Raw genomic sequence first — 115,343 nt, forward strand, 5'->3', positions numbered from 1 at the left:
GCAGTTCTTCTTTAATTGGAGGGGCTGTCCTTTTTTGTTGTTAGTCCAAATTAAGTATAAATACTTGCTAGAACTTCTTTATTTATTCATAAACTTGTCTTTCTAAATTTGGTAGATTACGGATTTCCATAATCAAACTTCATTGTTTGTATTTAATTTTATCTAGCTTGTTACCAACTAAATATTAAAACGTTTTAATTTTTAAAAGAAAAAAAAGTAATTTTAAAAACCAAAAATAATGGCAAAAAAATACAAAAAAACAAAAATAAACTACTATCAGATAAAAGTAAATTTAAAAAACGCTCCAACTCAAAAAATTAAAGATGTAAAATCAAAGTTTAAAAAAGCAATTGGCTTTAAAAATTTAAAAGTCCAATTTATTGACCAGGGAGATGGGACTGTTTCTGCTATAGAATCAAGAGAAATAAATGTTAGATATTTAGGCGGTGCTTTAGTATACACCCAAGAGAAAAACATTCCTCCAAAATGGAATCAAGAAAATAAAAAGCTAGAAGCAATAAATATTAATGGCTTTAATGGATTAGGTTATGATGCTGCTTTTTTTTATGATTCTGAGAATATGATTATTGCTATTGAAAGTAAAGTACCTGGTCCAACACTAGAATCATTTTGTAATTTATTAAGACAAAATTTTACACTACCAAATTTTGAAATAATTGTAGTAACTTCAACAAATGACTATGAAAAATTCTTGAATTCTAAGGGTGTTAGAAATTTAGAAATAAAAATGCTCAGTTTAGATAATGTTCCTGAAAAAAAATCCAAAATTAGAGGAGTAATGGAAACAAAAGATCTAGTTGATACTATCGAGGGATCATATATAGACGTAAAAATTGCAGCTGGAAGCGACCGAAATAAGCTTTTAAATTTTAATGCTATAAAACAATTAGCAAATTTTGCAGTTACATCAGCCGGTTTCAAACATGAAGTTACAAAGTTTAAAGTTGATATTGTAGATTTAGATTCTGGCAAAGTAGAACCGATAGATTTAATCACCAATCGAATTTTTGATTATATACAAGTCGAACAAGTTACTACTATAAATAAATTTTCTATTACTGAAAAAATCACTCAAATTGAAGGCTTTTATCTAAAAAGAAGACCCAAGCTAGATAAAGCATATAGAATTTAATCAAATATGGAATGTAAAAAAAAATATACATTTATTGCCAAATGGGAAATGAATTACCCAATCATTATTTCTATCATATTACTATTCTTTTTTCTTTTATTCGGAAGCAATATAAAATTTAACTTTATTGATTTAGTAGAAGTAAATATGTCACTTTTTGGAATACTAATTGGTTTTTTAATTACCGTTTTAACAATAATCAATTCACTAGACAATCAATACATTAGAGCAATTAAAGAAGATTCCGAAACATTTAATCTTTTCAAATCTTATTTAACAAATTCTATCTGGCTTTCATTTTTCACCCTGATAGTTGGAGTTTTATATATATTTATGTTTTCATCATGTAACTTTCCTATCAAAGATTTTTCTGAAATCGTTATTTTCTTTATCACAACATGGTCACTCATAAGCTGTTATCGTTTCATTAGTGCATTTGTAAAAATTGCAATATAATTTCAAAACGTTATTATATAATTTAAATAAAAAACAATTTAAACAAAATGGAAATATATTTAGTTGGATTTATAATTGCTTTATCAGTGTTATTCTTAAAAACTTATATTCAAGAAAAGGCAAAAATCACTGCTTTAAAATCTGAAAATAAAACATTAATAGAACAAGCTGAAAAAATAAAATCAAAATACAGCAAAGAATTAGAAGAACTTAAAAAAGAACATCAATTAGATATCGCGAAAAGAAAATATAAATATGAGAGCAAGAGAGATCAATATGTCTCATTTTTTCAACTTTTAGATCAATTTACTAAAGATAATTCCATTAAAGTGAACGAAAGATTAACGCCTTTAATAGGAGAGTTTTCGACAAATTATTTAAATGCGCCAGATCAAGAAGCTCAGACAAAAGCAATTACAACATTTAGCACAGAAATTCAAAAATTTACTTTTGAAGGCAGTCAAGACCTAATGAAAATTAAACAACAAACTAATACAATTAGGATGACTGCAAGTGATAAAGTTATTAAGAAATTAGACATGTTAAATCTTGCTTTTGAGAAGACAATAGAACAAAGTAATAAGACTATGAATGATTTACCAACACTTATGCTTCATAATGATCAACAAAAAATGCAAGAAAATCAGATTAAGCTAGAAGAATCTGGGAAGCTTGTTAAAAAATATAACGATGAGCTAATTGCTTTGATGAGGCAGGAATTGGATGAAATATAATTACTATTTTTAACTAATTCATAAAAATAATTACAAAAAACCTCGACCAAAATCGAGGTTTTTCCATTTTATAAACTCTACTCCTCACATAAATAAGGATTCAAAATCTCCGCCAATTCATTGAGCCAATAAAAGCTGTTTTCCAGACTGGTTCTTTCTTTTTCAAGAATTTCATGTTCTCTGATGACTCCTAAAGCAAGTATGTGATTGGCTTGTCTTATGGCCTTTGCCATTTCGGTAAGGTCAATTATGTGATATTACATTTTTGTCATTTCGACTGGAAGGAGAAATCACACTCGTTGATCGACAAAGATTGGCGACATTCTTTGCGGAGTTTCTTATGTGATTTCTCCCTTCGGTCGAAATGACAAAGACACCGCTAGCTCGAGTGCGTAACTCTTTAATTCGATTTTTTTTAATATAAGTCCGTTATGGATTTCCGTAAGATAGTAAAATTTTGCTGTCTTAACTTTCTCCATATTAATCATAAAATAATTTATTATGGCAAAAACAGATGCATTTCACAGTGTAAAACAAACTGTGTATCACAACAACACAAGTTGTACAGAAGGAAACAACATTGAAAAAGTTAATCTTCGACCAGGAACTGGCGGAAAACCACTTTGTAGTCATTGTAGTAGACTTTAACTTTTAAAGCCGCTTTAATTAAAGCGGCTTTTTATATTTTTTTTACTTTACTCCTCACACAAATAAGGATTCAAAATCTCCGCCAGTTCATTGAGCCAATAAAAGCTGTTTTCTAAACTGGTTCTTTCTTTTTCAAGAATTTCGTGTTCTCTGATGACTCCTAAAGCCAATATGTGATTGGCATGTCTTATAGCCTTTGCCATTTCGACAGGATCGATGGTGTGATTAAAAAAATCAATAAGCCTTGTTTCGGCTTCTGGGGAAAGGGTGTTTTTGTTCATGTCTTCCATTTAGTGAATTAAAGCCTTTTTTGGTAAGACATTATAAGTTACATGTCAAACAATAAGGACAAATTTTACTTTATTTTAAATGTGAAGATTTAAGAACTTCAAAGATAGAGAAAATCATCTTAAAAGAAAGATTTTTCTTTCAATAAATTACACTCATTTATCAAATATAAGAAATCTATATTTCAGCGAGCATTTATCGCATTTTTGTCATTTCGACTGGAAGGAGAAATCTTCGTGAGAAACTCCGTAAACTAAATCGACAATCTTTGTCGAGCTACTTACGAAGATTTCTCATTCTTCGAAATGACAAACTAGGCGGATAATACGGGAAAGAGCGATAGCGAATAGAAAAAGTAAATCTTCACAACGATTGTCGGTAACGTTAGTCAATCTTTGTAGAGTTACTAACGAAGATTTGCTTCGCCTATTCGCTATCGCTCGAGTCTCCCTCCGGTCGAAATGACAAGATTGCGCAAACCTGAAACCTGAAACTTGAAACCTAAAACATTAAAACAACCACCTAAAACACTATGATTCTGCTACTTAAAAAACCATTTCTTTAAAATTTATCAAAAATAATTCAACTAAATATTGCGAAACTGAATAGTTGCGCGTATATTTGCAACCAATTGGTTTCTTAATTAAAACCGGAATATTATGAGACGTGACATTTTTCAGGCCATAGCCGACCCGACAAGAAGGTCAATTCTAACTCTTATCGCTGTACAGGCAATGACACCAAATGCCATCGCAGAGAACTTCAATGCCTCCCGACAATCAGTTTCGAAACACCTTCGCATACTGGTAGAATGCGATTTACTTAAACAGGAACAGCAAGGCCGGGAAATTTATTATTCGCTTGAAATTGAAAAAATGAAAGAGATTGATCAATGGTTAGTCCAATTCAGGGAAATCTGGGAAACCAAGTTCAATCAGCTTGACGAACTATTAGTAACGCTTAAAAAACAGAACAAATGAAAAACGATTTGCAATTTGATTTTACCGTAGACAAAGCCACCAAAACGGTAATCATAAACCGAGAATTTAATGCAGAACTTCCGCTGGTTTGGGATGCTTTTACAAAACCGGAACTTCTGGATCAATGGGTAGCTCCAAAGCCCTGGTCGTCTAAAACCAAACACATGACTTTTGAAGTTGGCGGGCGCAGATTCTACGCCATGGTAAGCCCCGAAGGATTCGAACGCTGGGCGGTTCAGGAATACACTTCGATTACGCCAAAGACGAATTTTAAGATGTTCAATACTTTTGCAGACCAAAATGAAAACCGCGAACTGCCGGGCTCCAACTGGGATCATAGCTTTAGCGAACAAAACGGCATTACCAAGGTGAGCATCACCATTGTAAATGAATCTTTGGAACGTCTGGAAAAAATGATTGAAATGGGCTTCGAACAAGGTTTCAAAATGAGCATCGACAACCTGGAACAATTACTAAAAACTTTATCAGAATAATAATAAAGAAACGCTGATTGCGCGGATTCGTTTCACGAAAACGCGGATCTACGCGGATTTTTATGGTAGTAATATTTTGAAGACATCAATTAACTTCTACCTAATAATATAAAAAAATCTGTGTTGATCCGCGTTTTCGCAGAGCGAATCAGTATCATCTGTGTGCTTTGTGCGTTCCAACTACACAGAACAAAAATTCACACACAGTACCCCAAAATGCAATAACAGAACAAATCTGTATACCCTCTTTGATCAACTTCATGAAATAAATCTTACTTTTGATCCAACACTATCCTCAATATGGTTTCGATAAAAACATTTGATCAGGCGACAGATTTAGAACAGCCCAGACGCGTTTTAAAATATGTACTTGTGTATTGCACTTCGGGTTCGACTATTATTTCTATAGATGAAAATGAATTTACCTTAACCGAAAATGCTGTAATCACCATTACTTCCGGTCAGATTCATTATTTTAAAAACATCGGGAATGCAACGGGATTTATTTTAGAATTTACCTATAATTTTTTCTGCAAAGACGATACGGATATGGAATTGATTTTCCATAACGGACTGTTTTGTCACTTTGCCATGAATGAAATGATTGTGGTGGACAATAGCTCGTTTGTTATTCAGGAATTAGAAACGATAGGCAAAGAATTACTACAAATGCCTTATCAATACCTCACCTCTATTCACAGCCGTATTGAATTGATATTGATTGAAATCAACCGAACCAAAATTAATCGAGGGGATGAAATCTACAAACCCGATGCACTGTTTCTTCACTTTCTGGAAACGATTTTACAAAACTTCGACAAAAACCTTTCTGTAAACGAAATCGCTGTTCTGATCGGTACAACAGAATCAAAACTAAACGAACTTTCAAAACTGCATACCAATAAAACGGCTCAAAATGTAATTTTTGGTTTAATCATTTCCGAAGCCAAACGTCTTTTTACCTACGAGAAACTATCGGTAAAAGAAGTCGCTTATGCTTTAGGGTTTAATGATCCTTTTTACTTTTCTAATTTCTTCAAAAAACACACCAACACTTCCCCAAAAGCCTATAAAGAAAATACTGCACATTCGTAATTTCACCCAATTCATCGTTTTTAACGTTTGCTTTTTCAATTGATTACATGCTTTTTCAAGGATTCTCTATTCTTTAGCAACACTGCCTTCCGCATCTTTGTATTGTAATAATCAAGCAATCAAAAAGATGAAAAAAAATCAGAAATATGCCGTTTTGCTTTTGCGGGTTGCCTTAGCAGCAGGTTTTTTATCCGCCGTTTCAAGTCGGTTAGGATTGTGGGGCACACAATCTTCGGGTTGGGAAAACTTTCTAGCCTATACCGAACAAGTCAATTCTTTTGTTCCTAAAAACTGGATTCCAACTATTGCTATTGCATCGACAATTTTGGAAACACTATTGGCTTTACTCCTGCTCATTGGCTATCACACTAAATTTTCGGCTGTTGGCGGTGCCCTATTAACTTTTGGCTTTGCACTTGCCATGACTTATTCTTTTGGAGTAAAAGAGCCTTTAGATTATTCTGTATTTACCTTTTCTATGGCCGCTTTTCTTTTGTCAACTGTAGAAAAATACCACTGGAGTTTAGATGAAATCCTTTCGAAAAATAAACCAAACTAAAAAATTACTATAATGGAAAAACAAATCACAAGAAGCAACGAAAAAGACTGGAAACTTCTAATTGAAGAAGGCGTAAAAACGGATGGTATCTTTGCCAAATCCTTATACTTTGACCCCACTACAAACAGACCCACTGTTTTTTTACTAAAATTTGAAGCGGGTGCTTCGTATCCTAATCACGTTCATCCTGCGGGAGAAGAAATTTATGTACTTGAAGGCGAAGTCCGCTCCGGAAAAGACGAATTGAAAACGGGCGATTATATGTACATGCCACCGGGAAGCAGTCACTCTGTATTTTCTAAAACCGGCTGTGTGTTACTGTTTAAGGTGCCTGAGGAAGTTGTAATACTTAAATAAACACATTCCACATTTTCACATCTTACCTAAAAAAACTACTTGCAGGATCAGATTTTTAATTCGGTCCTGCAAATTTCTTTTAGCCAATAACAAAAGTCAAAAAAGATAAATAAATCTTAAAATTTACTTTAGCCTATTGAATATACGTAGCTAACTACGTAAATTTGAACTAAAATTATTTTTTATGGTATTAGAGCAATCAAAATCATTGGTATTGGGAAATCTTTTGCAGCGTTTGAATGAGAACCTGAGGAAAGAAGCGCAGTTATTCTACAAAAGTCAGAACATCGATTTTGAACCTAAATGGTTTCCGGTGGTGTATGTGCTTTCGCAGAAAAAGGCTATTAGTGTTGTCGAACTCTCACAGGAAATTGGCTACTCTCACCCCACTACTATTTCGTTATTGAAAGAACTGGAAAAAAAAGAACTGATTGGTTCAGCGAAAGACGCCAAAGATGAAAGGAAACGCCTGATTACCCTTACGGACAAAGCCAACGAGATGATCGATCAATTACAGCCTTTATGGCAAATCATGACCGAAGCGCTGATTGAACTCACTGATACCGAAAATAATTTGTTTAAAGCCATACACGAAGTAACCCAGAATTTAAAAACTAAAAATCTTTTTGACCGAATGACCACTATTAAAGAAATGAAGAGCGAATCTGCTCAAAAATCAACAGGAAATACTGTAAAAGTTGAGAAGATTGAGGACGATAAATTAATAGAAATTGCTTTTGCCATTCGTCGTCAAGTATTTGTTGAAGAACAAAATGTATCGCAGGAACGCGAATCTATGGACGACGAAGAAGCTGTTCACTATCTCGCAACTGTTAATGGCTTACCGGCCGGAGCAGCACGCTACCGCCAAATGGAAAAGGGTTTTAAAATTGAACGCATTGCCGTTTTGAATACTTATCGCGGGAAACGAATTGGAGAGGCAATTTTGCAAAAAATCTTAGCGGATTTAAAAGATGAGGAAAAGATCTATTTGTACGCACAAGTCAATGCAAGTCGTTTTTACATCAAAAACGGATTTAAACAAACCGATAATTTTTTCCTGGATGCAGGAATCGAGCATGTCGAAATGGATTATGTAAAAAAGTGAAATGACAACGAGTCCTTGTCAATATTTTTACAACTCCGTTTTTCTATTCTAAAAAATCTCTACAGCTGCCGCGCTCGTGAATTAAAAAATGACAAATTTTAAATCATACTCACGAGCGAAATGCAGGTGCAAAAAGCAATCTTTCTTTTTCTTTTCCACAAACGAAATAATATAGAGCTTACCCATAAGAGACAAGTATTTGAATCTGTTGCTCTGAAAGAGCTTTAGCAGTAACATGGTACAAAGTGCCATGAATAAGGTGGGCACCTCTTTAAGCCCTGTAAGGGCGAAAGCATAACCCAAAAGCACCTATCTTATTTTATGACATTTCCGAAAATTAGCAACTTTTAATCAGCATCTTATGCTTTATTTATAACTGCTTATGCCCCTTCAGGGCAATATGATTCATTATCTTAATTTATAGTGCGTTGCACTATTTTTATGCTTTTGGACTTTCAGCCCTTTTTAAACATTTCAAATATTTATACCGAAAGAGAACACTAATTCTAAAATCAGCTGTAATAAAAAAATCTCTTTAATGAAGAGCTGAAATCGTTAATAAAAGGAATAACTTCTATCAACCCCACAACATTTTACGTTGATCCGTCCCTCGTTTAGCCCTGATTGCAGCGATATCCTTTTTCTGGTCTCGTTTCTTTAACGAGAACAGAAAAAGATTTAGCGAAAAGCAGGACAAATGGTTTTAAAAGTGCCAAAATGTTCTGCTTCTAAAAAAAACTACACTTCAAAAAATCCAATAAAATAAAGGCTTCACGAAGTTTTTATTGATTGCCTATGACACGATAAGAAAATATTATGATAAAATTATTTCATAATCAGAAAAACCGTCCTACATTTGCCTAACGGTGTTAAACAATTTAATACTCAACTAAAATGGCAAGTAAAGATCGTATTTTAAGACAAAAAGAAGAGACAAGAAGTAACATTCTTGATGCTGCTTACACTATCGTTAAAGACGAAGGGTGGCAAGGTCTGAGTATGAGAAAAATTGCTGATAAAATTGAATACACCGCTCCTATTATTTATGAATACTTTTCAAACAAAGATGCCATTTTAAGGGAACTAACCGGGAAAGGCTTTACTAAATTAGCAAAGGAACTTGAAGAGGCTAAAGCTAAATTTAATAAACCGGAAGATCAGTTGGAAGCCATGTGGATGGCATATTGGGATTTTGCTTTTACAGATACCGAAATGTATCAGGTAATGTTTGGTGTACAGATGAATTGCTGTTCTCAACAATGCGACGCTGCCAAAATGCCTTATAAACTGTTTACAACGGTTATTGCCGAAGTAATGAAAAACAGCAATCCAAGTGAAGAAGTAGTCAAACAAAAATATTTTACTTTCTTTTCTGTCATTCACGGTTTGATCGCTATCAATATCATCAACAAAAGTGACGTAATGGAAACAATCAACAATCAAATTCTGAAAGATGCGATTGGTGGTATCATAAAATCAATACAATAAAAAAAATTTAATTTTCACTTAACAGTGGTAAATGATTTAATAGAGTAATTTTGAATCTCTTTTACCCATTACTTAACAGTGATAAATAATTTAACCAAGTAATAAACAGCTTTTTTTGCTATTTTACTTAACACTGATAAATAATTTAATACCCATTATGAAATAGAATTGGAAGCGGAATTCTATGACCTTTTTGGTTTTACAACTTAACGATGTTAGATAATTTAATATAATTAAACATGAATGCCAGAATACCACATCAATTAATCCAAAAGAATGTTCAACAATTTAAAACCAATAATAAAATGAAAAATGTTATCATAACCAGTTTTATTCTGGCACTCGTACTAAGCAGTTGTGCAGATAAATCGCAAGCCCCGGCAGCTCCTGCTGCACCATTATTACCTGTCGCTGCTATTACAAGCGAAAACACTACTACTGATGCCGAATATCCTGCTTCTATACAAGGAACTGTTGATGTTGAAATTCGTCCTCAGGTAAGCGGAAATCTGGAAAGAGTTTTTGTAGACGAAGGTGCTTATGTCTATAAAGGTCAGACTTTATTCAAAATAAACGAACGTCCATTCCGTGAACAATTAAACAATGCGCTGGCTAATTTGCACGCTGCTGAAGCGGCTTTAATCAACGCGCAATTGGAAGTAGATAAATTAACTCCATTAGTTCAAAATAAAGTAGTTTCGGATTATCAGTTAAAAACGGCCAAGGCTTCTCAAAAAATTGCTGCTGCCAATATCGAACAGGCCAAAGCAATGGTAGGATCGGCCAGAATCAATCTTGGATATACTAATGTTACAGCTCCTGTAAGCGGCTACATTGGAAGATTACCTAAAAAACAAGGAAGTTTAGTTTCGGCAACGGATGTTGAACCGTTAACCAACTTATCTGATGTACATGAAGTTTTTGCTTATTTCTCTTTGGGAGAAACCGATTTCATCAACTTTAAAGCGCAATATGCAGGCAGCAGCCTAGGCGATAAAATCAAAAAGTTGCCTCCTGTAACTTTAATCTTAGCCGATAATAATGCGTATCCTCAAACCGGAAAAATCGATATGGTAGACGGTCAGTTTGATAAAACCACCGGAGCTATTACGTTAAGAGCTACTTTTCCTAATGCTGGCGGGACTTTACGTTCAGGAAACACCGGGAAAATTCGTTTAGGACTTCACCATGACGACGCTCTTTTGGTACCACAAGCGGCTACCGTTGAAATGCAGGACAAAGTTTTTGTCTTCACAGTCAACAAAGAAAATAAGGTTAACAAAATGCCGATCACGGTTATTGGTAAAAGCGGTACAAACTATTTGATTAAGGATGGTATCAAATCTGGTGATCAGATTGTACTAAGCGGTATTGATAAACTTCAGGAAGGTCAGGTCATTCAGCCTGAAAAACCGGCTACAAAAGTTGCCCAAGTAATCACTAAAAAATAATTTACACGCAAATGTTCAAAATATTTATACAAAGACCTGTACTGGCAACCGTAATCTCCATTTTATTGGTGATTCTGGGGGTACTTGGACTTACGAAATTGCCTTTACAACAGTTTCCTGATATTGCACCGCCATCGGTTTTGGTAACGGCGGTTTATCCGGGAGCTAATGCCGAAACGGTTTTACGTTCGGTAGCGCCCTCTTTAGAAGAGTCTATCAATGGGGTGGAAAATATGACTTACATGAGCTCTACGGCCAGTAACGACGGATCGTTAGCCATTACTGTTTTCTTTAAATTAGGTACCGATGCCGATCAGGCAGCCGTAAACGTACAAAACAGGGTGGCTCAGGCAACCAGTCAATTGCCTGCCGAAGTGGTACAACAAGGGGTGATCACTGCGAAACAACAAAACAGTTTCATTATGGCCATCGGTATGTACACCGAGGATGAATCGAAATACGATCAGACGTTTGTGGCCAATTATGCCCAAATCAATATTATCCCTGAAATTAAACGTATTCCGGGAGTAGGATCGGCCAGTATTTTTGGAGGTGTAAAAGATTACTCGATGCGTGTTTGGCTGAATCCGACACAAATGTCAACTTACAAAGTGACACCAAACGAAATCATGAGTGCCATTCAGGACAAAAGTTTGGAAGCTGCTCCGGGTAAATTTGGAGAAAGAAGTACAGAAGTTTTCGAATACGTAATCAAATACAAAGGAAAACTAACCAAACCGGAAGAATATGAAAATATTGCTATTCGCTCTAATGCAGATGGTTCGGTACTTCGCTTAAAAGACGTTGCCCGAGTTGAACTTGGTGCTTATTCGTACAACAGTTTAACGCGTTTAAATGGTAAAAAAGGAGTTGTAATCGGTATTATTCAATTGGCAGGTTCAAACTCCAATGACATTCAGATCGCGATTAACAAACTGATGGAAAAAGCATCGAAAGATTTTCCAAAAGGGATCAAGCAAAATATTTTCTATAGTACCAAAGTATCGCTGGACCAATCGATAGAACAGGTAGAACATACTTTAATCGAAGCATTTATATTAGTATTCATTGTAGTATTTATATTCCTGCAAGATTTTAGATCAACATTAATCCCGGCTATTGCTGTACCTGTAGCAATTTTAGGAACGTTCTTCTTCATGCAGTTATTCGGATTTTCGATCAATCTTCTAACACTTTTCGCTTTAATTCTGGCGATTGGTATTGTGGTAGATGACGCGATTGTAGTCGTCGAAGCCGTGCATGCCAAAATGGAGCACAAACATTTGTCTCCAAAAGTAGCCACACATGAAGCAATGCACGAAATAACGGGTGCTATTATCTCGATTACGCTGGTAATGGCTGCTGTATTCCTGCCGGTTGGTTTTATGGAAGGCTCTACGGGAGTTTTCTATCGTCAGTTTGCTTTTACGATGGCGATTGCAATTGTAATTTCGGCTGTGAATGCTTTGACTTTAAGCCCGGCGCTTGCTGCATTGTTCCTGAAGGACAATCACGGTACACAAGCAAACGAAAATGAAGTTTATGTTAAAAAAGGATTTAAAGAAAAATTCTTTACGGCATTCAACAGCAGCTTCGAATCTTTGACGAATCGTTATGTGGGTGGTATTAAATTTTTAATTCGCCGCAAATGGTTAAGCTTAGGTGGTCTGGCCTTAATTACAGCAGCAACCATTCTGTTAGTAAAAACGACTCCAACAGGATTTATTCCAACAGAAGATCAGGGATTTATTGCGATTGCGGTAAATACTCCTTCAGGAACTTCTCTTGACGGAACACAAAAAGTAATGACTCAGGCAGAGAATTTACTAAGAAACGACGAATCATCACGATTTGTAACAGCGATTTCAGGATTCAATTTATTAACGAATTCTACAAGCCCATCGTCAGCAGTTATTTTTGTCTTGCTTAAACCGGATGAAGAGCGTGGAAAAATCAAAGGAATCGACGAAATAATGGCGGATGTGCAAGGAAAATTAGGGACTATTACAGGCGGAAGTTTCTTCGTTTTTAGTTTCCCAACTGTTCCCGGATTTAGTAATGTTGAAGCTTTAGATTTGGTGCTACAGGATAAAACCGGAGGCAAACTGGATAAGTTTAGCGGTGTCTCTCAAAGCTTTATCGGAGAATTAATGAAACGTCCGGAGATTGCTATGGCATTTACGAGTTTCAAAGCCGATTATCCACAGTTGCAACTGGATATTAATGACGAAAAAGCCAATCAGCTGGGGGTAAATGTAAAAGACATTTTACAAACGATGCAGACTTATTTTGGTAGTGCACAGGCTTCTGACTTTAACCGATTTGGTAAATATTACAGAGTTGTTGTTCAGGCAGATATTGCCGACAGAGCTGATCCATCTTCAATTGACAGGGTTTTTGTAAAAAACAAAACCGGAGAAATGGTTCCAATAAATACTTTGGTGAAACTAAGCCGTATTTATGGTTCTGAAACGGCCTCGAGATATAATTTGTTTAATTCGATTTCGATAAATGCCATTCCGAAACCTGGATTTAGTTCGGGAGATGCCATTAAAGCCATAGAAGAAGTTGCTGCACAACATTTACCTGCAGGTTATAGTTTTGAATTTTCGGGACAAACCCGTGAAGAGATTTCTTCGGGAGGACAATCCGCAACGATATTCTTACTGTGTTTGATATTCATCTATTTCTTACTTGCTGCACAGTATGAAAGTTACATTTTGCCTTTGGCGGTAATCTTTTCTATCCCTGCAGGTATTTTTGGAGTATTTGTGGCTATTGGTTTCACCGGAATTCAAAACAACATTTATGTACAGGTTGCTCTGGTAATGTTAATCGGACTGCTCGCTAAAAATGCCATTCTGATTGTGGAGTTTGCGGTTCAGAAAAGAAAATCCGGTCAGGCATTGGTGATGGCCTCAATCGATGCGGCAAAACTGCGTTTACGACCAATTATCATGACATCGCTTGCTTTTGTTGTGGGATTAATTCCAATGATGAGTGCCAAAGGACCATCAGCACAAGGTAACCATTCGATTAGTATTGGTGCCGCAGGAGGTATGATTTCAGGGGTAATTCTAGGATTGTTTATCATCCCGGTTTTATTCGTCATCTTCCAATATTTACAAGAAAAGGTTTCCGGAAAACCGGTAGCCGTAATTCATAACGAAGAAAAATAAAAATGGAAAACTATATCACAACCGTACTCGTAGCCATTATCATTGGCATCGGATACATCTCTTATAAAATTTCAAGGGATCTTGAAAGCAGAAAAGATACTTGTACAGAAATTTAATGACAGCACCTAAAATGAAAAATCATATAACCAAAATTGTGATGATCGCTATTTTGATCACCACAGTAATATCCTGTAAGGTTTCGAAGGATATTGAAACTCCAAAAGATGCATTTCCTGAAAATTTCAGGAGTGCATCGGTTTCAAAAGATACGACCAGTATTGGTGATACGGAGTGGAAAAATTTCTTTACCGAAAAAGATGTTATTCAGTTAATAGACAGCGCGGTTGCCCGAAACAACGACCTGCAAATTGCTACTAAAAACATCGAGATTGCGCATTACAGATTCACACAGTCCAAATGGGGAAATGTCCCTGAAGTCAATTTATCGGTAGCGGCAAGCACCAGCAATCCGTCAGACAATAGTTTTACAGGAAAGAACTTAGGTCAGGCATTGGGTCAGAATCATATTAATGACTTCACAGCCGGAGCAACACTTTCATGGGAAGCCGATATTTGGGGGAAAATAAAGAACCAGAAAAAAGAAGCTTTTGCGGGTTATCTGCAGTCAGAAGAAGTTAAAAAAGCTTTGCAGACTACCATCGTTGCCAATGTTTCCAAAGGCTACTACAATCTTTTAATGCTGGACGCACAGTTGGATATTGCCCGACAAAATCTAAAATTAAATGATAGTACCACTACTATTATCAAATTAAAATACGATGCCGGTCAGGTAACCTCATTGGCGATTCAACAATCGGAAGCACAAAAATTAAACGCCGCGCAATTGATTCCGTTATTGGAACAAAATATTGCGATTCAGGAAAATGCGTTGAGTGTTTTAACAGGATCTTTTCCGGATTCCAAACAAAGAAGTATTCGTTTGAGTGCTTTAGAAGTTAAAAACAATACCGCCATCGGGATTCCGTCTTCGTTAGTAAGCCGCAGACCGGATGTAAAAAGCGCCGAACTTGCTCTTAAAGCTGCAAATGCCAGCGTAGGAATCACAAAAGCCAATTTGTATCCGGCACTCAGAATTACAGCTCAGGGTGGTGTAAACTCTTTCGAAGCCAGCAATTGGTTCAACATTCCGGCCTCTTTGTTCGGAACTCTTGCAGGAGGATTGACACAGCCTTTGCTGAACAATAAAAAAGTAAAAACACAATACCATATCGCCGTTGCCGAAAGGGAAAAAGCGGTTCTGAATTTCAGACAATCGGTTTTAGTAGCGGTTAGTGAAGTGTCAGATGCTTTGGTAAAAGTTGAGAAATTACAGCAACAGGAATCTTTTTTGCAACAACGTGTAAAAACGCTGCAACAAGCCATAAAAAATGCCAATTTGTTATTCAAAAATGGTATGGCGGAATATCTTGAAGTGCTTACTGCGCAATCTAATTTATTACAAAGTGAGCTAGAACTGGCTAACATAAAAAGAGAACAGTTATCTGCCAATACCGAGTTGTATCGTGCTTTAGGTGGTGGCTGGAAATAATACCCGTTAATTATTTATTTTTTTGAGAGGAGAACGCTGTGAGACTTATAGTTTCATGGCGTTTTTTTTATGGCACACGGAGAAGACAGATCCGCTTTGTGGAAGCGCGGATTGTCACGGATTTTTTTATTCTCATTTTTGTCATTTCGACCGAAGGGAGACTCGAGCGATAACGAATAGACGAAGCAAATCACATTTGGGATTCGACAAAGATTGACGAAATTCTGTACGGAGTTACTTGTGTGATCCTTCCTTCGTCAGGATGACAAGATTGCGCATAAAAAATGGCGAGAATAAAAAAATCCGCGTCAATCCATGTCTTCGCGAAGCGAATCCGTGTCATCCGCGTATCCTATAATCACAATTTTTCTTACTTTTGATATTGTCAAGCCTTCGAAAAATGGCTCCAAAGAATGAATATCGTATCGAATATTAACAAAACAATCCTCTTAATCAATACATTAAAACTCATGAAAAGAATCGCATGCCTTGCAATTTTAGCATTACTATTTACAAGCTGTAAAGAAAACAATTCAGAAAAAGAAGTAAAAGCAATAAAAGAACCAGTAAAAACAAGCCCTGCTGTAAAAAAAGAAGCAAAGAAAAAAGAAGATTGTAAGGATGTTGAAGTAGAAATGGGTTCAGGAAGAGAATGTATCCTAAAAGATACTGATCTTGCCCAGGTCTATCAAAATATTATCAAAAATAAAGAGGTTGAGGAATCTGCTTATTTTTTAAGTTCCATCCCGAACGAAAGTAAATCTGTACCCGTAAATAAAAACGGATTGATCTCAATTGATTACGAAATCATCAAAGATAAAGTCCTTATTAGTATGAATTATGAAGGCGGTGTGACTGAAGTAACACTTGAAAAAATAAAAGATACCATTAAAAAAAGTATTTATCATTATGCCGATTAAATTCTAAAATAAAGGGATTTACATCAAACCAGTAAAAAACTTTCCCTAATAAACCGCTAAATAACTTTTACGTTTTTAGCGGTTTTTTTTCTCGTTCTCCAAAATGACAAAATGAGAGAGAAAAATCAGCGTCAATCCGTGTCTTCGCGATAGCGAATCCGCGTCATCCGTGTATCCTATAATCCACAATATTTCCTTATTTTTGATAGGTAAAACTTCAATCAAAATGTCAATCAATCAAAATAAGTACCTCAACGATTTAAAAATAAAATTCGAAAGCTACGCTCCTATTTCAGAAACGTCCTGGCAGTTAATTGAAAGTATTGCTGAAATTCAATCCATTAAAAAAGGAGATATTTTACTTCAAAACGGACAAACTGCAAAGGAAATATATTTTATAATCAAAGGCGCTTTACGGGCTTTTATCACCGATTCGGCAGGTAATCTCTATAATAAAAACATATTTCTTGAAGGTGATTTTGCCGGTTCAAAGGCTTCTCTACTGCAGCAAACTGCTTCTCATTTCACCATAGAAGCACTTGAAGATTCTGTTTTGATTCAACTTAACTACAAAAAATACAGAGCACTCATTGATCAGAACAACGATCTCAAAAATTATTACATTGCCTATTTGGAAAAAAACTGGGTAATCGAAAAAGAACAACGCGAAATTGCTCTAGTCATGCAAAATGCTACCGAGAGATATGTACAGCTTTTATCCAAACATCCAGATATTGGAGACCGTATTCCGTTGCTTCACATCGCCTCCCATTTAGGAATTACCCCTACCCAACTAAGCCGTATCCGAAAAAATCTCGAAAAAGATTTGTAAATCAACATATGTAAAGGTTTCCTATAAAAGCCGGAAGTATCTTTGTCTTAAATTCTTATAACTAGTATCAAAATGAAAAATATAAACTTAATCGAAGACAACTTAAATAATCTTACCGGAATGTGGAAAACGGTTAGTTCCTCTTTCCTATCCTACCATACAACTCCTCTTTTTGAATATAGCAAAGTTGAAAATTCAGGCTGGCCTAATAAATTGTGGTTTCGAAAAGACATTTCTAAAAATGACATCGGCGAAATTACTAAAACCATGCAGGCCAATTCAGAATTAGCTTTCGCTTATTGGGATATCTACGGAACAAAATCGTACGAAATACTGGATGCCAATGGTTTCTCATTAAAAAGTGAACAGGTTGCGATGGCTTTAAAATTAGATCAACAATTTTCACTGCAAGCCCAGCTCAGTTTTAAAAGAGTGACCACTGAACAGGATGCCAAAATATGGGCAGATCTGTATCCTCATGCTTTTGGTTACGTGATTAGCAAAGAAATCCTGATTCAGAATTACAACAACGTTCATTTCTATTCGGTTTCCTTAGACGCTCAACCGATCGGAACTTTTATGCTGTTTCAGACTCAAAATACAATTGGAATTCATGGCTTGGGAGTAATTCCCGAAATGCGCAGAAAAGGTTTTGCCGAGGAAATTATGAAATATGCGTTAAATCTATCCATCGATTTAAATGCGGATTATGCGCAGTTACAAGCTTCTGTCATGGGAAAAGACATCTACACTCGATTGGGTTTTGAAGATTTGTTTGTGATTAAGAATTATGTTTTGGGAACAAATTCCAAATCTTAAATTCCAAACTCCAAGTTTCGGGTTTCAAGTTTCAAGAGAAAAGAGAAAAGAATATAGAATATAGAGAATAGATTTTGAAACTTTACTCTTTACTCTTTACTCTTTACTCTTTACTCTTTACTCTTTACTCTTTACTCTTTATTCTTTACTCTTTATTCTTTACTCTTTATTCTTTACTCTTGACTCTAAAATCTAAAATCTTCCACTCTGTCCCAAATGCCCCTAAAATAGTCGTAAATGTGTAGTCCGTTCAAAAGATAAGAATTGTAAGTTTGTAATACATTAATTAACAACCTTTTAAAAACTATCCCATGAAAAAAGCAAAAATTATCTTTTGGATCACTACTACTATTATCTTTTTATTCGAAGGTGTAATGCCGGCCTTAACTTCTCAGACAGAATTAGCAAAAGAAGGAATCAGACATTTGGGCTATCCCGAGTATTTCGGAAATGCCTTAGTTGTCTTTAAAATTCTTGGTGTTTTAGTCCTGGTGATTCCTTCCATCCCAAAAAACATAAAAGAATGGGCATATGCGGGATTTGGTTTCGACTTTATTTTTGCTTCCATCAGTCACGCTGCTGTAGACGGCATCAATTTCCAGGTCTTCTTTCCTTTAATCTTTTTAGTAATTCTGGCGATCTCTTACGTTTATTATCATAAAATAGAGCGTTATAAAAACATCGCTTTATAACCTCTCGAAATGATGATAGAAGTTTATAAAACAAATGTTCAGGAAGTCGAGCAATCTCGACTGATTGTGGGGAAACTTCTGGAACATTTTCCAAACAGTCATATTAATTTTGATTTAGAGGACTGTGATAGAATTTTACGCGTTCATGCACCGTCAATTTCAAATCAAAGAATAATAGAACTTCTTGATTCCTATGGCTATCATTGTGAAGTTCTTCTGTAAGTCCTAAAAAACAACAACGATCTGATTTATAAAGTTTTATTGATAAAATTTGTAAATTTGAAATACTATCAACCTTCAAATCTAACCAAATGAATTTACCGGCCGGACATCAGACCATAATGCCTTACTTGATTTTAAATGGCGCGTCACAATTTATAGAATTTACTCAAAAAGTCTTTGATGCAACAACTTCTTCCGATCATGTACTACGCGAAGACGGAACGGTTATGCATGCAGAAATTATCATTACCGGAAGTACTATCATGGTTACAGACGTAGTTGAAGACTGGTCAAGACAAACCGCTAACCTATTTGTTTATGTCCCGAATGTCGATGAAACCTATAAAAAAGCATTAGAAAATGGTGCTACGAGCATAATGGGAGTCAGCGATAAAGAGTATGGCAGAACTTGCGGCGTTACCGATCCGTTTGGGAATGTCTGGTGGATCACTACAATTCTTTCTTAAAAACAAAAAACACTTATGAAAACGGAATTAAAACAAGACATTACCACTACTATTGGACAATTTTACGATACGCTTTCTCTTTTTACGCAGAACGAAGTAAATCAAGTACCGTTTGAAGGAAGCTGGACTGGTGGACAGGTTGCCCGTCATATTATAAAATCGACCTCAGGACTACGTCAGGTTTGCGAGGCTAATACACAAAAACTCCCCGCTAACTACGACGAAAAAATTCCTCTAATCAAAGAGATATTTCTCAATTTCAGCACCAAATACAACTCCCCTGATTTTATATATCCCGAGGACCGCGAATATGACAAAACCGAGTTGCTTTCGAGTCTTCAAAGAATTGAAAAGGAAATGCAGGATATTGCTGAAAATTATGATTTAACACTCACCTGTATGGATTTTGAAATACCAGGTATTGGAAATTTAACAATCTACGAGTTATTAAACTTCTGTGTCATGCACTCCAAAAGACATTTAAATCAATTGAAAAACGTCTATAATGTTGTAAAAAACTAAATATGAGATCCAAAACCAAAACCATTTTAACCGCCTGGCTCGTTGCCGGGACATTAGACCTAACGGCTGCCATTACAATTTATGCTTTTATACTCCAAAAAACCACTGCAATAAAACTATTGCAATCTATTACAAGCGGCGTTTTTAAAAAAGAAGCCTATAGTGGAGGCTCATTAATGGCACTCTTCGGTATTGGATTCCATTACTTAATTGCACTAAGTTTCGCCTGGTTTTATTTTTTCATTTATCCTTATCTGCCTTTTCTCAAAAAAAGTGCAATTGTTTCCGGATTCCTTTATGGAATTTTTGTGTGGATCATCATGAATTTAATTGTGCTGCCTATTACCTTTCCTGTACTTCCCGAAAAACACTTAGATTTCCCGTTATTCCTTTCCATGTTGATTCTTATATTCTGCATCGGACTTCCTATTGCACTTATAACACGAAAATATTATAGTTTTCAGACGCAGTCTTAACGATAAACCTGAAACTCAAAACGTCAAAAATCCCTTTTCACACAAAGGGATTTTTTTATTTCATAAAGCCCACACAACGTGAGTTTTACATATTATTTTATTGATCCAATGCTAATTATATAAACTTCAGAAAAAGTTATGTAAGATTTCTTCTGTAGTTTTCAAGTAACTTTAATCTTTGATCATAAAGACGATAAGTGTCTTTTTAAGATTTACATTATTCCGTTTTCGATTTAATACTAAAAACCTATTATTTTGATTCTCTCTCTAAAAAATACTTTCACCGAAATAGGAAATGCAACTTTGTTTGCAAAGCAGTTTTTTAAGGAAGTTTTTGTTCCTCCTTATGAGGCCAAAGAGTTTGTAAAACAATGTTATGTAATTGGATATAAGTCACTGCCTTTAGTAGCCATAACCGGTTTTATTATGGGATTGGTACTCACCCTTCAATCTCGTCCTACACTGGTCAACTTTGGAGCGGAATCCTGGTTGCCCGGAATGGTAGCTCTTTCCTTAATAAGAGAAATTGCTCCCGTAATTACGGCTTTAATTTGTGCCGGAAAAATCTCCTCGGGAATTGGTGCCGAATTAGGCTCGATGAAAGTAACCGAACAAATTGATGCGATGGAAGTTTCGGCAATTAATCCTTACAACTATTTGGTCGTAACCAGAATTTTAGCCTGTACCTTAATGGTTCCCATTTTAGTCATTTTTGCAGATGCTGTGGGCATTATTGGTGGTTTTGTTGGAATTAATATTCACGGTGATGTTAATTTCTATCGCTATCTGACTCAAATTTTACAATCGCTGGAATATCTGGATCTGATTCCTGCAACCATTAAAACGTTCTTCTTCGGATTCTTTATTGGAATGATTGGATGTTTTAAGGGATTTAATGCCTCTAATGGAACTGAAAGTGTGGGGAAAGCAGCAAATTCAGCAGTTGTAACGGCTTCGCTTACCATTTTTATTCTCGATATGATTGCCGTTCAAATAACCGATTTATTCTTTTAAAGATGATTGAAGAAAAAGAAAATACAGCCCTTAAAACTAAAGCAGGAAGCAAAACTCCGATCATCGAGATCAGGGATTTGCATAAGACTTTTGGTGCAAACAATACTGTTCTGCAAGGTGTAAATCTAACGGTGAATAAAGGGGAAGATTTAGTGATTCTTGGGCGTTCCGGTTCTGGAAAATCGGTCACCATAAAATGTATTGTGGGTTTAATCACACCCGATCAGGGCGAAATAAAAGTGTTTAACGAAAATGTATTAAACCTGAAGAAATCTGAGCTAAATCAGATAAGGGTTCGAATTGGATTTTTATTTCAAAGTGGTGCACTATATGACTCAATGTCGGTACGAGAAAATCTGGCTTTCACTTTACAAAAACACAAACAGAACTTAACTCCTGAAGAAGTTGAAACTGAAGTCATGGAAGCTTTAGAGAATGTTGGTTTGGGGGATGTGATCGATAAAATGCCGTCTGAACTATCAGGGGGAATGCAAAAAAGAATTGGTCTGGCCAGAACTTTAATCTTAAAACCGGAAATTATCTTATACGACGAACCCACAACGGGATTAGACACCATAACCTCGCGTGAGATCAGCGAATTAATTCTCGATATCAAACACAAGCGTAAAACAACTTCCATCATTATTACTCACGATATGGCTTGCGCAAAACTCACTGCCGACCGAATTATGGTTCTAAAAGATGGAACAATACATGCCGAAGGAACTTATGAAGAACTGGAAAAAGACGAGGACGAATGGGTACGCTCTTTTTTCAAATAAAACAAAATAAATAAAATAGTAGAAATCATGGATAGACAATCTGGATATACCTGGAAATTGGGAATGTTTGTAGCAATTGGATTGTTACTTTTTATAATAGCCATTTACTTTATAGGGAAACAAAAGAACCTCTTTGGTTCCACCTTTCACATCAGCTCCCGATTTAAAACTGTGAGCGGTTTGGAAGTGGGCAATAATGTACGTTTTTCAGGAATTAACATTGGTACGGTCGAAGAAATCAGACTGATTAATGATTCGTCTGTCGTGGTTTTAATGGTGATTAAAGACGATGTTAGAAAATTCATCAAAACAGACGCTCGTGCCAGCATTGGTTCTGACGGATTGATGGGCGACAAGGTTCTCACTATTTCTCCCGGCATAAAATCACAAAAAATAATCGAAAACAACGGAGCCATTGCTTCAATTGACGGAATAGAAATGCAGGACATCATGAAAAGTGTCAAAAAAAGCGTTGATAATGTTGGAGTCATTTCTGATGAACTTGCCACTTTTAGTCATAGTATGAATAACGGAAACGGTGCCCTGGCACGATTAGTCCGCGATGATAAAATGGCCAATAGCGTTTCGAATACCCTTTCGAATCTGGAAAGCGGTACCAAAGGTTTTAGTGATAATATGGAAGCTGCCAAAAATAACTTTCTGCTGAGAGGTTATTTCAGGAAAAAAGAGAAAGAAAAGGAAAAACAGAAAGAAGAAGCTAAAGAGAAAAAAGAAGAACAACAGGAAAAAATCAATAAAGAAAAAGAGGAAAAAGCCAAAGAAGAAAAACAAAAACAGGAAAAACAAAAAGAAGAAGACGCTAAAAAGGCATCCTCCGGAAAAGATAAACCATAGACAAACTTCAAAAAAAAAGAAAGCAAAACACAAGCTGTAATCCAAATTAATTTGACTTCAAAGTTTTAATGAAACTCTTTAAAAGTAACTTTTAAAATCTTTACTTTACTGCTTTACAAAAACAGTACTTCATGAAAAGTTTTTCTTTCCCGCCCATATCCAACAAAGATGCTGTTATTCTGATTTTGGGCACCATGCCCGGAACCAAATCATTGGAACTGAATCAATATTACGGTCACAATCAGAATAATTTCTGGAAATTTATGTTCGTTATTTTGAAAGAGGATCTCTCTGCTGATTATGAAACCCGAAAAGCTTTGCTGCAAAAAAATAACATTGCGGTGTGGGATGTGTTACAGCATTGTGACAGAATAGGGAGTTTGGACAGTGCTATTAAAAATGAAACCCCTAACGATTTTGAAACCTTTTTAGAAGAACATCCCAATATCACAACCATTCTTTTTAACGGACAAAAAGCAGCGGCATTCTTTAAAAAATATGTCCAACTGAAAAAAAAATATCACTTGATTACATTACCCTCAACAAGTCCGGCAAATGCGGGTAAAAGCTATGAATCTAAACTTCAGGAGTGGAAAATTTCCGTTGATCCACATCATAATAATACCTCGACACGTCACACAGATTAATTTTTTTTAATACATTTAAGTTGTAAAAAACATTGATTGCGTTATTTTTTCTTTGAATAAGCTATTCTCTTCCGGAGTAGCCTTGTTACTTAATCGGAAACCAAAACGATATCATTATGAAAATCCAAACTTACTACAATCATGTTCGGTTTTATAGCCCACATCATTTTGTTTATTATCCGGTTTTAGCACTATTCTTAGGCTGCAGTATTTACTTTGCCTGTACTACCCAAAATACACTTATTTGGTCTTTTATAAGTGTTTGTTTTCTATTTCTGTTTTTTCTCGCCTATATGCTGCGCCAGCATTACGCCCTGACGCTTCAAAACCGAATTGTGAGGCTCGAACTTCGTTATCGTTATTTGAGCCTTACCGGAAAAAGGCTTGAAGAATTCGAGTACAAACTAACCGACGATCAGATTTTTGCTTTGAGATTTGCTCCAGATAACGAAATCCTACCGCTTTTGGAAGATGCTCTTAAAAATAACCTTACCGGAGACGCTATAAAAAAAGCCATCGTGCACTGGAGAGCAGATTACAACAGGGTATAAAAACAATGGAGAGGATAATCTTTCCCTAACTTCTATTTCTGCGATTAAACAAAACATACACTAAAAAAAGAATCAGCCAAACGCTTGCAATCACGCCAAAATACATCCCAATAATTGACGGATGTAAATAGTTGGATTCGTAAAACAACTTATCAAAAGTGATAAACTTCTCCATCAGTGCTTTTCGGTCAAAGCTGTTTCGAATTGTATTGAGTACTTCATCGCGATGTTCTCTAAAATAAAATGCATCTGCGACAAGTTTTTTGGGAACAATACTACTCTCGATTTTATACTTTTTTAAAAGAGTATCCAGCTTCTGAAAATTCAACTGCAACGAGTCTTTACTGTATTTGTAGAGCAATTTATAACGTTGTACAGCGGCATCGTACTGTTGTTTTTCTGCTGCAATTCCTTCTACCGGTTTAAACAATGATTTATTTTCGAGAAAAATACAAATGCTATCGTCGTATTGAGGCTGTACCTCAACACCTCTGAATAGGATCTCTGCACTGTCTTTAATCACTTTTTTGGCTATAATTCGCTTCGAAAGTTCTTTTTTATCTAAACCAATTTCGTCCAGAATCTTACTGGTTACGATCGAGGCTTTATCTAAATCGGTTGTAAGCACTTTCAAAGTATCGATGCTGTAATACGTGCTCTCTGTGTTGTAATAACCATTTGCTATTAAAACGCTATCCACTACCTCCGTGACAGGATAGGGTTTTGGATATAAGATATTAACCGGATTAAACAACTTTTCAGAACTGTAAGAAGTATAATTGTATAAAAACGGATTTAAAACATTCAGTAAAGTTTTGTCTTTGTTGAAATTAACTTCCGGAAGTTCGCTCCTTAATTTGGCATTCAATCCAAAGCTATAACTGATGAAAAATGAAAAACTCAGAAAACAAATCAGCAGTAATACCAAACCGGTTTTAAGCAGATTGGTCAAAGAATAGGTATATCGGGAATGATATCTAACCAAAAATATCAGGAAGAAAAATAAAAACAAACCGCTGATGAAAAAATGGGAAATGGAAACATCATCATAAAATTTAAATCTGTAAAATTCAAAATAGGAATTGATATTGGCAATGCCTTTAAAGGTAAAAAAACCATATAAAAAATACCCTAAATGAATGAACAGCAGTACCAAAAAAGACTTTACAAAGAATTGCTTTAATTTTTTTTCCATTTTATATTTTGAGAATTTACTCTCAAATATAGCCAATCTGATTTAAAAATGAAATTTTCAAACCCTCTTGAGGAAAATTCTCCAAATCAGAATTAGTCCTTTTTCCAGATTCCAATACCATTAAAACTGATACAAATTCAATGCAAAAGACAACATACACAATTGATAATCAAATACATTAACACAAAGTAAAATTAAATAAAACTGAATTGAGTGATTATTTCTCATTTACTTTAAATATTATATTTTTATCACTTAGGATGATAGATACCTGAATTTTTTCGCCACGAATGCACGAATTATTTGAAATACAAATTCGTGCATTCGTGGCAATTATTTATACTATTCAGAAGTTTCCAATTGCAGTACATCTTCCTGGTAATGTTTACTAAGTGAGAATAATTGCTCGGCAAAAATCATAATCGCGAGGCACCGAAAAATTAAGATTCTAAAAGGTTTCAAGGTTATAAGTTTGCTACAAATAACAAACGTCCGTGTTTTTTCGCCACGAATACACGAATTATTTGAAATACAAATTCGTGCATTCGTGGCGATTATTTATACTATTCAGAAGTTTCCAATTGCAATACAACTTCCTGGTAATGTTTACTAAGTGAGAATAATTGTTCGGCAAAAATCATAATGGCAAGCGGGATAAAGAAAAAGGAAAGCAAATTTTCTTCGTACAAAAAATAAGTGGTTACCATAAAAATTCTCAGGTATTCCAGATAATAAATCCATCTTCTTTGTTCCAATAATGCTCCGCAATTCACTAGTGTTACCAGAATAATTGACAGCACAAAAATTTTGTCCGAGACATTTAACCACTCAAAACAATACGTAAAAACCGTTAAAAGCAGCGTGGAAACCCCAAGCTGGATATAGAGGTAATTTTTAAATCGAAGCCTCTGATGCGGATTAGCTTTGTCCTGTAGAAAACGTTTCTCTAAGGTTGGTCGAATATCCTGATCCATATGGGCAGGACTGCCAAATACCGCTTTCCATTTTGCTTTAAACCCTGTTGAGCGCTTCCACAGTTCATAAATCTCAAAATAGTAATGAAAATGCTGCCACAAGAAACTATACGTTTTGAGTGGATGTGTTAAACCGTATTTTGGTTTTTCTTCCTCTTCCTGAAAAGTTCCGAAAAGACGATCCCAAAAGGTAAACATATCGCCATAATTTTTATCGAGATACTTCTCATCAGACGCGTGATGTACGCCATGTACAGAAGGCGTAACAAAAACATACTCCAGCCATTTTATTCTGCCAACAAGCTGTGTATGCGTAAAAAAAGAATAAGCTCCGTGTACAATCAGCATGGTAATAACCATAGAGGGGTGAAAACCAATAAGCGGCAGTACACACCAAAATCCTGTTCTAATCACGGCCTGAAAAGTCGTAATTCTGGCGGCCGCGGTAAAATTAAACTCTTCGCTATGATGATGTACGATGTGTGCTGCCCAGAAAAAATTAACTTCATGCCCCAACCGGTGGTACCAATACCAGACAAAATCGGTGGCAAGAATTAAGGCAATCCAGACAAAAATAGTACTCGAAATGTCAAAAAATCGATAATTATCATAAATCAAATAATACAACTGATAAAAACTGGCTGCCACAAACAAGTTGATCAAACGCTCTGCAATGCCAATGCTAATATTTGAAACTGAACTTTCATAATTAAAAATTTCCGGTCTCTTTCGTCGTTGCGCAAGCTTGTATTCTAAAAAGAGAAAGAGAAAAAAAGCAGGCATAGCGAAAGCTAGAAAATTAATATGTTCCATTTTAAAAAATACTTATTTAATTCATAAAAAAACACAAAGCAGTAGTACTTCTATATCCTTATAAAAACAAAGACATTTTCATCAGTCAACAAGTTCTTTTTCGGCTGAAAATCTTCTTATTAATTGATGAAAACAATCTTTACTATTTAAAAATCTAATTTTTAATTCTGCTTAAATTTCGGGGTATCCAGCGCTACTTCTTTTACAGATTGCGTGTCGGCAACCTTTTTCAACGCAATAATATAAGCTGCAATACGTGGTGTAACATTATGCTTGGCTGCAATTCTGAAAACAGTTTCAAATCCTTTTTGTAAGATGTCCTCCAAGCGTGTATTAATCTGATGAATTCTCCAGGACTCCAGCAACGAATTCTGAAGCCATTCAAAGTATGAAACCGTAACTCCGCCCGCATTGGCCAGAATATCCGGAACCACTAAAACATTGTTATCGTGTAGTATTTTGTCCGCATCGGAAGAAACCGGTCCATTGGCACCCTCCACAATAATTTTAGCCCGAATATCATTAGCATTCTTTTGTGTAATCACATCTTCTTTGGCAGCAGGAATCAGTACATCCACTTCTAACAGCAATAAATCCTCATGTTTAATAGCAACGGAATTCGGATATCCTTTAATACTTTTATTATTCAGATTATAATACAAAATCAATTCGGGAATATTAAGTCCTTCCGGATTGTAAAACGCTTCGGAAACATCACTAACCGCTACCACTTTTAGTCCTTTTTCAAATAAAAATAAGGCCGAATGCAATCCAACATTTCCAAAACCCTGAATGGCTACTGTAGATTTTGCAGGTCTAAGTTTTAATTTTTCAAGGGCTAATAAAGTGATGATACTAACGCCTCTTCCTGTTGCTTCTACCCTGCCTAATGAACCGCCGGAATGCAAATGTTTTCCGGTTACTACCGCGTGAATTGTTTTGCCATGAAGTATCGAAAACTCATCCATTAACCATCCCATCTCATCGGGACCCGTTCCCATGTCCGGAGCCGGAACATCTTTTTCAGGTCCGAAAATATCGATTAAAGCTTTGGTATAAGCCCTTGTAATTTTCTCTAATTCATTCTTAGAAAGTGTCGTCGGATCACAAATAATTCCGCCTTTTGCTCCTCCAAACGGAATCCCGGTCACAGCCGATTTCCAGGTCATCCAGGCAGCCAGTGCTTTTACTTCGTCAAGGTTTACTCCCTTATCATATCGGATTCCACCTTTTGACGGTCCTAAAGCAGTATTGTGTATAATTCGATAACCTTCAAAGTTCTTTTCAGAACCGTTGTCCAGGGTAATTGAAAAATTAACGACAATTTGCTTTTCCGGACGCTGGAGTTTTTGCCTGATCGATTCGTCTAATCTAAGAATGTCTGCGGCAACATTAAAACGATCAATCATAGATTGAAAGGGGTTCTGTTTTATTAATTCTGCACTCATATTATATCGTTTAATTGGGGTTATTATATTTTATCTTTTACAAAAGTCTTTTCTAAGGTTTATTCATACTTGCTCTAACATGGGATTTTCCTAAAACAGCGTCGCATCATAACACTGGTATATCTATTGGTTCTCATTTTGTTTCTTTTTTTCCAGTTCTAAAAAAAGCCTTTCATTGGTGCATGAAAGGCTAAAAAAAAATAACAAGTAAATTTCTCTATTAACGCCATTTCATCACATAGTCCTGCATGCGACACATCGTAAAGCCACATAAAGATGAGATGATATTTTGACTATAGTTCTTCATTGTTATTGCAAATCTATAAAATATATTTTATAAATTCTATAGAATTAGTAGAGTTTATTTTTATAAAATGAAAAAATTAACAAACGACACCTGTTAATCAACACAATACACTTTGATAAATTTTATTTAAACTGAGAAATAACAATAAGAATGATTGCTATTAAAGCCAAAAAGATACCGATAAAGTTAATTTTAGATAATTTTTCTTTGAAAAAAAGCAAGCCAACAAAACTTCCTAAAACAATAACTCCCATGTTCATTCCTGCAAAAACTGTTGATGGGTTTTCAGCAAATGCTTTATGCGCCTTTAAGTAGAAGAGAATATTTCCGAAATTGAAGATCCCCACCAAGGCACCAAAAAGAATATTTTTAGAGTCCAGCTTCCTCTTTTTTATACCAATTTCATAGATTGAGATTAAAAACGCTACTGCTAAAGCGATACAGAACACCACAAACAAAGAGGTTGGATAAGGCAAAGTAGTATAAAGAGCGATTTGTTTGAAGAGAATATCAATAATGCCAAAACCTATTAGAACCACCGCGGGATAAATCCATGTATTCTCTGTAGTATCCGGCTGCTTTTTTAAGATGAGTAAAAGCGCCAGAAAGCCAATTAGTAACCCAATAATTTTATAGGTATTAAATTCTTCTTTAAAGATGAACCAGGCCGCCAGAATTGGAATGAATAACGATAATCGCTGGGCTGTATCAGTTTTCACAATCCCCACATTTTTTATGGAAGCTACCAGAAACAAAAAGACTACCGGCAATAATATCCCAATAGCAATGTAAATATTCCAGGGAGCATTTGCAGCAACTTCATTTAAATTTGGGCTAAAGGTAAAATAGCACAATGCTAAAGCAATAATATAATTGAACGCAATAATCTGAGTGGGATGTGTATTGTATTTTCGGGTTATTTTAAAAATGACACCTACAATTACACTGCACAAAATACTGAGGATAAGAAACAACATAGTATTAAATTTTGAACGCAAAAATAACGCTTAAACTCCTTTTGTTCTATTTTTTGTTTCTTTTATTCCAGCCTTTTTAATTTCTAACTGTATAATTTTTCCTTTACTATTTTTAATAAATTCTAATGTCGTATTATTATTATCTGAGCGAAAGAACTTTGTTTGTGATTCCGGCAACAATTCGATAGTAGAACCCGCATAATACAATTTGTTCTCCTTCTTTACAATTTTAATATTTTCATACTCCCCTATATATTGATCGTAAGACTTCGCATCTCCAGCTACCTGAATGTGTTTGTACGGAAGCTCTACCTCTTTCCCAAAACATATTCCCGCAAGGCCATAAGCAATATAATACGATTTTGACTGGTTGTTGGACAAAACAGTAATAAAAACTTTATCGGCAGTAAATTTGTTAAAGGATGTCATTGCCCCAAAAAAACCACCATCATGCGCAATTAATTGATGGCCCTGATTGTAAACAGGATTGATTATTACGCCAAAACCAAAGTTCTGTTCATTATACGATGTAAACATCTTTTTCTTAGATTCCTCTGATAGTAAAGTCTGACCATCGAAAAGTGCTTTATTCCACAAATTTAAATCTTCAACAGTTGAATATATACCATCATGACCACGATTAAAATTCCAATTGATGTATGGGTTTTTAGTTAATTTATCATCATTGAAATAATACAACTGAGTCATTTTATCCACTACAGCATCACTAGCAGAAACTCCGGAATTGTACATTTTAGCTTTATCGAATAGGTTTAGCTTTAAATACTCTTCATAAGATTGTCCCGATACTTTTTCAACAATGCGCGCTAATAAATAATATCCAATGTTACTGTAGGCTGTGCTGGTTCCCGGCTCAAACAGCAAAGGCTTTTTTGCCAGATACGTACAAACAGAATCTTTATCGAGATCTGTTCTTACCAAATACAATTCGTCAAAATCCATTTGAAAACCTGAATTATGAGTCAACATCATTTTTAAAGTGATGGCATCACCTTTAGGAAAACCAACAAAGTACTTACTCAATTGATCCTCTAATGATAGTTTTTTATGCTCCGCTAACTGCAAAATCGCAACAGCCGTAAATTGCTTCGAAACTGAAGCCAGGCTAAATTTTGAATCGACAACATTTTTTACTTTCCATTCATAATTCGCAAAGCCATATGCTTTTTTTAGAAGTATCGAATCGTTTTTAGAAACCAATACTGTACCGCAAAAATCATTAACTGCAAATTGTGCATCCATGTATTTTTCTAATTGTATACTAAGCCCCTTTTGTGAATATCCAAATGTAAATACCAACAATACGATTAGTGTTAATCCTGATTTCATGCTAATTATTTTTACAGTTAATGATTATTTTATGGAGTGTTTTATCCAGTAACGCTATTTCTTTCAGAGACAAGCCCTCAAGCGCCGTTTGCCTGTTAATCTCAATAACGGGTTGTATATCGTCAAGTGTTTTTTTTCCTTTTTTAGTGATTTCCAGATTAAATTTTCTTCGATCCACAGAGTGAATTGTACGGGTTATATATTCTTTTTTCACCATTAACTCAATCATTCTCGTAATGGAAGCACTGTCTTTAAATACCAGATTAGCCAATTCATTTTGGGAAATGTCCGGATTGTTGTTTAGTATAATTAAGACCAGGCATTGATCGACGGTAATATCTTTTACGACCTTGGTAATGTTTTTTTGTGCTAGTCTTCGGTATTCTTTTATTGCTTTCTCTAATGAGTACAAAGCTGTTCCGGTTGGATTTTCGAGTTGCATACTTTTTTATTTGATACAAATATAATTGACATATCAATATATTATGAAAAAAATTTCAAACCCGACAGATTTTTTAAAACTTGTCGGGTTTAGTTAGAAAAAAAATAGATTATGAACTACAATTTGCTGATGTAACTTCCGTACATATCTTTAAACTGATGTCCTTGAGCAAAACGGTCTTTGCTCAGTTTTTTGTATTCAACCAATCCCCACAGAATAAATTCTTTCATGAAGTACTGATCTTTTTTATCCAATTGAGGCAAATATTTTTTCAACAAAACATCCAGCGGAGTTACTTCGTCTAAAATGTTCTGATACTCTAAATCAGAAGCATCGTCTAACAATTCGAAGCCGCTTTCGGCAAAAAACCATTCGATTACATCTGAATAAGTTGTTTTTTCTCCTGGTTTTTCAAGTTTCTCTATTCGAGGTAATAACGTTGGGAATAAAGTTCTGATTGCTAAACCAATTAAATTTTGTGCTACCACGGCAGCTCCCTCCTGCTCTCCTTCATAAACCAGTTCTACTTTCCCGGTAATTGCAGGAATAATGCCTACAAAATCAGACAAACGCAAAGTGGTTTTATCTACTCCGGCTTTTAAAGCACGACGTTCTGCGGTACTCATTAAATTCTCGAAAGCGGTGATACTCATTCTGGCACTTACACCACTTTTATTATCGATATATTCGCTTTCGCGTGCTTCAAAACTAATTTGTTCTAAAATGTCTCTGGCCAGAGCCGGCACATAAACTAATTTGTGCTGTGTTTCATCCAGTTTGGCTTCCTGCTCTGTGATAACTCTCGCAATGGCAACGCTTTCAGGATAATGTGTAAGAATCTGCGAACCGATTCTATCTTTTAAAGGGGTTACGATACTTCCTCTATTGGTATAATCTTCCGGATTGGCTGTAAATATAAATTGCATATCCAAAGGCATTCTCAATTTAAATCCTCTGATCTGAATATCACCTTCCTGCAAAATATTGAATAAAGCAACCTGAATTCTGGCTTGTAAATCCGGCAACTCATTAATTACAAAAATGGAACGGTTGGCTCTCGGAATCATTCCGAAATGAATGACACGATCATCAGCATAAGAAAGCTTTAAGTTTGCAGCTTTTATCGGATCGACATCTCCAATTAAATCGGCAACGGTAACATCGGGTGTAGCCAATTTTTCGAAAAAACGCTCACTGCGATGCAGCCATGAAATCGGAGTATCATCACCTTTCTCCGCAATTAAATCTTTGGCAAAACGTGAAATAGGATTTAACGGATCGTCATTAATTTCCGATCCCGCAACAAACGGAATATACTCGTCTAACAATTCAACCATCTTACGTGCCAAACGTGTTTTCGCCTGACCGCGAAGTCCTAATAAGTTAATATTATGACGGGAAAGAATGGCACGCTCCAATTCTGGAATTACCGTATTTTCAAAACCGTGAACACCTTCAAAAACAGGTTTTCCTGACTTTATTTTCTCACGAAGATTATTGCGTAATTCGTCTTTAATACTGATACTTTTGTAACCAACAACTTTTAACTGTCCTAATGTTTTTATATTTTTTATTTCCATTTTTACTGATTGAAAAATTTCTAATTTGCTTTTTTTTAACTTTTAATGACCTCTTGCTTCGACTTCGCTCAGCAGGACACCGTCACTGAGACTGAAACTGAGACCGAGACTGAAACCAAGCCTAAAGACTACCTCACTCTCTTCTTCCTATTCGTTTCATAATCTTCAAAAATCATCTCTCCCAGTCCTTTCAATCCGGTGTAAAATGCTTTTCCCTGATTCGCTTCGGTAAAATGGTTGACAAAACGCTGTAAATACGGATCGTTTGCAATCATGAATGTTGTGATCGGAATGTGTAATTTTCTGGCTTGCTGTGCCTGTGCATAACATTTATCAACGATGTATTCGTCGAGTCCATTACTATTCATATAATAGGAACCGTCACGCTCGCGTACGCAGCTGGGTTTTCCATCGGTAATCATAAAAATCTGCTTGTTGGTATTTCGTTTTCTTCGTAAAATATCCATGGCCAATTGCAGTCCCGCAACGGTATTGGTATGATAAGGTCCTACTTGCAGATAGGGTAAATCTTTAATAGGGATGATCCAGGCATCGTTTCCAAAAACCAAAATATCGAGTGTATCTTTAGGATAACGAGTTGTAATTAATTCGGCCAAAGCCATGGCAACTTTTTTAGCGGGAGTAATGCGGTCTTCACCATAGAGAATCATACTGTGACTGATATCAATCATCAAAACGGTGCTCATTTGCGCTTTGTATTGAGTTTCTTCTACCACTAAATCATTTTCGGTTAGCATGAAGCTTTCAACGCCATTATTGATCTGGGCATTTCGCAGACTTTCTGTCAATGAAATTCGTTCTAAACCATCTCCAAAACTAAACTCACGAAATTCCCCCGTATGTTCGTCACCATTTCCGGCATGTTTGGTTTTATGATTGCCACTTCCGGAACGTTTTAAATTACCAAAAATTTGATCCAGAGCCTGTTGTCTGATAGCGCGTTCTGTCTTGGCAGTAATACCAAAACCACCGCTTCCGTCAGGTTTAACTTCGTCTTTTATGTAACCTTTCTTTTTTAAATCTTCGATAAAATCATCGATAGTGTAGTTCTCATCTGTTAGTTTGTATTCTATGTCTAACTCCCTTAACCAGCTGATTGCTTCGTCAAAATCACCCGAAGTATGGGTGATCAGCTCTTTAAAAATACCAAAAAGCTTTTCAAACGGAGACTGAAACGGAGCTTCGTACGACTTAAAATAAAAACCTTTTTTAAATTCGTTTTTCATAATTTTAAAATTACGTTATTTTAGAATTATGAAAAACGAAACGTTTATTAATTTTTAGTTAAAATATCTAACCAAAACTAACAACTAACAGTGTTAGGCTTGACAATTATTCAAACTTTCCATCAACATAAAACCACTCCTTATTTTCGAATTTAAAAGTCGAAAACTCATAATGCACTTGTGGTTTGTGGTCTGAATCCAAGAAATAAGCTTTGAACTCGACGGTATTTTCAGTAAAACTCAAAATTTCGAGTCTCTGCCATTTATTAGCTGTTGCCCATTTTAAAATTTCGGTCTTCGAATAATATTTTCTTTCCGAAATATAAGTGGTTTCTAATAGATAATCTGCCTTGTGACAGGCATAAGCCGAATATCTGGAACGCATTAAAGCTAAGGCCGTTGGTGCTTTTTGATTGTTTTCGAGATACTGACCACAGCAATTTTCGAACAATAATCCAGTATCACAAAAACACTTCTTACTCTCCATCAACCTGCTCTTCTCCATTAATTTTTACATGCAACTGATTCAATAAAACCTGATACCTGCTAATTTCTCTTAAATCTTCATCTTCTTCAGCATGATCCAGCATATCATCTAAGGTATCGCTTACTTCAAGCAATTTATTATTCGCTTCTCTATTGTCCTTTGCAGCAATTAAATCAATAATTTCCTGGACACTTGCTTTTAAATCTTCGTATTTACTCATCTGTATTGTATTATTTTTTTGTTTCAGGTTTCAAGTTTCAAGTTTCAAGTTTCAGGTTTCAGGTTATTCTTAATTTTAAGTTCCAACAAAAAAACTTGAAACTTGAAACATTTATTCTTCTTTACTCTCGTTAAACTTTTTAATAATTTCTTTAAGCTTTTCTTTGCGTGCAATCTCAGCCTGTTTTACTTTGTTCTGGGCTTTATGCAATTTGTCATTATGCTTTTTGATGTTCCTTTCGTTGTTGCGTCCCATTATATTTCTCTTTTAATTTCGTCTAAAGTTTTCTCGGTATAAATCAACTCGTTGATAATTTGCTTTCTCAACTCATCAATATCTTCATAATCAAAATGCTTTGCCCATGAAGTGAGCTGTTGCAGATTGCGAACTTGTTTTATTCGTTTCGTTGTTTCAAAACTGGTTCTTAAAACAGGTTTTCCATCATAATTTGGGTTTTTCTTATGCTGATAGGTTACCAGATTCTGATCGAAATCAGCTTCGATATAGTATAGTTTTTCTTCAGCATTATCCGGATAAAATTCGTTCCAGGCCGCAAAACCTATTTTAGTCTTGGAAGCAGTTTCCGGTACCATTGCTACCAAACGCCATTTGCTGTTGGCCAGTCTTCCCCAATGATTAGACACCCGGTACATTCCGGCTTCCGTATAATAATAAGCACTTCCGGCTTTGCTCTCAAACTGTTTCTTTAAACCTTCAATTTTATCTGAAAGTACTTCATGAAAAACACAAAAGGTATTTTTAAAGGAATTAGGATGTGGCTTGAAGTTTTTTTGCATGTGCAAATATACTGAGATTGTTACGAACTCCCTAAAACAAACATAATATTGATTAACTTTGCAACTTCAATTTTAAAACAAACAGAATCATGTCTAAAGATCCACAAGGGAAAATGCTGCAAAAAGGAATTTATACGGGCATCATAGAAAAAGATGAAAACAACAACTATTTTTGTGGTGAGTATCTTTTAGATTATAAAATCGCACATACGAACTTCAATATAGGTGATTGGATCACAATTAAATCTATTATCGAAAATCCAAGCGATATCAGCTATGATAAGTATCCAAAAAAATCTAAAAACTTTGACAAGGCTAATAATAAGCCGGAGAACAAGTAATAAAAGATTAGTTTCAGGTTTCAAGTTTCAAGTTTCAGGTTTCAGGTTTCAGGTCACTTTTAACACAAAGACTGCAAAGATTTACGCGAAGTTCGCAAAGTTTTTATTTATGAAGCTTTGCGAACTTCGTTTTTGGAGTAAATCTTATCTTAAAAAAACCTTGCGGTTTTTCCGATTAATTAGACCCAACACTCAGACCCTGCAATCATAAATCTCAAACAAAAACAAATATTTTTCCGCTCAAAAGTAAAAAGTTAAAAAAAAGTGTACCTTTGCAAAAAATTTGTCGTTTTGAAGTAAAAAACAATCATTTCAAACTAATAGACAAGAAGTTACCTTTTATTTATGAAAAAAATAGTTGAATACCGCAAGTTACTAAACGTAGACAAAACTGCTGAATTAAAAGATTTAAAAACAATCTATCGTAATGCGATGAAAGAATCTCATCCTGATAAATTTCAAGGTGATGATGCTGGTTTAAAAGCTGCAGAAGAAAAAAGTAAAGCTATTATTGAGGCTTATCACTTCTTGGTAAGTATTAATCCTGAAACGATTAAACTTAATTTACCGGAATACACTGAAACGATTTCGACTTGTTCAATTACTGATTATAAATTTGTTGAAGGTCGTTTAATTATCGATTTCTCTAACGGAAGTGTTTACGAATACATTAGTGTTCCTAAAGCAACTTACGTTAAAATGGTAAATGCTGATTCTCCTGGAAGATTTGCAAAAAGACATATTCTTAATTCTTTCACATGGAGAAAGAAAACGAATCAAGAATAGATTTACACCAAAATATCTACAGAAGCACTCTCTCAACGGAGTGCTTTTTTTATGCGTAAAAATTAAAAAAAGCGTTATTTATTTTCATTATAACGATATAATTAAGAGTTTTAAATCAAATAAACCCCACAAACCTTCTGATTACATGACAATTAAACCTAAAAAAACAATAACAAAATTTTAGGTTCCAAAATTCTTTATGTTTTATAATTTTAAATACTTTTGTTGCACAAATCAATTAACTAATTAATTTTTTATAATGAAAAAAATACTTTTTTTACTAACTGCTTCTGCAGCGATTATTTCTTGCAGCAAAGTTAAAGACGGAGAATACCTAATTACAGGAACTGCAACCGGTATCGAAAACGGAAAAACAATCATTCTTCAAGGTCAGGATCCAACAACAAAAATGGCTGTATCTCTTGACACCGTAAAAGTTGAAAACGGAAAATTCGAAATTAAAGGAAAAGTAACAGAACCAGCTTTTCATACATTAATTGTTCAGGGAGCTAATGGTCCAATTCCATTCATCTTAGAAACAGGAGAAATTACTGTTGCAGTTGACAAAGACAGTATCCACAAATCTAAAATTTCAGGTACTTACAACAATGACGAGTATGTAAAATTCAATGAGGATATGACAAAAACTCAAAAAAGTTTAGTTGATTTCCAAAAGAAAAACACTCAAAAAATGCAACAAGCTCAACAAGCTCAAGATACTGCAACCATCAATAGCTTGATGAAACAATACATGACACTTCAAACAGAAGTTCAGGAAAATTCTAAAAAGAAATATTTAGCTTACGCTGAGACTCACCCAAAAGCATTTATCTCTGCTTTAATCATTCAAAGCATGATTAATGACCCAAGTACTGACATCAAAAAAGCGGAAGGTTTATACAACTCTTTAGACGAGTCTTTAAAAAACTCTACTCCTGGAAAAGAAATCAAAACTAAACTAGGACAAATGAAAAATCCTGCAGTTGGTGCATCAGCAGCTCCTGTTGGAAGCCCTAAATGAAGAGCAGATTTTTCAGCTCCAAATCCACAAGGAAAAGTAGTTTCGCTTAAAGAAAGTTTAGGTAAAGTAACTATCGTTGATTTCTGGGCATCATGGTGTGGTCCATGCAGAAAAGAAAACCCTAATGTGGTAGCTATTTACAAAGAATTACACGCTAAAGGTTTAAATATTATTGGAGTTTCATTAGACAAAGAAGCTGCTGCCTGGAAAGAAGCCATCGCAAAAGACGGACTAACCTGGACACAAGTTTCAAACTTAAAATTTTGGGACGAGCCAATTGCAAAACAATATGGTGTTGAATCTATTCCCGCAACTTTTATTCTTGACGCATCAGGAAAAGTAGTTGCTCAGGATTTAAGAGGTCCGGAATTAAGAGCCAAAATTATAGAGCTTTTAGCCAAATAATATTGCCTTTCAGAATAAAGCAAAAAAATCTCCCTAGTGGAGATTTTTTTGCTTTTATATAGTACTACTTAATTAAAGGCTAATCCAAAGAGATGCTCTATTATCGATAAAAAACAAAACACATCTTATCAACCCAATGATCTTCATTTAAAACACAAACAACCTTTCTTTTGACTCACTAAACAAATAAAAAAAATAGCGCTTAATTTCAAAGAAAAAACTATTTAGCAAAGTTTGAAAACGCAACTTATCAAAAGAAGGTCAAAACCTAACTATCTTTGTAAAGCTGCAAATTCCTGCACAAAGAAATGTCAAACATTACAGAGTAGATTTATTTGGTTTAACTGGCATTTATTGTTGCTTTCTGCGAAGAAGCAGTAATTAAACCGTTTAAAAAATCAAAAAAACAAACAAATAACCAGTTATACCTTGTAAAAATAACCCTACTTTCAATAAAGCGCCTAAAAAACTTTATTTTTACTTTATTCAATTCCAACGAATTAAAAAAACAATGTAAAACTAACGTAAAATTAAGTTCATTTTTTGTTTGTAAACATCAAAAACGTTCCTATATTTGCAACCGCTTAGAACAACAAAGCGCAATAATACAAAGCCTTGGGGGAGATACTCAAGCGGCCAACGAGGGCAGACTGTAAATCTGCTGTGTGAACTTCGCAGGTTCGAATCCTGCTCTCCCCACTAAAAGTCCTGAAATCTTTCAGGACTTTTTTTTTGCCGTAATTTCATTTTTTTATCAGTTTACCAGTCCTGAAGCCTCCTTTCTATATTTCCTTCAAAAAAAAAAATATTCCAAGAAATTCTTAAAGTCATTCTTACATAAGCTTTTATCAGTCTAACTACAACTTAAAAAAGTACAACTTAAAATTTAGTTCGTTTTTTGTTTGCAAACATCAAAAACCTTCCTATATTTGCAACCGCTTAGAATAACAAAGCGCAACAAATACAAAGCTTCGGGGAGATACTCAAGCGGCCAACGAGGGCAGACTGTAAATCTGCTGTGTGAACTTCGCAGGTTCGAATCCTGCTCTCCCCACTAAAAAAGTCCTGAAATATTTCAGGACTTTTTTTTTGATATAATAAAACCTGCAAATCTTAAGATTCGTAGGTTTTTTTTCTTTTAAGACAGTTTTCAAACTTTGTAAAAACACTCAAAAGTTTTTTGGCAAAATCGTGTCAAGATCCCGATAGCTTAATGTAAACCTAAGCTTAAATTATACTGCCTGTAGTATAATAGACTTCGGATAGCAATGACCTTTCGTATTCATCAAAAAAAGGCAAAGATAAAACTTAGCTTTAGATGCGACAGAACCTGATATTACTTAGAAGCAGATTCAATTAGCAAAAGCTTCTGGAAATCTTTTTAAATCTAATTAAAAAAAGTAAAAGGCTTACAAAATAAATGTAGGCTTTACTTTTTTATATTTTAATCTTCTTTATAAAACCGCATTCGTACAATAACTCTAAGTAATTTATTTTATTGGAATAAATCAATTTTATTCACAACAAAAAAACATCCATTCACGACAGAAAAATCTTCATTAACGACATCTTTTTCATTTTTTTTATTTTCAATCATTAATTTCATTTCAGAAAATAAAATCTAGTGTTAGAAAGCGTTTTCGAGATTAAACCAAAGAAAATACGAATACCATAGAAATCAAATTTTTTATTTTTTAACATAAAATTTATACAAAATGGGACAGTACAAAAGTCGTCAGGAATTTTTAGAAAACAATCCGAGATCAATTGCATTCGCCGCATTGGCTAAAGCAACAAAAATGCAAGACAAGATTACCAATCAAGCGATTAAACTTAGTCCAAATCAACTAGAAGGAAAGGAGGTTATAATCATCGGGTCAGGTGTTGGGGGACTTACCACCGCGTATGAACTACTCGCTCAAGAGTCTGGTGCAAAAGTAACCATTCTGGAAGCATCTCATAAAACGGGAGGACGCTGCATGAGCTTACGCACAGGGGACACACTCATCGAAGATGAAAACAGTGATTTATTCGATTCGAAACCTGGAAAACCACAAGTTGTTCGATTTAAACGCCCAGTGGGAGACTCAGAACCTTACCTTAATGCAGGTCCTGGTCGTATTCCAAGCAGTCACAAGCGGCTCCTTTCTTACTTAAAACGTTTTTCGGTAGACGTTGAAATATATGTGATGAACTCTGAATCTAATTTGGTTCAAAAGGACGAAAGTTTTGGAGGTAAACCAATGGTTTACCGTCGTTTGGATCATAACACAAGAGGTTGGTTAGCGCACATGGTATACAAAAATGCGGAAGAATTACTTCGCAATTCAGAAGTGGGAATTAGTGAAAGTAATCTTGAAACACGCATTGAAGAATTACAAAGTTTGATGATCAGTTTCGGAGAGCTTGATGTAGATGGAACCTATAGTGCAACGGCTGGATCACCTGGCTTCGAGGATGGAAAAACACGCGCTGGATATGAAGTTTTACCTGGTGTTGCAGCTGGAATTGTAGCCGATGTTTTGAGTTTTGACAAATTACTCGAATCAAAATTTTGGGAAGGCACGAAATTCTATCAACCTACAGATTTTCTTTGGCAACCTACTTTATTTCAACCCGTTGGAGGAATGGATCAGGTGCAACACGCTTTTGCTCAACAAGTGGCTGCTTTGGGAGGAGATATTCTTTTGAATAGTCCTGTGAAAAAAATAAAATGGGACTCAACTAAAGAGAAGTACATCATTTCGGTTGGACAAGTTGGAACAGAAGAACCGATCTATTACGAAGCTGATTATTGTGTTTGCAACCTTGCAATGCCTTTTTTGAAAAACATTCTAGATTCTGATCTCCTAAAATCGGGACTTGAACCTGAATTTAAAGAGGCATTAGAAGCCGTTTTTGTGGCACAATTTGAACCAACACAAGCTCCAGGTTATAAACCTCGCAAAGACGGATACGTTCCGCGTTTTTTAGCCTGTACCTCCAAAGTGGGTTGGCAAGCAAATCGATCTTTATGGCAAGGAAGCCCAATAAATCTCAAGACAATGGCAGTGGAAAAATCCGAAGTAGGAGTTGTACCTATTTTTGGAGGAATCTCTTGGACAGACAATGAAATTCAACAAATTTGGTATCCATCTACAGCATATCAAGACGAAAAAGGCGTGCTCACTGGCGCATATAATTTTGATAAAGTAGCACACGATTGGGGAAAATTACCCGTTGATGAGCGACTTACCAAAGCACGAAATGATGCCAGTAAATTCGGTAATAAATTTGCCGAAGGCTTGGAAGAAGGTGTTGCCATAGCGTGGCAAAATATGCCAAATATCAAAGGGGGCTGGGCATATTGGCAAGCCGTTGGAGATGCGAACTACTCAACGAAACAATTTAACGCTATTGCACAAGGATCTGGAATTATAGATCCGGAAACAAAAAATGTGAGCAATGCTAACTTTTTTATTGTTGGTGATCAAATTTCCTCCCTTCCTGGTTGGCAAGAAGGTGCTATTGCAGCTGCAATAAATGCAATTACAAGAATGGCAAAACCAGAGGTTAAAATACAGCCATTGAAAAATTTACCAGACACTCGTTTGATGGTGGAAGGTATCTAAATCAATTAAATAAAAATGAATGGAACGACGTGGAAGGTATTCTGCGTCGTTTTTTTTTATTATACTGTTTGATTCGAAATTATTACTCTAAATTACTTTTCTAATTTTACTCATGTCTGATATTTTGTTTGCCATAATCCGTATATTTTTAACGAATGTATGGTTCTAACAACATGAAAAAATGAATCGTTTTTAATCGTTAATTAACCACAAAACTTGTGGTCAATTTGCTCCGGAACGGGTGGTCAATTTGACCGGTTTTTCCAAGTAATCAACTACTATACTCCATCACCTATACAAATAGGCTTTACAACTAAACCTTCTATAATTTGAATGATTTTATTATTTTCTTGTTCTGATCCGATTGTTATTCGAAAAAAATTAGGATAATTTCTAACTTTACCAATTATTATCTCTGAATCAATACATCGCTGTATAAATTCATTTTTTAAGCTCTCATTGTAAAACCGAATCGGAATAAAATTTCCATGAGATTTAGAAACCTTAACATCCTTGTCTAAAAGCATTTCATTTAAAGTATGAAACATTTTTTCACGAGCTTCGATAATTCTTTCAATTCTAGGTTGAATAACTTTCTCAAAATTATTTATTAACACTTTGGCGGAAATAATAGTAAACGGTGAGAACTTAAAGGGAAGATCATTTTTTTTCAATTGTTTCTTGATAGTATCTGAACACATAGCATACCCTAATCTAATTGCTGCAGCTCCTAAAGCTTTCGAGAATGTTTTCAAAACAATGACATTGTTATATTTTTGAGTCAAATGTGCGTATGAATCATTCGCAAATTCTGCGTATGCCTCATCGATTAAAAAAACACTAGATGGATCGTTAGCTACTTCAGTTTCTACAAATACCGGATCAATTAAAGTTCCTGTTGGATTGTTTGGTGTACAAAACACATAAATTGAATTCTTACCTCTAGGAAACCCCGCATAATCATAATCTAATTCATCATTAAAACCCCAAGGGATATGGTTTAGATCGAATAATTTTGGGCAAATATCAAATAGTTCGAAACTTGGATTTGGTGTAACAATTCTATTATAGTGCTTTGAAAGCTCTCCTAAGAATCTCATAATTAAGCCCGAAGACCCATTCCCTAGAATCAATGAATCGGCAGGAACACTATTTAATTGAGCAATTAAAGCTATAAGCTCTTGTGGCTCTGCAACTGGATATCTGTTCCAGTCAGAAATTATTAGCTTACTAATTACCTCTTCCTTGATACTTTTTGGGAGATCAGACGGGAGCTCATTTTTATCTAAAGAAATCATAATCTAAATTGAATTATTTTATTTATGGAATATATTTAACATGGAGTGAAAGGTATTTTTAGGGTCGAACTTTATTTTACCAGCTGTCATATCAGGCCAGCGGTTTCCAAAATGTATCGCCCATTCTTCTGGGTTTCCAGGTTTATTAATACTGTCACAAGGATATCTGTTTCCTCCATATTTTAAAGCAATTTGATACAATTCATTGTTTAATTCACTTAAATATCCTACTCGCTCTTTTGTATTTGGATAGGCATTTCTTAATATTCCAATAAAGTAAAAATCCTCCTCAGGCTTTACAAATAAAGGAGTTTGAATGCTTGACGATTTCATTGGAATAACAAGTACAGGGCCATCACTCATATCTGCAGCTTTATGCATCAATTGAAATTCATTCATAAAACCAGAAAACTGTGAAAACGGTATAAAAGTAGCTAACTCTGGATGAGCTGTTTTCCCCTTCTCCTTTTCAGTAATTATTAAGGGTGGCTCTTTTGTTACATAACTAAAAAAATCTTCTTGATAACTATTTTTTAAACCATTCAAAGGAATTTCTTTTTCTAAAAAACATTGATCTTCATATTCATACTGTACCAATTCTACAAAAAAGCTAAACTCCTCTTCGTTTTTGCACTTTTCAGCAACGTAATCGGGATTTTCTGCAACAAAAGTTTGCCCCATTTTCTTTCCAAATTCAACCCTTGTATTGGGAATTAAAAAAGCATGTATGCATTCAAAATCAGGTTCTTTTAGTAGTTGAGTACTTAAATCATGAAACTCCTTAACATTATCAATAAGTAATTTTGTAACGTGCATTATTTTTGGAGCACGATTTAATTTCATTTTAACCTTTGTAATTACTCCAAACTGTCCTAATCCAGACCTTACAAGGTTAAAAAGATCACTATTCTCAGTACGCGAGCATACTCTAATTTCACCATCGCCAGAAACAACTTCTAACTCAAGAACATTATCTGCCTGGATTCCAGAATCATGACTCATAAAGCCCAATCCTCCAGTTGAAATGGTTCCTCCTACAGTCAATTTTTGCCAATCTGTAAGCGTGGGTGGGGTTGCATTTAGTTTTAGAGTTTCTCTTACAAGCTTTTCCCAAGTAATACCACCTTCTACAACAACAGAACCCATTTTTCCATCAAAATCTATTGAAAGAATCTTATTCATGGTCTTGATATTAATAACTATACCTAGATCTATTAAACACTGACCGCTTGCCGAATGAGACATCCCTCTTGTGTTAACTGGAATTTCGTTTCTATTACAATACTTTATTATCTTTTGTACATCTTCTGCTGATTTAGGGTTCAAACACCCAACAGAATTTACAGTAATCATTTGTCCAAAATCTGTTTTCACCTTTTCTAAGGCATCTTCTTCGTTACTGAATTTTCCTTCGAATTTAGGTAACACTTGCTCTGTCATTAACCTATTTATTGTGTATTCTTTCATTATCTTTTTCTCAGATTCCGTGAGTTCGTATTTTCCATCATTTAGAAGCTGCTCCAATATTTTAAACTCAACGTTTAATAAACTTTGAAGATCTAATAACTTTTTACTTAAAGCAGTGGAAGGAATAAATACCTGCACACTCATTTTACCATTGCTTCCATTTCTTATTAAAAACCGAAATTGTTTTTTAATTTCCCCTTCTAAAATCCATGTGAAATCTAGAAAATCATCTAAATAATGATTCTTATTGGTTACACTTATTTTTGTTTTTTCTCCGGTAGAACTAGTAATTTCATAGCATATATCTTCAATTACAACCAAATTGGTATGTACGGTCCAATATTTAAGATTAATAGGTTTCTTTAAAAATTCTATTAATTTTACTTTTTCAACTAAAATCTCTACGCTAAAAATTTTAGTCATGCAACAAGGTTAACGGATAACCAGCATATTCTTTCTCTAACCTTATGCTTCCTCCCTGAACTTTAAAATCTAAATTCAAGGATTCAAGAATATTTTTGCTTTTCTCAAAATTGAATGTTTTTAATGCTAATTCTACCGGAATAACTCCGTTTTGAGATTCCTGAATTTCACTTAACCTCAAAAACTTATCCTTTTCATTAGGGTTAATCATTTTTTCACCTTCTATACTAAACCCTAAAACACTGTTTAGGAACGTTTTTGCACTTTGAACTTCAGCAACGTTAATTTGAATATTATCAATTCTATCAACTTCAATACACTCACTAACTTCAAAATAATTTGTTTTATCTAAAGACTTAATATCATCATCGTTTTTTAAGTTAGGATCATCTAAATATGACTTCATAGTATTTGCTAATCCTGACATATTATCATGTGTAAAGAAACCTTGTTTCTCAGAAGTTTTATCCTCCGTTTCACTTTTTCTTTCTATCAACTCAATGAAGACACCTGTATACTTATTTGAAATAAAAAATTGTCTCAATCCTGATAACGGATCTCTTAAGATCTTATCTGAAGTCATTTCTATTCCTTTAGTTACTAATAGCTCAAAAATATCCTCAATATCATCTACCTCAAAAGCTACATGGTGTATGCCTTGTCCAAACTTCTCATAGAACTTATGAAAAATAGACTCCTTAGTTAAGCCTTCAGTTACCACCATTACCCCTTTTTCATTATTTGGCCACCCAAGAACATAGTTCAGCATATCATGCTTACCTTCTGAAGCTGAACCTGCATTAACTAAAATTGTGTTTATTAACTTGTACCCTAGCACATTTTGATGAAAGTCAGAAACAACTTTGGCATTAGGCACAATCAAAGTATAATGATCTATATTAAAACATTTGATTGGAAAATCTAATTTTTGTTTATTCATTAGTTATATGTTTTGAATTTAATCTTACTCTTTTCTATATTCGTTTACTCTTGTTTCGAATATAACTGACTCCTAACTTTATCTATCATTTGCTTACTTTTTGAAAACCCTTGGGAAATAATTGAAATTTGACCATTTGACTCTAGCAATACCGTAGGAAATGATCTAACCCCCATTTTGCGAGCAAATTGAAAATCTGATTTCACTAACTCTTTTATTTCATTAGATTCAAATCTTTCTTTAAATACTTCCTTTTTAATTCCAAATTCCTCTACAAAATCTAAGTAAGCTTCAACATAATTTGTATTACTATTATCTAAATAAAAGGCTTTTTGCACTCTCTCATAAAATTCATTTTCTACTTCAGGAGCAAGCTTTCTCATTACGACTACTGCTCTAGAAGGTGGTTCTGTATCAAGGATAAATGAATCATCATACAGGATCTTATTATTGATAGGAAGTCCAGTGATTTTAGCCAGGTTATCAAAATGCGGTAGTAAATAATCTCTCATGTTAGTAATTGGCTCTGTCCCATAAGGTCTAAGCCCGCCTAATACCAATTGAAAGTCTAATACTCCATCAAACTCTTTTTTCAACTCTTTAATTTCTGATGAAAATGCCAAACAAGTGGAACATATTGGGTCTCCCACATAAATCAATTTCCCACTTTTAATACCTGATAATGAAGATTCAATCTCATCTTTGGAATTCGAAGATATTGTACACATTCCGGTATTCAAATCACACGCAAAACCGTTATCGTAATCTGTTTTTTTAGTATTAGTAGTATTTTCCATAGCTTTTGAAGTGTTATTTTTAATTAGCGAACAACCAAGAATTATAGCAAAAAACCCGGCTACAATCCAGAAAAAAAATCTCGCTTTCATTGTTTTTTAATTTGTTTTTATATGTGATTACACAAAGTTAAACACAAATAGTATATTTTTGGCATGTGTTTCCTACAGGAAACTGGTTTATTAGAAGAAACTAACTAAATTAACCTACTAAAATGAAAAAAGAAATTATTCTAACACAAGAGTGTAATCGAGAAATAAGAGCCATTTCAGATACTATGGAAGTATTATCTGGAAAATGGAAGATCCAAATAATTGCCACTCTACTTATACATGGCAAAATGCGATTCATGGAGTTAAAGAAGACAACAAATGGTATTGGGGCTAAAAAACTATCTAAAGATTTGGAAGAATTAGAAATAAACAAACTCATTACAAGAACAGTAATGAACACTAAACCTATAACTGTAGAATACGAAATCACTCCATATGGAGGAAAAATGGAGCCCTTAATTAATATAATTACTGAATGGGGTATAAAACATCGAGAACATATATGCAAGAAAAATAACTAAGTCCTGTAGTATAATTTCCTGTTCGGTTTTGTCGCATCTGCCCTCCTACTCACACGCTTATTTTATAAAAGAATCGTGTGAAGAGCAGCTCTTTTGGTTTATCGTAGTTTTTTTTGTTAAATATAAAATAATTCCAAAATGGACTTCATACATTTTCTGTCACAAAAGCTAAGGCGAATTTCAAATAAATAAGCCATCGCAGAACTATCCATACATATTTTTTATCTCCGACATAACAAAGGTACTTTGGGTACTCCCTATACTTTCAACTGATCCTAATTTATTAAACACAAAATCCTGATAATGCTTCATATCTTTGGCAGAAACTTTCATTAAAAAATCGTAATCTCCTGAAATATTGTAACATTCCACAACTTCTTCTATTTTCATAATATCACTAACAAACTGATTCCCTATATTACGATCGTGCTGTTTAAGTTTAATATTACAGAAAACAATAAACCCTCTGTTTAGTTTTTCTGCATCCAACAAAGCTATATATTTCTTAATGTAACCACTGTTCTCTAGTCTTTTAATCCGCTCAAAAACAGGCGATGGCGAAAGATTTACCATTTTAGCAAGCTCTTTTACAGTGTATTTAGAATTATCGTGTAGTATATTTAATAACCGAAGATCAATATCGTCTATTTGCTCCATAGAATATTTTATTTTAAACAGGCTTTAATTCATTTCTAAAACAGAATAAAATTCTCCAAATATAACCAAAAACAATACAAAAATCTTATTTTATACAACTTAAAAACATAACATACTGCAGCGTTTATCTTCACAGTATAAAAATCTAAAGGGCATTATTTTATAGCAGGAAGCGTTATCCTTGGTGCCCTTTATCGAAAAAAGATAAAGGGCCACGCCATAAATAAAATTATACTTCTTTTCGTCGAGCCATACCCTGAGCGATGATACTAGCGGCAATCAATTGCAAGGCATGGTAAAGCATGAGCGGCAGCAATACGATGCCGGTGATAGTACTGTGCTGAAAAAGTACTTTTGACATAACGGTGCCGTGTACCAATGACTTTTTAGACCCGCAGAATAAAACAGTAATACGGTCTTCATCTGAAAAACCAAGCAAGCGGCTGAGTAGTCCAACACAAAAGAAGACGGCAAAAAACAACGTTATCAACCCTGTAGCAAGTCCAGCAAGTTCAAGGGCGGTAAAGCCTTCAAAAAGATGTTCGGAAAATGACTTGCAAAACGACGTGTAAATAATCGTTAGAATAACTGCCTGATCGAAATATTTGAGCTGTTTCTTGTATTTTTCGGCAATCGCGCCGAAACGGGAATTGAGGCTTATGCCAATGATGACAGGCAGCAAGACTTGAAGAATCAACTTTATGACGATATGAGTAACATCAAAATCGCCTGTCGCAGAAGCTATAAACAATCCAACCCAAAGAGGCGTAACGACTACTCCGATCAAACTGGAAATGCTTGCATTGAAAATGGCTGAGGGAATGTTCCCTTTGGCGATGGAAACCATGACCACGGAAGAGGAAACTGTGGACGGCAATGCTGCCAGAAAAAATACACCCATCCAAAGCAGCTCGAAGCCGTTATTGACAAACAACGGGCGAAATGCCAAAACGATGAGCGGAAAAAATAAAAAGGTTGTCAACTGGACGACAATGTGCATTTTCCAATTGGAAAGTCCTGCTTTTAGTTTTTCAACACTCAGTCGCATGCCATAAAACAAGAAAATCAAGGAAACGCCTGCATTGGCAATCTCCTCCAGCGAAACAGGTTCTTTGACCATACCTGGCTTTGGCAAAAAATAAGCCATCAGAATCATGGTGGCTATCATTAACAGGAAACCGTCGAAACCTGCTTTTTTTAATACTTCTAATAATTTCTTCAATGTGTTTTAAATATTATTCCTCCGTAGAGTCAAGATTACAAAATATCTTACGCCGATAAACGTGGATTCTCTAGATTCATTAGTCTGTCCGCAGAGTCGCTCTGTTAAATTCTACGGACAGCAGGCTTCAAACAAGGAAACCCTATTCTAATTAATACATTGAAAACTAAATCCCAAGTTCTTTGCGTATAATTTCTGCTCCTGCGCTTAAAGCACTTAACTTGCCTCTGGCTACGTTTCGAGATAGCGGGGCCATACCGCAGTTTGTAGAAGGGTAAAGATTTTCGGCATCTACAAACTCAAGAGCTTTACGCAGGGTATCAGCTACTTCTTCTGGTGTTTCGATAGTGTTGGTTGCCACATCAATGGCACCTATCATTACTTTTTTACCGCGAACAAGTTCCATTAAATTTAAAGGCACATTGGAATTGTGACATTCTAAAGACACCACATCAATTTTAGATTTTTGAATTTTTGGGAAAATTTCTTCGTATTGTCGCCACTCTGAACCTAATGTCTTTTTCCAATCCGTATTTGCCTGTATTCCATAACCATAGCAAATATGAACCGCAGTTTGACAGTGTAAACCTTCAATGGCTCTTTCTAATGCCGCCATTCCCCAATCGTTTACTTCATCAAAGAACACATTAAATGCAGGTTCATCAAACTGGATAATATCTACCCCTGCGTCTTGAAGTTCTCTTGCTTCTTCATTGAGTGCTTTCGCAAATTCCCACGCCAATTTTTCCCGGCTTTTATAATGGCCGTCGTACAAGGTATCTACCATTGTCAGCGGACCTGGCAATGCCCATTTTATAGGCTTGTTCGTCTGTTTACGTAAAAATTTAGCATCTTCAACAAAAACTGCTTTTTGACGTACCACCTCACCTACAACCACTGGAACACTCGCGTCATAACGGTTACGGATTTTTACTGTTTTACGATTTTCAAAATCTACACCACTTAAATGCTCGATAAAAGTCGTTACAAAATGCTGGCGTGTTTGCTCGCCGTCACAAATGATATCCAGATCTGCCAATTGTTGTTCCTGCAGAGAAATGCGTAAAGCATCTTGTTTCCCTTCCAGTAGCTGATCGCCTTCTAATTTCCATGGTGACCAAAGTTTTTCGGGTGGTGCAAGCCAGGCAGGTTTGGGTAAACTTCCAACAATAGAGGTGGGTAATAATAATTTCTTCATAATAGTATGATTTTAATGCGTTGTAATCAATTAAAGCGTAAAATTAGCAGACCATTGTTCCAGGAGACTTTTGTAAGGCTTAATGAAATGCTCTTCTGCATATTTACCCTGTTCAACTGCCAGTCGGCTGCGCTCTTCGCGATCATAAACCACGCGAGTCAGTGAATAATCTTCGTGTTTAATACTAGGTTGATAGATTTTCCCTGCCACTGAATTTGCATTGTAAATTTCAGGGCGATAAATCTTCTGGAAAGCCTCCATCGTGCTGATTGAGCTGATTAGTCCAAGATCAGTATAATCAGCAAGTAGATCTCCGGAATGATAAAAAGCCATCGGTGCAACACTATTCGGAGGCATGAAAAAACGAACCTTTAAGCCCATTTTAGAGAAATATTCATCCGTGATTGAATACTGATCCTGCAGATACTCAAAACCCAAAACCGGATGCTGATACTCAGTGCGGGTATAAGTTTTGTTGCTTGATACACTTAGACAAATGATCGGTGACATTTTAAAGTGCTCTTTATAAGTGGCTGAACTCACAAAACACTTATAAAGTTTTCCGTGCAAATCACCAAAGTTTTCAGGAATACAAAAATTAGATTTATTTTTATTGTGCTCGATCAATAAAATACTGAAATCATAATCACGAACATAAGAAGAAAAATTATTTCCGGCAATACCTTCGATACGCTGGCCAGTCTTGTGGTCAAAAATATTCGTTTTTAAAACTTCAATCAACGGCAGATTGTTAATACTATTCTTATCATCAATACTCATCGTTACTGTGATGATTTCAAGTTCTACACGATAACGATCGGCTTTTGGATTATCCAAATGAGCCAATGCATTGAATCGATTGTTAATCATATTTAAGGCATTACGTAAGTTTTGCTGGCGATTAACTCCTCTAGCCAAGTTTGCAAAATTGGTTGTCACACGCGTTTGACTTGAGGGGTGATAGTTTTCATCTAAACAAGTGCTCTTTAGTGTGAATGCAAAATCATTCTTGATTGTATTCTGGGTGTTTTCAATATCCTGCTTTTCGTTTATTCCCCTATCTTCTTGTATGTTCGCTTTCATCTGATGATAATGTTTAGTTTTTTTACCCTGCAAATTTGAAAATAAAAGATTAAATATTTTTATTTATACTTAAAATCAGAGAATCATTCTTTTTATACACATATTTAAAGATTATTAATCTTTAAATATGTGCAATAATGAAGGGAAACAGATAATTATTCTTTAGTGACCTAAGATGAGTGATTTGGAGTTTCCCAGAGCGCTTCAAAAACTCGAAAAAGAAAACAATATCATATATATTTGCCAAAAATTAAGATAGATATAGCAATGAATTTGATAGAAAATTTAAAATGGCGCTACGCCACAAAAGCTTACAATAACATTAAAGTAACAGAAGAGAAAGTCGATCAGATCTTAGAGGCTATAAATCTTTCAGCATCTTCTTGTGGTCTACAATCTTACCGTGTCTTTGTTATAAGCAACCTGGAAATCCAAAAAAAATTAGGTGCTGATTCGTATAATGCACAGATTCACTCTTGCTCTCATTTGTTGGTTTTTGCTGCATTCACTGACATATCTCCGACTTACATTGACAATTACATAGCAATGACAGAAAAGCAAAGAGGTCTTGATGCTGGTGCCTTATCAGGATTTAGAAATGGATTGCATTCCTATTTTAGCGATATCAACGCAGAGCAAAAAGCACTTTGGGCTGCCAAACAAGCTTATATTGCACTAGGAACAGCACTTATTGCCGCGGCAGAATTGAAAGTGGATGCCACTCCTATCGAAGGATTTAATGCTTCTATTATCGATGAAGTTTTGGGTTTGAAAGAGAAAGGGCTGCATTCCGCAGTTATACTTGCATTAGGATACCGTGATTTGGAAAAAGACTACATGGCAACTATGAAAAAAGTTCGCTTGCCTATAAATGAAATGATAACGAAAGTTTATTAATGTTATAAGATAGGTTATTTATTATGGGAAAAGTATACGTTCAACCTTGTGGACTTGATACCTTCTCTGTTATAAAAAGCAATTGTCTATTTTTAAAACTATTGAAGAGTTTCATAAACTAACTTATTACAAAAATATAGCGTAACCTTTTTTCTCCTATTTGTTTGCAAATCCAAAATAGCTATATATTTGTGTTAATGGTTAGCCAATAACAACACACCTATATTCAATTAATAAAATGATTTCAATTAAAGAGCTAAATAAAGACAAACTTGATGACTTTTTTCAATACTTGAACATTCATCTTTCTGAAAATGGACAGAAAGGAACAGCACTTTTCCAGCCACTTTCTAAACAGCAATCTACACTTTCGAACGAATGGAAGGCAAAGTTTGAGGACGGAATGAATGAAAAGGCTGGATGGAGAAAAATCTGGATAGCAATAAATGAAGAAGAAAAAATTGTAGGACACATTGACATCCGTTCTCAAAATCAGTCAAATGCAGAACATAGAGTTCTACTTGGAATGGGTGTTGACAGTAATTTTAGAAATTTGAAAATTGGTCAAAATTTGTTAGAATTCATTATTGATTATTGTAAAGATAATCGCAAAATTAGCTGGATTGATTTGCAAGTTTTGACAAATAATATTCCAGCAACCAAACTTTACAAAAAAATGAATTTTGAGGAATTGAGCATAACAAAGGATATGTTTAGAATCGATACTATTTCTTATGATTATACTTCTATGACTCTAAATGTTGAAAATTAAACCAAAACTGGAGTTGCCTCTTACTTTGCCACAAAAAAGTAAGACGGTCAATTTCCCGAATTTATCAAACAGTATTGCCTATTTTCGATTCAAATAGAAACACCGCTTTAAAGATAAACATCACAACCGTCTGTCCCAAAAAGCAGCTGTTCTCCACCTGGTTTCCGCCTGGTAAAAAATACTTTTGTGTTTTAGGTAATGACTCCAAATTTGTTCTGTTTGTTCTGTATACCTTTTTTGAAGTGTTTCACCAAACCCGTACTGTAATAGTAAAGTTTGTAATTGCATGGCACTAGCCATTGCATTGTACATACCTTGCGAAGATAGCGGATCGAAACTTAGTGCTGCATCTCCTAAAGCAACCCATCGTTGCCCGGCTACTTGTTTTAATTTAGTTGAATTAGCAGCAACTGAACCTTTAAAGGTAATATCATTTTCATGTTCGTTTAGTAAAGATAAAATAACCGTATTTTTTTTTGCCAGTTCCAAAAATGAGTCAGTAGTTTTAAGTTCGTTTTTAGCCACTAAATCAGCATCGGTATGAAAAGCCACTACCCTTTTGCCATGAGGAACAACAGTACTATACCACCAACCATTTTCTCTAGCTGAAATAGTACTCATGACATTGGTTCGGGTATTAGGTAAAGTAACCCAACAGGCAATCAATTTATCTTCGACTTGTCGCTTAATACCCAGGCTCTGTGCAAAATGCGATTGACGCCCACTAGCATCAATGACAAAAGATGCAGAAATCGTTGAAGTATGTAAAGAGGTATCACTAGCTCTTAATTGCACCTGCCAACGAGAATTTTCATAAGAACTACTTTGCAGTTTAGAACCCCACAAACAATGTACGCCTCTAGTTTCTGCAACACTTCTCAAATAGGCTTCAAAAGCTTGTCGGTCCAAATTTTTAACAAAACCATCAGGATTTCTTAAATCGTCTACTAAATGCACCTGGTCGCTTCCCCAATAGGACTGCATACCTACGCTTTTACGGTACAAAATGTCTACTTGGTTTTCCAAGCCCTCCAATAAATCCAATTGTCTTAAAATGCGTTGCGAAGCGGGAGCTAAAGATTCTCCAATGCGCTCAGTGGGTTTAGGAAGTTTATCAACTAATGTTACCTGATAAGTATCTGTCAAGGAAATGGCGGCAATACAACCTGCAATGCCGCCACCTATAATTAATATATCTGTTTTTTCTGTTGCCAAACCTAATACTATTTTGGAATAAAACGCTGGAAACGAACCAATTGTTCCGGAACACCCACTTCTTTTCGAGGTTGTCTGGAATGAGGAACGGTTCTTGTTCTGGTGAATTTATGTGCTTTAGAAGCTAGTAAATCAACTAGTTTTTGAACTTCACCTGTTAAAACCTCATCCTGAACCAATTCGTCCTGAACCAATTCTAATAGTTGGTCGCGAGTGCTTTCTATTACAACTTGTTCAGTAAACAAACCTTCATTAGACAAATGTTCCAAAGTAATATTTAATAAAGATTCTTCTTTCTTATCCAAACGCTTGTTGTCATTTAAGATTTTTCTTAATCGGGTTTCTGTCTCTTGCAACAACAGTTGGTTTTGTTCGTCATTAGGAATTACACCAATTTGCATTTCTGGCGGAAAATTAGGATCATCAGATACCCCCGGACGCGGCTGTACAATCGCTAACTTGTCAAAATACTTCACCATTGCATTAATCTGATTGGTTTGTGTTGGGGCTTCACCATCTAAAGGCAAATCATCCAACCAAAAATAACGATATGCAAAAGCTTCTCTACGGGTTTCTTCTTCTAAATGAGTATCTAAAGTTTCTTTATAACGTTCTTCACTCAAAATATTATTAGGAACTCTGGCAGGCCAAAATGTTGGCAGATAAGGGTCGTATGCAGTCGTATAACCATCTCTGCAGCTTGCCGTATCTGTCTGCCAGGGAATAGCCATCCATCTTGTCACACCACCTGGTACCTGACCACCTAATAAAGGACCCGCAGGTAAAGTCAAGACATCACTATTCATAGTAGAGCCATAATAATGGTAATCGGTTTTTGGTGTTTTAGGAGCGTGTTTCAATCGGAAAGGAGCCATATACATACCAGAAGTTCGCATAGGCCAAGTCATTTCGCAACCCGGATGAAAAGCATCTGCCAAGCAAAAATCCATGGCAGCTTTGGTTAGCATGTCGGGTTGTTCGGCAATAGGATAATCATCAATTTTTTTAACAGGTGGAATATAAGGACAGCCTGTTTTATCTACAAAATCGGCATCAAAATCACCTTCGACCCATTGATCTAAAAACTGCAATTGCAACTGCGATAAGGTGGAATGTTGACGCACAGAACCTTGTGTAGGAATGGCAACTGCATCACCATATAGCCAAGGCCATAGCTGTGGCGCTTCGGCACCAGATTGATCAAACCTACGGAAATTATTGGAAATAGTACGACGCATTTCTAAGTTGGCAGAAGAAGGATCATTTAGTTTTTTTACCCATGTTATACTGGTATAATTAAATTGTCCACCCCATCCAAAAGCAGCCGCAAATCCTGCATTTACCCATTGTAAATTGGTCATTCTTTCAAAAATAGGCAAGATATCTTTACAGAAAGAAGGTCTTGCAGGTCTTACTAACATTCCTGATTCTACAGCAACACTACGCATTAAATCCCACATAGTACGAACCGATTTTTGCATAGGAGCATAATCAGGTGGCGCACAGATCACCCAGGCAGGATCTACATTGAGAGCTACTCCTTCATATTCTACTGTGGCGGTAACAGGGCCATCTGACATATCATCATACCAACCTTCATTGTTAGCAAAGGTAATGGCTCTGTCGCCATTGATATTTTTCGATTTACCATGACCACCTAACATTACTAAACGTCCTTTTTCGTCGGTGTGCATTTCTCCTAAATAAACCGATTCACCCATGAATTCCCCCATGAATTTTTTTCCTTCAGTGACATTAGGATTTGAGATACTTTCGCCTCCACCATCAATCAACAACTGGCTCCGGTCTTTTACATCAATATTTCTTAATAAAGAAGGCGGAACATTAGGAGCGGATGCATCCGGAATATCTAAGGCAATTTGAAATTGATACCACGATGATTTTTGATTGGCCAAATGCGAATACCAGGTAATCTTAGCATTATCCATCGTTAGCTCCTTAATCGCTTTTCCGGCAGCATTGAAACCATAAATACGAAACTGTGCGGCCTGACGTTTTATCGCTCCGGTTTTATCGCGATAAGCATAAACATCCTCTTTTACTTCTGGTTCGTCTACTAAAGGACCTATAAAATACTCTTCTTCACTAGTTCCTACACGCATTACACCAATAGGGGGATAAATACCTGCTCTAACAATACAATTGCTATCCTCGTCTGTATTGCCTCTAAAATGTGGATTTATGGCATTAGGTTCTTGTAGCTGTTGCCCGTTGGCTTGATGCCTTGCTTCGGCACTAGCTGCATAAACGGTTTTGCGAGCCTCTGCAATTGAGCCTAAAGGTTTATGAACTTCTAAAGTTCTCCAAATATTGAATGAAAGATTGCTTCCAAATTCAGACTGACCAATCGCAGTTACATCTTGTTGGGGTAAATGTAACTTAGCAATACAGATGTACGGACTTTCCTCTGTACTCCAAACTACTTGTGCATCATTAAGAGGCATGGTTGCCTCATTAGTACGCAATTGAATTTCAAATCTGAAAGTAGCAGCTCCATTGCGCAAACGTTTTTCTAAATCCAAACGTAAATAATTATCATCGTCAAAAGGTGCCCCTTTATAAGTGTCGTCCGGAACCAAACGATATTTAACAATTTGATCTTCTCCTAGCTGAAAAGGTAAAATAGCCCAATAACCAGTACTTAACACACTCGCTTCTTCTTTCTGCATAGCTTGTAAAATACCAGCTAATTCAGGATGTTTATTGATATAAGAATCATAATCCTTATCAATAGCACCCGCAGTTGTAAACGCACACATTTGTTGTGCATCACTAGCAAAAAAGCGATCGATATTCTGAAAAATGAAATCGGCAGTAGGGCCTTCTCCAAAAAGCTTTGGTCCTTCCACTCCAAACAATTTCAACCCCACTCCAATAGTGGAATTTAAGTCCGGTGAAGTGGGTCCTGTATCACTAGAGAAACGAACAGCACAATCAAAACTAGAACCCGCAAAAATACCTTTTTTAAATTTTTCAGGAATATCCTCATTGATTACGAATTGTCCATAAGTGATACCGTGTTGTTTTCTAAAAACAGCACGTTGGGCTGGGTGTTGCCCATTTTCAATTCGGGTTTTTTGGCCCATTTCTACAAACATCTCCTTAAGACGCTGTGTCACCATTTCAGTACTGCCACTACTGTCCCAACATTTTACGTTGTTTGCAGTAGGTTTTTCAATGCTTCGTTTTTTGTTGTCCATATTTAGTAGTTATTGATTTGTTACGGCTCAATGGTTAGCTATCTAATTGATAGTACACCCTAACGAAAATAAGATTTATCCTGCAAATGAATATAGGTAGTTTTACGTGTTTTTATAAAAGCTTCCTGATATCCTTCGCACTATGTCAACTTCGAATACTGTTTATAAAATGGGATTAGCAATCCTATAAACAGCCTATCGATAACTTTTAAAACTAAAAATGTAAACAAAAAGACTGTACGGGATGTTGAACAGCCTTTACAGGGTATGCCTACAAAGCTGTTTTTTCATTCCTAAATAAAATTTAGCTGAAAGAAATGTTTATCCGTTTGCTATAATACTTATGCAAATGCTCTTCAAACTTACCAGACTAATTTTCCTGCCGCTTTTTTCCAATCAAGCCATGATACTATCAATTGTTTTTTAAGCTGATTCTGAAATAATTCCAGATTTTGCAATTTGATCTCTTTATCATTTAGTTCATTAAAGGCTATTTGATCAAATTTATATCGGTCCTGATAAATCATTACAATCTCTGAAGTGAGCTTACTGTTTTCACTCACTGTTTTTAGTTGTTCCAGGACATTAGCATAAACAGTAGCGGCATTTAAAGCATTGTATTTGCTTTTATTAATATTCTCTGTAATTCTGTCCTTATTTTGATTTTGCTGAAATTTTAACTGATCAATTCTTTTTGCTGTATTTTCTCCAAAAGAAAAAGGCAACTTTAATGAGACACCAACATAACTATTTCCATACCAACTATTTTGCTGAAAAGGATTTAGCTTTTCTGTAAATTGATCTGCTCCTAAATAACCATTTATAGTAATCAATGGGCTATATTTAGTTCTTTCCAGTTTTTTCTTATTCTCTAATACTTCATTTTGCGTTTTCAAAATTTCAATTTGAGGCAATGCTTCAATTAGATTATCATCAAGATTGCCAATACTTTCCTCTACGCTGTATTTTTCTAATTTCACAGCAGCAGCAACCAAAGATTCATTTCCAATAACGTATAAGAAATACTGTTTCAAAACCAATACATTATTTAGGGCATTGCGGTATTTTTGAACCGCATTATTGTGCGTTACTTTAGCATCGTTTACGTCCGTTTTTAAAACTCTTTTGTATTTGTATTTTTGATTAATAGTTTCCAGACTCAGCGCTGTACGTGCAGTATCACCAACCGCTTCTTTTTCTTGTTCTTCTGCAACTACTATATTTAGATATACTTTTGAGACTTCATAAGTAAGTTCCAGCTTTGCCTCTTTTTCATTTAAAGCAGCTAGTTTCTCCTGTAGTTTCGATTCGGCTATTAATTTTGAAATGGTCATATCCAGTAAGGGTTGCTGCAATAAAACACCTGCGCTTTGAGAATAATTAGCTCCTAATTTTACCGGAACCACACCCTCTGATGCTTGATGAGAATTAAATGCTTCAGCCGGTAAAACACTTGTAGCAATAATCGGATTGTACTGATAATTATAATTCAACGCCACTCTGGGCAAATATTTCGCATTTAATTCTTTTGTTCTTAATTGATTGATTTTATATTCTTTTTCCATTGAAGCTACTATCTTTCTATTCTTTTGTGCTGCTTCAATAGCCTTATCTAAGGTCCAGACCGGACTTTGTGCATTCATTTTAAAAAATCCTGACAACAGAAAATAGCTTATAAAGCAGATATACCATACATTATTTTTCATCCTAACAACTTTTTAACCTCTAAAAACAGAGGCAGGTTCTACATTTTTTATTCTTCTAATGGCAAACACAGCTCCGAAAAGCGAAATAGAGAAGGTAACTGTTAGAATTATGAAAAGTATTCCGGGACTAAAATCTATTACTATTCCCGATTGATACATTCCGTTCTTAAACCCTAATAAGAAAATAAAAGCAATCATAAACCCAACAATAGCAAATAAAGCGGCTTGTGTAAGTATTAATTTCCTAATGTAGGAATCGGTTGCACCAATTGCTTTTAGAGTTCCATAATCCTTAATTCTGTCAAGTGCTGATGAATACATCGTTAATCCAATAATAAAAAAACCGGCAATAATGGCAAATCCTACTAAGGAGCCCGTACTGGCACCTAAACCTGTAGAAGCCAAAACACTATTTATGGTTGCTGAACTCAAGGATGATGTTCGCCATGCTCTTACTCCATAAATAGAATTATTGATCTGATCGACAACCTGGTCTACATCTTTCCCTTTTTTTACATTTACCAATAAAGCGCTTATAGCAGTAGAGGGAATATTACTGTAAAATCTTGCTCTGTCAATCGTAGTGTACATTAAGTAACCACCCCAACCCCTTATCCCTTTTGTTTGCAGGGTAATTACTGCTCTTTTCCCATTGATTTCAAAACTAGTCCCAACATTTGATGAACCTCCAAAATTACTTCGGTCAAAATAATCTGCAGACACAGCTGCCTCCTGTACTAAATCTGAAAGTTCTCCTTGTACAACCTTTGCACGATCCGGACCTGCTTTAAAATACGGAAATTCACTTCCAATAATATTTACAACAGCACTGGTTCCGTTAGGAAATTTTGCCTTACCATTTGTTACAACCATTGGAAATGCCTCTTTCACTCCCTCCAAACTCTTGATTTCTTTCTCTTTTCTGGTATCTATCAAACTAAGCTGATTGGCATCTGTCGTTTTATTATCAACAACCCAAATATCAGCTGTTGTATTTTTTACCAGCACACTCATTAGTCCTGTCAAAAAATTAAATGTCCCAATTTGTTGTCCAATAAGAAAAGTACTTATTACTATTCCAACCACTACTCCGATGCTTTTTGTTTTATCGAAACGAATAAACTTCCACGCTGTTTTAATACCAAATTTCATACTTAGCTATTATTTGTTTTCATTTATACAGGGAATTCATACCTCTATATTGGCATTTCCAGTCCCTATGAAGTTATCCCTCATCATTCTTGTTTGTGATGCTTACTTATTTTGATGCCTGAATAACGCATTCAATCCGGGAATTAATTAAATACTTCGTTGGGTTGTTCAACAGAATTTTTATTTCCCGCACTCTTCTGTCTTCCTGATCTTCTGCTTTTTCAGAAAAAATAGATTTGCGTTTAAGTGCCAAAGACGCGAAAATAACTCTGCCAGATCCGATAATTTTATTGGATCCTATTTGACGAATAATGGCTTTCTGACCTTTTTTAACTTTGTCTGCAAACAGCTCATCAATTTCACAGGCAGCAACCAAATTACTTTTCGGAATAAAATCTGCAAAAGACTGACTGGGTGACAATGCAGCTCCTTTTGTTGCGTACATGGTCATAATTTGTCCATCACCCGGTGCTTTTATCAAATATTGCTGCAGCTCACGGTTTGACACTTCCAGATCTTGTTTTATTTCCTGAAGTCTGGAATTCTCAACCAAAATCTTGCTTTTCAATTGTTCCAGATTTGTTTGAAAAATTTTAGTTTCGGTTTCAAGATTATCAACATTCTGTTTTATTTCTGCGCCTTTTTCTTGTAAGTTTCTCAGTCGCTCTAATTCTGTTTGTTTGTTTGCAACATTTATTTTCTGCTCTTTTAGCTTCAGCTGTGCTATGTCTATCTCCGCTTTTTGTGTTTGAATTCGACTTTTTATCCGGGCGATTTTAGCATCCTGAACGGAATGATCCAATTCGATAATTAAATCATTTTTCCCAATTGTATCATTTTCCTTTTTATGGATAGCCAGAACAACACCACCCACTTCTGTTGCCAATAAAGACAATTTCTCCTCCGGTTCAACACGTCCGATTCCTACAATACCCGATGAAAGAACTTCTTTAGTAAAACCTGTCTGACCCTGTTTTACTTCGTCTTTTTTATTACAGCTAAAAAAAAGAAGGGCCGTTATAGAAATTAAAATATATTTCATTCTTTATAATTTGATTAATTGATTCTTTATAAATGTTGCACTCTCATTTTCAGTCGCAATTCCACTATCCACATAAATAATTCTGTCTGCAAACTTCTTAAGCCGCATATCATGTGTAACCACAATTACACTTTTTCCATTTTGAGCAAGTTCTTTTAGTTCCTCCATTACTAAACCAACACTTTTTACATCTAATGCAGCTGTTGGTTCATCACAAAGCACAATTGGCGGATTGGTTACCAGTGCCCGTGCAATCGAAACTCTTTGTTGCTGGCCACCACTTAGCATTTTGGGTAAATTTTTCATTCTGTCTTTCATCCCCACTAATTCAAGAGCTTTTTCTGCTTTTTTCTTAGCCACGGGTTCGCTTACCTTCATAAGCTGCAACGGCATCATTACATTTTCTAAAGAATTAAGTGGTGCTAAAAGATTAAAACTTTGAAATACAAAACCTATTTTATTCAATCTCAAAGCCGATAATTCCTTAGCCGAAAGCGCATTTACGTGTTGACCATCAATAAAAACATCTCCTTTTGTTGGATAAATAACACAGCCTAACAGCGATAATAGTGTAGTTTTCCCCGAACCCGAAGGACCAATTATTAAGGTGAGCTCCCGGGTTCTAAACTGAATAGTTGTTGCTTCCAGAGCCGTAATCAATGTATCACCGGTTTGATACTCCTTGCAAGCCCCCTTTAACTCTGCAATAACTTTTTTTTCAGAATTTATCTCTTCCATAATTTTATGTCATGATTTAAGTTTGCCTGGTAATGCCAGTCATTTTATAAAAGACAGGCTCTTTTAAACTAAAATTTCAAAAATCCTTAGTAAAGATTTATTTTAATAGTAGCGTCATTATTTAAGATATAAACAGAGCAATCCTGAAATGTTGGTGCCCCGCCATCCGGCATAAAATTCGTACTGTTCCCTACAGGCTCTTTAGGCATCCCCAACCAGTTACTGTTTAGTTTTCCGTTATTATCCAAATCCTGATAAACCGTAATTGCGTAAGTCCCTCTTGGCAAATCAATTTGAAACTTCATCGTTTCCTGATTCACTTTTTGAACTTTGGTAAAGCAGGCTCGCTTGAGAAAATTTTCTTTTTTATCATATACATTTAATACAACAGCTCCTTTACCTTTTTGAACATTGTGTACATCAACATTCGTTTTTATCTGTTGTGCATTAGTAAAATACGATACTCCCAATAGAAGAATGCTTAAAATAGATTTTTTCATTTTGTCTTTAATTTTATAATTTTTAATGTGATTCTGTTTGTGTGCCTATTTCCCAAAACGATAACTGAGCATCATTTTGACATAAGGCGTTTCTTTTGCTTTATAATTGCTAATGGTGTCATTATTAGAATTATAAAGTGTGTATTTGTTGGCAAATCCTAAACCTCCCTGGAGTTGTAACCAAAAGCCATCAAAAAGACGTTGATTAATTTGCAGACCGCCATGAATTGCCGAAAACTGAGCATAATCGATCTCTTCTCCCTGATCATTCTTGTAGTTTTGTAAATTGTGAAGCGTCCAGTCAATCGAGCCGGCCAGACCAACTTGAGTATTATTACCCAGATTTCTAAAAACATTTACCCTTGGCCAGTATATTTGAGCAAGCCACTTACCATTATTGCTCTTATAGTCCAGAGATACGGCAGGTGTTATTAAAAACTTGCCAAAAGCATACATAACATGAGGGCCAATTCCGATTTCGAGATTTGACTTTTCTCCAAACTTTCTCGAAACTCCAAAAATGCCATCGAAAACCATATCATTCATCGAAAACGAATTTTTAAAGTCAGAAGCAATTGTAGGTATAAAGACTCCAAAAGCAGCCCATCTTTTTCCTATAGGATGTCGCACCACAATGGTAGGTTTGATTTCGTTTATCTTCGTGATGTAATTCGGACTAATTTCAATATCTCTATCAAATGTAAAGTCTAAAACACGGTAGTTGACCGTTCCAAGAATACGTGTTTTTCCAATTTTAAAAGGTGGTATTGGCAACCAAAAATCGTAAGTATTATATTTGAATTTATTCCCATAGTACAGATCTACAGTTGACAAATTCTTAAAGTTAGTTCTCCCATGCACAGTAATGCTCATCCCGGCACCATCTGTAATTAATTGAGCATAAAACTTATTTGGAAAACAAAAAAACAAGGTTACTAAAACGAATGACAGTACTTTTTTCAAAATAACAATTATTAAATTTAAACACACAAGCTGTATCAGCCCTCTAAGATTTTCTTAGGGCAAAGTTGCAGTTAAAACAATAATTGTTACTAGGATTTAGTTTGCCGTTACTCGGACAAATCTTGCTTTAATGAATTTCGGTACTGAGAAGGAGTTGTACCTGTTATTTTTTTGAAAAGGCGTCCAAAATAAGAAGGATCTTCGTAATTCAAGGCAAAAGCAATTTCTGAAATATCTTTAGTCAAATCTTGCAAAAGTATCTGACTTTGCAGAATACTAACATTGTTTATCCATTCTTTTGGAGCTATTCCGGTGGTTTGCTTGATACATCTATTGAGATAATTTACAGAAATTTTTAATTTATCGGCATAAAAGGTCACTGACTTATTCTCTGCATGATATTTATAAACCAGCTCTTTAAAAGAAAAAGTGATCTCATTGTTGCGATGTATTGTTTTATTCAGTTCCTTATTTGAAAAAAGAATTTTCTGGAAAGCCGCCTGCATGAGCGAATAACAAATTTCAATATTGGAATTTTCATTACGAAATTCCTGACTTAATAAACCAAACAAAGAATTAAGCCATATACTGGTCTCTTTAGGCAATTTAAGAACTGAATTGGCGGCAAAAATCTGTATTAGCTCCTGTTTCGACAAAATATGATTCAGAACACTCTCCTCAAATAAAATAAAATGTCCCGTTATCATCTGATCAATTTCTTTCATTGCGGTAATATGTCCCTGTTTTACAAACAAAACATCATTTTCATTTATGGATATCACTTCTTTGTCGACTTGCTGTTTGGCATAACCTCTGGTAACATGAACCATAAAATTATAATCAGGCCTAAAAAGCGGGGTCGGAATCTGGATATACTCGGTTGTAGTATTTAAATCATATATCTGTAAGGGAGATTTTAAGAAATCAAAGTCGAGAGAAGCATCAGACATAAATTGCTTTGGAAATTCTTCTGATGAAATAATTTTAATACTCTTACTCATACTTAAAACTTAGATATTGAGCTACAAACATAAGAAATGGTTCGATTACATCTGTAGAATACAACCAATTAAAATTACCCCCCGCTCTACGAAGTGTATCTCAAAAGTGCTGCGCAAATGTCTCTGACTTTGCGCCAACTTGCAATATCTAATTTAAAACATATAAGTAATAAAGTCTCAGACTTTAAAACTAAATTTTTTAGATGTAATTTCCAGAAAAGAAAAGATTTAAAACAGTATTAAAAAATAACGGTAAAAGTCAGGAGACTTTTATAAACGTAATAATTCATAAGTGCAAAAAAAAAGCGCAAAGTCAGAGACATTTGCGCAGCTTTGGTTATTTACAAATATATAATTTTAAAAAAAGAGACTTTCGGGTCTCTTTTTTTGTTTTGGGTTGTTATGAATTTAAAGTCGAAAGACATTTACAAAGTTTCTATCCCCTCGCGAAGGATTCTTCTATTTTACCAGGTAAACAAATTTTTTATATTTTTAAATTTGTTACAAAAACGGTAACAAATTTTTATTTTTTATCATTTTGTTCCATTTCTTGAAACAAAATAAATTTTTATACGATTTTGTTTCAGTTAAATAAAATTCTCCCCGCTCTACAAAGTGTACCTCACAAGCACTGTGCATTCTCACTACGTGATACTTAAATGATAAAAAAATGTACCTTAGCACGTATTCTAAAAAACAATTGATTTATGAAATGGATCACCAGAGAAAGGCCAAAAATAGACCGAATTGCATGCCCATGGCTTATTAGAAATTTTGTGGATCCTGAGGCTGAATTTATTTACGTCCCTTTTGATCAGGTTCTGGACAAAGCAAAAGAATTAAATGCTGTTCCTTTTGATATCCCAAATGTTGAATTCACACATTATCAGGAGCAGTGCACTTTCGATTATATTGTAAAAAAATATAAAATTGAGGATCCCGCTATTTCCATCATGGCAGGAATTGTACGCGGGGCTGATACCGATCGTCATGAAATTGCAAAAGAATCTGCCGGACTCTGGGCGGTGTCTGCCGGGCTTTCGCATAATATTACCGATGATTATAAACTCCTTGAAACCGGAATGGTGCTCTATGACGCACTTTACAGCTGGGCCTCACATCTATACAAATAAAAACATCTGGAGAACAGCCCGTTTGAGAACCTGCTACACGAAGTTTACAATAAATTTCTTATAAAAAAAAAACAGCCGGAAAAACACCATCCTGGGTAAAAGACCTCAAAAATCTTATTCAGGACCAGATTGATACTCAGTTTACTTTCGACCTTAAAAAAATATCGGGTGAACTCGATTTGAACCCATCCTACCTGTCGAGAGAATTTTCTAAATATTTTGAAGATTTAAATTTCGGGGACTATGTGAGAAAACAAAGGATTGAAAAAGCGGTAAATCTTATTGAGAACACCACCTATACTTTGACGGAGATTGCCTATAGAACCGGATTTTCGGACCAGAGCCATTTTACAAGAATTTTTAAACTTCAAACCGGAAAGAATCCGTCGGCATACAGAAAAAAAATCCAGAAAAAGTAATCCCTATACAAAACGTAAAACGCATTCTATTTAGGGAAGTTTAATGCTTGTAATTTTGTTTCTATAATTTATAAAAACAATATCGATGCTTTTAAGATTCCCGCTCCTTTCTATTCTACTACTATTTAGCCTTCCGTGCTTTTCTCAGACTACGTATCCTAAAATCACAGGATATTTTGGTATTCTGCATCCTCTGGTAACCTTAAATAAAGATGAAACTGCAGTAAATTTCAGAGACTACTACGCAGTAGGATTTCCAACTGGAATCAATATCTGGAAAAACGAGAAAATCGGATTTTCTTTTGAGGTAGTTCCCAATATCAAGGACGATCAGGGTACCAGCAAAGTAACTAACTTATTGTTTCATCCCGGGGTTCTGGTAGCTTTAGGACAAGGATATACTTTTGCGGGAAGGGCTGCTTTTGAATCCTCCGGAAGATATGGCATTACACCTGTTTTGAACAAAACAATAATAAAAAGCACCAATTGCAGCTACTTTGCCGCAATCCCCCTGCCCATCCGCTTTGGTAATAATCATCCCGCTTCCTTTACAGTCGGTTTTCAGTTTGGAATTGCATTTTAATTTACAAATCATGAATGAAAATCCCGCTCTATAAATTGTATCTCACAAGCACTGTACAATTTCTCTGGCTCATATCTGTAATGGTGATAGCCAAAAGAAGTATAATAGACATTCCAACGGCTCTACTGGCAATTATTACAATTTTTACGTTGCTTTATATAAAGAAAATTCAGGAACCCTATATTATTATTGCAGCAGCTATTTTAGGTATAATCATTAAATTAGTAATAATATAAAAAGCTGCTTTTAAAACATTCGGATACAAAACAATAACTCCAATCTCTTCTTCTAAAAAATGAAACCATAAAGAAATTTAAGGTTCATTTTAGCATAAAAACATCCTTTTAACGACTTTTTAAGTTATTTAAAGATTAAAAAGTATTATAAAAAACCATATACATATCTTTGATTGTGTTAAAAAATTAAACATTTCATAAATTTTAAATCTAAAAAGTATGAAAGCAAAAAGTACTCTACTTGTACAGACTTATTAGTTCTGTCCCGCACCACAATACAGTCATTCACAAACCAATCCGAGGGTTAGCTTAGGTGAATCAATAGTTTTTAAATATTCAGATTGTCTAGCAATAGACTAAAATCTCAATTTTTCTTATTTAAATTTTAACAAGAAATAAGTTACTAGTTATTTAAATAATAAGATTATGAAAAAAATTACTTTAATTCCATTTCTGGCTTTTTTATTATTAATGCTTTCTACAATATTTGCTTATTCCCAAAATACCAATGTTACATTCGATAATACTAATGCTTCATTAACCACGACTCCAGCTTGTTCTCTTTCACAATGTAATGCTCAGGATGTTACTTTTGGGAGTGTTTATCTAGGTGATAACGTTGGAAATGTAGCCACTTTAGCCTATGTTTCAAATCCTGTAAACGGTTTGTACATATGGGTAACTATTGCCTCCAATAGTTCTAAATACGACTTGATGTTTCAATTTGACTATTTAGTTGGCGGAGTTCGAAAAAATTTCGATAACACTAATTTTGTTGGTGCCGTAACAGACCGATTAACGATTAAAATTAGAGGAAGCATAATTACGGCAGGGTCCAAATACCGAATGGCCCAAATTACAAACTATACTGCAGGCCAATCCCTTGAGTTAAAAAACATTTACTTAGGATGGGAAACAAGCGGACAGGCTATTACGCCTTCACAAAGTCTTTCACTGATTACTTGTAATCCTCCTAAATGCAGTAGTGCATATTCTAGTGGGATAATTATAAAAACACCTCTTTTTGCCGATTTTTCTATTACTAAAAGCTGTGACGGAGGTTCTTTTCAAAAGGTAGTTTACGCCAGTACTTCAACAGGAGTTGAACCAAACACTAATTATAGCTGGTCATTTCCAGGTGCTGCGACAATTTCTCCGGTTAGTTTAACAACAATAGGTCCATATACTGTGACTTATTCTTCTGCTGGTCCATTTTCTGCTAGTTTAACAGTATCTGACCCCACAAATCAGGTTATACCAAATACTAAAACAGTTAACAATATTACTGTAACTGCATGTTGTACGACACCGATAATAACTGCAATGACTTCTACTATATGCAGCGGAAGCACTTTTACCGCTACTCCGGCCAATGGAACCAACGGAACAGTTCCGGCTGGTACTACTTATAGCTGGGCAGCACCAAGTGTAATTGGAATTACAGGAACTGCAGCGGGAAGCAATGCTGCTAACATCAGCGGAACCTTAACCAATACAACCAATGCGCCGATAAATGTGGTTTACACCGTTACCCCAACATCAGGAACCTGTACAGGAAGTACTTTTACAGTGACGGTCACAGTAAATCCGAAACCTGCTTTGAACAATATAACGGCAACCAGTATATGCAGTGGTGACACTTTTACCACCACTCCGGCCAATGGAACCAACGGAACGGTTCCGGCTGGTACTACTTATAGCTGGGCAGCTCCAAGCGTAATTGGAATTACAGGAACCGCAGCGGGAAGCAATGCTGCTAACATCAGCGGAACCTTAACCAATACAACCAATGCGCCGATAAATGTGGTTTACACCGTTACCCCAACATCAGGAACTTGTACAGGAAGTACTTTTACAGTGACCGTTACGGTAAATCCGAAACCTGCTCTGAACAATATAACGGCAACCAGTATATGCAGTGGTGACACTTTTACCACCACTCCGGCCAATGGAACCAACGGAACAGTTCCGGCTGGTACTACTTATAGCTGGGCAGCTCCGAGCGTAATTGGAATTACAGGAACCGCAGCGGGAAGCAATGCTGCTAACATCAGCGGAACCTTAACCAATACAACCAATGCGCCGATAAATGTGGTTTACACCGTTACCCCGACATCAGGAACCTGTACAGGAAGTACCTTTACAGTGACAGTTACGGTAAATCCGAAACCTGCTCTAAACAATATAACGGCAACCAGTATATGCAGTGGTGACACTTTTACCACTACTCCGGCCAATGGAACCAACGGAACAGTTCCGACTGGCACTACTTATAGCTGGGCAGCGCCAAGCGTAATTGGAATTACAGGAACCGCGGCGGGAAGCAATGCTGCTAACATCAGCGGAACCTTAACCAATACAACCAATGCGCCGATAAATGTGGTTTACACCGTTACCCCGACATCAGGAACCTGTACAGGAAGTACTTTTACAGTGACCGTTACGGTAAATCCAAAACCTGCTCTGAACAATATTACGGCAACCAGTATATGCAGTGGTGACACTTTTACCACTACTCCAGCCAATGGAACCAACGGAACAGTTCCAACTGGCACTACTTATAGCTGGGCAGCTCCAAGCGTAATTGGAATTACAGGAACCGCAGCGGGAAGTAATGCTGCAAACATCAGCGGAACCTTAACCAATACAACCAATGCGCCGATAAATGTGGTTTACACCGTTACCCCAACATCAGGAACCTGTACAGGAAGTACTTTTACAGTGACCGTTACGGTAAATCCGAAACCTGCTTTGAACAATATTACGGCAACCAGTATATGCAGTGGTGACACTTTTACCACTACTCCAGCCAATGGAACCAACGGAACAGTTCCAACTGGCACTACTTATAGCTGGGCAGCTCCAAGCGTAATTGGAATTACAGGAACCGCAGCGGGAAGTAATGCTGCAAACATCAGCGGAACCTTAACCAATACAACCAATGCGCCGATAAATGTGGTCTATACTGTAACTCCAACATCAGGAACCTGTACAGGAAGTACTTTTACAGTGACTGTCACAGTAAATCCGAAACCTGCTCTAAACAATATAACGGCAACCAGTATATGCAGTGGAGGTAATTTTACAGTTACACCAGCCAATGGAATCAACGGAACAGTTCCGACTGGTACTACTTATAGCTGGGCAGCTCCAAGTGTAATTGGAATTTCAGGAACCGCGGCAGGAAGTAATGCTGCAAACATCAGCGGAACCTTAACCAATACAACCAATGCGCCGATAAATGTGGTTTACACCGTTACCCCAACATCAGGAACCTGTACAGGAAGCACCTTTACAGTAACAGTTACGGTGAATCCTTTACCAGTATGTTTGATTACCGGATCTGATGGTCCACTTTGTCCATCGTCAACAGCTAATAGTTATTCAGCACCTGCAGGTATGAGCAATTACACCTGGTCAATTTCAGGAAATGCTACTATTAGTGGTAATCTTTCGGGACAAACCGTTTTAGTAAATACTGGTGCTACTTGTAGTGCGCCATTTACATTAACTGTGGTAATCAGAGACATTAATGGTTGTGAATCAACATGCACCAAAATAATTAATGTTCAAGATATCACTGCTCCAACATGGACTACAGCTCCAGCTGCATTGGATGTGACTTTGCAATGTAGTGATACTGCTGGTTTGACAACTGCGCAGGCCAATGCTCCAATAGCTACTGATAATTGTGGAGGAACGGTGAGTTACACCAAAGTTTCAGGGGCTTTTGTTGCAGGAAACTGCATAAACTCCGGAACGTATACCAATACCTGGACGGCTACGGATGTTTGTACCAATGTATCGACTGTGTTTACTCAAACCATTACAATTCAAGACACTACCGCACCAACATGGACTACAGCTCCAGCCGCATTGGATGTGACTTTGCAATGTAGTGATACTGCTGGTTTGACAACTGCTCAGGCTAATGCTCCAATAGCTACTGATAATTGTGGAGGAACGGTGAGTTATACTAAAGTTTCAGGGGCTTTCGTTGCCGGAAACTGCATAAACTCCGGAACTTATACCAATACCTGGACGGCTACGGATGTTTGTACCAATGTATCGACTGTGTTTACTCAAACCATTACAATTCAAGATACTACCGCACCAACATGGACTACGGCTCCGGCCGCATTGGATGTGACTTTGCAATGTAGTGATACTGCCGGTTTGACAACTGCTCAGGCCAATGCTCCAATAGCTACTGATAATTGTGGAGGAACGGTGAGTTATACCAAAGTTTCAGGGGCTTTTGTTGCTGGAAACTGCATAAACTCCGGAACGTATACCAATACCTGGACGGCTACGGATGTTTGTACCAATGTATCGACTGTGTTTACTCAAACCATTACGATACAAGACACTACCGCACCAACATGGACTACAGCTCCAGCTGCATTGGATGTGACTTTGCAATGTAGTGATACTGCCGGTTTGACAACTGCTCAGGCCAATGCTCCAATAGCTACTGATAATTGTGGAGGAACCGTAAGTTACACCAAAGTTTCAGGGGCTTTTGTTGCCGGAAACTGCATAAACTCCGGAACGTATACCAATACCTGGACGGCTACGGATGTTTGTACCAATGTATCGACTGTGTTTACTCAAACCATTACGATACAAGACACTACCGCGCCAACATGGACTACAGCTCCAGCTGCATTGGATGTGACTTTGCAATGTAGTGATACTGCCGGTTTGACAACTGCGCAGGCCAATGCTCCAATAGCTACTGATAATTGTGGAGGAACGGTGACTTATACTAAAGTTTCTGGGGCTTTCGTTGCCGGAAACTGTGTGAACTCCGGAACTTATACCAATACCTGGACGGCTACGGATGTTTGTACCAATGTATCGACTGTGTTTACTCAAACCATTACGATACAGGATACTACCGCGCCAACATGGACAACTGCTCCAGCCGCATTGGATGTGACTTTGCAATGTAGTGATACCGCTGGTTTGACAACTGCACAGGCCAATGCTCCAATAGCTACTGATAATTGTGGAGGAACGGTAAGTTATACCAAAGTTTCAGGGGCTTTTGTTGCTGGAAACTGCATAAACTCCGGAACGTATACCAATACCTGGACGGCTACAGATGTTTGTACAAATGTATCGACTGTGTTTACTCAAACCATTACAATTCAAGACACTACAGCACCAACATGGACTACGGCTCCAGCTGCATTGGATGTGACTTTGCAATGTAGTGATACTGCCGGTTTGACAACTGCACAAGCCAATGCTCCAATAGCTACTGATAATTGTGGAGGAACGGTAAGTTATACTAAAGTTTCAGGGGCTTTCGTTGCCGGAAACTGCATAAACTCCGGAACGTATACCAATACCTGGACGGCTACGGATGTTTGTACCAATGTATCGACTGTGTTTACTCAAACCATTACAATTCAAGACACTACCGCTCCAACATGGACTACGACTCCAGCCGCATTGGATGTAACTTTAGAATGTAGTGATACTGCAGGTTTGATAACTGCACAGGCCAATGCTCCAATAGCTACTGATAATTGTGGAGGAACGGTGACTTATACCAAAACATCAGGTGCTTTCGTTGCAGGAAACTGCATAAACTCCGGAACTTATACCAATACCTGGACCGCTACGGATGTTTGTACCAATGTATCGACTGTGTTTACTCAAACCATTACGATACAAGACACTACAGCGCCAACATGGACAACTGCTCCGGCAGCATTGGATGTGACTTTGCAATGTAGCGATACTGCCGGTTTGACAACTGCGCAGGCCAATGCACCAGTAGCTACCGATAATTGTGGAGGAACAGTTACCTATACCAAAGTAAGCGGTCAATTTCAAGGAGGGAATTGTGGAAGTACAGGAACTTATACCAATACCTGGACTGCAAATGATGTTTGTAACAACACTTCAACAGTCTTTACTCAGATAATTACTGTTCAGGATACTGCTATTCCAACCTGGATTACACAAGCAGGAACATTAGATACTACATTACAATGTAGTGATGCAGCAGGATTAACAGCTGCACAAAATCAAGCACCTATTGCTACCGCAAATTGTTCAACCGTCACTTACACCAAAACGAGCGGTCAGTTTGTGGCTTCGGCATCTTGTAGCAATGCCGGTACCTATACTAATACTTGGGTTGCCGTAGATAATTGTGGTAATACTTCCGGTACTTTTACACAAGTAATCACTATTGAAGACACTACCGCTCCAACATGGACGACTGCTCCAGCTGCATTAGATGTGACTCTGGAATGTAGTGATACTGCAGGTTTGACAACTGCACAGTCCAATGCTCCAATAGCTACTGATAATTGTGGAGGAACGGTGACTTATACCAAAACATCAGGTGCTTTTGTTGCAGGAAACTGCATAAACTCCGGAACTTATACCAATACCTGGACGGCTACGGATGTTTGTACCAATGTATCGACTGTGTTTACTCAAACCATTACAATTCAAGACACCACCGCGCCAACATGGACTACAGCTCCAGCCGCATTGGATGTGACTTTGCAATGTAGTGATACTGCTGGTTTGACAACTGCTCAGGCCAATGCTCCAATAGCTACTGATAATTGTGGAGGAACGGTGACTTATACCAAAGTTTCAGGGGCTTTCGTTGTAGGAAACTGCATAAACTCCGGAACGTATACCAATACTTGGACGGCTACGGATGTTTGTACCAATGTATCGACTGTGTTTACTCAAACCATTACAATTCAAGACACTACCGCTCCAACATGGACTACGGCTCCAGCCGCATTGGATGTAACTTTAGAATGTAGTGATACTGCCGGTTTGACAACCGCACAGGCCAATGCTCCAATAGCTACTGACAATTGTGGAGGAACGGTTACCTATACCAAAGTTTCCGGGGCTTTCGTTGCTGGAAACTGCATAAACTCCGGAACTTATACCAATACCTGGACGGCTACAGATGTTTGTACCAATGTATCGACTGTGTTTACTCAAACCATTACGATACAAGATACTACAGCGCCAACATGGACAACTGCTCCAGCCGCATTGGATGTGACTTTGCAATGTAGTGATACTGCTGGTTTAACAACTGCACAGGCCAATGCTCCAATAGCTACTGATAATTGTGGAGGAACAATTACCTATACCAAAGTAAGCGGTCAATTTCAAGGAGGAAATTGTGGAAGTACAGGAACTTATACCAATACCTGGACTGCAAATGATGTTTGTAACAACACCTCAACAGTCTTTACTCAGGTAATTACTGTTCAGGATACTGCTATTCCAACCTGGATTACACAAGCAGGAACATTAGATACTACATTACAATGTAGTGATGCTGCTGGATTAACAGCTGCGCAAAATCAGGCACCTACTGCTACCGCAAATTGTTCAACCGTCACTTACACCAAAACGAGCGGTCAGTTTGTAGCTTCAGTGTCTTGCAGCAATGCCGGTACCTATACTAATACTTGGGTTGCCATAGATAATTGTGGTAATACTTCCGGTACTTTTACACAAGTAATCACTATCGAAGATACTACCGCACCAACATGGACAACTGCTCCGGCCGCATTGGATGTGACTTTAGAATGTAGTGATACCGCTGGTTTGACAACTGCACAGGCCAATACTCCAATAGCTACTGATAATTGTGGAGGAACGGTTACCTATACCAAAGTTTCAGGGGCTTTTGTTGCAGGAAACTGCATAAACTCCGGAACGTATACCAATACCTGGACGGCTACCGATGTTTGTACCAATGTATCGACTGTGTTTACTCAAACCATTACAATTCAAGACACTACCGCTCCAACATGGACTACGGCTCCAGCCGCATTGGATGTAACTTTAGAATGTAGTGATACTGCCGGTTTGACAACCGCACAGGCCAATGCTCCAATAGCTACTGACAATTGTGGAGGAACGGTTACCTATACCAAAGTTTCCGGGGCTTTCGTTGCTGGAAACTGCATAAACTCCGGAACTTATACCAATACCTGGACGGCTACAGATGTTTGTACCAATGTATCGACTGTGTTTACTCAAACCATTACGATACAAGATACTACAGCGCCAACATGGACAACTGCTCCAGCCGCATTGGATGTGACTTTGCAATGTAGTGATACTGCTGGTTTAACAACTGCACAGGCCAATGCTCCAATAGCTACTGATAATTGTGGAGGAACAATTACCTATACCAAAGTAAGCGGTCAATTTCAAGGAGGAAATTGTGGAAGTACAGGAACTTATACCAATACCTGGACTGCAAATGATGTTTGTAACAACACCTCAACAGTCTTTACTCAGGTAATTACTGTTCAGGATACTGCTATTCCAACCTGGATTACACAAGCAGGAACATTAGATACTACATTACAATGTAGTGATGCTGCTGGATTAACAGCTGCGCAAAATCAGGCACCTACTGCTACCGCAAATTGTTCAACCGTCACTTACACCAAAACGAGCGGTCAGTTTGTAGCTTCAGTGTCTTGCAGCAATGCCGGTACCTATACTAATACTTGGGTTGCCATAGATAATTGTGGTAATACTTCCGGTACTTTTACACAAGTAATCACTATCGAAGATACTACCGCACCAACATGGACAACTGCTCCGGCCGCATTGGATGTGACTTTAGAATGTAGTGATACCGCTGGTTTGACAACTGCACAGGCCAATACTCCAATAGCTACTGATAATTGTGGAGGAACGGTTACCTATACCAAAGTTTCAGGGGCTTTTGTTGCAGGAAACTGCATAAACTCCGGAACGTATACCAATACCTGGACGGCTACCGATGTTTGTACCAATGTATCGACTGTGTTTACTCAAACCATTACAATTCAAGACACTACCGCGCCAACATGGACTACGGCTCCAGCTGCATTGGATGTGACTTTGCAATGTAATGATACTGCCGGTTTGACAACTGCTCAGGCCAATGCTCCAATAGCTACTGATAATTGTGGAGGAACGGTGACTTATATCAAAGTTTCAGGTGCTTTTGTTGCCGGAAACTGCATAAACTCCGGAACGTATACCAATACCTGGACGGCTACAGATGTTTGTACCAATGTATCGACTGTGTTTACTCAAACCATTACGATTCAAGACACTACCGCGCCAACATGGACAACTGCTCCAGCTGCATTGGATGTGACTTTGCAATGTAGTGATACTGCCGGTTTGACAACTGCTCAGGCCAATGCTCCAATAGCTACTGATAATTGTGGAGGAACCGTTACCTATACCAAAGTAAGCGGTCAATTTCAAGGAGGAAATTGTGGAAGTACAGGAACTTATACCAATACCTGGACTGCAAATGATGTTTGTAACAACACCTCAACAGTCTTTACTCAGGTAATTACTGTTCAGGATACTGCTATTCCAACCTGGATTACACAAGCAGGAACATTAGATACTACATTACAATGTAGTGATGCTGCTGGATTAACAGCTGCGCAAAATCAAGCACCTATTGCTACCGCAAATTGTTCAACCGTCACTTACACCAAAACAAGCGGTCAGTTTGTAGCTTCAGTGTCTTGCAGCAATGCCGGTACCTATACTAATACTTGGGTTGCCGTAGATAATTGTGGTAATACTTCCGGTACTTTTACACAAGTAATCACTATCGAAGATACCACGAAACCAACCTGGACTACTCTACCGGGAAGCTTGAATAAAACCATTCAATGTAGTGATGCGGCAGGTTTAGCTACTGCGCAAGCCAGTGCACCTGTAGCAACCGATAATTGTGATAACGATGTGACCAATATCATTAAAACCAGTGGCCAGTTTGTAGCTTCTCAATCTTGTGGAAACTCCGGAACCTACACCAATACCTGGACCGTTAAGGATAATTGTGGCAATACTTCCGATACTTTTACACAAGTAATCACTATCGAAGACACCACCAAACCTACCTGGACTACTCTAACGGGAAGTTTAGATATTACGATCCAATGTAGTGATGCGGCAGGTTTAATTGCCGCTCAAGCCAATGCGCCTGTAGCAACCGATAATTGTGATAGCGATGTGACCAATATCGTTAAAACCAGTGGTCAGTTTGTAGCTTCTACATCATGTGGAAACTCCGGAACCTACACCAATACCTGGACCGTTAAGGATAATTGTGGCAATACTTCTGATACTTTTACACAAGTAATCACTATCGAAGATACCACCAAACCAACCTGGACTACTCTAACGGGAAGTTTAGATATTACGATCCAATGTAGTGATGCGGCAGGTTTAATTGCTGCTCAAGCCAATGCGCCTGTAGCAACCGATAATTGTGATAGCGATGTGACCAATATCGTTAAAACCAGTGGTCAGTTTGTAGCTTCTACATCATGTGGAAACTCCGGAACCTATACCAATACCTGGACCGTTAAGGATAATTGTGGTAATACTTCTGATACTTTTACACAAGTAATCACTATCGAAGATACCACCAAACCTACCTGGACTACTCTAGCGGGAAGTTTGAATAAAACCATTCAATGTAGTGATACCGAAGGGCTGACAACTGCGCAAGCCAGTGCGCCTGTAGCAACCGATAATTGTGATAGCGATGTGACCAATATCGTTAAAACCAGTGGTCAGTTTGTAGCTTCTACATCATGTGGAAACTCCGGAACCTACACCAATACCTGGACCGTTAAGGATAATTGTGGTAATACTTCTGATACTTTTACACAAGTAATCACTATCGAAGACACCACCAAACCTACCTGGACTACTCTAGCGGGAAGTTTGAATAAAACCATTCAATGTAGTGATGCGGCAGGTTTAATTGCTGCTCAAGCCAGTGCGCCTGTAGCAACCGATAATTGTGATAACGATGTGACCAATATCGTTAAAACCAGTGGCCAGTTTGTAGCTTCTCAGTCTTGTGGAAACTCCGGAACCTATACCAATACCTGGACCGTTAAGGATAATTGTGGCAATACTTCCGATACTTTTACACAGGTAATCACTATCGAAGACACCACCAAACCTACCTGGACCACTCTGGCCGGAAGTTTGAATAAAACCATTCAATGTAGTGATACCGAAGGGCTGACAACTGCGCAAGCCAGTGCGCCTGTAGCAACCGATAATTGTGATAGCGATGTGACGATCGAGAAAACTACAGGACAGTTTGTACCCTCTGCTACTTGTGCAAATGCCGGAACCTATACAAACAGTTGGGTAGCAAAAGACAATTGCAACAATATTACAGATACCTTCATTCAAGTGATTACGATCGAAGATACCAGCAAACCAGTCTTTAATGGAGTTCTTCCTGCGAATATTACAGTATCATGTGATAAAGTGCCTGCACCGGCTAATATAACAGCATCAGACAATTGTAATGCTAATGTGCCGGTAGTTTATACTGAAACAAAAAACAGTATTGAAAATGAATGCAGCACAAATTATACACTGACCCGTACCTGGACCAGCAGCGATTGTAGCGGTAATACAACTTCCTACACACAGCTAATTACTGTTAAGGATACTACTCCGCCAACAGGAACAATCCCGGCAGATGTTACTTTACAAAACATAGCAGATATTCCTGTTGCCAATACGGGAGCCGTAACCAATACTGCCGATAATTGCAGCCAAACTGTAACGGTAACCGTAAGTGATTCTAATAATGGAGGCACTGGTTGTGGAAACAGTCCTTATATCTTAACAAGAACATACACTTTATCCGATTGTGCCGGCAATAAAACAATACTCGTACAAACCATAACAGTTGTACATGAAATTGTTACAACAGCTCCTTTTGCAATTGAAGCCTGTAATGCCGATACTTCAACGGTTAATTTGTTAGGTCCGTTGCCTAGAAATACTTCTACAACCGGTACCTGGATTGATACCAATAATACCGGTGCATTAAATGGCAGTGTTGTAACTACTTTTGGCCTTCCGACTGGTAACTATTCATTTGAATATCAAATAAAAGACGAAGCGTGTCCAAGAAGTTTAGTGGTAAACCTTACGGTTAATGATGATTGCAAAGTTTTGGCCTGCGGAACTATACTGGTCCATAACGCATTCTCTCCTAATAACGACGGTATAAACGACCGATTTGTTATCGACCATATCGAAGACACTGCTTGTTATCCTGACAATAGTGTCGAAATATACAACCGTTGGGGAGTATTAGTATTCGATACTAAAAACTACAACAATACCACCAATGCTTTTGATGGCATTTCGAGAGGAAGAACAACAGTAAGTCAATCAGATGGTCTTCCAACGGGAACTTATTTTTACATTCTTAATTACACCTCCGTAGATGGAAATGGTGCAATACAAATGAACAAAAAAGACGGATACTTATATCTTTCCAGATAAGCAGATGCCATCCTGATTGCATAATTCATCAGTGATCAGGATGGTTTTCAATTGAAAAACTCATGTAATAGATTTCTGAATTCATTTAGCTTATTTTTTTAAGATTCAAAAGGCAATAACAATATTAAAATAATTTACCTACTATGAAAACAAAATTACTTTCTTTCGTCCTGGTATTTACTGCTATAGTAAGTTATGCACAGCAAGATGCGCAGTTTACACAATATATGTACAATACCATAAATATCAATCCGGCATATGCGGGCTCACGAGGAGCATTGAGCATTTTCGGATTATATCGTACGCAATGGGTTGGACTTGACGGAGCACCGAAAACCAGTACCTTTTCTGTAAATACTCCAATAAACAATAGCAATTTGGGAGTTGGAGTTTCGCTGGTCAATGACAAGATTGGGCCTACAAATGAAAATACTTTTTCTGCAGATCTTTCTTATACCATACAAACCTCAGCAGATTTTAAACTTTCATTCGGGATTAAAGGTTCTGCTAATTTTTTTAATCTCGATGTTACTAAATTAAATCCGGAAAGCCAGGGTGATCCACAGTTTCAGGACTTGAACAATAAATTCTCTCCCAATGTAGGAGCCGGAGTCTATTGGCATTCCGATAAGGCTTACATTGGTTTATCAGTACCTAATTTTATCGAAACCAATCGGTATGATGATAATGATTATGCCATTTACAAAGACAGAATCAATTATTATTTAATAGCCGGTTATGTGTTTGATCTTGATAAACTTCAATACATCAAATTCAAACCTGCTTTACTCACCAAAATGGTTCAGGGAGCTCCGCTTCAGGTAGATGTTTCTGCCAACTTTATGTTTATGGATAAACTTGTGGTAGGTGTTGCCTACAGATGGAGTGCCTCGCTTAGTGCTATGGCCGGGTTTCAAATTAGTGATGGTCTGTACATAGGATATGGTTACGACCGTGAAACCACTAAATTAAACAATTACAATTCAGGTTCGCATGAAATCTTCCTGCGCTATGAATTCTTCAGAAAAAATAGTAAAATGACAACTCCTCGTTTCTTCTAAAATTTTTTATCATGAAAAAATATATACTCCTTTGCACCACCGTAGTAAGTGTTTTTTTATCTAACAGTTTTGCGCAACAGGGTAAAATTGTTTCCGGAGACAAAAAGTACGATAACTATGCCTATATCGATGCAATTAAAACGTATCAGAGAGTAGCCGATAAAGGTTACAAATCAGAAGATCTCTTTAAGAAGTTAGGAAATTCCTTTTACTTCAATTCCGAATTCGAAAAAGCAGCAAAATGGTATGGCGAGTTATTTGCTCAGAATACTGAAGTTGAACCTGAATATTACTATCGATATGCACAATCATTAAAATCAACCGGAGATACAGCCAAAGCCAATCAAATGATGGATTTATTCCGACAAAAGTCAAAAAACGACAGCAGAGCCAAACTATATGAAACAGACAAAAATTATCTCGATAAAATAAAAGCCAATTCAGGGCGCTATACCATCGAAAATGCAGGAATAAACAGTAAATACTCCGATTATGGAACAGCTTTCTATCAACACAAAATTATATTCGCCTCAGCCAGAGATACCGGCAATTTCAGTCAAAGAATTCATAAATGGACCGGTGAGCATTTTACCAATTTATATCAATCCGATATCGATGAGAATTTTAATCCTAATGCTCCCAAAAAATTCAAATCCAAAATAAACACTAAATTCCATGAGTCGACTCCTGTTTTTACAAAAGATGGAAAAACTGTTTATTTTACGAGAAACAATTACATAAATGGTAAAAAAGGAAAAAATGAAAGCAAAATTACTTTAGTAAAAATATACAAAGCTACATTTGAAAACGACGAATGGACCAATATAACAGAACTGCCTTTTGACAGTAATAACTACAGCACGGCACATCCTGCTTTAAGTCCCGACGAAAAAACACTTTATTTTGCATCGGATATGCCAGGATCAATAGGACAATCTGATCTCTACAAAGTAAGTATTAACGATAATGGAGAATTCGGCACTCCTGAGAATTTGGGCCCAGGTGTTAACACCGAAGGAAAAGAAAGCTTTCCCTATATAAACGATCAAAATGAAATTTACTTTGCGTCAGACGGACATCCGGGACTGGGAGGTTTGGACGTTTTTGTTGGAAAATTAAGCAATACCGGCGTAAGTAATGTTCAAAATCTTGGAGCCGATATCAATTCTCCTAAAGATGATTTTGCTTACATAATCGATACCAAATCGAAAAAAGGCTTTTTTAGTTCAAATAAAGATGGCGGAAAGGGTTCCGATGATATTTATCAATTTTTGGAAAGAATTCCACTAACCTGTGTTCAGGAACTATACGGAACTATAACTGACCTGGCTACGGGAGAAGTCTTACCACAAACCAAACTAAGTTTATATTCCGACAGCAATAAAGTAATCGCAACGGTCAACTCTGATTCAAACGGAAACTACACTTTTCCGGTAGAATGTGGGGCAACCTACTTTCTGAGAGCTGAAAAAGAGAAGTATTATACAAAAGAAGAAAGTATAACGATCTCAAATAAAAATGGAAGAACAAACTTATCAATAGCATTGGAAAAATCGGATTGTCTGGTAACCATAGGTGATGATTTAGGTAAATGTTTTGGCATTAAAATGATTTATTTTGATCTGGATAAATCAAACATTCGCACAGAAGCAGCTTTAGACTTAGAAAAAATACTTGACGTACTAAACCAGTATCCTAATATGAAATTAGACATTCGCTCACATACCGACAGTCGGGCAACATTTAAATACAATGAGGCCCTATCCGACAGAAGAGCCAAATCTACCATACAATGGCTGATCAAAAATGGTATAGCACCACAGCGATTAACAGGTAAAGGATACGGAGAAACTGAACTGGTAAACAAATGTTCGGATGGAGTGCCTTGTACCGAAGAAGAGCATCAAATGAACAGACGTAGTGAATTTATTATCACGGCTTTATAATAAAAACATACCAATCAATTAATTTTAGGTTCGATTTTTGTTTTACTTTAGATTCTTATTAATTTAAAAACATTTAAAATCATGAAATCACTAAAATACTTCTTTATTGCAATGACATTCATTGCTGTAAGCTCTTTACAGGCACAGGTATCTGTTAATGTAAATATTGGAACACCTCCGGCATGGGGTCCGGCGGGTTATACAGATGTCCGTTACTATTATTTACCGGATCTCGAGATGTACTACGATATCAATGCATCCAATTATATTTACATAAGTAATGGAAAATGGATCAGAGCTAGAAATCTGCCAAGAAACTACAGAAATTATGACCTTTATAATGAATATAAAGTGGTACTAACCGATTACAGAGGCAATTCTCCATATGACAATTATAAAACTCACAAAGTAAAATATGGTAAAGGTTACATCGGTAAACCACAAAAAACAATTGGTCAAAAACCAGGGAAAGGGAACAACAAAGAATATAAAGATAATGGGCACGGAAATGGCAATGGACATGGTAAAGGGCATGGACATGGCAAACACTAAAAAGTAAAAAAGAAAGGGGGTACTTGGCAAGTACTCCCTTTCTTTATATCATAAATCATTTTCTCTTTTAAACTTCAGCTAAAAAAAAATCCAGATTAACCAAAAGTAGTTTTATTCAAAACTTCTAATTTTTTTTCTGCTGTCCGGGAGCATAAGCTTTTGCGCTCTTGCTTCCTGACATTTTTTTTGCTTGTCCGGGAGGAATTTTTCCGGAATTAGATGAAGAAGTATGAACCGTATGGACACTACAGCTTATGACAGTTGATGCTAATATAATTACAAATAAATATCTCATTTTTCTAACAGTTTTCAAAGTTTTTTTCAAAGTTACATCTTTTGCAATTACTGAATGAAAACCTGTTTATGATAGGTATAATTTAGAATCCTTAAAAATATTATCTAGCTTACTTTTATCATTCCTTTTAATTTATATGCTTAAATCTACCGTTGAGTCTAATGCCTTTTTTACTACAAAAAGTTGCGACTGTCAACTTTCTGTTTTATCAAAAGAAATTATATTTTTTTGATAAAACAGAATTATATAGCTCATCTAAAACAAAAATCCCCAGTATTGAAAATAGACATTGATTAAGATAAAAGAGAATAAAATTGTCACGATAATAGTTCTATCTGAAATGAACTTATTTCTCAATATAAAATAAATTGCAGAAATAACTGTAAACAGAATAAAAATCCATTGAAAAACAAATAAATAATTAAACTTATTAGGTAATCCAAAAACAAGAATATAAAAATTGTTTTGAGCAGTTGTATTAATTGCTACAATAAGCCCAATAACTACAATAAGTCCTATAATTGATGTACATAAAATTAAAAATTTCATGAATTTGTTTTGATTAAGGTCTTTCTTTACTTTAATCAAATTATAACAAAAACTAAAAAATGAGATAATCATGATTATAAAAGCTATAAAAATTGGCGCAAAAAAGAGGACATTAAAATTCGTTACACTATTAGCTAAATTTGACACACCCTCACTAATTTCTACATCGGTTACAAAATGAACCTTCTTATCTGATTCTAAATATCTTACATCGGGTTTCTGCTGTGGTTTTTCTATAAAATCATTAACAATTTTATATCCTAGTTTTGAAAAACTCGGTGCATGACCTGAAAGAGGAAAGTTAACCAAGAACCCATTTTTAAATTTATTTACAGTCAATTTTCCGTATGCTGGAGGGGTAATTGGATCAAATTCTCCCGAAAACACTAAAACCGGCACTTTTAAAGTGGCTAGCCTTGAAAGGTCATTTATTTGAGCAGGGATACTTACATTATCTATATTCCATTTATCACATACAAGAAAATCAGATTTATAGAAAGACAATCCCCCTCTTAATTTATCATACTGAAAAGCATCTTTATTAAATTTTTCAATAGAATTAAAAGGAAAAGCTTCATTGCAGGTTACACAATAAAAGGCACCATAATCTAAGCTTAAAGCACCGGAAAATGCAGCTACAAGTGAGCTTAAAGCCATCTTATCTTCCTTATTGAATTGTTTAATTAATAAAGGAATCACCTCTATTAATTTCTTTTGATACAATGATTGCTGTATACATACTTTAAAATCTTCTACATTATAGGTAAATGATCCACTTGCAATAATTTTTTTATCGACTTTAACCGTAATTGGTCTTTTACTTATCTTCTCTATCGTTTTATAATAGGTACTTTCCAAATTAGGAAACTCTTTGTTACAATCAGGATTGTTCTTGCATTCTGCAAAAACCTTTTCTAGACTACTCATGAATTTAGAAGTACTAGTATTATAATATGAATTTGCAATATCGGGAATAGACGAATCTAATATGATAGATTTAATATCTCCCGGAAAGTCGTTACTGTATACCTGAGCAATGTATGTTCCGTATGAAGTTCCGTAAATATTCCAGTTTTTATACTTTAATGCTTCTTTTAAAGCATGAAAATCTTTTGCAATTGATTTACTATTATAGGCCCCCAGATCAATTTTTCTACTTATTAAATCCTCTTTACAATCGATAGCAGCTGCTACTTTTTGCTGTTCATCTTCTACACTACTCTGATTTTTTGATAATATTTCTAAAAATACTTTCCCTAAATCCGGACAAAACTTTGGCAGAGAATTCCCGGTACCTCTTACGTCTACTAAAATAATATCATTTTTTTCTCTCAGAGGATGGCTCAACCAACTCCAGATTCCTTCAATTCCTCCAGCTCCCGGACCTCCTTCTATATACAAAACTGAATTTGAATCGTTATTTTTTGAAATACTCTTTAAAACTGCAATTGCAATTTTAATTTGTTTCCTATTTGGCTTATCCCAATTTTCAGGAACATTAAGATAAAACCAATCTATATTTTCTTTTTTTATACTTTCATCTTCGGGAAAAAAGGAAGATGTTTTCTCTAATCTAACGCTATTACTCTGAGAAAATAATTGGGTTGTACATAAACATAATACCAATAGTACAATAAGCTTTTTCATTTTATTTTTGATTAAATTGTTAGGGGGTCTATTCTTTTATGTGTCAAACAAATATCTGTACTATCATTTAGCAGAGAAATGTAACACTTGTACTTTTCATCAATTTTTATTTCTTTCAAATAAAAACTTTCATTATCAATTTTAGCTACATTATCAAAAATTTCAAATGACTTTAATGGGATTGCCAGTCCCATGCCATGCGCTTTAACTACCGCTTCTTTTTGGGTCCAAAAATCAAAAAACGCATCTTGAATATTGTTCGCAATAGTAATCTTAGACCATTCTTCTTCTGTTAACTCTGACTTAAATTCATCAATAGGAATGTTAGATATTAATTCAAGATCAATACCTATTTCAGATTCATCAGATAATGCACAGATGACCATTTCACCAGAGTGTGATATATTAAATTTAATCGAGGTATCGCTAAAATAAGGTTTGTTGTATTTTGAATACTTAATATCCTTATCCGTATAATCCCGATCGTATAGTTCTTTAACACTTTGGAATAACAAAATACGTCCTAATAAGGAAACTTGAGCATCCTGCCATCTTCTGTATCTTCTGATTCTTGCCTGGTAAACAGATGAAAATTTTGGTAAGTAAACCTCCAGTAAACTTTTGTGGAAGTCCTCGCTAATATTGGTATAAAAAATGTTTATCAAAACGATTAACGGTCTTAAAAATTAAAGTCAAAATTGTAAAGGTCCTTTTTATCAAGTTCCAGTTCAATATTCATTAATTCTACGCATTGAGATGGATTCTCTATTATTTCCTGTAGAATCAAATTGTATTTCGCGACGATGGCATTTATGGATTCCCTGTCAAATAAATTACGATCAAAATCCACATTTCCTTTTACTATTTTACCACTTCCATAAAAGTTAAAAACAACAGGCATTCTGCTATAACTTCCCTCTACAGGATATCTGGTTAATTTTAAATCATCAATATTCTCAAAATTAAACTCCGGGTTTTGATAGACCAGCATAACATCAAAAACTGATTTACCAATTTCTTCAAATGGAACATCACTATAGTCCTCTATCTCAAATAAATCACGCTGTACATTTTTTACTATTTCAAGAAATGTTTTGTTTTTTTCAATCGGAGTCCTTAGAACAATTGTTTTAGCAAACATCCCAATTTGATCGTTTATCTCAGCTCTATTTCTTCCAGAATTTACTGTTCCAACACAAATATCAGTCTGATTAGATTCTTTAAAAATCAAAATTTTTAAAACGGCTATTAAAACGGTATAAAGTGTTACCTTTTTATCTATCACTAATTTTTTTAAATCATTTGTCACATCTTCTGTTAATTCAAAAAAATATTCTTCTCCATTTCTATTATCATTCTCCAAATTAAAGTCTCTTTCAAACGAATTTTTGAAATGAAAATTTCTAAGATATTTTTCCCAAAAGAGCTTATTTTTAAAGGAATTATCTTTTAAATATCCATTAAACCATTCCGAATAATCTTTAAATTGAAAGGCCGTTTCGGTACTACTCTTTAAGTTAGTATTGTTCTTTTCTCCCAGATTACTTATGATTTTTTTTATAAATAATTCCAGAGACAATCCGTCCATTATAATGTGATGTGTACAAAACAATAACAAATACTCGTTGTTTTTTCTTTCGAGTATTTTTAACTTTATCAGTAGGTCATTTTGCAAATTAAATTCTGTGTTTCTAAATTTATTTACCTCATCTTTAACCTCTAATCCTTCAATATTCTTTGTCTGAATAGAAAAATTCACCTCCGAAAAAGCATTAATTTTTTGATATATCCCTTCCCCTGACTCTACAAAATTTGTCCGTAAAATTTCATTCTCTTTTATAATTTCATTTACAGCTTTTTCAATTTTTTCCAATTCAAAATTCCCTTCAATTGAAAAAGCAGCAAACATATTATACGCAATTGAAATACTTGCTTTCTGAGAAGCTAACCAGATATTACGCTGAGAAGGTGTTACCTCATAAAACTCTTTATATTCTGACTTTACTAATTCAACTGAATAAACCGGATCAAGCTTTTCTAAATATTCGGCCAGTGTTTCTATTGTTGGATAATCAAATATCGTTTTAAAAGAAACTGAAAAAGATAACTCTTTAGCAATTAGCCCGATCAAACGTACCGAGTTTAATGAATGTCCTCCAATTGCAAAGAAATTAACGTCTTTACTTATTGGTTTATTAATCTCTAACACTTCCTGCCAATATTTTAATAGTTTTTTCTCTAATTCGGAATTTGGAGCCTGAAACTCATTATCTTCTGTACCGGAATAAACTTCCATCTCTAAAAGAGCTTTTCTATCAATCTTATTGTTTGGGGTGAGTGGAAATTGTTCCATCGGAATTATTAAACCCGGAATCATATAATAGGGCAAAACCAATTTTAATTCACTGATAATTTTTTCGATATTAATTTCGGCACTACTTTTTATAATATAAGCTACTAAAATAGCATCCTGCTGGGTACCTTTTTTTGCGATTACCACAGAATCCTTTATTCCCGAAATTAGATTTAATTTTGATTCAATTTCTCCAGCTTCAATTCTATATCCTCTAATTTTAATCTGATTGTCCTTTCTTCCCAAAAATTCAATCTCTCCCTTTATATTCCATTTCCCCAAATCTCCTGTTTCATACAACAAAGTATTAGCTTCAAATGGGTTTTCAATAAATTTTTCTCTCGTTAAAACTTCATTTCTGTAATAGCCTTTTGCCAATCCATCTCCTGCTATATAAATAGAACCAATTACACCTACTGGCTGCAGATTAAAAAAATCATCCAAAATATAAAATTGAGTATTATTGATAGGTGTACCAATAGTAGAGGCCTGGCTTGGATATTGGAGTTTTTTCATACTTGACCAAATCGTCGTTTCTGTTGGTCCGTACATGTTCCAGACTTCAAAAGTACCGGTGATTAATTTTTCTGATAATGAATCGCTCAACAGATCTCCTCCACACAATACCTTCAATGTTTTATCTCCTTCCCATCCGGCATGAAACAACATTTGATAGAAACTTGGAGTTGCCTGAATAATTGAAGGGTTTATTTCTTTTATTTTTTTAATAACCGAATTAGGATCTTCTAATGTTTCCTGGCTTGCAAGAAATACTGTTGCTCCTGAAATCAAAGGCGCAAAAAACTCTAAAACAGAAATATCAAAAGAATAAGTCGTAACCGAAAATAGTAGATCATGCGGCGTAACACCGGGCTTTTGCTGAATACTGGTTAAAAAATTAACGAGTGACTGATGTCCAATCTCTACCCCTTTCGGATTTCCGGTTGACCCTGACGTGTATATAATATAGGCAGCATCATCTGAAGACACTTTTGATTTGAAAGAACTATCAAAACATTCCATTTCTTCCAATACCTCTTCCAACTTTAGTGAAACTGGCGCACTAATTCCATTTGCTGTATATTTTTTTTCCGTAATAATTATTTGAGCTTTACTATTCCCGATGATGTAATTTAACCGATCTTTTGGAAAATTAGGATCAAGCGGAAGATAAGATCTACCCGACTTTAAGATTCCTAATAAAACTGCGATCATATTTACGGATCTGTCTAATAAAACTGCAATTGGTGATTTATCATGCTCTTCACTAATAGATAGTAAATAAGCTGCTATCTTATTGGACAATACATTCAGTTTTGCATAAGAAATCTCTTGATGATCATCTATAAGTGCAATTTTATCGGGTGCTTTACCCGCTTGTTCTTCAAATAAATCGAGAACGGTCTGATCATTTGGATAAGCTTTTTTCGTATTATTGAATTCTAAAAGCAACTGAGATTTTTCATGAGCTGAAAGGTAACTTAATGACTTCAATTCTTTTTGGGAATCTGCTAAAACGGAATCGATCAAATTTTCAAAGTGATTAACAATTCGGGAGATTTCAAAATCATCAAAATAATTTAGGTTATAATCAAAATCAATTCGGACATCTTCTGATGCATCAAATTCTCTAATGTAAATTGCTAATGCAACTCTTTCAGATTGATGACTTAAAGGGATGACACTAGTACCGGTATTACAAAAATTATCAGAATAATTTTGTTTTTCATAAGAAAGGCTAATATTAAATAGTCTCTCTTTCCCGCTAAACAATTGAAGCTCCTTAATTAATTTTCCTAAAGGCAGGCGCTGATGCCTGTAATCTTTTTTTAATTGATTTTTTATTTCAAGTACGAGACTTTCAAACGAAGTCTCTAAGTCTAATTGCATTCTTAAGGGAGATATCCCCATAAAAAGTCCTACCGTTTTTTTTGATGTTGCTTTACTTCTGTTTAAAACCGGCAAACCAATTGCAAAATCATAGTTTTGCTGCTTTCTTCCAAAATAGGTATATAATATTCCCAAAATAACATGAAATACAGACGATTTGCACTGTATTGCCAATTCACTCAGTAGATTATATTTATCTCTTCCAATCGTTAATTCCTTTCTGCTGCTTTTATTAGTTTGAGTAGCATTCCCTAATTTTTGAAATAAATTTTCGGGCAAATGTTTAAATTTTTCTGCCCAATAGTGTCTGTCTTCACTAAAAGATTCCGAATCCTGGTAAACTGCATCTTCCTGAACAAAATCCTGATAACTAAAAGGATATACTGTTTTAACCTCGCCAAACTCTAAAATTTCATTGTAATTTTTTACCAATCTCTGAAACATTAACGAAGTTCCCCATCCATCGGTAATGATATGATGATACACCGAAAATAAATAGTAAAAATCTTCTCGGATTTTTATTAAGGTAAAAACATGCAGCAGCTTATTATCAAATAAATTAAATACTTTAGAGAATTCTTTTTCAATATAATAATCTGCTTCTTCTTCCGAATTTCTTTTTCCCGAAAAATCAATAAAACCTAATTCTGAATTGTGGGTATCCAATATCTTAAATTCTACGTTCTCGTCGACTTTAGTTACTCTACCTCGGTAAGCATCATGTTGGTCTATAAGAACAACATACGCTTTTTTTAACACCTCAGTATCTATAATACCCCTAATTTCAATTTTGGCTCCAATGTTATATATTGGCTCATTAGGATATAATAATTGTTCGTAATATATATCCTGTTGTGGTAAGGTTAATTTCATGTTTTTATTCTTTTGTCTAGTACCATAAAGCATCCTGAGCCAATTCCTTAGATGCGTTTATATTGGTGTCTTTTATAATTTGTCCAAAATCGAATTTTAAAATTCGGTCTGCATACTTAAAATAGGCATCGTCATGAGTTACTGCAATTATTGTTTTTCCTTCTTTCTTTAGTTTGGGTACTAAATTTTCATAAAAATATTTTCTAAAATGCGGGTCCTGATCTGCTGCCCATTCGTCTAGAACCAAAATTGGTTTGTTTTCCAGAAGTGCAAAAATTAATGACATTCTTTTACTTTGCCCTTTCGAAAAACTTCTTCTGGCAGAATTCTCTTCGTCATCTGTAACTATTTTGTCCAACTCCATTATTTTTAATAACTCTTTGTATTTCTCGTTGTCTTTTAAGCTGTAGTCATCATAATTCTGAGAAAAAATATGATTGTCTGTAAATACTGCCGAAATTAGATTTTGAAGCTGCTGAGGATTATCTATTACTGTGTCATTTAAAACAATATCTCCTGCTGAAGATTGGTATAATCCAGTCAGGGTATTTATAAAAGTACTTTTTCCGCTTCCGTTTCCACCAACGATAAAAACAGTTTCTCCTTTGTTGATCGAAAGATTAATTGGCCCCAAACTAAAACTTTTCTCTGTGACCCCGGATCCAAACCCAAACTGCATATTTTTAAATTCTAATGAATCGAACTCAACCGAATCTCTAACATTATTATTCTCAACATTTTCATTTTTAAAATCTTCCAGGAATGTTATAATTCTATTATTTGCTACCATAAATCTGGTATAAACATTCTGCATATTGATAAGATTATTAATAGGTCCACTGATAAATAATAAAATAACAACATATGAAATCACATCATCTCTTTTAAGCAAATCCAGCTCAGGTAATACAAACAGAATTACACCAATAACAAGATACAAACCATATTGACTGATCAGATTAATCGATAAAAAAGTATAGTTCACCTTAAAATCAAGTTCTTTTGCATGTTCTCTATTTATAACTAAATGATTGTTCATCAAATTGAATCTTCTCTGAAAATTAATTTTCAGCTCCTTAAATCCCTTGATTACATCATGAACATACTTATAATAATACTCATTATATTTTCTTAGTTCCACTACTTTCTTAGACATCGCATTAATAACCAGAAAATATATACCGGCAATAAGCATCATAATAATGATAATAACAGTCGCTGAATAGACGGACAGGCTAAATAAATAAATGGTACAGAACACAAGCATCAACAAAGAATTAATGGTGTGCGTTATTACTTCCGGCAAAGAGGAGAAGGTTCTCAGATCCTCGATTACTGTATAAAAACGCTGCACTCCCATTTTTTCCAACGTTATCAGCGGAGTATCCAATATTTTGCCAAATATCTTTTTTTCATTATTGTATAACATATCATAAGAGTGCTTGTTAAGCTTCTTCTGAAAAATAATATTTAACAAATAGGTATAAATCACAAACGATGCAAAAACGATTCCCATGTAAGTCGTTAAAAACTCCTGTTTACCAGAAACCACGTTGTTGATAATATACAAGATTCCGAAACTCAAGATCGTATTGGGTACAGAGTAAAGAATTAGAAAAAGAATTTCTTTTATTGAGGTTTTAAGCATAATTAATTGCTGCTTTTTTGAGTTTGACTTCTGAAATAATTGGTAAAAAAATCGATATGATTAAAAATAAAAAAGTGGTTTCCTTTCAAACGTGTTAAGGTAACCGGACCATTGGTTTCATCGCGCCACCCAATGATTTCTTCTTCTGTAATTTGTTCTTCTGAGCCATAGAAAACATCAATTGGTACTGAAAGTTTTTCTTTCTTAACATAGTTATAATTTTCGATGGCAGTAAAATCGGCTTTCAAAATTGGCGTATAAAACTCGATTAATTCTTTGTAATTCATTAAGTCGTCAGGGACGCCGCCTAATTTTACAACTTCTTCCCAAAATAAATTATCTGATAAATGAGAAAGCTGACTCTCTCTCTTTATTGCCGGGGGCTTCTTACCGCTTATTACTAATTTAACCGGTAACAACAATCCTAATTCTTGTATTCTTTGACAAATCATATACCCTATGAGGGCTCCCATGCTGTGTCCGTAAATTATATATTCCTGGCACTCCTCTATTTTGTTTATCACTTTTGGAAGTAAATCTTCAATGAGTGAATCTATATTAAGTTGTAATGCCTCATTTAGTCTCATACCTCTGCCCGGATATTCAATAACATTAAAATGTGCCAGATTTTGAGAAAATTCTTTGAAAGAATACTTATTGCCTCCTGCAAAGGAGAATGTTAAAATTTTCATTTTTTTTATTTATCAGTTGTAGCTATTCTTTTTTAATAATGTCTGTATAAAAATGAAAATCATTTATCAGATAAAGTGATTTAAAATAGTAACCCTCTATAAAGAAGATATTAAACTTGATGTGTTATTGGTTAGTTTTTCTTCTAAATCAATTAAACAATTAAAAAGATCATCAAATGAATTGATTACAAAATATTCATTTTGCAATTCGAAACTATTGAACGTCGTCTTAAAAATATGATCAATATCAAATGGATACTTTGGTGTATTTGGATCATTCACTTTTACCATTTCTTCTGCAGATGTTATTACAGCTCCTCCATAAAATTTAAATACTCCATCTTCATTGATTAAACCCGTTTCATATGTAAACCAATAAATTCTGCTTAGCAAAACCATTGCCTCCTCATTTTCAATATATTTAGTTGCAATTGAACTAAATACGGTAAGAAACTCTACAAATTTTTCGTTTGTTAACAATGGCAGATGTCCGCATACATCATGAAAAATATCGGGTTGTTCGCTAAAATCAATTTCGAAAGGTTTTCTAATTGCAGCGGTTACCGGATATATTTTTTGGGTTAACATTTCAAAAAAATCAATTGGAGGAAGTAGCCCGGATACAGGTAAAAGAGTCCATCCCGAAATATTTTTCAAACGATCACTCACGTCTTCGATTCTTTCAATTTTTGTTTTACTAAGTTCTAATTTTGTAAATCCGTCAAGATATTCTTTGCATACTAACTTATTATGCAGTTCTTCTTGTCTTTTGTACAGTAATGCCCAGGTATGGTGATCTTCAGCCAAATATCCTTCGTAATTTTGATCGATAACGTAATCTTTAATTTTCATAGTATTTTTTTTAAAATTTTAATTTGAGCCTTACTTTTAATTGGATATGTTGTTTATTAAATGATGTTAATTAGGTTTTAAACAACGGTGTTTTTAGGAGAAAAACTTCCCTAATTTTATTTCAATTTGAACATCGAAATCGTATGGTATGCATCAGGGCCTGTGTTTTTTACACCTGGGAAAGTGTCATAATTTACCACTAATAAATTCCCTTTGTAGATAATCGTTTCACAGGGATTGTCCAGCTGACCGTCTGCACCATCTGAATTATCATTTTCCCATATTAATGATATTGTATTTGTATTTAAGTCCAATTGATGAACACTATTGTTATCATAATTGGCAATAAAAATCGAATTCCTCGTTTCATCATAGAAAAAACCATCACAGCACTTTAATTTATCCGAATCAAATACTACTTCTTTTGATTTTACTTTACCGTCTTTAGTTAGTGTAAATTTTGTAATTACTCCATCTCCAAAATTTCCAGCATACAAATTGCCTTTTTTGTCGAATGCAATTCCATCGATTCCTATTGTTCTTTTTGTCACTTCGGGTTTTAATGTAAATGAACTTAGCAGGTAATCTTTTTTATTTTCAGGGGTTAGAATTATCTTCTTTTTATTTAATTCTTTTAAGGAAAAACTATAAATTCCACTCATCCTTCTGTCTGCAAACAAAGCATCAGTTATATACGCTCTCCCATTATACCATCTTATGGCTTCCCCAAAATTTAAGCCTTCCAATACAACTTCTGCATGTTTAGGTTTTCCGTTTTCAACAACAATTCTTATCAATCTGGAAAAGTTTTCCTTTTCTGCAAAAAACTGGTTATCGACTACATATAAATTGCCGTCCGGGCCAAACTCCATTCCCATTGGATGTACTCTGTTTGTAATAGGATGAAGCGGCAATTTATCGAACCATGTTACGGGTTGATCATTTTTATCAAAAGTCAAAATTTTACTGCCATGTACTTCAAACGTGGTAGGGTTCGTAATCGATAAAAAAAGATTTCCTTTCTTATCTATTGCCATTCCGTCCGGAGTTGCACAACTTTCACCTAAATCTGCAAATAATGTTGGTTTTATTGTATTTGCATGATCCTTATAAATAATCTTCTCCCCTTTTTCCTGTGCCAATAGAATTAGAGAATTTACTATTAAAACTATTGTAATTACATTTCTAAATTTTAAATCCATTATATTTTTATTTATTTAATGATACCTTGTTTTATATTGCTGCAGCGAGCTGATTAATGTATTCTGCCAAAATTTCGTGACTCATACTCTCGGAGAAAAATGCCTGATCATAATCAAGAACAATACTCACCTGATCTTCATCATTTGGATTTATACCAACCCTGACATTAAGTGGATAATGATAATAATCAATAGAGAACTCATTAATTAATGTTGGGAAATCTTCTGTTATTTGTGGTGTATCAGTATTTTTCGAGTTATGAAAATGTGTAAAATTGAAGCTTATAAAGCTATGATCCGAAGCGAGCTTTTCTTTTATTACCTGTGCGGAAAATTTAGAAAACTCATCCATTTTATTTAGCTTATTCTGGATGCTTTTATTATCTAAAGATGATGCTGAATCAACGCAAAACGGCAAAATATTCCAGAACAGTCCTATGGCATTCAACCCATTAACAAGATCGTCGGATCTACCGTTAAGCACCACTCCAACTGATAAATTTTTAGTATTCAAAAATTTTCTGAAAGTTTCAATACAGGATTTAAAATAAATCGCTTTGAGAGAAGTTTTATCGGTCAATACCTGTTCTCTAATTTTTTGCAGTACTTCTTTAGGCACAGTCATACTATTTGTCGAATATCCTGCTAAAGTATCTGTGTTTTCTTCCAACTTAAAGGGTTTCCAGTTTTGCAGTTCATTGTGCCAGAAATCAATTGCATCCTTAGATTTTGTTACCTTATTACTTAAAATTACATGCTCAATCGAGGCATTTGGCGATACCGTAAAATCTACCGTTCTGTCAGCTTTAAAACTCATATAAAAATCCAACAATTCTTTTTTGAATACTGCTCCTCCCCAACCATCTAATAGTGCATGATGAGCTGAAAACATTAATTCAAAAGAATCTTCTGCAAGTTTGAATATTCTAAATCGTGATGCTAAAGTTTGTGTGTCATTAATTTTAAATTGAGCCTCAATATCTTCTCTTATGGTATTTTTGATAAATACGCGCTGCTCTGCTTCTGAAAGATCAGAAAGATCTTTTTCTATACTATTTGCTGTTTGATTTTTTTTAACCAATTGGCAAATAGTACCATTGTCTGTTCTTATAAAACCCGAACGTAAAGCATAGTGTTTTTTCTGAATCGCGTCTATAGCACTTTTTAAAGCATTTAATGAAAAAGAATTATCGGTAAAAGTCCAGGAGAATAATGGATGGTAAATTCCTTTACGGATAACATCCTTTTCATATTCCTCGATAAGAATTCTCTGCATGTCGGAAACCTGAAAGATATCTTCGATGTCCACATCTGAATTAAGCAGCTGTAAGCTCTCTACAGTAAACCCTTTGTAAGTTAAATCGACAGGTGTGATATTTTTGCTTTCATCTGTTGATAGCTTTAAAATTAATTCGTTCAGATTTTCTTTAAATTTTGCGAGCAAATTTGCTATGGTTTCTTCTATATACTGCTCATTGCTGTAATCAATTGAAAGTTCCAAGCATCCGTTTACAACCATTCCCGAAACATCCATAAGAGACTCTCTTTCCATGGTTTTAGGGAACGGCATCCCATGATGATCTCCTGAAAAATCAAACAAATTTTCTCCATTATTACCTTGAACTCCTGAACCAAAATCACCAAAATAATTGAATGTAATTTGTGGCTCCAACTCATACTTTTTACCAGAAATGTGCTTCAGAACACCATATCCTAAACCTTTGTTAGGTATGCGATGCAAATATTCTTTCACTTGTATAAGTTGACGAATTTTATCTTCTTTGTAGGAAACATCCAAAACAATTGGAAACATTGTTGTAAACCAGCCAACAGTTCGAGATACATCCATGTTTGCGCCTATGTACTCGCGACCATGTCCTTCCAGATTAATTGAAACCGTGTTTAAGTTAAATAAATCACTCATAGCGGCCGCAAAGCTGGTTATTAAGATATCATTTACATTTGTATTATAGGTCTTGGAACATTTTGTGAGCAAAGCCTGAGTAGTTGTTTCATCTAATTTAAATGAAAGTGTAGTTGTATTTTCATAGGTGTTACTTCCATTTTCAATATCCATAGGTAATTTATGAACCTGTATGGATTCCTGTAATGACCAGTATTTTTCTTCCTCTTTTAGTATCTCACTATTAGAATATTCTACTTGCTTCTCCATCCAAAATTTAAATGAGTCTGTTTTAGCCGGCAGAGATAAACTTACGTTTCTTAAACATTGCTCATAAAGCGCAGAAAAATCTTCAAAGAGTACTCGCCATGAAACCGCATCTATAATAAGATGATGTGCTATCATCAAAAGTCGGTCACATTCTTTATTGCGAAATAAACAAACTCTAAACAAAGGGCCTTTTTCTAAATCAAAACCAGATTGTAAGCGATCACAATGTTCTAAAAATTCATTTTCATCTTCAATATTAATTACATCTACCGGACATCCCTGATCGAAACCTTTGTTGATTTGAGAATATCCATTTGCATTTGCAGGATAATGCATTCTAAGCGCATCATGATGCTCAAAAATCTTGTCAAAAACTTCTTTTAGATGCTTCTCTATTATTCGTTCCTTCGCGACTAACAATACTGACTGATTAAAATGATTTTTTACAGGTTTATCACTTTGAAAAAAAGAATGTTGGATAGGACTTAAAGGGATATTTCCTTCTATGATTTCCTGATCTTTTGTAGCTGTAACAATCTGAATCTTTCCTATCAGGTCTTCGATTACCGGGTGTGCCAAAACTTCCTGGATTGATATTGTATAACCTAACTGCTTGATTTTTCCAACAATTTGAATTGCTTTAATAGAGTCTCCACCAGAGACAAAAAAGTCACTTTTAACCCCAATATCTTCTTTTTTTAAAACCTCCTGATATACTTTCAATAACTGCTGTTCGGTTTCATTTCTGGCTGAAATATATTCGATCCCTGCTTCCATTCTCGATTCATCAGGATTTGGCAGTTTACTTTTGTCTATTTTTCCATTACTGGTCAACGGTAACTCTTCCAATTGTACAAATTGCACCGGAATCATGTAACTCGGTAAAATCTTATGTAGTTCAAGAATCAGATCCTGAGTATGCAGAACTTTACTGCTCAAAACGTAAGCTACAAGTTCCTTTTCCTTGTTTGCGTTAAGATGGGCAATAACCACTGCTGCATCTACTCCCTCACAGCTAAGAAGACTGCGTTCTATTTCTCCCAATTCTATACGATAACCACGTATTTTGACCTGATCATCAATACGTCCAAGGAAATCTATAGTGCCATCTGATAGCCATCTGCCCAGGTCTCCTGTCTTATACATTCGATCCCCTTCAACAAATGGATTGGGAATAAATTTTTCTGAAGTCAGCGCCTCGTTATTGTGGTATCCGCGAGCCAGACCATATCCTCCTATGCAGATCTCTCCGGCCATACCTTTGGCTGCCAAACGATTTTGCGCATCTAAAATGTAAATAGCTGTATTGGCAATTGGTTTACCGATACTCACTCGATCAATTCTTTCTTTGCTTCCTTTTTTAATCTCAAAGATACTGGTACAAATACTCGATTCTGTGGGACCATAAGCATTGTAATAGTCTACATAGTCGGAAACTTTTAAAACAAGATCCTGACTTACAGACTCTCCTCCTGTTACCACTTTCTTTAAACCCGATAATTTACTAATATAAATTAACGGTAAGTATGCCGCCGGAAGTGTGACCATTTCAATATTATGATCCTGAATATAGTTTTCCAAAAGTTCCGGGTTCTTCTTGTCTGAATCTTTTATTATATGTAAAGCAGAACCGCTTAGTAAGGTTAGAAATATTTCGAAAACAGAAACATCAAAAGAACAGGAAAAAAACTGTAAACACCTTTGTGATGCGCTAAGACCAATAATAGACTGCTGCGCCTGAATAGAATTTGCTACTGCTCCATGTTCAATCAGAACGCCTTTTGGACGACCTGTCGAACCTGAAGTATAAATCACATAAGCAAGATCCTTCTGATTTATATTGGTCTTAAAATTTTCTTTATCATAACCTGTTTCAGAATTTCTAAAAACAGCCAATTCTTCAGCATCTAATAGCGTTACACAGCCGCTGTCTGCTGTCATAAAATCAATCCTCTCCTGAGGGTATTCCGGATCAATAGGTAAATAAGCACCTCCTGATTTAAGAACGCCAAGAATTGCTATAACCATCCATTCGCTGCGGTCTAATTTAATACCGATCAAATCATTGGCGCGAATATTGTACTTTTTACGTAAATAATCTCCCAACTCATTTGATAGGTTATGAAGTTCCTGATAAGTGTATTGTGAACCCTCAAATACTATCGCGGTATGATCTGGTGTTTTTAAAACCTGGTCGCTAAATAAATCAAGCAGATTTTTATCTGCCGGATATTCAAATGCCGTTTTATTAAAATCCAGCAGAAGTTCATTCTTCTGTAATGAACTCATATAATCCAGTTCACAAACTGCTAAATCAGGTTGTGTTAGTGCCGCTTCAATCAATTGAAGCAGATGCCCTCCTATTTGTTCGATAGAATTTTTATAATAAATATCACTGTTATATTCAATATTAACGTGCACCCCCTCACCAATCTCTGCAAAATCAAAAGCCAGATCAAATTTGCTTATAACATGCTCTTCTTCTATTTCATATTTGTTTACGCGCAACAGATCCAAAGACTGATCTTCCGATTCGTTGCTAATATCCATACTTTGAAAAAGCACCATGACATCAAATAAAACACTTCGGCTTGCATCGCGCTTTATGTTGAGATTTTTTACCAGTTCATCAAATGGATATACCTGATGATCGTAAGCACCAAGGGTGACCTGTTTAACTTTTGAGAGTAATTCGTTAAAACTATCGTTTCCGCTAAAGCGCGTTCTTAGTGCAAGAGTATTTACATAAAAACCAATCTGATTTTCTAATTCGGAATGATCTCTACCAATAATAGAAGACCCAATTACAATATCTTCCTGTTGGGTATATCGATACAATAAAGTTTTAACTGCTGCCAGAAGGGTCATATATAATGTACAGCCATTTTCCTGCGCAAAATTCTTTAACTTTTTACTCAGTTCAGCAGAGAAACTCATGTTTACAGCACCGCCGTTATAGGTCTTTAAAGCAGGGCGAGCTTTGTCTGCCTGCAATTCCAGTATCGGAAGAGGCCCCTCGAATTGCTTCAGCCAATAATTCTGATGCTCTTTTAAAGACTCTCCATTTAACTGATCTTGTTGCCAGGCAGCATAATCTTTATACTGAATGCGCAATGGTTCGAGTAAATTTTCAAGATTATTATTAAAGGAATTGTAAAGTACAAACAACTCCTTAATTAAAATATCCATAGACCAGCCATCAGTAATAATGTGATGCATTACATATGTAAAAATCCATTTATTATTTTCAACTCTATATAAATTTGCTCTCCAAAGCTCTGATGACGAGAGATCAAAAGAACTGCTAAGTTCATTTTGAACATATTTTTTCACCATTTGATCCCGATCTTCTTCTAATCTCAGATCAAAAATGCCCATTTTAAAATTTACACCATCAGCGTTATCAATAAACTGTTTCGCAACTCCTTCGGCATCTTCTTTAAATGAAGTCCTTAAAATCTCGTGTCTTTTTTGCAATGTATTAAGTGCAAGCTCAAGTGCGGAAACATTAAGTATACCTTCAAAAGTGTAAAATCCCGGTATATTGTACGCTATACTGCCCCCATCGTATTTACTTAAAACCCAAAGGCGTTTTTGAGCAGACGACAAATCATAACTTTCCTTTGTATCAACTACTTTGATACTCGAATTGTCATAACCGTTCAGAACTGTCAAATAATCAATTAAACTTGTTTTATTCGACTTAATCTTTTCTAAAAGATTCTGGTTCATTTCGCCTTTAGGAAATTTAACTATTAACTCTCCTTTTGTAACCTGTAAATGAATATTATGGGTACGTAATGTAGATAAAAACTCTCTCATTTTTTGTAATAGGTACTTTTATAAATTATTTTATTAGAAATTGACTTCACTTGAATTAGATTATAGAATTCAGGTCTAAGGATCACTAAGCTCAAGAATCGATCAGATTGTTCCTTCTGAGAAATTAGATTAAAACTTCAAAAAAGGTGTCTAATACTTCCCCATTACAATTGCTTTACAAAATTGTAATGGGGAAGGGTTGATTAATTTGTTAGTTCGGCCATTTTTTGCTTCTTTTCTGACAATAATTCTTTTTCTCCAAACAAACGTTCTGCGACTATCCCATTGCTTTCGCAGGACTCTATTAGATAATTGGATTGGATAATTGGATTGGATTCATTTGTATACTCCAGATCCAAAATGTGTTTTAACCAAGGTTCCTGACCCATTGCATAAACGTAAACTTCTTTACAATTGAATGCTTCAATCAATTTCTTTCCTTCTTTAAAGTTACTTCCTCTTCCTCTTCGTGAACGATCGGCTTCCCGTTCCATTACTTCCGGAAATAATGGTCCATATGCCCAAGAAGCCGGTGAACCGTCACATTCCATACCTAAAAATAAAACATCAACATCTCCAACAACTTTATTAATGTGTTGGTATAATCTTGGCTCAATATTACAAGCATCAGCTACTGCCAGTATTGAATAACCATCAACACGTATTACATATCCTAATTTACTGTTGATGCATAAATCATGGTGTTCGCCCAAAAATGGTACTCCTGTAATTGAACCTTCTTTAAATGAAATTTTATCCAGATCTCTTAATTCATATACATTTTCGAACCCTAAATTATCCAGTAAAAGCTTAAGCGACGGGTCTTCCAAAATACCATCCATGTTTCGGCCAACGATAATATTCTTGACTTTATGTCTGATTTGCAGAAGTGTTTCTAAAAGAATATGATCCTGATGACTGTGAGTAATTAATACATAATCTATTTGATCCGGTAAATCCAGGTACGTATATCTGGATAAATCTGATTCATAAGTATAGCTTAAAACAGGATCCAGTAAAATACTCACGTTTTTGGTTTCAACAAGTATACAGGCATGTCCAAAATATCTTGTTCTAATTCCTTCTCCTTCATATTTAGCATACTTAGGAGGTGCTTCTGTGGTAAAAAACGATTTGAAGAAATCCTCATTTGGAATATCAACTCCTAACTTTTCTTTAATGAATTCATAAGTTTGGGGTGTATTTTTCATTTTAAATAATTCATCCAGTCCCTTATTTTCAAAAGAAATGGGAAGATGAATTACGTCATTTCCAGGTAATCGCGGAGTACTCATAATAAAGGGACGCTCTTTATCTTTAACGATTTCAGACAAGGCAATACTCTGAGATCCTATGGCATAGTAGGGACTTTTATATAACAAAGCCTCGAAAAAACGAAAGCAGGCATTATTATTTATATCATAATAAAGTTCTACATAACCTCTTAATTTATCTGGTACCTCTTCGTATAATGGTTCAAGAGAAAATCCTTTTGCTTTATTTTTTAATAACTGGTGCAGCTCTTTTATTGCGACAGTAAATTCATAGAGTTCTTTATTATTCTCTTTTATATCATTAATTAATTTAGCAACCTCTTCCACTTTTTCTCCTTGTAAATCAATAAAAGGACCTCCTCTCATTTCAGGATTTTTAACAGCATCCGCATGGAGCTCCGGATACTCAACATAAGAATCCATAATGCGTACATATCTATCGAAAAGGTTTAATGCCGCAGTAGCCGGAGAAATTAAATGCACCCATGCAAACCATTTATTTACCAATGGTTCAATTTGAATATTCTGTCTTAAATAAATTTGTTTTTCCATATTTTCTATATTTTCCATATTTTGAAGATTTTTTATTTTTATATTTTCTGTTTTCTGTTTACTACTTCAAAAGAGTAGCTTACTTAATTATCTCTCTGCGATATCAATGATGTACTATTTTTAAAGTAACACTGTGTTTTAAATCTTAATTTCATCAAACTCGTCTATCTCGTGCGAAACGGTAGAAAGCAGCCACAAATCATTCTTAATTTTATCTGATAAATTTTCGATTGTAGGTTCAATAAAAATATTTTTCAGGTCAAGATTTATATCAAAAACATTCTTGATTTTAATTATCAATTTAATTGCTTTTATACTTTGGCCTCCAAGATCAAAGAAGTTGTCTTTAACTCCGATTCTTTCTCTTCCTAATATTTCTTCCCAAATCAAAACCAATTTTTCTTCTGTTTCATTTCGTGGTGCAACGTAATCGGTAGTAGTTAATAACTCCGATACATCCTTATTCTCCAGTGTTTTTCTATTGATCTTACCACTTGAATTTAATGGTAACTGCTCTAGCTGTACAAAATAATTGGGTATCATATAGCTTGGTAAGAGGGTGCTTAACCAAATTCGCATCTCTGATGAACTTATCTCTTTCTTACTAACAACATAAGCGATTAATTCTTTGTTGCCTTCTTTATTCATTTTTGCGATTACAGCAGCAGAATCGATTTCTTCATAACTTTGAATCGCAGTTTCTATCTCACCTAACTCAATTCTGTATCCCCTTATCTTTACCTGATCATCTTTTCTGCCTAAAAACTGAATATTTCCATCTGTTAACCATCTTCCGAAATCACCTGTTTTGTACATTCTTTCTCCTATAGCGAAAGGATTATCTACAAACTTCTCATTAGTCAGGTCAGGTCTGTTCAAATATCCACGAGCCAAACCAGCTCCTCCTATGCAAATTTCACCTCTGACTCCTATTGGTGATAATTGGTTTTCGTCGTTTAATATGTAAATTTTTCGGTTATTTATTGGCTTCCCGATGGCAGATGATTTCTGTGCATCTTCGATTTTAAAATAAGTACAGCATACTGTAGATTCGCTAGGTCCATAACTGTCATATAGGTCTATCTTATCTAAAAAATTGCTTACGTAAGAAGTATTAAATACATCCCCACCGCTAATCATCAGTCTTAGATTAGACAAGTCTAAACCACAATTATTTAATTCATTCAATACCAAAGGAGTAGTACTTATTACAGTAGCTCCTCTTTTTTCTATCAGAGTTTGTAATTCATTTATATCCTGTCCTCCATTTCTTCCCATCAGTAAGGTCCCCCCTTTGATCAATACCGGATAAATCTCTTCAATATGTGTATCAAATGAGAAAGAAGACTGCTGTATACATCGATCGTCTTTAGTTATTTTAAAAGTGCTCTCGAATGTGCTGATATAATCAAAAAGTGACTTGTGCTCAATCATGACCCCTTTTGGATTTCCTGTAGTACCTGATGTGTAAATAATATAGGCTAAATCACTCTGAATGTTTACAACACCTAAATTTTCAACGGTATACTTTTCCTTTTCGGCGTTGAACTTTTTAAGTTCTTTTTCGTCTATAATTAATTTACACCCACTATCCGCATACATAAAATCTTTACGATCCTTTGGATACATCGGATCAATTGGTACATATGCTCCACCGCTCTTTAATATAGCAAGAATAGAGATGATTGCCCATTCATTTTTTTCTAGTTCTACCCCTATTAAATCATTTGGATTAACGCTATAATTCTCCTTTAAATAAGCTGCAAACTGATTTGATTTTTCATTCAAATCTTTATAAGTAAGTTCTTTTTCTTCAAAAATTAAGGCAATGCTATCAGGAGACTCAGCAACTTGATCTTCAAATAAATTCACTACATTTTTATCTTCCGGATATCGAACCGTAGTATTATTAAATGTTGTAAGAAAATTTTCTTTTTCAGATTCTGTCAGATAGTCAAGTTGAAGTATTTCTAATGTTGGTTTTTGAACTACAGCCTGAATTAAACCTACTAAATGGTTTGCCAGTTGATTTGCCAATTGTTCCGAATATATATCCGTATTATATTCTAAATCAAATGACAATTCTTCTCCTGAATCTACAAAATTAAAGGTAAAATCAAATTTACTAACTACAGCCGTAGTGCCTTCGTATGGACTAACCTGAAGATCCTCCAAATCCTGCTCGTTATTTTCTTTCGATTCATTATGCTGAACAGTTACCATCACATCAAAAAGCGGATTTCTGCTCATATCTCTTTGTAAATGCAATGAATCAACCAGTTCATCAAAAGGATATATCTGATGTTCATAAGCTCCAAGAGTAACTTCTTGTATGTTTTTCAACAAGCTAACAAAACTATCATGGCTATTGAAACGTGTCCTTAATGCCAAGGTGTTAATATAAAACCCTATTTGATTTTCTAAATCAGAATGCTCTCTTCCTGCTATTGGAGTACCAATGATAAGATCTTCCTGATTATTGTAACGATAGATTAAAGTATTTACTAAAGCCAGAGCTCCCATAAACAAAGTTGCGCCCTGATTTTGACATATTTTTTTGATCCCTGCGCTGCTTTCTGCATCAATTTTTTTATAAACAATACCTCCATTATAGGTCTGAAGTAAAGGTCTAACCAAACCTGGCAGTAAATCAAATACCGGTAATTCTCCTTCAAACTGGTTTAGCCAGTATGTTCTATGCTCTTTTAGGGCCTCTCCGCTTAATTGTTCTTCCTGCCAAACCGCATAATCTTTATACTGAATGCGTAAAGGAGCCATTTCAGATAGTATTCCGTTTACTTGCTGATTGTAAAACATCATAACTTCCTTTATTAAAACCCCCATTGACCAGCCATCACTAATAATATGATGCATCGTGCAATTAAACACATATTTGTTCTCTGCCAGATGAACCAAATATGCTCTTACCAGTGAACCGGATTTAAGATCGAAAATTGTGTTAAATTCATTATGTAAAATCTTATCTAATTTTTCTTCTTGCCTATTGTCATTTCTAAGATCCTCGTAAATAAGCTTAAATTCTTTTTCTTCGAGTATGAACTGTCTTATTTCTCCAGCTTCATTTTCATTAAATGCTGTTCTAAGAATTTCATGTCTTTCAATTAGCTTCTTAAAGGAATTCTCTAAAATTTTCTGATCTAAATTTCCCTCAAGCACATAAGTACCCGGCATATTATAGGCAACACTTCCCTCTTCAAACTGGCTTAGTATCCATAACCTACGTTGAGAAGCTGATAACGGATAATACGCTTGTTTCGTGACAGCGTGAATATCAACAAAAGAAGTCTTCTTTGCTTTTTGAATTAATTGAGCCTGATCTTCTAATATTGCAGTAACAAATAAATCTTTTAATGCAATTTTTACTTCAAACTCCTTATGTATCTGATTAACGAGTCTTGTCGCTTTTAAACTGTGTCCTCCAATTTCAAAGAAGTTCTCTTTTATCCCTAAAGTGTCAATATCTAATACGTTTTTCCAGATAGAGATTAATTTTTCTTCTGTTTCATTTCGCGGGGCAACATAATCTACTCCCGTTGCCAGTCCATATACAAAAGGATCTGGCAGCGCTTTTTTGTCAACCTTACCATTTGTAGTTATGGGCAACTCATCAAGTTGTACAAAATAACGAGGAATCATATAAACCGGTAAAACACTTCTGATTTGAGTTTTTAAATTTTGCGCATTTAAGATGTCATTACTCAAAACATACGCAACCAATTCGGCTTCACCAGATGAGTTCTTTTTTGCTATAACTATAGCCGCATTAATTTCAGGAAGGTTTTTTAAAACACTTTCTATTTCTCCCAGCTCAATTCTATATCCCCGAATTTTAACCTGATCATCTTTTCGTCCTACAAATTCAATACTGCCATCTGATAACCAGCGTCCTAAATCACCGGTTTTATACATTCTTTCACTTGGAGAAAATGGATTGGTAATGAACTTCTCTTTTGTTAATTTTTCATTATTGAGATAGCCACTTGCCAGTCCAACACCAGAAATACATATTTCACCAATAGTGTTTATTGATTGTAATTGTAAAGCTTCATTAAGTATATAAATGCTTTTATTATAAGCCGGGTAACCAATTGGTATTGCCGTATAATTTAATGCTGGATCAACTTTATACAGGGTACTGTTTACGGTACATTCTGATGGGCCATATCCATTAAAAAAATTCTTAAAGCGTGCATAATGTAAGGCATCCTCAACGTATGCAGCTTCACCAGCCGTAATAATTGTTTTTACTTTATCTAATGGATCTCTGTTCAAAGCTCTTAGATATGCCGGAGGAATGGTTATAACGCTTACATCCTTTTTATTGATATATTGAACGAATAAGTCAGGATCATCAACTATTTCTTTTTTTAGCAAAACAAGTGTCGCCCCGGCTAATAAAGTCATGAAAATATCCAATACCGAACCATCAAAAGATATTGACATAAATTGTAATACCTTATCAGATGAGGTAAGCTGAAGTTTATCTATGTGATCAAATGCCATATTTACCAATCCGGAATGTTCGATAAGAACCCCTTTGATTGTACCTGTTGAACCTGAAGTATAGATTACATATGCCAGATCTTTTTGTTGGATGTGTACTGAATCCAGTTTTGTTACTGCATTATTCGTTTCAGTCGATTCTATTTCAATCAAGTCCCCGTTAAAATAATCTAAATCAGAAATATATTTATTATGGGTAATCAGGACATTTATTTTAGTATCCTCGATGATATACTGCTTTCGTTTGGATGGAATTTCAGGATCCATAGGAACATAAGCTCCGCCAGATTTCAAAACTGCCAGTACTGCAATAATCATTTTCTCTGAACGATCTAACATTATACCAACAAAATCATTTGCCTTAACTCTAAAATTCTCACGTAAACTAAAGGCCAGATTATTAGAATGCTCATTCAGCTGTCTATAAGTAAGTGTTGTATCTTCGAAGATAACAGCAATATTGTCAGGGTTAAGCTTAACCTGATACTCGAATATATCTAATACCGTTTGATTGGATGGATAATCCGATTTTGTAGTATTAAAAGTTGATAATAACTGTGTTTTCTCGTTTGCCGTTAAATAATCAAGCTGCTCAATTGGTAAAGAAGGATTATTAGAAATTGCAACAATCAATCTCTCAAAATGAGTAGTCATACAACTTACCGTTTCCGGTAGGAATAAATCACTATTATACTCAATCGTTACAAAAAAATCATCTCCAGTCTCAATAAAGTCAAAAGTTAGATCAAATTTACTGCTTTGCGCCTCCTCATTTGGATAAGGCTGGATCGAAAGACCTGTTTTCTTATTAAAATCGCTTTCTTTATACTCATTATTTTGAAAACTAACCATAATATCAAACAACACACTTCTGCTTGGATTGTGCTGAATATTCAGTTCATCAACAAGCGCGTCAAAAGGGTATATTTGATGTTCATAAGCTCCCAGAGTAACCTTTTTAACATTTTCAAAAAGTTCGTTAAAATTGTCTGTGCCATTAAAACTCGTTCTTAATGCTAATGTATTTAAATAGAGCCCTATCTGATCTTCAAGATCAATATGCCCTCTGCCTGCCACAGGAGTGCCTAAAATAATATCAGTCTGATTACTGTATTTGTATAACAAAACGTTTACCACGCCCAGTAAAGTCATGAAAAGTGTTCCTTTTCTCTCTTGAGTAATTAGTTTGATAGCTTTGTAACACTCTGGTGTTACTTGTTTCTTAATGCTACCTCCGTTATATGTTTTTATCTGCGGACGCAATTTATCAACCAGGAGCTCTAAAACTGGTAATTCACCAGAAAGCTGCTCCAGCCAATATTTTTTATGCAGTTGTGTAATATCACTATCCACCTGTTGTTGCTGCCAATCAACATAATCCTTGTACTGAATACGGAGATTTGAAAAAGGGTTATTCTGGTCATGGGAACTGTACAATTCCAGTAATTCCTTAATTAAAAGTCCCATTGACCATCCGTCACTTATAATATGATGCATTACATAAGTGAAGATCCATTTATTGTCACTTAATTGAAATAAACTTATTCGAAGTAATGGTCCTGTTTCCAAATCAAATGGAAGCATTAAAACCTGACGTATACTATCATTTACCATCTCCTCTCTCTCCGGAAAGTCGGCTAGATTTTGATTTTCTATTTTAAAGCCTAATTCTTCGACAGAAAGAATTTTTTGTCTTACCTCTCCCTCTGCATTTTGAATAAATACGGTTCTTAAAATTTCATGACGATTCAAGAGCTTTAAAAATGAAGCAGTCAGAATATCATAATTCAGTTCTCCTTCAAAAATATAAACTCCCGGCATATTGTATGCTGAATTCCCCGACTCTAACTGACTTAAAAGCCATAACCTTCTTTGTGCAGAAGATACCGGATAATTGTCTTGAACCGAAGTTAATGGAATCGATACATAGGCTGTTTTTAAACTTCTTTTAATTAATTCTGCCTGCTGCTCCAAGACTGTTTGTTCAAACAGTTCTCTAAGCTCAATAGTAACTCCAAAATGTTTATTTATTCTGCTGGCTAACTGACTAACTTTTAAGCTGTGTCCTCCTGATTCAAAAAAATCATCTTTTATACCTATTTTGTCTCTTGATAAAATACTTTGCCATATTTCAACCAGACTCTCTTCGGTTTCGTTTCTGGCGGAAATATATTCGATCCCCGCTTCCATTCTCGATTCATCAGGATTTGGCAGTTTACTTTTGTCTATTTTTCCATTACTGGTCAACGGTAACTCGTCCAATTGTACAAATTGCACCGGAATCATATAACTCGGTAAAATCTTATTTAGTTCAAGAATCAGATCCTGAGTATGCAGAACTTTACTGCTCAAAACATAAGCTACAAGTTCCTTTTCCTTGTTTGCGTTAAGATGGGCAATCACCACCGCTGAATCTACTCCCTCACAACTAAGAAGACTGCGTTCTATTTCTCCCAATTCTATACGATAACCACGTATCTTAACCTGATCATCAATACGTCCAAGGAAATCTATGGTACCATCCGGTAACCATCTGCCTAAGTCTCCTGTCTTATACATTCGGTCTCCTTCAACAAATGGATTGGGAATAAATTTTTCTGAAGTCAGCGCCTCATTATTGTGGTATCCGCGGGCAAGGCCATATCCTCCTATGCAGATCTCTCCGGCCATACCTTTGGCTGTCAAACGATTTTGCGCATCTAAAATGTAAATAGCTGTATTGGCAATTGGTTTACCGATACTCACACGATCAACCAATGCTCTTCCTCCTTTTTTAATCTCAAAGATACTGGTACAAATACTCGATTCTGTGGGACCATAAGCATTGTAATAATCCACGTAATCAGAAACTTTTAAAACAAGATCCTGACTTACAGACTCTCCTCCTGTTACCACTTTCTTTAAACCCGATAATTTACTAATATCAATTAACGGTAAGTATGCCGCCGGAAGTGTGACCATTTCAATATTATGATCCTGAATATAGTCTTCCAAAAGTTCCGGGTTCTTCTTGTCTGAATCTTTTATTATATGTAAAGCAGAACCGCTCAGTAAGGTTAGAAATATTTCGAAAACAGAAACATCAAAAGAACAGGAAAAAAACTGTAAACACCTTTGTGATACGCTAATACCTATAATAGACTGCTGCGCCTGAATTGAATTTGCTACTGCTCCATGTTCAATCAGAACGCCTTTTGGACGACCTGTCGAGCCTGAAGTATAAATCACATAAGCAAGATCCTTCTGATTTATATTGGTCTTAAAATTTTCTTTATCATAACCTGTTTCAGAATTTCTAAAAACAGCCAATTCTTCAGCATCTAATAGCGTTACACAGCCGCTGTCTGCTGTCATAAAATCAATCCTCTCCTGAGGGTATTCCGGATCAATAGGTAAATAGGCTCCTCCTGATTTTAGAACACCAAGAATTGCTATAACCATCCATTCGCTGCGGTCTAATTTAATACCGATCAAATCATTGGCGCGAATATTGTACTTTTTACGTAAATAATCTCCCAACTCATTTGATAGGTTATGAAGTTCCTGATAAGTGTATTGTGAACCCTCAAATACTATCGCGGTATGATCTGGTGTTTTTAAAACCTGATCGCTAAATAAATCAAGCAGATTTTTATCTGCCGGATATTCAAATACCGTTTTATTAAAATCCAGCAGAAGTTCATTCTTCTGTAATGAACTCATATAATCCAGTTCACAAACTGCTAAATCAGGTTGTGTTAGTGCCGCTTCAATCAATTGAAGCAGATGTCCCCCTATTTGTTCAATAGAATTTTTATAATAAATATCACTGTTATATTCAATAGTAACGTGCAGTCCATCGCCAATCTCTGCAAAATCAAAAGCCAGATCTAATTTGCTTATAACCTGCTCTTCTTCAACTTCATATTTACTTACACGCAGCAAATCCAAAGACTGATCTTCCGATTGCTTACTAGTATTGGTATTCTGAAGAACAACCATCACATCAAATAAAACACTTCGGCTTGCATCGCGCTTTATGTTGAGATTTTTTACCAACTCATCAAATGGATAGATTTGATGATCATAAGCCCCAAGGGTTACCTCTTTAACTTTTAAGAGTAATTCTTTAAAACTATCGTTCCCGCTAAAACGTGTTCTTAATGCAAGGGTATTAATATAACATCCCACCTGATTATTCAAATCAACGTGATCTCTTCCTGCTATTGGGCTTCCAATTATAATATCTTCCTGTTGGGTATATCGATACAATAAAGTTTTAACTGCTGCAAGCAGACTCATATATAATGTACAGCCATTTTCCTGAGCAAAATTCTTTAGCTTTTTACTCAATTCAGCAGAAAAACTCATGTTTAAAACACCTCCGTTATAGGTCTTTAAAGCAGGACGAGCTTTGTCTTCCAATAATTCCAATACCGGAAGTGCCCCCTCAAACTGCTGCAACCAATAATTCTGATGCTCTTTTAAAGACTCTCCGTTTAGCTGATCTTGCTGCCACGCGGCATAATCCTTATACTGAATGCGCAATGGCTCTAGTCTGTTTTGTTTACCTTGCTTAGCTCCAATATACAAGGCAAACAAATCTTTAATCATTACATTTAGTGACCATCCATCACTTATGATATGGTGTAAAACATAACATAAAACATACTTATCCTCTGTTAGCTGTAATAAACTAACACGAAGTAAAGGACCCGACGATAAATCAAATGGTGCTATCCTTTGTTCATTAATTATTAACTTAATTTTTGCCCCCTGATCCTCAACTCCGCGTAAATCATAATATGCTGTCCTAAAATCTATACTATCAGCAGAAATTATAAATTGTTTTACCTCTCCTAAATCATCTTTTTTAAATACAGTTCGCAAGATCTCATGATGATTGATCAGTTCCTTAAACGATGAATCCAACAAAGGCAAATCAATAAGTCCGTCAAGACTGAACAATTCTATTGTATTGTATGCTGCATTATCAGTGTTCAATTCGTTTAGAATCCAAAGTCTGTATTGTGATGAAGATAAAGCGTATCCTTCATTATGAATTTCAATTTTGGGTATTGAATGAAAGTCAGATTCCTTGTAAGAATTGTTTCTTAAGTATTCAATTAATTCTTGTTTGTATTTCTTAACCTCCTCAATTAAAATCTTACTAGGAGTAGAATCACCAAATTTTAATTTCAAATTATTATTTTCCAGGGAAATAAAAATATTATTCTTCCTAAGATTAGCTAGTAGATCTCTCATTAGATTTGTGAAAATGTCGTATTATTTAATAAATTTTATAAAATGTAATTACACTGACAACTAAGGCTTTAAAGTAAAACCTAATTAAATTGTCAACCTAAAAACGTTAAGTATATTGAAATTCAGATTTATATGATCATTTCGTTCTCTAAATCAATTTCGGCAGTCAGCCACTTTTTTTCATCTATTAAACTTGAAATGCCCTGGATGTTTTTATTTGCAAAAAAGTCAACTATAGAGAGTTCAACATTAAATTCTTTATTGATTTGTTTCAGAAAAACCATCGCTCTTAAAGAATCTCCGCCAAGGTCAAAAAAGTCATCTCTAATACCTACGTCATCTATCTCAAAATAATCTTCAAAAATCAATTTCAATCTTCTTTCAATGTCGGTATTAGGTGCCAGATATTCCGTTTCCAAATCTGGACGTTCTACTTTAACCTTGGCTTGATTATGAACAGGGTCAAGATCTAAAATTTGTATGTTTTCGATTGTTTTTAAAACGAGATTGATATCTTCTTTAGATATAAATAGGACATTCTCATTTTTTATGTTTAAGCTTTTTTCAAGTACCTGAATTACTTCCTGGTCGGTCAATACATTTTGTCCGTAACTATTATCACTTTCAAAAATTATTTTAGGAATTTCAACGCATTTAAACTTATTTGATTTGCTGTAAGCAAAATATTCCAAGTAAATATTTGCCGAAATGTATGCGGATAATCCCATAATACCATGTGTAGCAGATAAACTTGAGGGCATCCAAATAAAATCTAAATCATTACCAATAAAAAATTCGTGCAGATTTTCAATTCCATTAACTTTAGACTTCAGCATGTTAATTGATTTCTCCATAGAAACATTCTCTATAAAATCGAGATTATTATCATCTCCTTTTGCCAGGTGGATGATTCCATTAATCTCACCAAACAACTCTTTGTTTGCTAAAAGTGTCTCTTCAACTGATTCCCTGTCAGACACGTCAACGCTCAAATATTTAACATTGCTGTTTAATCTTACCAGTTCATTATAGTTTTTAGCGTCTAATTCCTGAGAATCGAGAATTGTAGTAAGATCGCGTCTACCGGCTAAAACAATGTTAGCCTGATACTTATTTATTAAATATTTTGATATTGAAAACCCTAATTTTCCTAATCCTCCTGTGATCAGATAGGTCCCTCCTATTTTAAATGATGAAATTTCCTCAGTTGTTAAATCCTGATTACATCTTTGGAATTCAGGAACCCATCTTTGGCCTAATCTGTAAGAAACGATACGTTGGGATAATAAGGTATTGTTAGTGATTTCTAAAGCAATGTTCTGAATTAATTTATCATTGACATCACTTAAATCAATATCGATATTTGTCCCTATTATCTTGTTTTCCATGGGCATAACTTTGAGTAGTCCCAATACTAATGAATGAGCGTAATTTATGTTTTCATTCCCTATCGCTTTATGCAATAAATTAGATAGAATAAAAAACTTTTTGTCTGTTCCGTAACTCCATGCCTTAATAATTCTTGACGGGCAAAAATAAGTCAGGTTTAAACACCAATTATCTTGACTTAGTTCTAACTCAGGCCCCGCAGCTAAGCTCCATAAATAAACAACATCAAAAAGAATCAATCCATCAGCTTCTAAATCAAGAAATAACTGATTGAAATTCTGACTATTAAACGGGTCAACTGAAAATTTAGAAGAAGAATGCTTGATATAGGCGCTTCCAATAAATACTTCAATTATATGATGATTCGATTTCTTTAATTCTTCTGCTATTTTTTCTGAGTATTCTGAATCATCAACAAAAAGTAAAAAAGATTTAATTTCACTGTTATTATTACCTCCTAAAACAGAACGTTTCCAGGAAGGAAAATAAAAACTTTCATCTAATTCATTTAGAAGTATTGTATTTGTTCCGTTTAACAACTTAGTATGATCAATTTCTGCTGGGTATTTTATAATATCAAAAGCATAGGTAGGAAGTGAAATTCGATACCTGTCTTCCTCTTTGTAAAACTTTTGCCAGTTTATATTAACCCCATGTGACCAAAGTGAACCTAAAAAGTCTAAAAAGTATCTTTCATCATTATCAATACTTTTGATTGGTCTTAAAGCATTTACTACCTTATTATTTTTTTCTGATTTATGCTGTTTTACCAGACTGCTTAAAGAACTTCCGGCTCCAACTTCAACATAAACATTATTTTTAAAAGCTGAGATAGTATTAATTCCTTTTGAAAACTGGACTGTATTTCTTA

At 35.4% G+C, this 115,343-nt stretch carries 83 protein-coding genes, 2 tRNA genes and 1 pseudogene (1 of these 86 only partly in view); 43 read left to right on the forward strand and 43 right to left on the reverse strand.

The genetic code is table 11. The features are described from left to right. Positions 1–238: 238 nt before the first annotated feature. Together OLM58_RS20670 and OLM58_RS20675 are read left to right on the forward strand one after the other, a co-directional pair. Complete coding sequence (locus tag OLM58_RS20670) at positions 239–1,153, forward strand: DUF6731 family protein (protein WP_264530448.1); 915 nt, start codon at positions 239–241, stop codon at positions 1,151–1,153. Between the two features lie 503 nt (positions 1,154–1,656). Continuing rightward, the gene (locus tag OLM58_RS20675; protein WP_264530449.1) at positions 1,657–2,343 is read left to right on the forward strand and encodes a hypothetical protein; all 687 of its coding nucleotides are present in this window, start codon (positions 1,657–1,659) and stop codon (positions 2,341–2,343) included. 77 nt (positions 2,344–2,420) lie between these two features. On the opposite strand, the gene OLM58_RS20680 is transcribed toward OLM58_RS20675, so the two are convergent. Further along, the gene (locus OLM58_RS20680; RefSeq protein ID WP_264530450.1) at positions 2,421–2,576 is read right to left on the reverse strand and encodes a hypothetical protein; all 156 of its coding nucleotides are present in this window, start codon (positions 2,574–2,576) and stop codon (positions 2,421–2,423) included. Positions 2,577–3,038: 462 nt separating this feature from the next. Further along, complete coding sequence (locus OLM58_RS20685; RefSeq protein ID WP_264530451.1) at positions 3,039–3,272, reverse strand: hypothetical protein; 234 nt, start codon at positions 3,270–3,272, stop codon at positions 3,039–3,041. Positions 3,273–3,938: 666 nt separating this feature from the next. Here OLM58_RS20685 and OLM58_RS20690 point away from each other — a divergent pair. The 23 genes from OLM58_RS20690 (at position 3,939) to OLM58_RS20800 (ending at position 24,338) form a co-directional block, all read left to right on the forward strand. Beyond that, positions 3,939–4,259 (forward strand): ArsR/SmtB family transcription factor, encoded by a 321-nt coding sequence (locus OLM58_RS20690; RefSeq protein ID WP_070908246.1) that lies wholly within the window; start codon positions 3,939–3,941, stop codon positions 4,257–4,259. Further along, positions 4,256–4,753 carry an SRPBCC family protein gene (locus OLM58_RS20695; protein WP_249965587.1) on the forward strand — a complete coding sequence of 166 codons (498 nt, stop codon included), beginning with the start codon at positions 4,256–4,258 and terminating at the stop codon, positions 4,751–4,753. The genes OLM58_RS20690 and OLM58_RS20695 overlap by 4 nt, the downstream gene beginning before the upstream one ends. 300 nt (positions 4,754–5,053) lie before the next feature. Further along, the gene (locus tag OLM58_RS20700; protein WP_264530452.1) at positions 5,054–5,848 is read left to right on the forward strand and encodes a helix-turn-helix domain-containing protein; all 795 of its coding nucleotides are present in this window, start codon (positions 5,054–5,056) and stop codon (positions 5,846–5,848) included. Positions 5,849–5,975: 127 nt separating this feature from the next. Further along, positions 5,976–6,407 carry a MauE/DoxX family redox-associated membrane protein gene (locus OLM58_RS20705; protein ID WP_264530453.1) on the forward strand — a complete coding sequence of 144 codons (432 nt, stop codon included), beginning with the start codon at positions 5,976–5,978 and terminating at the stop codon, positions 6,405–6,407. Between the two features lie 12 nt (positions 6,408–6,419). Continuing rightward, a complete protein-coding gene (locus tag OLM58_RS20710; protein WP_264530454.1) occupies positions 6,420–6,764 on the forward strand; it encodes a cupin domain-containing protein in 345 nt (114 codons plus the stop codon). Between the two features lie 184 nt (positions 6,765–6,948). Then, a complete protein-coding gene (locus OLM58_RS20715; protein ID WP_230000667.1) occupies positions 6,949–7,872 on the forward strand; it encodes a bifunctional helix-turn-helix transcriptional regulator/GNAT family N-acetyltransferase in 924 nt (307 codons plus the stop codon). Positions 7,873–8,766: 894 nt separating this feature from the next. Further along, on the forward strand, positions 8,767–9,360 hold the full coding sequence (locus OLM58_RS20720; RefSeq protein WP_264530455.1) for a TetR/AcrR family transcriptional regulator: 594 nt from the start codon (positions 8,767–8,769) through the stop codon (positions 9,358–9,360). Positions 9,361–9,599: 239 nt separating this feature from the next. Next, the gene (locus tag OLM58_RS20725) at positions 9,600–10,811 is read left to right on the forward strand and encodes an efflux RND transporter periplasmic adaptor subunit (protein ID WP_264530456.1); all 1,212 of its coding nucleotides are present in this window, start codon (positions 9,600–9,602) and stop codon (positions 10,809–10,811) included. A gap of 11 nt (positions 10,812–10,822) precedes the next feature. Next, positions 10,823–13,990 (forward strand): efflux RND transporter permease subunit, encoded by a 3,168-nt coding sequence (locus OLM58_RS20730; RefSeq protein WP_264530457.1) that lies wholly within the window; start codon positions 10,823–10,825, stop codon positions 13,988–13,990. 130 nt (positions 13,991–14,120) lie between these two features. Continuing rightward, on the forward strand, positions 14,121–15,539 hold the full coding sequence (locus OLM58_RS20735; RefSeq protein WP_026109892.1) for a TolC family protein: 1,419 nt from the start codon (positions 14,121–14,123) through the stop codon (positions 15,537–15,539). A gap of 470 nt (positions 15,540–16,009) precedes the next feature. Beyond that, entirely contained in the window at positions 16,010–16,459 is a 450-nt protein-coding gene (locus tag OLM58_RS20740) for a hypothetical protein (protein WP_264530458.1), read from the forward strand. A gap of 226 nt (positions 16,460–16,685) precedes the next feature. Further along, positions 16,686–17,291 (forward strand): Crp/Fnr family transcriptional regulator, encoded by a 606-nt coding sequence (locus OLM58_RS20745; protein ID WP_264530459.1) that lies wholly within the window; start codon positions 16,686–16,688, stop codon positions 17,289–17,291. 72 nt (positions 17,292–17,363) lie between these two features. Further along, positions 17,364–18,110: a GNAT family N-acetyltransferase gene (locus OLM58_RS20750; protein ID WP_264530460.1), complete on the forward strand. Its 747-nt coding sequence runs from the start codon at positions 17,364–17,366 to the stop codon at positions 18,108–18,110. 311 nt (positions 18,111–18,421) lie between these two features. Further along, the gene (locus OLM58_RS20755; protein ID WP_264530461.1) at positions 18,422–18,802 is read left to right on the forward strand and encodes a DoxX family protein; all 381 of its coding nucleotides are present in this window, start codon (positions 18,422–18,424) and stop codon (positions 18,800–18,802) included. A gap of 9 nt (positions 18,803–18,811) precedes the next feature. Continuing rightward, on the forward strand, positions 18,812–19,024 hold the full coding sequence (locus OLM58_RS20760) for a hypothetical protein (protein WP_264530462.1): 213 nt from the start codon (positions 18,812–18,814) through the stop codon (positions 19,022–19,024). An 89-nt stretch (positions 19,025–19,113) separates the two neighbouring features. Next, positions 19,114–19,491 carry a VOC family protein gene (locus tag OLM58_RS20765; RefSeq protein WP_264530463.1) on the forward strand — a complete coding sequence of 126 codons (378 nt, stop codon included), beginning with the start codon at positions 19,114–19,116 and terminating at the stop codon, positions 19,489–19,491. Positions 19,492–19,506: 15 nt separating this feature from the next. After that, positions 19,507–20,013, forward strand: coding sequence for a DinB family protein (locus tag OLM58_RS20770; protein WP_249965603.1), 507 nt, complete (start codon positions 19,507–19,509; stop codon positions 20,011–20,013). Between the two features lie 2 nt (positions 20,014–20,015). Then, complete coding sequence (locus tag OLM58_RS20775; RefSeq protein WP_264530464.1) at positions 20,016–20,489, forward strand: DUF1440 domain-containing protein; 474 nt, start codon at positions 20,016–20,018, stop codon at positions 20,487–20,489. Positions 20,490–20,744: 255 nt separating this feature from the next. Then, positions 20,745–21,503, forward strand: coding sequence for an MlaE family ABC transporter permease (locus tag OLM58_RS20780; RefSeq protein WP_264530465.1), 759 nt, complete (start codon positions 20,745–20,747; stop codon positions 21,501–21,503). 2 nt (positions 21,504–21,505) lie between these two features. After that, positions 21,506–22,285, forward strand: coding sequence for an ABC transporter ATP-binding protein (locus tag OLM58_RS20785; RefSeq protein ID WP_264530466.1), 780 nt, complete (start codon positions 21,506–21,508; stop codon positions 22,283–22,285). 27 nt (positions 22,286–22,312) lie between these two features. Continuing rightward, on the forward strand, positions 22,313–23,140 hold the full coding sequence (locus OLM58_RS20790) for an MlaD family protein (protein ID WP_264530467.1): 828 nt from the start codon (positions 22,313–22,315) through the stop codon (positions 23,138–23,140). 131 nt (positions 23,141–23,271) lie between these two features. Next, positions 23,272–23,787: a DNA-deoxyinosine glycosylase gene (locus OLM58_RS20795; RefSeq protein WP_264530468.1), complete on the forward strand. Its 516-nt coding sequence runs from the start codon at positions 23,272–23,274 to the stop codon at positions 23,785–23,787. Positions 23,788–23,903: 116 nt separating this feature from the next. Next, positions 23,904–24,338, forward strand: coding sequence for a DUF6526 family protein (locus tag OLM58_RS20800; RefSeq protein ID WP_264530469.1), 435 nt, complete (start codon positions 23,904–23,906; stop codon positions 24,336–24,338). Positions 24,339–24,363: 25 nt separating this feature from the next. Here OLM58_RS20800 and OLM58_RS20805 read toward each other — a convergent pair whose 3' ends face one another. The 12 genes from OLM58_RS20805 to OLM58_RS20860 form a co-directional block, all read right to left on the reverse strand. Next, complete coding sequence (locus OLM58_RS20805; protein WP_264530470.1) at positions 24,364–25,533, reverse strand: hypothetical protein; 1,170 nt, start codon at positions 25,531–25,533, stop codon at positions 24,364–24,366. A gap of 563 nt (positions 25,534–26,096) precedes the next feature. Further along, on the reverse strand, positions 26,097–27,320 hold the full coding sequence (locus tag OLM58_RS20810; RefSeq protein WP_264530471.1) for a sterol desaturase family protein: 1,224 nt from the start codon (positions 27,318–27,320) through the stop codon (positions 26,097–26,099). 161 nt (positions 27,321–27,481) lie between these two features. Next, a complete protein-coding gene (locus OLM58_RS20815; protein ID WP_264530472.1) occupies positions 27,482–28,768 on the reverse strand; it encodes a Glu/Leu/Phe/Val family dehydrogenase in 1,287 nt (428 codons plus the stop codon). Between the two features lie 429 nt (positions 28,769–29,197). Next, positions 29,198–30,052 (reverse strand): EamA family transporter, encoded by an 855-nt coding sequence (locus tag OLM58_RS20820; RefSeq protein WP_264530473.1) that lies wholly within the window; start codon positions 30,050–30,052, stop codon positions 29,198–29,200. A 30-nt stretch (positions 30,053–30,082) separates the two neighbouring features. Further along, positions 30,083–31,402, reverse strand: coding sequence for a serine hydrolase (locus tag OLM58_RS20825; protein ID WP_264530474.1), 1,320 nt, complete (start codon positions 31,400–31,402; stop codon positions 30,083–30,085). A 1-nt stretch (position 31,403) separates the two neighbouring features. Beyond that, on the reverse strand, positions 31,404–31,844 hold the full coding sequence (locus tag OLM58_RS20830) for a MarR family winged helix-turn-helix transcriptional regulator (protein ID WP_264530475.1): 441 nt from the start codon (positions 31,842–31,844) through the stop codon (positions 31,404–31,406). Positions 31,845–31,960: 116 nt separating this feature from the next. Continuing rightward, positions 31,961–33,424, reverse strand: coding sequence for an AAA family ATPase (locus tag OLM58_RS20835; RefSeq protein ID WP_264530476.1), 1,464 nt, complete (start codon positions 33,422–33,424; stop codon positions 31,961–31,963). Positions 33,425–33,552: 128 nt separating this feature from the next. After that, positions 33,553–34,671, reverse strand: a complete 1,119-nt coding sequence (locus tag OLM58_RS20840; RefSeq protein WP_264530477.1) for a vWA domain-containing protein — start codon at positions 34,669–34,671, stop codon at positions 33,553–33,555. Positions 34,672–34,777: 106 nt separating this feature from the next. Further along, a complete protein-coding gene (locus OLM58_RS20845; RefSeq protein ID WP_264530478.1) occupies positions 34,778–35,176 on the reverse strand; it encodes a YchJ family protein in 399 nt (132 codons plus the stop codon). Beyond that, positions 35,148–35,378, reverse strand: coding sequence for a hypothetical protein (locus tag OLM58_RS20850; RefSeq protein ID WP_070908224.1), 231 nt, complete (start codon positions 35,376–35,378; stop codon positions 35,148–35,150). The genes OLM58_RS20845 and OLM58_RS20850 overlap by 29 nt, the downstream gene beginning before the upstream one ends. A gap of 111 nt (positions 35,379–35,489) precedes the next feature. Then, entirely contained in the window at positions 35,490–35,633 is a 144-nt protein-coding gene (locus OLM58_RS20855) for a hypothetical protein (protein WP_173967417.1), read from the reverse strand. Beyond that, positions 35,633–36,175: a hypothetical protein gene (locus tag OLM58_RS20860; RefSeq protein ID WP_070908223.1), complete on the reverse strand. Its 543-nt coding sequence runs from the start codon at positions 36,173–36,175 to the stop codon at positions 35,633–35,635. The genes OLM58_RS20855 and OLM58_RS20860 overlap by 1 nt, the downstream gene beginning before the upstream one ends. Before the next feature lie 89 nt (positions 36,176–36,264). Here OLM58_RS20860 and OLM58_RS20865 point away from each other — a divergent pair, with 89 nt between their 5' ends. The 7 genes and pseudogenes from OLM58_RS20865 to OLM58_RS20895 all read left to right on the forward strand — a co-directional run bounded on the left by OLM58_RS20865 (position 36,265) and on the right by OLM58_RS20895 (position 42,339). Then, entirely contained in the window at positions 36,265–36,516 is a 252-nt protein-coding gene (locus tag OLM58_RS20865) for a hypothetical protein (RefSeq protein ID WP_017495549.1), read from the forward strand. A 345-nt stretch (positions 36,517–36,861) separates the two neighbouring features. Next, positions 36,862–37,302 (forward strand): KTSC domain-containing protein, encoded by a 441-nt coding sequence (locus tag OLM58_RS20870; protein WP_017495548.1) that lies wholly within the window; start codon positions 36,862–36,864, stop codon positions 37,300–37,302. 259 nt (positions 37,303–37,561) lie between these two features. Then, positions 37,562–38,323: a DUF4369 domain-containing protein gene (locus tag OLM58_RS20875; RefSeq protein WP_264530479.1), complete on the forward strand. Its 762-nt coding sequence runs from the start codon at positions 37,562–37,564 to the stop codon at positions 38,321–38,323. A gap of 18 nt (positions 38,324–38,341) precedes the next feature. Then, positions 38,342–38,728, forward strand: a pseudogene (locus OLM58_RS20880) (peroxiredoxin family protein); the annotation flags it as partial. 618 nt (positions 38,729–39,346) lie between these two features. After that, positions 39,347–39,427: transfer RNA gene (locus OLM58_RS20885), tRNA-Tyr, on the forward strand. A gap of 274 nt (positions 39,428–39,701) precedes the next feature. Further along, a tRNA-Tyr gene (locus OLM58_RS20890) sits at positions 39,702–39,782 on the forward strand. Between the two features lie 661 nt (positions 39,783–40,443). After that, a complete protein-coding gene (locus OLM58_RS20895; protein WP_264530480.1) occupies positions 40,444–42,339 on the forward strand; it encodes a flavin monoamine oxidase family protein in 1,896 nt (631 codons plus the stop codon). Positions 42,340–42,617: 278 nt separating this feature from the next. Here OLM58_RS20895 and OLM58_RS20900 read toward each other — a convergent pair whose 3' ends face one another. The 4 genes from OLM58_RS20900 to OLM58_RS20915 are packed head-to-tail and all read right to left on the reverse strand — an operon-like array spanning position 42,618 to position 47,354. Then, entirely contained in the window at positions 42,618–43,637 is a 1,020-nt protein-coding gene (locus OLM58_RS20900; RefSeq protein WP_264530481.1) for a pyridoxal phosphate-dependent aminotransferase, read from the reverse strand. Between the two features lie 18 nt (positions 43,638–43,655). Continuing rightward, entirely contained in the window at positions 43,656–45,527 is a 1,872-nt protein-coding gene (locus OLM58_RS20905) for an FAD-binding protein (protein WP_264530482.1), read from the reverse strand. After that, positions 45,520–46,467 carry a VOC family protein gene (locus OLM58_RS20910; protein WP_264530483.1) on the reverse strand — a complete coding sequence of 316 codons (948 nt, stop codon included), beginning with the start codon at positions 46,465–46,467 and terminating at the stop codon, positions 45,520–45,522. The genes OLM58_RS20905 and OLM58_RS20910 overlap by 8 nt, the downstream gene beginning before the upstream one ends. A 44-nt stretch (positions 46,468–46,511) precedes the next feature. Beyond that, the gene (locus OLM58_RS20915) at positions 46,512–47,354 is read right to left on the reverse strand and encodes a DsbA family protein (protein WP_264530484.1); all 843 of its coding nucleotides are present in this window, start codon (positions 47,352–47,354) and stop codon (positions 46,512–46,514) included. 122 nt (positions 47,355–47,476) lie between these two features. On the opposite strand from OLM58_RS20915, the gene OLM58_RS20920 reads away from it, so the two are divergent. Next, the gene (locus OLM58_RS20920) at positions 47,477–47,836 is read left to right on the forward strand and encodes a winged helix-turn-helix transcriptional regulator (protein ID WP_264530485.1); all 360 of its coding nucleotides are present in this window, start codon (positions 47,477–47,479) and stop codon (positions 47,834–47,836) included. Between the two features lie 204 nt (positions 47,837–48,040). Here the strand turns inward: OLM58_RS20920 and OLM58_RS20925 are convergent, their stop codons facing one another. The 4 genes from OLM58_RS20925 to OLM58_RS20940 form a co-directional block, all read right to left on the reverse strand. Continuing rightward, positions 48,041–48,493, reverse strand: coding sequence for an Lrp/AsnC family transcriptional regulator (locus OLM58_RS20925; RefSeq protein WP_264530486.1), 453 nt, complete (start codon positions 48,491–48,493; stop codon positions 48,041–48,043). A 229-nt stretch (positions 48,494–48,722) separates the two neighbouring features. Further along, positions 48,723–49,715: a bile acid:sodium symporter family protein gene (locus tag OLM58_RS20930; protein WP_264530487.1), complete on the reverse strand. Its 993-nt coding sequence runs from the start codon at positions 49,713–49,715 to the stop codon at positions 48,723–48,725. A 166-nt stretch (positions 49,716–49,881) separates the two neighbouring features. Next, positions 49,882–50,913: a methionine synthase gene (locus OLM58_RS20935; protein ID WP_264530488.1), complete on the reverse strand. Its 1,032-nt coding sequence runs from the start codon at positions 50,911–50,913 to the stop codon at positions 49,882–49,884. 30 nt (positions 50,914–50,943) lie between these two features. Beyond that, entirely contained in the window at positions 50,944–51,996 is a 1,053-nt protein-coding gene (locus OLM58_RS20940; RefSeq protein ID WP_264530489.1) for a DUF1852 domain-containing protein, read from the reverse strand. Positions 51,997–52,263: 267 nt separating this feature from the next. On the opposite strand from OLM58_RS20940, the gene OLM58_RS20945 reads away from it, so the two are divergent. Beyond that, complete coding sequence (locus tag OLM58_RS20945) at positions 52,264–52,893, forward strand: nitroreductase family protein (RefSeq protein ID WP_264530490.1); 630 nt, start codon at positions 52,264–52,266, stop codon at positions 52,891–52,893. A 238-nt stretch (positions 52,894–53,131) separates the two neighbouring features. Further along, entirely contained in the window at positions 53,132–53,665 is a 534-nt protein-coding gene (locus OLM58_RS20950; RefSeq protein WP_264530491.1) for a GNAT family N-acetyltransferase, read from the forward strand. A 120-nt stretch (positions 53,666–53,785) separates the two neighbouring features. Here OLM58_RS20950 and OLM58_RS20955 read toward each other — a convergent pair whose 3' ends face one another. The 9 genes from OLM58_RS20955 to OLM58_RS20995 all read right to left on the reverse strand — a co-directional run bounded on the left by OLM58_RS20955 (position 53,786) and on the right by OLM58_RS20995 (position 65,203). Continuing rightward, positions 53,786–54,880 carry an NAD(P)/FAD-dependent oxidoreductase gene (locus OLM58_RS20955; RefSeq protein WP_264530492.1) on the reverse strand — a complete coding sequence of 365 codons (1,095 nt, stop codon included), beginning with the start codon at positions 54,878–54,880 and terminating at the stop codon, positions 53,786–53,788. An 8-nt stretch (positions 54,881–54,888) separates the two neighbouring features. Further along, positions 54,889–58,101 (reverse strand): LodA/GoxA family CTQ-dependent oxidase, encoded by a 3,213-nt coding sequence (locus OLM58_RS20960; protein ID WP_264530493.1) that lies wholly within the window; start codon positions 58,099–58,101, stop codon positions 54,889–54,891. 362 nt (positions 58,102–58,463) lie between these two features. Next, positions 58,464–59,807 (reverse strand): TolC family protein, encoded by a 1,344-nt coding sequence (locus OLM58_RS20965; protein ID WP_264530494.1) that lies wholly within the window; start codon positions 59,805–59,807, stop codon positions 58,464–58,466. A gap of 12 nt (positions 59,808–59,819) precedes the next feature. Further along, entirely contained in the window at positions 59,820–60,959 is a 1,140-nt protein-coding gene (locus OLM58_RS20970) for an ABC transporter permease (protein ID WP_264530495.1), read from the reverse strand. Positions 60,960–61,065: 106 nt separating this feature from the next. Further along, complete coding sequence (locus tag OLM58_RS20975) at positions 61,066–62,001, reverse strand: HlyD family secretion protein (RefSeq protein ID WP_264530496.1); 936 nt, start codon at positions 61,999–62,001, stop codon at positions 61,066–61,068. A gap of 3 nt (positions 62,002–62,004) precedes the next feature. After that, a complete protein-coding gene (locus OLM58_RS20980) occupies positions 62,005–62,739 on the reverse strand; it encodes an ABC transporter ATP-binding protein (RefSeq protein ID WP_264530497.1) in 735 nt (244 codons plus the stop codon). 86 nt (positions 62,740–62,825) lie between these two features. Continuing rightward, positions 62,826–63,239, reverse strand: a complete 414-nt coding sequence (locus tag OLM58_RS20985) for a DUF2141 domain-containing protein (RefSeq protein ID WP_264530498.1) — start codon at positions 63,237–63,239, stop codon at positions 62,826–62,828. A 45-nt stretch (positions 63,240–63,284) separates the two neighbouring features. Further along, positions 63,285–64,202, reverse strand: a complete 918-nt coding sequence (locus tag OLM58_RS20990) for a DUF6268 family outer membrane beta-barrel protein (RefSeq protein ID WP_264530499.1) — start codon at positions 64,200–64,202, stop codon at positions 63,285–63,287. A gap of 107 nt (positions 64,203–64,309) precedes the next feature. After that, positions 64,310–65,203, reverse strand: coding sequence for a helix-turn-helix domain-containing protein (locus OLM58_RS20995; RefSeq protein ID WP_070905676.1), 894 nt, complete (start codon positions 65,201–65,203; stop codon positions 64,310–64,312). A gap of 707 nt (positions 65,204–65,910) precedes the next feature. On the opposite strand from OLM58_RS20995, the gene OLM58_RS21000 reads away from it, so the two are divergent. From OLM58_RS21000 to OLM58_RS21035, 8 genes are all read left to right on the forward strand, one after another. Next, complete coding sequence (locus OLM58_RS21000) at positions 65,911–66,336, forward strand: chromate resistance protein (RefSeq protein WP_264530500.1); 426 nt, start codon at positions 65,911–65,913, stop codon at positions 66,334–66,336. Between the two features lie 179 nt (positions 66,337–66,515). Then, positions 66,516–66,755, forward strand: coding sequence for a helix-turn-helix domain-containing protein (locus OLM58_RS21005; protein WP_264530501.1), 240 nt, complete (start codon positions 66,516–66,518; stop codon positions 66,753–66,755). 85 nt (positions 66,756–66,840) lie between these two features. Then, positions 66,841–67,338 (forward strand): hypothetical protein, encoded by a 498-nt coding sequence (locus OLM58_RS21010; protein WP_264530502.1) that lies wholly within the window; start codon positions 66,841–66,843, stop codon positions 67,336–67,338. A gap of 14 nt (positions 67,339–67,352) precedes the next feature. Further along, positions 67,353–67,574, forward strand: coding sequence for a hypothetical protein (locus tag OLM58_RS21015; RefSeq protein ID WP_264530503.1), 222 nt, complete (start codon positions 67,353–67,355; stop codon positions 67,572–67,574). 426 nt (positions 67,575–68,000) lie between these two features. Beyond that, positions 68,001–79,934: a PKD-like domain-containing protein gene (locus OLM58_RS21020; RefSeq protein WP_264530504.1), complete on the forward strand. Its 11,934-nt coding sequence runs from the start codon at positions 68,001–68,003 to the stop codon at positions 79,932–79,934. A 143-nt stretch (positions 79,935–80,077) separates the two neighbouring features. After that, positions 80,078–80,995, forward strand: coding sequence for a type IX secretion system membrane protein PorP/SprF (locus OLM58_RS21025; protein ID WP_264530505.1), 918 nt, complete (start codon positions 80,078–80,080; stop codon positions 80,993–80,995). 11 nt (positions 80,996–81,006) lie between these two features. After that, entirely contained in the window at positions 81,007–82,941 is a 1,935-nt protein-coding gene (locus OLM58_RS21030; protein ID WP_264530506.1) for an OmpA family protein, read from the forward strand. A gap of 81 nt (positions 82,942–83,022) precedes the next feature. Continuing rightward, positions 83,023–83,493 carry a hypothetical protein gene (locus tag OLM58_RS21035; protein ID WP_264530507.1) on the forward strand — a complete coding sequence of 157 codons (471 nt, stop codon included), beginning with the start codon at positions 83,023–83,025 and terminating at the stop codon, positions 83,491–83,493. Between the two features lie 124 nt (positions 83,494–83,617). Here OLM58_RS21035 and OLM58_RS21040 read toward each other — a convergent pair whose 3' ends face one another. From OLM58_RS21040 to OLM58_RS21095, 12 genes are all read right to left on the reverse strand, one after another. After that, positions 83,618–83,788 (reverse strand): hypothetical protein, encoded by a 171-nt coding sequence (locus OLM58_RS21040; protein WP_264530508.1) that lies wholly within the window; start codon positions 83,786–83,788, stop codon positions 83,618–83,620. 255 nt (positions 83,789–84,043) lie between these two features. After that, positions 84,044–85,984 carry an alpha/beta hydrolase gene (locus tag OLM58_RS21045; RefSeq protein ID WP_264530509.1) on the reverse strand — a complete coding sequence of 647 codons (1,941 nt, stop codon included), beginning with the start codon at positions 85,982–85,984 and terminating at the stop codon, positions 84,044–84,046. An 11-nt stretch (positions 85,985–85,995) separates the two neighbouring features. Beyond that, on the reverse strand, positions 85,996–86,649 hold the full coding sequence (locus OLM58_RS21050) for a 4'-phosphopantetheinyl transferase family protein (RefSeq protein ID WP_264530510.1): 654 nt from the start codon (positions 86,647–86,649) through the stop codon (positions 85,996–85,998). A gap of 14 nt (positions 86,650–86,663) precedes the next feature. Beyond that, positions 86,664–91,100, reverse strand: coding sequence for an amino acid adenylation domain-containing protein (locus tag OLM58_RS21055; protein ID WP_264530511.1), 4,437 nt, complete (start codon positions 91,098–91,100; stop codon positions 86,664–86,666). Positions 91,101–91,116: 16 nt separating this feature from the next. Beyond that, the gene (locus OLM58_RS21060; protein ID WP_264530512.1) at positions 91,117–92,748 is read right to left on the reverse strand and encodes a cyclic peptide export ABC transporter; all 1,632 of its coding nucleotides are present in this window, start codon (positions 92,746–92,748) and stop codon (positions 91,117–91,119) included. Positions 92,749–92,750: 2 nt separating this feature from the next. Continuing rightward, positions 92,751–93,440, reverse strand: a complete 690-nt coding sequence (locus tag OLM58_RS21065; RefSeq protein ID WP_264530513.1) for a thioesterase II family protein — start codon at positions 93,438–93,440, stop codon at positions 92,751–92,753. 96 nt (positions 93,441–93,536) lie between these two features. Further along, positions 93,537–94,292, reverse strand: a complete 756-nt coding sequence (locus OLM58_RS21070) for a hypothetical protein (protein ID WP_264530514.1) — start codon at positions 94,290–94,292, stop codon at positions 93,537–93,539. A 116-nt stretch (positions 94,293–94,408) separates the two neighbouring features. Then, a complete protein-coding gene (locus tag OLM58_RS21075) occupies positions 94,409–95,494 on the reverse strand; it encodes an SMP-30/gluconolactonase/LRE family protein (RefSeq protein ID WP_264530515.1) in 1,086 nt (361 codons plus the stop codon). A gap of 31 nt (positions 95,495–95,525) precedes the next feature. Next, a complete protein-coding gene (locus OLM58_RS21080; protein ID WP_264530516.1) occupies positions 95,526–101,489 on the reverse strand; it encodes a non-ribosomal peptide synthetase in 5,964 nt (1,987 codons plus the stop codon). Between the two features lie 203 nt (positions 101,490–101,692). After that, a complete protein-coding gene (locus OLM58_RS21085; protein ID WP_264530517.1) occupies positions 101,693–103,333 on the reverse strand; it encodes an MBL fold metallo-hydrolase in 1,641 nt (546 codons plus the stop codon). Positions 103,334–103,453: 120 nt separating this feature from the next. Next, entirely contained in the window at positions 103,454–113,083 is a 9,630-nt protein-coding gene (locus OLM58_RS21090; protein WP_264530518.1) for a non-ribosomal peptide synthetase, read from the reverse strand. A gap of 128 nt (positions 113,084–113,211) precedes the next feature. Further along, positions 113,212–115,343, reverse strand: the end of a protein-coding gene (locus OLM58_RS21095; RefSeq protein ID WP_264530519.1) for a type I polyketide synthase. The gene runs 2,317 nt beyond the window's last position; only the last 2,132 of its 4,449 coding nucleotides appear in the window; the start codon falls outside the window, past its right edge; it ends in the stop codon at positions 113,212–113,214.

Origin of the sequence: Flavobacterium sp. N502540 (assembly GCF_025947365.1) — a bacterium.
Lineage (GTDB): Bacteria > Bacteroidota > Bacteroidia > Flavobacteriales > Flavobacteriaceae > Flavobacterium.

Coding starts and splice junctions, on each gene's coding strand:
- OLM58_RS20670 (WP_264530448.1), top strand. CDS start 239: ATGGCAAAAAAATACAAAAAAACAAAAATAAACTACTATCAGATAAAA.
- OLM58_RS20675 (WP_264530449.1), top strand. CDS start 1,657: ATGGAAATATATTTAGTTGGATTTATAATTGCTTTATCAGTGTTATTC.
- OLM58_RS20680 (WP_264530450.1), bottom strand. CDS start 2,576: ATGGCAAAGGCCATAAGACAAGCCAATCACATACTTGCTTTAGGAGTC.
- OLM58_RS20685 (WP_264530451.1), bottom strand. CDS start 3,272: ATGAACAAAAACACCCTTTCCCCAGAAGCCGAAACAAGGCTTATTGAT.
- OLM58_RS20690 (WP_070908246.1), top strand. CDS start 3,939: ATGAGACGTGACATTTTTCAGGCCATAGCCGACCCGACAAGAAGGTCA.
- OLM58_RS20695 (WP_249965587.1), top strand. CDS start 4,256: ATGAAAAACGATTTGCAATTTGATTTTACCGTAGACAAAGCCACCAAA.
- OLM58_RS20700 (WP_264530452.1), top strand. CDS start 5,054: ATGGTTTCGATAAAAACATTTGATCAGGCGACAGATTTAGAACAGCCC.
- OLM58_RS20705 (WP_264530453.1), top strand. CDS start 5,976: ATGAAAAAAAATCAGAAATATGCCGTTTTGCTTTTGCGGGTTGCCTTA.
- OLM58_RS20710 (WP_264530454.1), top strand. CDS start 6,420: ATGGAAAAACAAATCACAAGAAGCAACGAAAAAGACTGGAAACTTCTA.
- OLM58_RS20715 (WP_230000667.1), top strand. CDS start 6,949: ATGGTATTAGAGCAATCAAAATCATTGGTATTGGGAAATCTTTTGCAG.
- OLM58_RS20720 (WP_264530455.1), top strand. CDS start 8,767: ATGGCAAGTAAAGATCGTATTTTAAGACAAAAAGAAGAGACAAGAAGT.
- OLM58_RS20725 (WP_264530456.1), top strand. CDS start 9,600: ATGAATGCCAGAATACCACATCAATTAATCCAAAAGAATGTTCAACAA.
- OLM58_RS20730 (WP_264530457.1), top strand. CDS start 10,823: ATGTTCAAAATATTTATACAAAGACCTGTACTGGCAACCGTAATCTCC.
- OLM58_RS20735 (WP_026109892.1), top strand. CDS start 14,121: ATGAAAAATCATATAACCAAAATTGTGATGATCGCTATTTTGATCACC.
- OLM58_RS20740 (WP_264530458.1), top strand. CDS start 16,010: ATGAAAAGAATCGCATGCCTTGCAATTTTAGCATTACTATTTACAAGC.
- OLM58_RS20745 (WP_264530459.1), top strand. CDS start 16,686: ATGTCAATCAATCAAAATAAGTACCTCAACGATTTAAAAATAAAATTC.
- OLM58_RS20750 (WP_264530460.1), top strand. CDS start 17,364: ATGAAAAATATAAACTTAATCGAAGACAACTTAAATAATCTTACCGGA.
- OLM58_RS20755 (WP_264530461.1), top strand. CDS start 18,422: ATGAAAAAAGCAAAAATTATCTTTTGGATCACTACTACTATTATCTTT.
- OLM58_RS20760 (WP_264530462.1), top strand. CDS start 18,812: ATGATGATAGAAGTTTATAAAACAAATGTTCAGGAAGTCGAGCAATCT.
- OLM58_RS20765 (WP_264530463.1), top strand. CDS start 19,114: ATGAATTTACCGGCCGGACATCAGACCATAATGCCTTACTTGATTTTA.
- OLM58_RS20770 (WP_249965603.1), top strand. CDS start 19,507: ATGAAAACGGAATTAAAACAAGACATTACCACTACTATTGGACAATTT.
- OLM58_RS20775 (WP_264530464.1), top strand. CDS start 20,016: ATGAGATCCAAAACCAAAACCATTTTAACCGCCTGGCTCGTTGCCGGG.
- OLM58_RS20785 (WP_264530466.1), top strand. CDS start 21,506: ATGATTGAAGAAAAAGAAAATACAGCCCTTAAAACTAAAGCAGGAAGC.
- OLM58_RS20790 (WP_264530467.1), top strand. CDS start 22,313: ATGGATAGACAATCTGGATATACCTGGAAATTGGGAATGTTTGTAGCA.
- OLM58_RS20795 (WP_264530468.1), top strand. CDS start 23,272: ATGAAAAGTTTTTCTTTCCCGCCCATATCCAACAAAGATGCTGTTATT.
- OLM58_RS20800 (WP_264530469.1), top strand. CDS start 23,904: ATGAAAATCCAAACTTACTACAATCATGTTCGGTTTTATAGCCCACAT.
- OLM58_RS20805 (WP_264530470.1), bottom strand. CDS start 25,533: ATGGAAAAAAAATTAAAGCAATTCTTTGTAAAGTCTTTTTTGGTACTG.
- OLM58_RS20810 (WP_264530471.1), bottom strand. CDS start 27,320: ATGGAACATATTAATTTTCTAGCTTTCGCTATGCCTGCTTTTTTTCTC.
- OLM58_RS20815 (WP_264530472.1), bottom strand. CDS start 28,768: ATGAGTGCAGAATTAATAAAACAGAACCCCTTTCAATCTATGATTGAT.
- OLM58_RS20820 (WP_264530473.1), bottom strand. CDS start 30,052: ATGTTGTTTCTTATCCTCAGTATTTTGTGCAGTGTAATTGTAGGTGTC.
- OLM58_RS20825 (WP_264530474.1), bottom strand. CDS start 31,402: ATGAAATCAGGATTAACACTAATCGTATTGTTGGTATTTACATTTGGA.
- OLM58_RS20830 (WP_264530475.1), bottom strand. CDS start 31,844: ATGCAACTCGAAAATCCAACCGGAACAGCTTTGTACTCATTAGAGAAA.
- OLM58_RS20835 (WP_264530476.1), bottom strand. CDS start 33,424: ATGGAAATAAAAAATATAAAAACATTAGGACAGTTAAAAGTTGTTGGT.
- OLM58_RS20840 (WP_264530477.1), bottom strand. CDS start 34,671: ATGAAAAACGAATTTAAAAAAGGTTTTTATTTTAAGTCGTACGAAGCT.
- OLM58_RS20845 (WP_264530478.1), bottom strand. CDS start 35,176: ATGGAGAAGAGCAGGTTGATGGAGAGTAAGAAGTGTTTTTGTGATACT.
- OLM58_RS20850 (WP_070908224.1), bottom strand. CDS start 35,378: ATGAGTAAATACGAAGATTTAAAAGCAAGTGTCCAGGAAATTATTGAT.
- OLM58_RS20855 (WP_173967417.1), bottom strand. CDS start 35,633: ATGGGACGCAACAACGAAAGGAACATCAAAAAGCATAATGACAAATTG.
- OLM58_RS20860 (WP_070908223.1), bottom strand. CDS start 36,175: ATGCAAAAAAACTTCAAGCCACATCCTAATTCCTTTAAAAATACCTTT.
- OLM58_RS20865 (WP_017495549.1), top strand. CDS start 36,265: ATGTCTAAAGATCCACAAGGGAAAATGCTGCAAAAAGGAATTTATACG.
- OLM58_RS20870 (WP_017495548.1), top strand. CDS start 36,862: ATGAAAAAAATAGTTGAATACCGCAAGTTACTAAACGTAGACAAAACT.
- OLM58_RS20875 (WP_264530479.1), top strand. CDS start 37,562: ATGAAAAAAATACTTTTTTTACTAACTGCTTCTGCAGCGATTATTTCT.
- OLM58_RS20895 (WP_264530480.1), top strand. CDS start 40,444: ATGGGACAGTACAAAAGTCGTCAGGAATTTTTAGAAAACAATCCGAGA.
- OLM58_RS20900 (WP_264530481.1), bottom strand. CDS start 43,637: ATGATTTCTTTAGATAAAAATGAGCTCCCGTCTGATCTCCCAAAAAGT.
- OLM58_RS20905 (WP_264530482.1), bottom strand. CDS start 45,527: ATGACTAAAATTTTTAGCGTAGAGATTTTAGTTGAAAAAGTAAAATTA.
- OLM58_RS20910 (WP_264530483.1), bottom strand. CDS start 46,467: ATGAATAAACAAAAATTAGATTTTCCAATCAAATGTTTTAATATAGAT.
- OLM58_RS20915 (WP_264530484.1), bottom strand. CDS start 47,354: ATGAAAGCGAGATTTTTTTTCTGGATTGTAGCCGGGTTTTTTGCTATA.
- OLM58_RS20920 (WP_264530485.1), top strand. CDS start 47,477: ATGAAAAAAGAAATTATTCTAACACAAGAGTGTAATCGAGAAATAAGA.
- OLM58_RS20925 (WP_264530486.1), bottom strand. CDS start 48,493: ATGGAGCAAATAGACGATATTGATCTTCGGTTATTAAATATACTACAC.
- OLM58_RS20935 (WP_264530488.1), bottom strand. CDS start 50,913: ATGAAGAAATTATTATTACCCACCTCTATTGTTGGAAGTTTACCCAAA.
- OLM58_RS20940 (WP_264530489.1), bottom strand. CDS start 51,996: ATGAAAGCGAACATACAAGAAGATAGGGGAATAAACGAAAAGCAGGAT.
- OLM58_RS20945 (WP_264530490.1), top strand. CDS start 52,264: ATGAATTTGATAGAAAATTTAAAATGGCGCTACGCCACAAAAGCTTAC.
- OLM58_RS20950 (WP_264530491.1), top strand. CDS start 53,132: ATGATTTCAATTAAAGAGCTAAATAAAGACAAACTTGATGACTTTTTT.
- OLM58_RS20960 (WP_264530493.1), bottom strand. CDS start 58,101: ATGGACAACAAAAAACGAAGCATTGAAAAACCTACTGCAAACAACGTA.
- OLM58_RS20965 (WP_264530494.1), bottom strand. CDS start 59,807: ATGAAAAATAATGTATGGTATATCTGCTTTATAAGCTATTTTCTGTTG.
- OLM58_RS20970 (WP_264530495.1), bottom strand. CDS start 60,959: ATGAAATTTGGTATTAAAACAGCGTGGAAGTTTATTCGTTTCGATAAA.
- OLM58_RS20975 (WP_264530496.1), bottom strand. CDS start 62,001: ATGAAATATATTTTAATTTCTATAACGGCCCTTCTTTTTTTTAGCTGT.
- OLM58_RS20980 (WP_264530497.1), bottom strand. CDS start 62,739: ATGGAAGAGATAAATTCTGAAAAAAAAGTTATTGCAGAGTTAAAGGGG.
- OLM58_RS20985 (WP_264530498.1), bottom strand. CDS start 63,239: ATGAAAAAATCTATTTTAAGCATTCTTCTATTGGGAGTATCGTATTTT.
- OLM58_RS20995 (WP_070905676.1), bottom strand. CDS start 65,203: ATGAGTAAGAGTATTAAAATTATTTCATCAGAAGAATTTCCAAAGCAA.
- OLM58_RS21000 (WP_264530500.1), top strand. CDS start 65,911: ATGAAATGGATCACCAGAGAAAGGCCAAAAATAGACCGAATTGCATGC.
- OLM58_RS21010 (WP_264530502.1), top strand. CDS start 66,841: ATGCTTTTAAGATTCCCGCTCCTTTCTATTCTACTACTATTTAGCCTT.
- OLM58_RS21015 (WP_264530503.1), top strand. CDS start 67,353: ATGAAAATCCCGCTCTATAAATTGTATCTCACAAGCACTGTACAATTT.
- OLM58_RS21020 (WP_264530504.1), top strand. CDS start 68,001: ATGAAAAAAATTACTTTAATTCCATTTCTGGCTTTTTTATTATTAATG.
- OLM58_RS21025 (WP_264530505.1), top strand. CDS start 80,078: ATGAAAACAAAATTACTTTCTTTCGTCCTGGTATTTACTGCTATAGTA.
- OLM58_RS21030 (WP_264530506.1), top strand. CDS start 81,007: ATGAAAAAATATATACTCCTTTGCACCACCGTAGTAAGTGTTTTTTTA.
- OLM58_RS21035 (WP_264530507.1), top strand. CDS start 83,023: ATGAAATCACTAAAATACTTCTTTATTGCAATGACATTCATTGCTGTA.
- OLM58_RS21040 (WP_264530508.1), bottom strand. CDS start 83,788: ATGAGATATTTATTTGTAATTATATTAGCATCAACTGTCATAAGCTGT.
- OLM58_RS21045 (WP_264530509.1), bottom strand. CDS start 85,984: ATGAAAAAGCTTATTGTACTATTGGTATTATGTTTATGTACAACCCAA.
- OLM58_RS21055 (WP_264530511.1), bottom strand. CDS start 91,100: ATGAAATTAACCTTACCACAACAGGATATATATTACGAACAATTATTA.
- OLM58_RS21060 (WP_264530512.1), bottom strand. CDS start 92,748: ATGCTTAAAACCTCAATAAAAGAAATTCTTTTTCTAATTCTTTACTCT.
- OLM58_RS21065 (WP_264530513.1), bottom strand. CDS start 93,440: ATGAAAATTTTAACATTCTCCTTTGCAGGAGGCAATAAGTATTCTTTC.
- OLM58_RS21070 (WP_264530514.1), bottom strand. CDS start 94,292: ATGAAAATTAAAGATTACGTTATCGATCAAAATTACGAAGGATATTTG.
- OLM58_RS21075 (WP_264530515.1), bottom strand. CDS start 95,494: ATGGATTTAAAATTTAGAAATGTAATTACAATAGTTTTAATAGTAAAT.
- OLM58_RS21080 (WP_264530516.1), bottom strand. CDS start 101,489: ATGAGAGAGTTTTTATCTACATTACGTACCCATAATATTCATTTACAG.
- OLM58_RS21085 (WP_264530517.1), bottom strand. CDS start 103,333: ATGGAAAATATAGAAAATATGGAAAAACAAATTTATTTAAGACAGAAT.
- OLM58_RS21090 (WP_264530518.1), bottom strand. CDS start 113,083: ATGAGAGATCTACTAGCTAATCTTAGGAAGAATAATATTTTTATTTCC.